This window comes from Cribrihabitans neustonicus (assembly GCF_048820895.1).
GTDB classification, from domain to species: Bacteria; Pseudomonadota; Alphaproteobacteria; order Rhodobacterales; family Rhodobacteraceae; genus Cribrihabitans_A; species Cribrihabitans_A neustonicus.
The window spans coordinates 56,013-166,235 of record NZ_JBMERQ010000003.1; the positions used below are offsets into that span (position 1 = coordinate 56,013).

The 110,223-nt window shown below is 66.0% G+C and carries 109 protein-coding genes (2 of these 109 running past the window's edge); 63 read left to right on the forward strand and 46 right to left on the reverse strand.

The annotated features are described in order from the left end of the window. On the reverse strand, positions 1–328 hold the start of the coding sequence (gene katG / locus ACOHWE_RS09715) for a catalase/peroxidase HPI (RefSeq protein ID WP_420666004.1). It extends 1,886 nt beyond the left edge of the window; only the first 328 of its 2,214 coding nucleotides appear in the window; it begins with the start codon at positions 326–328; the stop codon falls past the left edge of the window. A gap of 183 nt (positions 329–511) precedes the next feature. Here katG and ACOHWE_RS09720 point away from each other — a divergent pair, with 183 nt between their 5' ends. The 3 genes from ACOHWE_RS09720 to ACOHWE_RS09730 all read left to right on the forward strand — a co-directional run bounded on the left by ACOHWE_RS09720 (position 512) and on the right by ACOHWE_RS09730 (position 3,115). After that, positions 512–1,429: a LysR substrate-binding domain-containing protein gene (locus ACOHWE_RS09720; RefSeq protein WP_420666006.1), complete on the forward strand. Its 918-nt coding sequence runs from the start codon at positions 512–514 to the stop codon at positions 1,427–1,429. 295 nt (positions 1,430–1,724) lie between these two features. Continuing rightward, positions 1,725–2,345 carry a 30S ribosomal protein S4 gene (gene rpsD, locus ACOHWE_RS09725; protein WP_420666007.1) on the forward strand — a complete coding sequence of 207 codons (621 nt, stop codon included), beginning with the start codon at positions 1,725–1,727 and terminating at the stop codon, positions 2,343–2,345. Between the two features lie 188 nt (positions 2,346–2,533). Next, on the forward strand, positions 2,534–3,115 hold the full coding sequence (locus ACOHWE_RS09730; protein WP_420666008.1) for a PA14 domain-containing protein: 582 nt from the start codon (positions 2,534–2,536) through the stop codon (positions 3,113–3,115). A gap of 96 nt (positions 3,116–3,211) precedes the next feature. Here ACOHWE_RS09730 and ACOHWE_RS09735 read toward each other — a convergent pair whose 3' ends face one another. Beyond that, positions 3,212–3,673 carry an Lrp/AsnC family transcriptional regulator gene (locus ACOHWE_RS09735; protein ID WP_420666009.1) on the reverse strand — a complete coding sequence of 154 codons (462 nt, stop codon included), beginning with the start codon at positions 3,671–3,673 and terminating at the stop codon, positions 3,212–3,214. Between the two features lie 116 nt (positions 3,674–3,789). On the opposite strand from ACOHWE_RS09735, the gene ACOHWE_RS09740 reads away from it, so the two are divergent. From ACOHWE_RS09740 to ACOHWE_RS09755, 4 genes are all read left to right on the forward strand, one after another. Further along, a complete protein-coding gene (locus ACOHWE_RS09740; RefSeq protein WP_420666011.1) occupies positions 3,790–5,214 on the forward strand; it encodes an aminotransferase class V-fold PLP-dependent enzyme in 1,425 nt (474 codons plus the stop codon). A 96-nt stretch (positions 5,215–5,310) separates the two neighbouring features. Further along, positions 5,311–6,393, forward strand: coding sequence for a histidinol-phosphate transaminase (gene hisC, locus ACOHWE_RS09745; RefSeq protein ID WP_420666012.1), 1,083 nt, complete (start codon positions 5,311–5,313; stop codon positions 6,391–6,393). Next, a complete protein-coding gene (locus ACOHWE_RS09750; RefSeq protein WP_420666014.1) occupies positions 6,390–7,322 on the forward strand; it encodes a prephenate/arogenate dehydrogenase family protein in 933 nt (310 codons plus the stop codon). Before hisC ends, ACOHWE_RS09750 begins: the two co-directional genes overlap by 4 nt. Beyond that, on the forward strand, positions 7,319–8,017 hold the full coding sequence (locus ACOHWE_RS09755) for an extensin-like domain-containing protein (protein ID WP_420666016.1): 699 nt from the start codon (positions 7,319–7,321) through the stop codon (positions 8,015–8,017). The genes ACOHWE_RS09750 and ACOHWE_RS09755 overlap by 4 nt, the downstream gene beginning before the upstream one ends. Positions 8,018–8,103: 86 nt before the next feature. Here the strand turns inward: ACOHWE_RS09755 and ACOHWE_RS09760 are convergent, their stop codons facing one another. Further along, positions 8,104–9,102, reverse strand: a complete 999-nt coding sequence (locus ACOHWE_RS09760) for a DUF2125 domain-containing protein (protein ID WP_420666018.1) — start codon at positions 9,100–9,102, stop codon at positions 8,104–8,106. A gap of 70 nt (positions 9,103–9,172) precedes the next feature. On the opposite strand from ACOHWE_RS09760, the gene ACOHWE_RS09765 reads away from it, so the two are divergent. From ACOHWE_RS09765 to ACOHWE_RS09775, 3 genes are all read left to right on the forward strand, one after another. Further along, complete coding sequence (locus ACOHWE_RS09765) at positions 9,173–9,703, forward strand: gamma-glutamylcyclotransferase (RefSeq protein ID WP_420666019.1); 531 nt, start codon at positions 9,173–9,175, stop codon at positions 9,701–9,703. 75 nt (positions 9,704–9,778) lie between these two features. Beyond that, on the forward strand, positions 9,779–10,987 hold the full coding sequence (locus ACOHWE_RS09770) for a biopolymer transporter ExbB (protein WP_420666021.1): 1,209 nt from the start codon (positions 9,779–9,781) through the stop codon (positions 10,985–10,987). A 3-nt stretch (positions 10,988–10,990) separates the two neighbouring features. Continuing rightward, positions 10,991–12,844 (forward strand): peptidoglycan -binding protein, encoded by a 1,854-nt coding sequence (locus tag ACOHWE_RS09775; RefSeq protein ID WP_420666023.1) that lies wholly within the window; start codon positions 10,991–10,993, stop codon positions 12,842–12,844. 183 nt (positions 12,845–13,027) lie between these two features. Here ACOHWE_RS09775 and ACOHWE_RS09780 read toward each other — a convergent pair whose 3' ends face one another. The 3 genes from ACOHWE_RS09780 to gloB form a co-directional block, all read right to left on the reverse strand. Next, positions 13,028–14,005: a M23 family metallopeptidase gene (locus ACOHWE_RS09780; protein ID WP_420666024.1), complete on the reverse strand. Its 978-nt coding sequence runs from the start codon at positions 14,003–14,005 to the stop codon at positions 13,028–13,030. Next, entirely contained in the window at positions 14,005–16,332 is a 2,328-nt protein-coding gene (gene clpA / locus ACOHWE_RS09785; protein ID WP_420666025.1) for an ATP-dependent Clp protease ATP-binding subunit ClpA, read from the reverse strand. The genes ACOHWE_RS09780 and clpA overlap by 1 nt, the downstream gene beginning before the upstream one ends. A 189-nt stretch (positions 16,333–16,521) precedes the next feature. Continuing rightward, a complete protein-coding gene (gene gloB / locus ACOHWE_RS09790) occupies positions 16,522–17,295 on the reverse strand; it encodes a hydroxyacylglutathione hydrolase (protein WP_420666027.1) in 774 nt (257 codons plus the stop codon). 55 nt (positions 17,296–17,350) lie between these two features. Between gloB and ACOHWE_RS09795 the strand changes: the two genes are divergently transcribed. The 7 genes from ACOHWE_RS09795 (at position 17,351) to ACOHWE_RS09825 (ending at position 23,908) form a co-directional block, all read left to right on the forward strand. After that, positions 17,351–18,097, forward strand: a complete 747-nt coding sequence (locus tag ACOHWE_RS09795) for a class I SAM-dependent methyltransferase (protein ID WP_420666028.1) — start codon at positions 17,351–17,353, stop codon at positions 18,095–18,097. A gap of 383 nt (positions 18,098–18,480) precedes the next feature. Next, positions 18,481–19,041: a F0F1 ATP synthase subunit delta gene (locus ACOHWE_RS09800; RefSeq protein ID WP_420666030.1), complete on the forward strand. Its 561-nt coding sequence runs from the start codon at positions 18,481–18,483 to the stop codon at positions 19,039–19,041. Then, positions 19,042–20,580, forward strand: coding sequence for a F0F1 ATP synthase subunit alpha (gene atpA / locus ACOHWE_RS09805; RefSeq protein WP_420666031.1), 1,539 nt, complete (start codon positions 19,042–19,044; stop codon positions 20,578–20,580). 15 nt (positions 20,581–20,595) lie between these two features. Then, positions 20,596–21,471: a F0F1 ATP synthase subunit gamma gene (locus tag ACOHWE_RS09810; RefSeq protein ID WP_420666033.1), complete on the forward strand. Its 876-nt coding sequence runs from the start codon at positions 20,596–20,598 to the stop codon at positions 21,469–21,471. A 22-nt stretch (positions 21,472–21,493) separates the two neighbouring features. After that, on the forward strand, positions 21,494–22,918 hold the full coding sequence (atpD, locus tag ACOHWE_RS09815) for a F0F1 ATP synthase subunit beta (RefSeq protein ID WP_420666035.1): 1,425 nt from the start codon (positions 21,494–21,496) through the stop codon (positions 22,916–22,918). 57 nt (positions 22,919–22,975) lie between these two features. Then, a complete protein-coding gene (locus ACOHWE_RS09820) occupies positions 22,976–23,389 on the forward strand; it encodes a F0F1 ATP synthase subunit epsilon (protein WP_420666037.1) in 414 nt (137 codons plus the stop codon). Between the two features lie 168 nt (positions 23,390–23,557). Then, on the forward strand, positions 23,558–23,908 hold the full coding sequence (locus tag ACOHWE_RS09825) for an H-type lectin domain-containing protein (protein ID WP_420666038.1): 351 nt from the start codon (positions 23,558–23,560) through the stop codon (positions 23,906–23,908). Positions 23,909–23,916: 8 nt separating this feature from the next. Here ACOHWE_RS09825 and ACOHWE_RS09830 read toward each other — a convergent pair whose 3' ends face one another. Together ACOHWE_RS09830 and ACOHWE_RS09835 are read right to left on the reverse strand one after the other, a co-directional pair. After that, complete coding sequence (locus ACOHWE_RS09830; RefSeq protein ID WP_420666039.1) at positions 23,917–25,011, reverse strand: sensor histidine kinase; 1,095 nt, start codon at positions 25,009–25,011, stop codon at positions 23,917–23,919. A 260-nt stretch (positions 25,012–25,271) separates the two neighbouring features. After that, on the reverse strand, positions 25,272–26,294 hold the full coding sequence (locus tag ACOHWE_RS09835; protein WP_420666040.1) for a ribose-phosphate pyrophosphokinase: 1,023 nt from the start codon (positions 26,292–26,294) through the stop codon (positions 25,272–25,274). 107 nt (positions 26,295–26,401) lie between these two features. Between ACOHWE_RS09835 and ACOHWE_RS09840 the strand changes: the two genes are divergently transcribed. The 3 genes from ACOHWE_RS09840 to ACOHWE_RS09850 all read left to right on the forward strand — a co-directional run bounded on the left by ACOHWE_RS09840 (position 26,402) and on the right by ACOHWE_RS09850 (position 28,514). Further along, a complete protein-coding gene (locus ACOHWE_RS09840) occupies positions 26,402–27,004 on the forward strand; it encodes a 2-hydroxychromene-2-carboxylate isomerase (RefSeq protein WP_420666041.1) in 603 nt (200 codons plus the stop codon). Further along, a complete protein-coding gene (locus ACOHWE_RS09845) occupies positions 27,001–27,795 on the forward strand; it encodes an alpha/beta fold hydrolase (RefSeq protein ID WP_420666043.1) in 795 nt (264 codons plus the stop codon). The genes ACOHWE_RS09840 and ACOHWE_RS09845 overlap by 4 nt, the downstream gene beginning before the upstream one ends. Positions 27,796–27,890: 95 nt before the next feature. Next, positions 27,891–28,514, forward strand: coding sequence for a 2-hydroxychromene-2-carboxylate isomerase (locus ACOHWE_RS09850; protein ID WP_420666045.1), 624 nt, complete (start codon positions 27,891–27,893; stop codon positions 28,512–28,514). On the opposite strand, the gene ACOHWE_RS09855 is transcribed toward ACOHWE_RS09850, so the two are convergent. The 5 genes from ACOHWE_RS09855 to ACOHWE_RS09875 form a co-directional block, all read right to left on the reverse strand. Beyond that, complete coding sequence (locus ACOHWE_RS09855; RefSeq protein ID WP_420666046.1) at positions 28,503–29,537, reverse strand: threonine aldolase family protein; 1,035 nt, start codon at positions 29,535–29,537, stop codon at positions 28,503–28,505. The genes ACOHWE_RS09850 and ACOHWE_RS09855 overlap by 12 nt on opposite strands. Beyond that, a complete protein-coding gene (locus ACOHWE_RS09860) occupies positions 29,537–30,016 on the reverse strand; it encodes a YcgN family cysteine cluster protein (protein ID WP_420666047.1) in 480 nt (159 codons plus the stop codon). Before ACOHWE_RS09860 ends, ACOHWE_RS09855 begins: the two co-directional genes overlap by 1 nt. A gap of 14 nt (positions 30,017–30,030) precedes the next feature. Next, positions 30,031–30,963, reverse strand: a complete 933-nt coding sequence (locus tag ACOHWE_RS09865; RefSeq protein WP_420666048.1) for a bifunctional riboflavin kinase/FAD synthetase — start codon at positions 30,961–30,963, stop codon at positions 30,031–30,033. A gap of 136 nt (positions 30,964–31,099) precedes the next feature. After that, positions 31,100–31,543 carry a MaoC family dehydratase gene (locus tag ACOHWE_RS09870; protein WP_420666050.1) on the reverse strand — a complete coding sequence of 148 codons (444 nt, stop codon included), beginning with the start codon at positions 31,541–31,543 and terminating at the stop codon, positions 31,100–31,102. A 175-nt stretch (positions 31,544–31,718) separates the two neighbouring features. Beyond that, complete coding sequence (locus tag ACOHWE_RS09875; RefSeq protein WP_420666052.1) at positions 31,719–32,594, reverse strand: TIGR01459 family HAD-type hydrolase; 876 nt, start codon at positions 32,592–32,594, stop codon at positions 31,719–31,721. Positions 32,595–32,818: 224 nt separating this feature from the next. On the opposite strand from ACOHWE_RS09875, the gene ACOHWE_RS09880 reads away from it, so the two are divergent. Then, the gene (locus ACOHWE_RS09880; protein ID WP_420666054.1) at positions 32,819–34,648 is read left to right on the forward strand and encodes a methyl-accepting chemotaxis protein; all 1,830 of its coding nucleotides are present in this window, start codon (positions 32,819–32,821) and stop codon (positions 34,646–34,648) included. Between the two features lie 253 nt (positions 34,649–34,901). Here ACOHWE_RS09880 and ACOHWE_RS09885 read toward each other — a convergent pair whose 3' ends face one another. From ACOHWE_RS09885 to ACOHWE_RS09895, 3 genes are all read right to left on the reverse strand, one after another. After that, the gene (locus tag ACOHWE_RS09885; protein WP_420666056.1) at positions 34,902–35,822 is read right to left on the reverse strand and encodes a manganese-dependent inorganic pyrophosphatase; all 921 of its coding nucleotides are present in this window, start codon (positions 35,820–35,822) and stop codon (positions 34,902–34,904) included. A 116-nt stretch (positions 35,823–35,938) separates the two neighbouring features. Next, entirely contained in the window at positions 35,939–36,922 is a 984-nt protein-coding gene (locus ACOHWE_RS09890; protein ID WP_420666058.1) for a TraB/GumN family protein, read from the reverse strand. 24 nt (positions 36,923–36,946) lie between these two features. After that, positions 36,947–37,942: a TraB/GumN family protein gene (locus tag ACOHWE_RS09895; RefSeq protein ID WP_420666060.1), complete on the reverse strand. Its 996-nt coding sequence runs from the start codon at positions 37,940–37,942 to the stop codon at positions 36,947–36,949. Between the two features lie 126 nt (positions 37,943–38,068). Between ACOHWE_RS09895 and ACOHWE_RS09900 the strand changes: the two genes are divergently transcribed. The 6 genes from ACOHWE_RS09900 (at position 38,069) to ACOHWE_RS09925 (ending at position 44,011) form a co-directional block, all read left to right on the forward strand. Further along, positions 38,069–38,740 (forward strand): DUF2161 domain-containing phosphodiesterase, encoded by a 672-nt coding sequence (locus ACOHWE_RS09900; RefSeq protein ID WP_420666061.1) that lies wholly within the window; start codon positions 38,069–38,071, stop codon positions 38,738–38,740. 211 nt (positions 38,741–38,951) lie between these two features. Beyond that, the gene (locus ACOHWE_RS09905) at positions 38,952–39,239 is read left to right on the forward strand and encodes a co-chaperone GroES (RefSeq protein WP_420666063.1); all 288 of its coding nucleotides are present in this window, start codon (positions 38,952–38,954) and stop codon (positions 39,237–39,239) included. A gap of 60 nt (positions 39,240–39,299) precedes the next feature. Next, positions 39,300–40,949, forward strand: coding sequence for a chaperonin GroEL (gene groL / locus ACOHWE_RS09910; RefSeq protein ID WP_420666064.1), 1,650 nt, complete (start codon positions 39,300–39,302; stop codon positions 40,947–40,949). A gap of 217 nt (positions 40,950–41,166) precedes the next feature. Then, on the forward strand, positions 41,167–42,036 hold the full coding sequence (locus tag ACOHWE_RS09915) for a DMT family transporter (RefSeq protein WP_420666065.1): 870 nt from the start codon (positions 41,167–41,169) through the stop codon (positions 42,034–42,036). Positions 42,037–42,077: 41 nt separating this feature from the next. Next, a complete protein-coding gene (locus ACOHWE_RS09920; protein WP_420666066.1) occupies positions 42,078–42,866 on the forward strand; it encodes an esterase/lipase family protein in 789 nt (262 codons plus the stop codon). Further along, entirely contained in the window at positions 42,863–44,011 is a 1,149-nt protein-coding gene (locus ACOHWE_RS09925; RefSeq protein WP_420666068.1) for an alpha-D-ribose 1-methylphosphonate 5-triphosphate diphosphatase, read from the forward strand. Before ACOHWE_RS09920 ends, ACOHWE_RS09925 begins: the two co-directional genes overlap by 4 nt. A gap of 176 nt (positions 44,012–44,187) precedes the next feature. On the opposite strand, the gene ACOHWE_RS09930 is transcribed toward ACOHWE_RS09925, so the two are convergent. Together ACOHWE_RS09930 and purE are read right to left on the reverse strand one after the other, a co-directional pair. Further along, positions 44,188–45,264: a 5-(carboxyamino)imidazole ribonucleotide synthase gene (locus tag ACOHWE_RS09930; RefSeq protein WP_420666069.1), complete on the reverse strand. Its 1,077-nt coding sequence runs from the start codon at positions 45,262–45,264 to the stop codon at positions 44,188–44,190. Beyond that, entirely contained in the window at positions 45,257–45,745 is a 489-nt protein-coding gene (gene purE, locus ACOHWE_RS09935) for a 5-(carboxyamino)imidazole ribonucleotide mutase (RefSeq protein WP_420666070.1), read from the reverse strand. The genes ACOHWE_RS09930 and purE overlap by 8 nt, the downstream gene beginning before the upstream one ends. Before the next feature lie 280 nt (positions 45,746–46,025). Here purE and ACOHWE_RS09940 point away from each other — a divergent pair, with 280 nt between their 5' ends. Continuing rightward, a complete protein-coding gene (locus ACOHWE_RS09940) occupies positions 46,026–46,340 on the forward strand; it encodes a DUF1272 domain-containing protein (protein ID WP_420666071.1) in 315 nt (104 codons plus the stop codon). A gap of 150 nt (positions 46,341–46,490) precedes the next feature. Here ACOHWE_RS09940 and ACOHWE_RS09945 read toward each other — a convergent pair whose 3' ends face one another. Together ACOHWE_RS09945 and ACOHWE_RS09950 are read right to left on the reverse strand one after the other, a co-directional pair. Continuing rightward, complete coding sequence (locus ACOHWE_RS09945; protein ID WP_420666073.1) at positions 46,491–46,637, reverse strand: hypothetical protein; 147 nt, start codon at positions 46,635–46,637, stop codon at positions 46,491–46,493. Between the two features lie 181 nt (positions 46,638–46,818). After that, complete coding sequence (locus tag ACOHWE_RS09950; RefSeq protein WP_420666074.1) at positions 46,819–47,043, reverse strand: YdcH family protein; 225 nt, start codon at positions 47,041–47,043, stop codon at positions 46,819–46,821. Between the two features lie 325 nt (positions 47,044–47,368). On the opposite strand from ACOHWE_RS09950, the gene ACOHWE_RS09955 reads away from it, so the two are divergent. From ACOHWE_RS09955 to ACOHWE_RS09970, 4 genes are all read left to right on the forward strand, one after another. Next, a complete protein-coding gene (locus tag ACOHWE_RS09955; RefSeq protein ID WP_420666075.1) occupies positions 47,369–47,782 on the forward strand; it encodes an Hsp20 family protein in 414 nt (137 codons plus the stop codon). Positions 47,783–47,787: 5 nt separating this feature from the next. Further along, entirely contained in the window at positions 47,788–48,012 is a 225-nt protein-coding gene (locus tag ACOHWE_RS09960; protein ID WP_420666076.1) for a DUF1150 family protein, read from the forward strand. Positions 48,013–48,121: 109 nt separating this feature from the next. Then, the gene (locus ACOHWE_RS09965) at positions 48,122–49,006 is read left to right on the forward strand and encodes a PhzF family phenazine biosynthesis protein (protein ID WP_420666077.1); all 885 of its coding nucleotides are present in this window, start codon (positions 48,122–48,124) and stop codon (positions 49,004–49,006) included. 217 nt (positions 49,007–49,223) lie between these two features. Continuing rightward, on the forward strand, positions 49,224–50,456 hold the full coding sequence (locus ACOHWE_RS09970; RefSeq protein WP_420666078.1) for a class I SAM-dependent methyltransferase: 1,233 nt from the start codon (positions 49,224–49,226) through the stop codon (positions 50,454–50,456). A 107-nt stretch (positions 50,457–50,563) separates the two neighbouring features. Here ACOHWE_RS09970 and ACOHWE_RS09975 read toward each other — a convergent pair whose 3' ends face one another. The 3 genes from ACOHWE_RS09975 to trxB all read right to left on the reverse strand — a co-directional run bounded on the left by ACOHWE_RS09975 (position 50,564) and on the right by trxB (position 55,520). Beyond that, complete coding sequence (locus ACOHWE_RS09975; protein WP_420666079.1) at positions 50,564–52,279, reverse strand: bifunctional sulfate adenylyltransferase/adenylylsulfate kinase; 1,716 nt, start codon at positions 52,277–52,279, stop codon at positions 50,564–50,566. A 148-nt stretch (positions 52,280–52,427) separates the two neighbouring features. Further along, complete coding sequence (locus tag ACOHWE_RS09980) at positions 52,428–54,164, reverse strand: adenylate/guanylate cyclase domain-containing protein (RefSeq protein WP_420666080.1); 1,737 nt, start codon at positions 54,162–54,164, stop codon at positions 52,428–52,430. 414 nt (positions 54,165–54,578) lie between these two features. Further along, a complete protein-coding gene (trxB, locus tag ACOHWE_RS09985) occupies positions 54,579–55,520 on the reverse strand; it encodes a thioredoxin-disulfide reductase (RefSeq protein WP_420666081.1) in 942 nt (313 codons plus the stop codon). Between the two features lie 224 nt (positions 55,521–55,744). Between trxB and ACOHWE_RS09990 the strand changes: the two genes are divergently transcribed. After that, positions 55,745–56,245: an Lrp/AsnC family transcriptional regulator gene (locus ACOHWE_RS09990; protein WP_420666082.1), complete on the forward strand. Its 501-nt coding sequence runs from the start codon at positions 55,745–55,747 to the stop codon at positions 56,243–56,245. Positions 56,246–56,270: 25 nt separating this feature from the next. On the opposite strand, the gene ACOHWE_RS09995 is transcribed toward ACOHWE_RS09990, so the two are convergent. The 4 genes from ACOHWE_RS09995 to lgt all read right to left on the reverse strand — a co-directional run bounded on the left by ACOHWE_RS09995 (position 56,271) and on the right by lgt (position 60,444). Beyond that, positions 56,271–57,068, reverse strand: coding sequence for a Hint domain-containing protein (locus ACOHWE_RS09995; protein ID WP_420666083.1), 798 nt, complete (start codon positions 57,066–57,068; stop codon positions 56,271–56,273). A 660-nt stretch (positions 57,069–57,728) separates the two neighbouring features. Continuing rightward, complete coding sequence (gene pgeF, locus ACOHWE_RS10000; RefSeq protein WP_420666084.1) at positions 57,729–58,484, reverse strand: peptidoglycan editing factor PgeF; 756 nt, start codon at positions 58,482–58,484, stop codon at positions 57,729–57,731. Beyond that, entirely contained in the window at positions 58,481–59,548 is a 1,068-nt protein-coding gene (locus ACOHWE_RS10005) for a class I SAM-dependent methyltransferase (protein ID WP_420666085.1), read from the reverse strand. Before ACOHWE_RS10005 ends, pgeF begins: the two co-directional genes overlap by 4 nt. Continuing rightward, positions 59,545–60,444: a prolipoprotein diacylglyceryl transferase gene (gene lgt, locus ACOHWE_RS10010; RefSeq protein WP_420666087.1), complete on the reverse strand. Its 900-nt coding sequence runs from the start codon at positions 60,442–60,444 to the stop codon at positions 59,545–59,547. Before lgt ends, ACOHWE_RS10005 begins: the two co-directional genes overlap by 4 nt. Positions 60,445–60,540: 96 nt before the next feature. Here lgt and ACOHWE_RS10015 point away from each other — a divergent pair, with 96 nt between their 5' ends. The 6 genes from ACOHWE_RS10015 (at position 60,541) to ACOHWE_RS10040 (ending at position 64,549) form a co-directional block, all read left to right on the forward strand. Further along, entirely contained in the window at positions 60,541–60,822 is a 282-nt protein-coding gene (locus tag ACOHWE_RS10015; RefSeq protein WP_420666088.1) for an accessory factor UbiK family protein, read from the forward strand. 193 nt (positions 60,823–61,015) lie between these two features. After that, positions 61,016–61,567 (forward strand): 2OG-Fe(II) oxygenase, encoded by a 552-nt coding sequence (locus ACOHWE_RS10020; protein WP_420666089.1) that lies wholly within the window; start codon positions 61,016–61,018, stop codon positions 61,565–61,567. Positions 61,568–61,906: 339 nt separating this feature from the next. Beyond that, a complete protein-coding gene (locus ACOHWE_RS10025) occupies positions 61,907–62,407 on the forward strand; it encodes a type III secretion system chaperone family protein (RefSeq protein WP_420666090.1) in 501 nt (166 codons plus the stop codon). A gap of 40 nt (positions 62,408–62,447) precedes the next feature. After that, a complete protein-coding gene (proC, locus tag ACOHWE_RS10030; protein ID WP_420666091.1) occupies positions 62,448–63,263 on the forward strand; it encodes a pyrroline-5-carboxylate reductase in 816 nt (271 codons plus the stop codon). Beyond that, positions 63,256–63,594 carry a tRNA-binding protein gene (locus tag ACOHWE_RS10035; protein WP_420666092.1) on the forward strand — a complete coding sequence of 113 codons (339 nt, stop codon included), beginning with the start codon at positions 63,256–63,258 and terminating at the stop codon, positions 63,592–63,594. The genes proC and ACOHWE_RS10035 overlap by 8 nt, the downstream gene beginning before the upstream one ends. Before the next feature lies 1 nt (position 63,595). Beyond that, positions 63,596–64,549, forward strand: a complete 954-nt coding sequence (locus tag ACOHWE_RS10040; RefSeq protein ID WP_420666093.1) for a 2-hydroxyacid dehydrogenase — start codon at positions 63,596–63,598, stop codon at positions 64,547–64,549. A gap of 47 nt (positions 64,550–64,596) precedes the next feature. Here ACOHWE_RS10040 and ACOHWE_RS10045 read toward each other — a convergent pair whose 3' ends face one another. Beyond that, positions 64,597–65,187, reverse strand: a complete 591-nt coding sequence (locus ACOHWE_RS10045) for a thymidine kinase (RefSeq protein ID WP_420666094.1) — start codon at positions 65,185–65,187, stop codon at positions 64,597–64,599. 367 nt (positions 65,188–65,554) lie between these two features. On the opposite strand from ACOHWE_RS10045, the gene ACOHWE_RS10050 reads away from it, so the two are divergent. From ACOHWE_RS10050 to ACOHWE_RS10060, 3 genes are all read left to right on the forward strand, one after another. Further along, on the forward strand, positions 65,555–66,019 hold the full coding sequence (locus ACOHWE_RS10050; RefSeq protein WP_420666095.1) for a hypothetical protein: 465 nt from the start codon (positions 65,555–65,557) through the stop codon (positions 66,017–66,019). Positions 66,020–66,370: 351 nt separating this feature from the next. Next, entirely contained in the window at positions 66,371–67,426 is a 1,056-nt protein-coding gene (locus ACOHWE_RS10055; protein ID WP_420666097.1) for an efflux RND transporter periplasmic adaptor subunit, read from the forward strand. Between the two features lie 10 nt (positions 67,427–67,436). Continuing rightward, on the forward strand, positions 67,437–70,493 hold the full coding sequence (locus ACOHWE_RS10060; RefSeq protein ID WP_420666099.1) for an efflux RND transporter permease subunit: 3,057 nt from the start codon (positions 67,437–67,439) through the stop codon (positions 70,491–70,493). Positions 70,494–70,714: 221 nt separating this feature from the next. Here ACOHWE_RS10060 and ACOHWE_RS10065 read toward each other — a convergent pair whose 3' ends face one another. Both ACOHWE_RS10065 and carB read right to left on the reverse strand, forming a co-directional pair. After that, on the reverse strand, positions 70,715–71,485 hold the full coding sequence (locus tag ACOHWE_RS10065; protein ID WP_420666100.1) for a hypothetical protein: 771 nt from the start codon (positions 71,483–71,485) through the stop codon (positions 70,715–70,717). Positions 71,486–71,633: 148 nt separating this feature from the next. Continuing rightward, positions 71,634–75,011 carry a carbamoyl-phosphate synthase large subunit gene (carB, locus tag ACOHWE_RS10070; protein WP_420666101.1) on the reverse strand — a complete coding sequence of 1,126 codons (3,378 nt, stop codon included), beginning with the start codon at positions 75,009–75,011 and terminating at the stop codon, positions 71,634–71,636. A gap of 208 nt (positions 75,012–75,219) precedes the next feature. Between carB and ACOHWE_RS10075 the strand changes: the two genes are divergently transcribed. The 5 genes from ACOHWE_RS10075 to ACOHWE_RS10095 all read left to right on the forward strand — a co-directional run bounded on the left by ACOHWE_RS10075 (position 75,220) and on the right by ACOHWE_RS10095 (position 82,372). Next, positions 75,220–76,401, forward strand: coding sequence for an aminodeoxychorismate synthase component I (locus ACOHWE_RS10075; protein WP_420666102.1), 1,182 nt, complete (start codon positions 75,220–75,222; stop codon positions 76,399–76,401). Beyond that, entirely contained in the window at positions 76,314–77,036 is a 723-nt protein-coding gene (locus ACOHWE_RS10080) for an aminotransferase class IV family protein (protein ID WP_420666104.1), read from the forward strand. Before ACOHWE_RS10075 ends, ACOHWE_RS10080 begins: the two co-directional genes overlap by 88 nt. A gap of 402 nt (positions 77,037–77,438) precedes the next feature. Next, positions 77,439–79,217 carry an aspartate--tRNA ligase gene (gene aspS, locus ACOHWE_RS10085; protein ID WP_420666105.1) on the forward strand — a complete coding sequence of 593 codons (1,779 nt, stop codon included), beginning with the start codon at positions 77,439–77,441 and terminating at the stop codon, positions 79,215–79,217. A gap of 528 nt (positions 79,218–79,745) precedes the next feature. Next, a complete protein-coding gene (locus ACOHWE_RS10090; RefSeq protein ID WP_420666106.1) occupies positions 79,746–81,140 on the forward strand; it encodes a DUF1800 domain-containing protein in 1,395 nt (464 codons plus the stop codon). A gap of 14 nt (positions 81,141–81,154) precedes the next feature. Next, complete coding sequence (locus tag ACOHWE_RS10095) at positions 81,155–82,372, forward strand: DUF1501 domain-containing protein (RefSeq protein ID WP_420666107.1); 1,218 nt, start codon at positions 81,155–81,157, stop codon at positions 82,370–82,372. 22 nt (positions 82,373–82,394) lie between these two features. On the opposite strand, the gene ACOHWE_RS10100 is transcribed toward ACOHWE_RS10095, so the two are convergent. Both ACOHWE_RS10100 and ACOHWE_RS10105 read right to left on the reverse strand, forming a co-directional pair. After that, the gene (locus ACOHWE_RS10100; protein ID WP_420666108.1) at positions 82,395–82,535 is read right to left on the reverse strand and encodes a hypothetical protein; all 141 of its coding nucleotides are present in this window, start codon (positions 82,533–82,535) and stop codon (positions 82,395–82,397) included. A 1-nt stretch (position 82,536) separates the two neighbouring features. Further along, entirely contained in the window at positions 82,537–83,256 is a 720-nt protein-coding gene (locus ACOHWE_RS10105) for a response regulator (protein WP_420666109.1), read from the reverse strand. Positions 83,257–83,421: 165 nt separating this feature from the next. Between ACOHWE_RS10105 and mce the strand changes: the two genes are divergently transcribed. Together mce and ACOHWE_RS10115 are read left to right on the forward strand one after the other, a co-directional pair. Then, positions 83,422–83,826 carry a methylmalonyl-CoA epimerase gene (mce, locus tag ACOHWE_RS10110; protein ID WP_420666111.1) on the forward strand — a complete coding sequence of 135 codons (405 nt, stop codon included), beginning with the start codon at positions 83,422–83,424 and terminating at the stop codon, positions 83,824–83,826. A 57-nt stretch (positions 83,827–83,883) separates the two neighbouring features. Next, positions 83,884–84,159, forward strand: a complete 276-nt coding sequence (locus ACOHWE_RS10115) for a DUF1467 family protein (protein WP_420666112.1) — start codon at positions 83,884–83,886, stop codon at positions 84,157–84,159. 138 nt (positions 84,160–84,297) lie between these two features. Here ACOHWE_RS10115 and ACOHWE_RS10120 read toward each other — a convergent pair whose 3' ends face one another. The 3 genes from ACOHWE_RS10120 to ACOHWE_RS10130 all read right to left on the reverse strand — a co-directional run bounded on the left by ACOHWE_RS10120 (position 84,298) and on the right by ACOHWE_RS10130 (position 86,333). Continuing rightward, positions 84,298–84,990 carry an EI24 domain-containing protein gene (locus ACOHWE_RS10120; protein WP_420666114.1) on the reverse strand — a complete coding sequence of 231 codons (693 nt, stop codon included), beginning with the start codon at positions 84,988–84,990 and terminating at the stop codon, positions 84,298–84,300. Then, complete coding sequence (locus tag ACOHWE_RS10125; protein ID WP_420666115.1) at positions 84,987–85,565, reverse strand: nitroreductase family protein; 579 nt, start codon at positions 85,563–85,565, stop codon at positions 84,987–84,989. The genes ACOHWE_RS10120 and ACOHWE_RS10125 overlap by 4 nt, the downstream gene beginning before the upstream one ends. Positions 85,566–86,069: 504 nt before the next feature. Beyond that, positions 86,070–86,333 (reverse strand): hypothetical protein, encoded by a 264-nt coding sequence (locus ACOHWE_RS10130; protein ID WP_420666117.1) that lies wholly within the window; start codon positions 86,331–86,333, stop codon positions 86,070–86,072. Positions 86,334–86,483: 150 nt separating this feature from the next. Between ACOHWE_RS10130 and ACOHWE_RS10135 the strand changes: the two genes are divergently transcribed. The 5 genes from ACOHWE_RS10135 (at position 86,484) to ACOHWE_RS10155 (ending at position 88,439) form a co-directional block, all read left to right on the forward strand. Beyond that, positions 86,484–87,206: a M48 family metalloprotease gene (locus ACOHWE_RS10135; protein WP_420666118.1), complete on the forward strand. Its 723-nt coding sequence runs from the start codon at positions 86,484–86,486 to the stop codon at positions 87,204–87,206. A 74-nt stretch (positions 87,207–87,280) separates the two neighbouring features. Beyond that, positions 87,281–87,625: a YigZ family protein gene (locus ACOHWE_RS10140; RefSeq protein ID WP_420666446.1), complete on the forward strand. Its 345-nt coding sequence runs from the start codon at positions 87,281–87,283 to the stop codon at positions 87,623–87,625. Between the two features lie 86 nt (positions 87,626–87,711). Continuing rightward, positions 87,712–87,987, forward strand: coding sequence for a DUF6455 family protein (locus tag ACOHWE_RS10145; RefSeq protein ID WP_420666119.1), 276 nt, complete (start codon positions 87,712–87,714; stop codon positions 87,985–87,987). A 30-nt stretch (positions 87,988–88,017) separates the two neighbouring features. Further along, positions 88,018–88,152, forward strand: a complete 135-nt coding sequence (locus ACOHWE_RS10150) for a hypothetical protein (protein WP_420666120.1) — start codon at positions 88,018–88,020, stop codon at positions 88,150–88,152. Beyond that, a complete protein-coding gene (locus ACOHWE_RS10155) occupies positions 88,149–88,439 on the forward strand; it encodes a DUF6455 family protein (RefSeq protein WP_420666122.1) in 291 nt (96 codons plus the stop codon). Before ACOHWE_RS10150 ends, ACOHWE_RS10155 begins: the two co-directional genes overlap by 4 nt. Before the next feature lie 31 nt (positions 88,440–88,470). Here the strand turns inward: ACOHWE_RS10155 and ACOHWE_RS10160 are convergent, their stop codons facing one another. Next, positions 88,471–88,713: a CDGSH iron-sulfur domain-containing protein gene (locus ACOHWE_RS10160; protein WP_420666123.1), complete on the reverse strand. Its 243-nt coding sequence runs from the start codon at positions 88,711–88,713 to the stop codon at positions 88,471–88,473. 143 nt (positions 88,714–88,856) lie between these two features. Beyond that, positions 88,857–90,263 (reverse strand): 30S ribosomal protein S12 methylthiotransferase RimO, encoded by a 1,407-nt coding sequence (rimO, locus tag ACOHWE_RS10165; protein WP_420666125.1) that lies wholly within the window; start codon positions 90,261–90,263, stop codon positions 88,857–88,859. A gap of 197 nt (positions 90,264–90,460) precedes the next feature. Here rimO and ACOHWE_RS10170 point away from each other — a divergent pair, with 197 nt between their 5' ends. Beyond that, a complete protein-coding gene (locus ACOHWE_RS10170; RefSeq protein ID WP_420666126.1) occupies positions 90,461–92,494 on the forward strand; it encodes an AsmA family protein in 2,034 nt (677 codons plus the stop codon). Positions 92,495–92,715: 221 nt separating this feature from the next. Here ACOHWE_RS10170 and ACOHWE_RS10175 read toward each other — a convergent pair whose 3' ends face one another. Genes ACOHWE_RS10175 through ACOHWE_RS10190 form a run of 4 tightly spaced genes read right to left on the reverse strand, consistent with a single transcriptional unit; the run spans position 92,716 to position 97,527 of the window. After that, entirely contained in the window at positions 92,716–94,212 is a 1,497-nt protein-coding gene (locus tag ACOHWE_RS10175) for a phosphomannomutase/phosphoglucomutase (RefSeq protein WP_420666127.1), read from the reverse strand. A 21-nt stretch (positions 94,213–94,233) separates the two neighbouring features. Beyond that, positions 94,234–95,067, reverse strand: coding sequence for a 3-deoxy-8-phosphooctulonate synthase (gene kdsA / locus ACOHWE_RS10180; protein WP_420666128.1), 834 nt, complete (start codon positions 95,065–95,067; stop codon positions 94,234–94,236). A gap of 26 nt (positions 95,068–95,093) precedes the next feature. Continuing rightward, positions 95,094–96,890: a KpsE/RkpR family capsule polysaccharide export protein gene (locus ACOHWE_RS10185; protein ID WP_420666129.1), complete on the reverse strand. Its 1,797-nt coding sequence runs from the start codon at positions 96,888–96,890 to the stop codon at positions 95,094–95,096. After that, positions 96,868–97,527, reverse strand: a complete 660-nt coding sequence (locus tag ACOHWE_RS10190; RefSeq protein ID WP_420666130.1) for an ABC transporter ATP-binding protein — start codon at positions 97,525–97,527, stop codon at positions 96,868–96,870. Before ACOHWE_RS10190 ends, ACOHWE_RS10185 begins: the two co-directional genes overlap by 23 nt. Positions 97,528–97,780: 253 nt before the next feature. On the opposite strand from ACOHWE_RS10190, the gene ACOHWE_RS10195 reads away from it, so the two are divergent. Together ACOHWE_RS10195 and ACOHWE_RS10200 are read left to right on the forward strand one after the other, a co-directional pair. Continuing rightward, on the forward strand, positions 97,781–98,389 hold the full coding sequence (locus ACOHWE_RS10195; RefSeq protein WP_420666131.1) for a uracil-DNA glycosylase family protein: 609 nt from the start codon (positions 97,781–97,783) through the stop codon (positions 98,387–98,389). Then, a complete protein-coding gene (locus ACOHWE_RS10200; RefSeq protein WP_420666132.1) occupies positions 98,386–99,174 on the forward strand; it encodes an SseB family protein in 789 nt (262 codons plus the stop codon). The genes ACOHWE_RS10195 and ACOHWE_RS10200 overlap by 4 nt, the downstream gene beginning before the upstream one ends. Positions 99,175–99,464: 290 nt before the next feature. Here ACOHWE_RS10200 and yghU read toward each other — a convergent pair whose 3' ends face one another. Next, the gene (gene yghU / locus ACOHWE_RS10205) at positions 99,465–100,340 is read right to left on the reverse strand and encodes a glutathione-dependent disulfide-bond oxidoreductase (protein ID WP_420666133.1); all 876 of its coding nucleotides are present in this window, start codon (positions 100,338–100,340) and stop codon (positions 99,465–99,467) included. A gap of 269 nt (positions 100,341–100,609) precedes the next feature. On the opposite strand from yghU, the gene ACOHWE_RS10210 reads away from it, so the two are divergent. Next, entirely contained in the window at positions 100,610–101,128 is a 519-nt protein-coding gene (locus tag ACOHWE_RS10210; protein WP_420666134.1) for a YHS domain-containing (seleno)protein, read from the forward strand. Between the two features lie 33 nt (positions 101,129–101,161). Here the strand turns inward: ACOHWE_RS10210 and ACOHWE_RS10215 are convergent, their stop codons facing one another. Beyond that, a complete protein-coding gene (locus tag ACOHWE_RS10215; protein ID WP_420666135.1) occupies positions 101,162–101,560 on the reverse strand; it encodes a cupin domain-containing protein in 399 nt (132 codons plus the stop codon). Between the two features lie 276 nt (positions 101,561–101,836). After that, positions 101,837–102,451, reverse strand: coding sequence for a GcrA family cell cycle regulator (locus tag ACOHWE_RS10220; protein ID WP_420666137.1), 615 nt, complete (start codon positions 102,449–102,451; stop codon positions 101,837–101,839). A gap of 170 nt (positions 102,452–102,621) precedes the next feature. Between ACOHWE_RS10220 and ACOHWE_RS10225 the strand changes: the two genes are divergently transcribed. Then, positions 102,622–103,434: an ABC transporter permease gene (locus ACOHWE_RS10225; protein ID WP_420666139.1), complete on the forward strand. Its 813-nt coding sequence runs from the start codon at positions 102,622–102,624 to the stop codon at positions 103,432–103,434. Positions 103,435–103,458: 24 nt separating this feature from the next. Here ACOHWE_RS10225 and ACOHWE_RS10230 read toward each other — a convergent pair whose 3' ends face one another. After that, positions 103,459–104,706 (reverse strand): MFS transporter, encoded by a 1,248-nt coding sequence (locus tag ACOHWE_RS10230; RefSeq protein ID WP_420666140.1) that lies wholly within the window; start codon positions 104,704–104,706, stop codon positions 103,459–103,461. Positions 104,707–105,103: 397 nt separating this feature from the next. Here ACOHWE_RS10230 and ACOHWE_RS10235 point away from each other — a divergent pair, with 397 nt between their 5' ends. The 4 genes from ACOHWE_RS10235 to ACOHWE_RS10250 all read left to right on the forward strand — a co-directional run bounded on the left by ACOHWE_RS10235 (position 105,104) and on the right by ACOHWE_RS10250 (position 108,771). Beyond that, positions 105,104–106,288 (forward strand): aspartate aminotransferase family protein, encoded by a 1,185-nt coding sequence (locus ACOHWE_RS10235; protein ID WP_420666141.1) that lies wholly within the window; start codon positions 105,104–105,106, stop codon positions 106,286–106,288. A gap of 113 nt (positions 106,289–106,401) precedes the next feature. After that, a complete protein-coding gene (gene argF, locus ACOHWE_RS10240) occupies positions 106,402–107,328 on the forward strand; it encodes an ornithine carbamoyltransferase (RefSeq protein WP_420666142.1) in 927 nt (308 codons plus the stop codon). 75 nt (positions 107,329–107,403) lie between these two features. Continuing rightward, positions 107,404–107,979, forward strand: a complete 576-nt coding sequence (locus ACOHWE_RS10245) for an isochorismatase family protein (RefSeq protein WP_420666144.1) — start codon at positions 107,404–107,406, stop codon at positions 107,977–107,979. Positions 107,980–108,051: 72 nt separating this feature from the next. Continuing rightward, on the forward strand, positions 108,052–108,771 hold the full coding sequence (locus ACOHWE_RS10250; protein ID WP_420666145.1) for an SDR family NAD(P)-dependent oxidoreductase: 720 nt from the start codon (positions 108,052–108,054) through the stop codon (positions 108,769–108,771). A 57-nt stretch (positions 108,772–108,828) separates the two neighbouring features. Here ACOHWE_RS10250 and ACOHWE_RS10255 read toward each other — a convergent pair whose 3' ends face one another. Further along, positions 108,829–110,223, reverse strand: partial view of an inorganic phosphate transporter gene (locus ACOHWE_RS10255; protein WP_420666146.1) — the 3' portion only. The gene runs 87 nt beyond the window's last position; only the last 1,395 of its 1,482 coding nucleotides appear in the window; its start codon lies off the right edge, out of view — the gene reads right to left on this strand; the stop codon is at positions 108,829–108,831.

Sequence of the window (110,223 nt, forward strand, 5' to 3'; positions counted from 1 at the left end):
GACCGTCGGCCACCCGGTAGGTGCCCGCGCTGTGCCAGGCCATCCGGATGAACAGCGGCCCGTAGTGGCCGTAATCCGCTGGCCACCAGTCCTGGCTGTCGGTCATCAGCGCATAGAGATCCTGCTTCACCGCCTCCAGATCCAGCGACTTGAAGGCCTCGGCATAGTCGAAATCCTGGCCCAGCGGGTTCGACGCGGGCGCATGCTGGTGCAGGACCTTGAGGTTGAGGAGGTTCGGCCACCAGTCCTTGTTGGTGGTGCCTCCAATCGCCGATGCGCCGTGGATCACCGGGCATTTGCCTGCGTTTGCGGCGTCGTTTCCGTCCATGTCTGTCTCCGATCTTGGCTGTCGTGCTGAGGTGCGGTGCGGCCGCTCCTCTCCGGCCGCTGAGTCTGCCCGGCGCTGCCCCCTTGGAGAGGCGCCGGGTCCGTTCTGATGTCGAATCGAGCCTAGCAAAGGAATGTCATTGGCATAAGTTGCATTTACTGATCGGAGTGATAGGGAAGTCCTATGATGAATCTCACCCTCCGCCAGCTTCGCTACTTTGAGTCGCTTGCCCGGCACCGCCACTTCGGCCGCGCCGCCGAGGCCTCCGCTGTGTCGCAGCCCGCACTGTCGGTGCAGATCAAGGAGCTGGAGGAAACCCTGGGCGTGCAGCTCGTCGAACGCGGCGCCCGGCAGGTGCGGCTGACCCGGCTTGGGGAGGAGCTGGCCGAACGCGCCCGCACTATCCTGCGCTCGGTCGAAGAGCTTGGGGAACTGGCGCGGGCCTCGCGCGAAGGGCTGGCCGGGCGGCTGCGGCTGGGAGTGATCCCGACCGTTGCGCCCTACCTGCTGCCCGCCATCGCCGGGCGGCTGACCGGTCTGCACGCAGGGCTGGATTTGCAGGTGCGCGAGAGCGTGACTCCGAGGCTGCTGCAGGAGCTGGCCGAAGGGCGGCTGGACACGGCGGTGGTGGCACTGCCGGTCTCGGAGCCCGCCTTCGAGGAGGTGGCCCTGTTCTCCGAGAGCTTTGTCTTCGTGCGCCCCGAAGCGGACGCGGGCCAGCCGGTGCCGGATGGCGACGGCTTGCGCCGGATGCGTCTGCTGCTGCTGGAAGAGGGCCACTGCTTCCGCGATCAGGCGCTGTCCTTCTGCAACCTGCAATCCGCCGCCCCGCGTGAGCTGATGGACGGCAGTTCGCTGTCGACGCTGGTGCAGATGGTGGGCGCGGGTATCGGGGTGACGCTGATCCCGGAGATGGCGGTGCCGGTGGAAACCCGCTCGGCCCGCGTCTCGGTCGCCCGCTTCGCCGAACCGCAGCCCGCCCGAACCATCGGCATGATCTGGCGCCGCTCCAACCCGCTGGGGCGGCAGCTGATGCAAGTGGCCGAAGTGGTGCGCGACTCGGCCGATGCCCTGCGGCAGGCCCGCGCGGTGCTGCCCTGACCGGCCGGTGCAGCTTTGAGCAGCGGCATTAATTCAGCCCGTCCGCTCGGCCCCTGTTGACTCCGCCCCGAACCCCGATATAAGCGCGGCTTCATTGGTGTTGGTGGCCCCCGCAAGGGGATGCCTGTCATGCCCGGATCCTGGATGCGGAGCAAGAGGACAACGCCCTTCGATTGTTGCAGGTCTCCTGGAACAGGTGAACGCCGACGGCGCAGTGGCAGACGCGATTGCAGCCCGAAAAGCGGGAACCGGTTTTCGGACAAAGCTGCAATGCCACTAAAGAAGGAGATCAGCCGTGACCAAACGCACGTCTGCCAAGTACAAGATCGACCGCCGCATGGGCGAAAACATCTGGGGCCGCCCGAAGTCCCCGGTCAACCGCCGCGACTACGGCCCGGGCCAGCACGGCCAGCGCCGCAAGGGCAAGCTGTCCGACTTCGGCATCCAGCTGCGCGCCAAGCAGAAGCTCAAGGGCTACTACGGCGACCTGACCGAAAAGCAGTTCCGCCGCATCTACGGCGAAGCCGAGCGTGTGAAGGGCGACACCGGTGAAAACCTGATCGGCCTGCTGGAGCGCCGCCTGGACGCCGTCGTTTACCGCGCCAAGTTCGTGCCGACCGTCTTCGCCGCCCGCCAGTTCGTCAACCACGGCCACGTGCTGGTGAATGGCAAGCGCGTGAACATCCCCTCCTACCGCGTGAAGGAAGGCGACGTGATCGAGGTCCGCGACAAGTCCAAGCAGATGGTTGCCATTCTGGAAGCAACCCAGCTGGCCGAGCGCGACGTGCCGGATTACATCGAAGCCGACCACTCCAAGCTGAAGGCCACCTTCGTGCGCACCCCCGGCCTGAGCGATGTGCCGTACCCGGTGATCATGGAGCCGAACCTGGTCGTCGAATTTTACGCCAAGAACTAAGCCGCGCGCCTCAGGGCGTCTGGCGGAAAGGGCTGCCTCCGGGCAGCCCTTTTTCTTGTGCGGGCCTCACGTGCAAAACCTCGCGGCAGCCGCCGCGCACCGCCCCTTGCCAAGCGGGGCAGGGGCCTCCTATCCTGACTGCGGCCCGCGGCAGTTTCGCCCCGGCAGGCAATCACGGAGAGACGGCGATGAGAGGTTGGATCTTTGGAATGGCAGCCGCCCTGGCACTGGGCGCATCGATGCTGACGGCACCGGCGGCAACGGCGCAGGCAACCCTTCAACCCGCCAATCCGCAGCCGGGCAGCGTAAAGCCGGGCCTCGCCGTGCGCTACGCCTACCCGGCGGACGTCAAGAACCTGGCCCAGGCCCGCACCGCGCTCAAGTACCGCAGCGAACGCGGCCGCCCGATCGCCGGTCTCGACAACCGCGACACCAATGAGGGCGATATCACCCTGACCTCGAAACGGGCACAGCGGGTGGTGGCGCATATCACCGGCTACGTAAAGATCGACAAGCCCGGCATCTACAACGTCGACTTCCTCACCAACGACGGCCTTCTTGCCCGCGTCGGCGGCCAAGTGGTTGGCCATTTCGACGGCCGCCAGGCCTGCGACAGCACGCCCCTGACCCAAGTGCGGGTGCCGCAGGCGGGCTGGTACCCGGTCGATATCCTCTATTTTCAGCGCCTCGGCACATCCTGCCTGCACATGCGCATGGGGCCCGAGGGCAAGCGCCCGCCGTTTATGAAAAACGCTGCCTTCGGCCACTAGACCCGTCCGGCCCCGGGCTCACTATCTGACACAGAATACCCCGGGATAGGCCCGCGGGGCCGGGGGCAGCCCCCCCCCCGGCAGCACCCACGCGCCCTACAGTGGCAGCGGCCGCTCCTCGGCAATGGCCTCCATCGCAAAATAGGAGGTCACGCTGTCCAGCTCCACGCCCGAGATCAGCCGCTGGTAAACCCGGTCGTAACTCGCCATGTCCTGCGTTACCACCTTGAGCTGGTAATCGTAGTCGCCGCCGATCCGGTGGAAATCCACCACCTCGGGGATGGTCAGCACGTGGCGGCGGAATTTCTGCAGCCAGTCGGCCGAGTGGTGCCTTGTGCGCAGCAGTACAAAGACCACGAGATCCAGCCCCAGCTGCTTGCGGTCGATCCGCGCTTTCGAGCCGCGCAGCAACCCGCTTGCGTTCAGCGCCTTCAGCCGTCTCCAGCACGCGTTCTGCGACAGGCCCACTGTCTCGGCCAGCTCGCGCTGAGAGAGCGAAGCGTCCTGCTGCAGGGCGCGCAGGATGGCGCGGTCTATATGATCTGCCTTGTGTGCCATCCAGCGATCATATGACACAAGACAGCCCAAATCCATTCAAAGATTGAGTGCGTTTCCGCGCCAGTTTCCGTTCACAATGGCGTCCAGCAACACCAAGGCGCAAACCGGAGGCACAAATGGCTCTGACCGCATTCAAACACAGCATCGCAGAAGCCGCGGCAGATGGCAGTCTGGCCCGCGGCGTGATCGGGGACGGCGTGATGATCCCCGGCCTCTTCGGCGACGTGCCGCTGGTCTATGCCGATTACGTCGCCTCGGGCCGGGCGCTGCGCCAGGTGGAGGACTTCATCGACGCCGAAGTGCTGCCGTTCTACGCCAACTCCCATACCGAGGCGTCCTACTGCGGCGCCCACATGACCCGCCTGCGCCGCGCCGCGCGGGCTGAGATCGCCCGGCTCACCGGGGCAGCGGCGCAGGATGCGGTGATCTTTGCGGGCGCTGGCGCCACCGCCGGGCTGAACCGGCTGGTGAGCCTCTTCGGCGTGAATGAAGCCGGGACTCCTGTCGTCTTTACCGGCCCTTACGAGCATCACTCCAACATCCTGCCCTGGCGCGAGAGCCGTGCGAAGGTGGTAGAGATCCCCGAAGCCGCGGGCGGCGGTATCGACCTCGCGGCGTTGGAGCAAGCCTTGCAGGAGCACGCGGACAGCGATCTGAAGATCGGCAGCTTCTCCGCCGCCTCCAACGTGACCGGCATCCTCACCGATCCCGATCCGGTCAGCCGCCTGCTGCACGCCCATGGCGCGCTGGCGGTCTGGGATTATGCCGGCGGCGGCCCCTACCTGCCGATCGACATGGGCGCGAACGGTGCTGCGCGCAAGGACGCGGTGGTGGTCTCGCCGCACAAGTTCCCCGGCGGACCCGGCGCCTCGGGCGTGCTCATCGTGAACCAGGACGCGGTGCGCAGGCAGTGCCCCTCTTGGCCGGGCGGCGGCACCGTGAGCTTCGTCTCGCCCTGGCGGCATGAGTACAGCGCCGACCTCGCCACGCGCGAGGAAGCAGGCACCCCCAATGTGATCGGCGACATCCGCGCAGCCCTCGCTTTCCTGGTGAAAGAGGCCGTGGGCCAGGAACAGATCGAAGCGCGGGAGGCGCGCTTCGCGCAGATGGCGTGGGAAGGCTGGAGGAACGACCCGCATCTGACCCTGCTGGGGGATCGGAACGCGCCGCGTCTGCCGATCTTCTCCTTCCTGGTGCGTGACAGCGCGGGCAATCCGGTTCATCAGCAGCTCTTCACCCGCATGCTGAGCGACGTCCATGGCATCCAGGCCCGCGGCGGCTGCGCCTGCGCAGGCCCTTACGCACACCGGCTTTTGGGCATCGGCGAGGCGGAGTCCGAGGCGCTTTTTACCGATCTGAAGGCAGGGCAGGAGATGCGCAAACCCGGCTGGGTACGGCTCAACTTCTCCTACCTGATGCGCGAGGAGACGGTGGCCCATGTGATCGAAAGCGTGAGCGATCTGGCCCGCCGCGCAGGCGAGCTCACCGCGTATTACGAGGCCGACCCGGCCACTGCCCGCTTCCGCTCCCGCGCGGCCTGAGGCGCCGGGGAAACACCCTGGGGGAGCGCCATCTTGCCGCTTCCCCACGGGCGCCTTGGCCGTTATGACGGGCAGGACGCGAAGGAGCCCGTAAACATGACCAAACTTACGCCGCAGCCCGGTATCATGGACATCGCCCTCTACCAGGGCGGCCAGAGCAAGCTGGCGGGTCATGCCGAGCCGCTGAAGCTCAGTTCCAACGAAAACCCGTTCGGCCCCAGCCCTAAGGCGGTGGCGGCGGCCGCGGCCGAATTGGCCGCGATGCACCGCTATCCCAGCACCGATCACGCCAGCCTGCGCGCGGCCATTGCCGCAGCCAGCGGGCTGGACGGCGAGCGGGTGATCTGCGGGGTCGGATCGGATGAGATCATCCATTTCCTGTGCCAGGCCTATGCCGGCCCCGGCAGCGAGGTGATATACACCGAGCACGGCTTTGCCATGTACCGCATTTCCGCGCTTGCGGCCGGCGCCCTGCCGGTCGAGGTGGCCGAACGCGACCGCTTGGTAGATGTGGACGCGATCCTCGCCGCGGTCACTCCGGCGACACGGCTGGTGTTTATCGCCAACCCGGCGAACCCCTCGGGCACCCTCTTGCCCCTTGCCGAGGTCGTGCGGCTGGCCGATTGCCTGCCCGCTGATTGCCTGCTGGTGCTGGACGGCGCCTATGTCGAATTTGCCGAAGGCTATGACGGAGGCCAAGCGCTGGCGGAGACACGCGCCAACGTCTTCATCACCCGCACGTTTTCGAAACTCTACGGGCTGGGCGGGCTGCGTGTCGGCTGGGGTTATGGCGCCAGCGAAGTGATCGAAGTGCTGAACCGCATCCGCGGCCCGTTCAACCTGTCCGGTGCGGCCCTGGCCGGCGCCGAGGCAGCACTCGCGGACACGGACTGGGTAGCAGACTGCCTGCGCATCAACGCAGAGGAGCGCAGCCGCCTCACCGGTGCGCTGCGCCAGCTTGGCATTGCCTGCGACGACAGTGCCGCCAATTTCGTCCTCGCCCGTTTTGCCGATGAGGCGGAGGCAGCCGCGGCGGATGCCTTTCTGAAAGAGCAGGGCATCATCGTGCGCCACCCTAAGAGCTACAAGCTGCCGCAGTGCCTGCGCATTACCGTCGGGCGGCCCGAGGACAATAGCCGGGTCCTCGAGGCCCTCACCAGCTTCAAGGAGCAAGCATGAGCAGCCTGGAAAACCGGCAGGTCTACAACCGCGTCGCCCTGATCGGCCTGGGCCTGATCGCGTCTTCGATGTTCTGGGCGATGAAGCGCGCGGGGCTGGCGGGCGAGGTCACGGGCTATGCCCGCAGCGAAGCGACCCGCGATACCGCCCGCCGCATCGGCCTGTGCGACCGGGTCTGCGACAGCGCGGCCGAGGCCGCCGAGGGCGCCGACCTGGTGGTGCTTTGCGTGCCGGTGGGCGCGATGGGCGCGGTGATGGAGGAGATCGCGCCGGTGCTGAAGCCGGGCGCGACGGTTTCGGACGTGGGCTCGGTCAAGCGGCATGTGATCGATGCGGTCGCGCCGCATATCCCCGAAGGCGTGCATTTCGTTCCCGCCCATCCGCTTGCGGGCACCGAGCATTCCGGCCCGGAATCCGGCTTTGCCGAGCTGTTCGACAACCGCTGGAGCCTCCTGGTGCCGGTCGAGGGCAGCGATCCGGAGGCCGTGGCGAAGCTGCGCGCGCTCTGGGAGGGGATGGGCGCGCATGTCGACGAGATGGACGCTGACCACCACGACCTGGTGCTGGCGGTGACCAGCCATGCGCCGCACCTCATCGCCTACACGATGGTGGGCGTGGCCGACGACATGCGGCGGGTGACTGACCAGGAAGTGATCAAGTATTCCGCCGCGGGCTTCCGCGATTTCACCCGGATCGCCGCCTCGGACCCGACCATGTGGCGCGACGTGTTCCTTACTAACAAGGACGCGACGCTGGAAATCCTCGGCCGCTTTACCGAGGAGCTCTTTGCCCTGCAGCGCGCGATCCGCACCGGCGACGGCGAGCATCTGCACGCTTACTTCACCCGCACCCGTGCCATCCGCCGCGGCATCATCGAGGCGGGCCAGGACACGTCTGCACCGGACTTCGGCCGGGGCAGCAAAAAGTGAGGCTGCGGGGCGCCTGGGGGCTGCTGCTGGCGTTGGCCGCCAGCCCGGCTATATCCGGCGCGCCCCAATCGCCGCAGGTGGTCCGCGCCGCGGCATCCATCCCCGAGCCTCCGGCGGCCGCATCCTTGCTGCCGGAGCCGCAGGAGGTTCTGTTCAAGCGGCTGCTGGCGGGCAAGGGATCGGTTTGCGGTGACCGCACGATCCGCGGCCGTCCGGCGGGCGATATCGCGGGCAGCCTGCCGGGCTGCGGCATCCGCGATGCGGTGCGGGTGCATGAGGTTGCAGGCGTACGGCTCAGCCGCGAGGCGCTGATGACCTGCCGCACCGCCAAGGCGCTGAACACCTGGGTGAAACGCCGGGTGGTCAAGGGCTTCGGGCGGCGCAACAAGGTGGTTTCGATGCAGGTGGCGGCGCACTACGCCTGCCGCACCCGCAACAACCGGCCCGGCGCGAAGCTGTCGGAACACGGGCGCGGCCAAGCCATCGACATCTCCGCCTTCACGCTGGAGGACGGGCAGACCATCACCGTGCTTGACGGCTGGCAAAAATGGCGCACCCGCAGGCGGCTGAAGAAGATCTGGAAGGCCGCTTGCGGCCCCTTCGGCACCGTGCTGGGGCCGGAGGCCGACCGCTACCACCGCGACCATTTCCACTTGGATGCCGCGCGCCACCGCCGCGGGCCTTACTGCCGCTGAGCGGGCTTGCTGCCTCAGAAGCGGCCCCAGGGCACCCATTCCAGCGATGCGCCGGGCCGCGTTCTGCGGGAAGCGCCGCTTCGGCCTCAGCGCAGGATGATCCGTGGCGCGGGGCCCAGCGGCAGTGGCCCCAGCCGGGTCATGCCGTCCGCGAAATTGAGGGTGATGTCCAGCGTCTCCGGATTGCCGCCGGTGCCTGCAAAGAGGCTCAGCACCCGCTCCAGCGGCGTGCGCATAGCGGGCGGCAGGCTGCCTGCGCGTTCCGCCATGGCAAGCAGCCCGCGCCACTCCTCCGCTTGCAGTGCCAGGCTGCCTTCGGGCAGGCCGGTCCCGTCCACCGTTAGTGTGCCCGTGGCCTTGATCCGCAGTTCGCCCCAGCGCGCATCCGCCAGCTTCAGCGCGATTTCGCGCGGCTGCGGCCGGCGCTGCTCCAGCGCGGCCCGGTCCCAAGGGGTATCGAAAGTAACGTCCATATCGAGCGCCAGCGTATCAAACGCCGGCGGCAGATCCGAGGCCGCGGCCAGCCGCCGTCGCCACGCGGCCCGGGGCGCAAAATCCGCCGCTTCAACGGTAATCCGGTAGGTATCTTGCGTCTCTGTCTGCGCCATCCCTGCCTGCAGCGCGCTGCCGCCCAGGACCACGGTGCCGTGCTGGCGGATTTCCCATTCCGCAGCCTCCAGCGCCATTTCCTCGAGCGTGAGCGCGGCGCCCGGGGCCAGCCGCAATGAGGCGGTAAGCCCGTCTGCGGCGATCTCCACGGTCTGGTCGAAATAGGATAGGCGCTGCGGAGTGGCCGGAAAGCGCAGGCGCTGGTATCCGGGCCAGATCGCGGGGCTATCCAGTTGCAGCCACTCCGCCTGCCAGGCAGCGCCAGTACCGGGATCGGCGAGCGCGGGGTTCAGCAGCCGGAGTTCGTGGCGCAGCGGGTATCCCGCGGTCTCCATCCCCGCAAATTCGGCCTGCCAGCCTTGGCTCGCCCGATCGGCAAACCAGCCGGTGATCCCCTGACGCACCCCCCAGGCGGCCGCCGTCCAGTAGAGACTCCACAGAAGAAGGGCAGCAAGCACCCACTTTACCAGGCGCATGTCGACACAGCCTCTTTTGTCCGGCACCGAATTGCTGTTTACAGAGCCGCAAACAAAAGGGCCAGACAGCATGACCATGTGGGTATTCGGATACGGATCCTTGTTGTGGAACCCGGGCTTTCCCGTGGCGCGGCGCGAAACAGCGGTGCTGCACGGCTATGCGCGTTCCTTTTGCATGAGCTCGATCCACCACCGCGGCACCGAGGAACAGCCGGGGCTGGTGCTGGCGTTAAACGAAACCAAGGGCGCGCATTGCAAGGGGCTGGCGCTGGCGGTGGAGCGGGGCCACGAAGAGCAGACGCTGGCGGAACTGCGCGAGCGTGAGCTGGTCTCCTCCGCCTATCTGGAGCGCGACCTGGAAGTGGAGCTGGCGGATGGCAGCTTCGTCACCGCGGTCACCTACGTGATCGACCCGCACCACGTGCAGTATTGCGGCGGCATGAGCCTGGAGGAACAGGCCCGGATCATCGCCCATGCGGTGGGCGGGCGCGGGCCCAACACCGAATACCTCTACAACACCGCCGAGCATCTGGCCGAGATCGGCCTGCATGACCGCGATCTCGACTGGCTGGCTGGCCGGGTGCGTGAGATCACCGGATAATGCCTTGGCGCATTTGACACTTTGCCTATAGGCTGCACCCTTAAAAGAGCAGTCATCCGTCAGGAGCCCGAGAATATGGCGCAGCCAGTCCGCAAGGTGCGGCCGCAGTTTTCCCAGCCGGTGCGGCAGATCATCATGATGCTGATTGCATTGGGCCTATCGGGCTTCGGCGCTTTTGTCGCGCTGCCGCGGGTACTGCCGGTGTTCGAGGCCAACCCCTGGCTCAACGGCTTCATCGTCTTTGTCTTCGTGATCGGGGTGCTTGCCTGTTTCTGGCAGGTTGTGCAGCTGATCGGCTCGGTACGCTGGATCGAGCGCTTTGCCGCAGGCGAGGGGATGGAGGACCGCCGCCCGCCCTCGATGCTGGCGCCGCTGGCGTCGCTCCTGGGAACGCGCGGGGCGCGGATGCAGCTGGGATCGGCCTCCACCCGCTCAATTTTGGATTCGGTGGCAAGCCGCATTGACGAAGACCGGGAGATCACCCGCTATATCGTCAACCTGCTGATCTTCCTCGGCCTTCTGGGCACGTTCTATGGCCTGGCCACCACGGTTCCGGCGGTGGTCGACACTATCCGCAGCCTGGCGCCGCAGGAGGGCGAAGAGGGGCTTTCGGTCTTTAACCGGCTGATGACCGGGCTCGAAGCGCAGCTGGGCGGCATGGGCGTAGCCTTCGCTTCCTCGCTCCTTGGCCTCGCGGGCTCGCTGATCGTCGGCCTTCTGGAGCTGTTCGCAGGCCACGGGCAGAACCGTTTCTACCGCGAGCTGGAGGAGTGGCTTTCCTCTATCACGCGGGTGAGCTTCTCCTCGGGCGAGGATGGCGCGGGCGACAGCACCGTGGTATCGCAGGTGCTCGACACGATGGCGGAGCAGATGGACGCGCTGCAGGCGATGTTTGCGGAAACCTCCGAGGGCCGTGCCGCGGTGGACCGCCGCCTGACCGAGCTGGTAGAGACCATCGGCGAGATGAACCGGCGACAGGAGCAGACCGGCACCATCGCCGCCGCGCTGGACCGCGTCGCGGTCGGGCAGGAGGCGCTGACCGAGCTGATGCGGGCGCATGGCGAGCAGGGCGGCATCGACGCCGAGAGCCGCATGCGGCTGCGCTCGATCGACGTGCAGATGCTGCGCATCCTCGAGGAAATCTCGGCCGGGCGCCAGGAAAGCCTGGCCGAGCTGCGCAAGGATATCGACCTCCTCGTCAAGGCTTTTGCCCACCCGCGCGGGCTGGGGCGTGCGGGCGCGCGCGATACGGGCTCCCGCCGCGGCATGGACATAGGGGAATAAGCCATGGCCCTGTCGCGTCGCACCGGACAGCGGTTCCAAGCCTCGATCTGGCCGGGCTTTGTCGATGCGATGACCGGGCTCTTGCTGGTGCTGATGTTCGTGCTGACCATCTTCATGGTGGTGCAATTTGTGCTGCGCGAAACCATAACGGGGCAAGAAAGCGAACTCGACAGCCTCTCAGCCGAGGTCAGCGCCCTGGCTCAGGCGCTGGGACTGGAGGAACGGGCAAACCGCCAATTGCAGGCCCGGCTGGGGGCGCTGACTGCCACGCTGAACACCACGCAGACAGACTTGGAGCAGGCCCGCAACCGGATCGCCGGGCTGACCGCGGAGCGCGATGCGCAGGCGGCCGAACTGGAAGCCGCGGAGAGCCGCATCACCCGCTTCGAGGCCGAGGTTGCGGCGCTCATCTCCAGCCGCGATGCGGCGCGGGCAAAAATCTCGGACCTGAGCGCGGAGCGGGAGGCGCTGGAGACGGCGCAGGCGGAGCTGATGAGCGAGCAGGAGGCATTGAACCTCGCGCTGGCCCAGGCCCGCAGCGAGGTTGACGCCCAGGCCGAGGCCGCCCGCCTGGCCGCCGCCCGGCGCGAGGCGTTGGAAGCGCTGGTAGCGCAGCTGGAATCCGAGGGCGATGCCCGCGCTGGCGAGATCGCAAGCCTCGAGGAGCAGCTAAGCGCGGAAGAGACCGCCCGCCTGGCCGAGGCTGCCGCGGCGGAAGCCCTGCGGGAGAAGCTGGAAAACGCCGACGCGGAGCTGACCGCGATGACCCTGGCGCTGGAGGTGCAGCGGCAGGAGGCGGAGGATACGCTCACCCTGCTCGCGGCTGCGGAGGCCGCAAAGAAACAGCTCGACGCGCAGTTGAGCGAACTGGAAGCTGCCCGTGCCGGATCTGATGCCAAAGCGGATGAGCTGGCCGCAGAACTGGCCCGGACCCAGGCGGCGCTTGCCGCCGCAGAGGCGGCTGCCGAGGCGGACGCGGGCGAGCTCGACGTGCTGCGCCGGCGCCTGACAGCCGCACTTGGGGCTCAGGAAGAAGCCGAGACCGCCGCCGCCCGGCAGCAAAGCCGGGCCGATGAGCGCGCGGCACTTCTTGCCAAGGCGCGCGAGACGCTGGCGCAGGAAAAAACGCTGTCGGAGGAGGCCCGGCGGGAAACCGCGCTGCTCAACCAGCAGGTGGCGGCGCTGCGGGATCAGCTGGGCGGACTGCAAGCCATTCTTAACGACTATGCGGATCGCGATGCGGCGCAGCAGGTGCAGTTGCAGAACCTGGGCCAGGACTTGAACGCGGCGCTGGCCCGCGCTGCCTCGGAAGAGCGCAAGCGCCGCCTTCTCGAGGAGCAGGAGCGCAAGCGCCTGGAAGCCGAAGCTGAACGGCTGGCAGGCCGGGCGCAGGATCTGGAACGCTACCGCTCGGAATTCTTCGGCCGCCTGCGGGATCTCTTGGGCAACCAGGAGGGCGTGCGCATTCAGGGCGACCGTTTTGTCTTTGCTTCGGAAGTGCTGTTTTCCCCAGGCAGCGCCACCTTGTCGGCGGCGGGCCGCCGGGAGATTGCCAAGGTGGCGCGTATCCTGCAGAGCGTGGCCGCGGCAATCCCGCCGGAGATCGACTGGGTGATCCGGGTCGACGGCCATACCGACGACCAGCCGCTGGTGGCACATCCGAAGTTTGCCGACAATTGGGAGCTGAGCCAGGGCCGGGCGCTGTCGGTGGTGCGCTACATGGTAGAACAGCTTGGCGTGCCGCCGGGCCGGCTTTCGGCTAACGGGTTTGGCGAATTCCAGCCGGTGAACCCGGCCGGCACGCCCGAAGCGCGGTCGCAGAACCGGCGGATCGAGCTGAAGTTCACCGAGAAATAGGCGGCAACGGCAGTGCCAGCCAGGCTATGATCTGCTTTGACGCGGCCGGTGCCCTCCCGCCCGGTGCCCGGAGGCCCCTATCCGGCCTTCGCGCCCGTTGGGCCGCGCAGCCGCCGGGGCGATGCCACGCCGGCTGCGGCACCGTGATACGGGTTGGGACCGCTCTGCCGCTTCGGTTTGGGGTTATTTCGACGCGTCCGGCAGCGTCATGACGCGTGAAAACCGGTCGACCTCCCGGCCTGCACGCAGCAGGACCGCGGTGCCGGTATAGGCTCCGGGCGCGAGTTCTTTGCCGTGTAATCGCCGGCCTGCTGCGCGGAAGAACTGCGCCTGCGCCTTGCCCAGGGTCTCGCTGTGCTCGACCAGAGCGCCACCCGGACCGGAGACGGTGATCTCCAGAACATCTCCAGCCTGGCCGCCGAAGGCGTAGGCCCAGAACACCAGTGCGGATGCCTCCGCGGGGAGGGGAGATTCATCCGCCTGGCCTGCCTTAATGGCATCGTAATCGGGAAGGCCGCTGGCAAAGCCCGCGCCAAGAAGCCCGCCGGGCCGGTAGACGGGGGGCTCGGCCCAGAGGGGTTCGCCCGCGGGGCTGCCGCAGCCGTCGAGGCTCTGGGGCGCGAAAGGGTCAACCACCGCGCCATCCTTGCGCACGGAAAGGTGCAGGTGCGGGAACTGCGTCTTGCCGGAGAGCCCCACCTCGCCGAGTACGGTGCCCGCCGTTACCCGCGTGCCTTTTGCCACACGGATCGAGCCGCGTTTAAGGTGGCAGTACTGGGTCTCCCAGCCGCCGTCGTGGCGCAGCACCACGCCGTTGCCACACTCGCGGCCCTTAAAGCTCTCGGCGTTCGCTTCGGTCGCATAGCGGTCCGGCATAGCGTCGCGGGTGCCCGCGACCACGCCATCTGCGGCAGCACGCACGGCGGCGCCCGATTGCATGTCCGAAAGGTAGGGCAGGGCGATGTCGGTGCCCTTGTGCCCATCATAGCTGAGGCTGCCGCAACGGAAGTCCTGCGCGCCCGGGCCCGGGTCGTGATCAACGAACTGCTGGATGTGGCAATCCTCGCCCAAGGTGCAGTCTAGCGGGAACTCGAGACGAAAACCGCCCGCCGCGGCGGGCGCGGCGAGCGTTAGAAGCATCAGGAGCGCAGGAGCGCGCATCAATCGGCGGTGAGCAGCGGCGGCTTGTTGCCCGAGATCTGCGGGCTGCCCGGCCCTTCGAGCCGCAGGTCCAGTTTACCGTCCTTGATGCCGACCTTGACGATGCCGCCCTTGGTGAGCTTGCCGAACAGCAGCTCTTCCGCCAGCGGTTTCTTGATGTGCTCCTGGATGACCCGGCCCAGCGGGCGCGCGCCCATCTTGTCGTCGTAGCCCTTGTCGGCCAGCCACTCGGCCGCCTTGCGGGTGAGCTCGATCGAAACGTTGCGGTCCATCAGCTGCGCTTCGAGCTGCAGGACGAATTTCTCGACCACCTGCAGGATCACCTCTTTCGGCAGCGGCGCGAAGGAGATCACCGCATCGAGGCGGTTTCGGAACTCCGGCGTGAAGGTGCGTTCGATCGCGGCGGTGTCCTCGCCCTCGCGGCGGTCGCGGCCGAAGCCGATGGCGGCCTTCGCCATGTCGGAGGCGCCCGCGTTGGAGGTCATGATCAGGATCACGTTGCGGAAGTTCACCGTGCGGCCGTTGTGATCGGTCAGCTGGCCGTTGTCCATCACCTGCAGCAGGATGTTGTAGACATCGGGGTGCGCCTTCTCGATCTCATCGAGCAGCAGCACGCAGTGCGGGTGCTGGTCGACGCCATCGGTCAGGAGGCCGCCCTGGTCGAAGCCGACGTAGCCCGGAGGCGCGCCGATCAGGCGGGAGACCGCGTGTTTCTCCATGTACTCCGACATGTCGAAGCGCAGCAGTTCCACGCCCAGCTGGTCGGCCAGCTGTTTGGCGACCTCTGTCTTGCCGACGCCGGTGGGGCCTGCAAAGAGGTAATTGCCGATCGGTTTCTCCGGCTCCCGCAGGCCTGCGCGGGCCAGTTTGATTGCGCTCGACAGGGCGGTGATCGCCGCGTCCTGGCCGAAGACCACGCGTTTCAGCGAGTTTTCCAAGTCCTTCAGCACTTCGGCATCGTCCTTGGAGACGCTTTTGGGCGGGATCCGGGCGATCTTGGCGACCACGGCCTCGATCTCCTTGACACCGATGGTCTTGCGGCGCTTGCTCTCGATGATCAGGTGCTGCGCGGCACCGGCCTCGTCGATCACGTCGATGGCCTTGTCCGGCAGCTTGCGGTCGTTGATGTAGCGCGCCGACAGCTCCACCGCGGTTTTGATCGCGTCGCCGGTGAACTTGATGCCGTGGTGCTCCTCGAAATAGGGCTTGAGGCCCTTCAGGATCTCGATGGAATCCTCCACCGACGGCTCGTTCACGTCGATCTTCTGGAACCGGCGGGACAGGGCACGGTCCTTTTCGAAGTGCTGGCGGAACTCCTTGTAGGTTGTGGAGCCCATAGTGCGCAGCTTGCCCCCCTGCAGCGCGGGCTTCAGCAGGTTGGAGGCATCCATCGCGCCGCCCGAGGTGGCGCCTGCGCCGATGACGGTGTGGATCTCGTCGATGAAGAGCACCGCGTCGGGGTGATCCTCCAGCTCGGAGACCACGGCCTTCAGGCGTTCCTCGAAGTCGCCGCGGTAGCGGGTGCCGGCAAGCAGCGCGCCCATATCGAGCGAGAAGATCGTGGTCTGCGACAGCACCGCCGGCACCTCGCCCTGGACAATCTTGCGGGCCAGGCCCTCGGCGATGGCGGTCTTGCCGACGCCGGGGTCGCCCACCAAAAGCGGGTTGTTCTTGCGGCGGCGGCACAGCACCTGGATGCAGCGCTCCACCTCCGGCTCGCGGCCGATCAGCGGGTCGATGTCGCCGTCGCGGGACTTGGCGTTGAGGTCGACGCAGTATTTCGCCAGCGCGCTTTCCTTCTTTTCGCCGTCCGCGGAGGGGGAAGAAACGGTCTCCTCCTCGGTGTCCTGGGCGCCGGAGACGGGACGCGCCTCGCCAAAGGCCGGGTCCTTGGCGACGCCATGGGCGATGAAGTTCACCGCGTCATAGCGGGTCATCTCCTGGTCCTGCAGGAAGTAGGCGGCATCGCTTTCGCGTTCGGCAAAGATCGCAACCAGCACGTTGGCGCCCGTTACCTCAGTACGGCCGGAGCTCTGCACGTGAATCGCGGCGCGCTGGATTACCCGCTGGAAGGCGGCGGTCGGCACGGCTTCCGAGCCGTCGATGTCGGTGACGAGGTTGGAGAGGTCCTCATCCACAAATTCCACCAGGGATGAGCGCAATTCGGACAGATCGACGCTGCAGGCACGCATCACGCGGGCGGCGTCGGGCTCCTCGATCAGGGCCAGGAGCAGGTGCTCCAGGGTTGCAAATTCGTGACGGCGTTCATTCGCCAGCGCCAGCGCTGCGTGAATGGCCTGTTCCAGGGTGCTCGAGAATGAAGGCACGGGCGTGCTCCTCTGATCTTGGGTTGGCCGGGCGCGGAGGGGTTAACCAAACCCCGCTCTTCAACCATCTGTCTATATTGTTAGAGTTTGGTTGATAGCGCGCCGGCTTCAAGGGCTTTTCTTCATTTTCGGGTCACAATTATTTATCGCGTAGCAGGCGCGGCGGTCGCTCCCGCGCCCGCGCCCGGGTCAGAAGTTGTCTTTACGCTTGCGGATTTCGGCGAAGACCGCCACGTCCTCAGCGCCTTCCATCCCCAATTCTGCTTTCAGTGCGGCGTTACCGGCACGCAGGAAGGGATTGGTGTCAAGCTCCAATTGCAGCTTGGAAGGCACGGTCGGGCGGCCTTCTGCGCGGGCTGCGCCGATGTCCTTGGCGCGTGCTTTCAGCGCCGCATTTCCGGGGTCGACCGCGAGGGCAAAGCGGGCGTTCGACTGGGTATACTCATGGCCCGAGTACACAGTGGTTTCCGGCGGCAGCGCTGCGAGCCGTGTCAGGCTCTGCCACATCTGCTCCGGCGTGCCTTCGAACAGCCGGCCGCAGCCAAGTGCCATCAGGCTGTCGGCGGTGAACACTGCTTCGGCGCTGGGGATGTGGAAGGCGATATGGCCCACTGTGTGGCCGGAGACATCCATCACCCGAACTTCCTCGCCGAAAAGATCGAAGCTCTCGCCATCGCTCAGCTGTTTGTCGAGCGGCGGAAGCCGTGCCGCGTCAGCCGCCGCGCCAGCCACCTTGGCGCCATAGGTCGCGACCAGCCCGGCGGTGCCGTCCACGTGGTCCCAGTGGTGGTGGGTCAGCAGGATCCAGTCGAGCCCCCAGCCGCGGCGTTCAAGCTCGGCCCTGATGGCCGCGGTCTCAGGCGCGTCGACCAGCGCGGTGCGGCCGCTAGCGTTCTCGTGAATCAGGTAGGCGTAGTTGTCCGAAAGGCAGGGCAGGGTGACGATCTCAAGGGGCATGGTCATTCGCCTTATCATTGCTAAACTGCCGCCAGATTGGCCGAAGCAGCAGGCGCCCGCAATGCATCTGGACGTGCAGGATTTGAGGAACTTCTATTACCGCAGCACGCTGGGCCGGGCGGCGCAGGCCTCGATCCGCGGCCGCCTGCAGGAGCTCTGGCCCAAGGCCGAGGGTCAGACGGTGGCGGGGTTCGGCTTTGCTGCGCCTCTGCTCAGACCCTATCTGGCCGATGCGCGCCGGGTGATAGCGCTGATGCCGGCGCCGCAGGGAGTGATGCAGTGGCCTGCGGGAATGCCCAATGTCTCCGTGCTCTGCGAGGAAACCGACTGGCCGCTGGATACCGGCCGCGTCGACCGGCTGGTGCTCCTGCACGGGCTGGAGACCTCCGAGCGGCCCTCGCGTCTTCTGGAGGAATGCTGGCGGGTGCTGGGGCCGGGCGGCCGCGCCATTTTCATCGTGCCGAACCGGGCGGGGTTCTGGGCCCGCTCGGATCTCACACCTTTTGGCTACGGGCGGCCCTACACGCTGCGCCAGCTGGAGGGCCAGCTGCGCCAGCACCAGTTCGCGATCGAGCAGCATACCGCGGCGCTCTACCGGCTGCCGAGCCACCGCCGCTTCTGGCTGAAGTCCGGCCCGCTGCTCGAGCGCATGGGCCGCAAGCTGCCCGCGATGCTGGCGGGCGGCGTATTCATGGTGGAAGTGAGCAAGCAGACCTACCCGACAAGCGGCCACATGACGCGCCGCAAGACGCCGAGCCGGATCCGGGTGCTGGAGGGGCTCTCCAACCCCTTGCCGGAACCGGTTTGATCGGGACCGTGCCGGTGCCAGCCGCGTGCGGGCTTCAGCCTATATATAAGGAGTGGCCCGCCGCCCGCCGCAGGCCGCGGATGGCGCAAATGTGACAGTCTGGGGCGCCAAAGCGGCATTCCGGAATCGCCAAAACGACAGGTTGCCGCTGCGATTTTATTTTTCCGACTATGGCCAATCGGCCTCACTTTCCTTAACGCATTGAAATCGTTCGGAACAAGCTTGCGCCCGGAACCGTTATAGACAGTTGATAGGTCGGATTTGCTCTGCTAGACCCACGCTGATTTCAATGCCCCGCCTTTTCGGGGGCTGTCACACGCCCCCGGACGCCGCCTTTCTCGAGGTGCGCGCACCGGGGCCATAATAATATCGGAAGGGTGGACGTGTCCGAACCAGCTTCGATTTCTGCAGGCATTGCTGCGCGCTATGCCACCGCGGTGTTCGACATCGCGGAAGAGAACAAGGCGCTCGACAGCCTTGAAACCAGCATCAATGACCTGGCAGCCGCGCTGGCTGACAGTGAAGACCTCCGCAGCCTGATCGCCTCGCCCCTGGTGTCGCGCGAAGAGCAGCGGGCCGCGATCACCGCCGTGGCGGACAAGATGGGCCTGGATTCCGTTCTGCGCAACACCCTGGCGCTGATGGCGGACAAACGCCGCCTGTTCGTTCTGCCCGCGCTGATCGAGGCGCTGCGCGCCCGCCTGGCTGCGGCCCGCGGCGAAATCACCGCCGAGGTGACCTCCGCCAAGGCGCTGACCAAGACCCAGAGCGAAAAGCTGGCTACGACCCTCGCCGAGCGTGTGGGCAAGAAAGTCACCATCAATGCAACCGTCGATGAAAGCATCATTGGCGGTCTCGTCGTAAAAGTGGGCTCGAAGATGATCGACAGCTCGATCCGCTCCAAGCTCAACTCCCTACAGAACGCAATGAAAGAGGTCGGATAAATGGGTATCCAAGCAGCAGAGATTTCTGCGATCCTGAAAGACCAGATCAAGAATTTTGGTCAAGAAGCCGAGGTGGCAGAAATCGGCCGCGTGCTGTCCGTTGGTGACGGTATTGCCCGCGTCTATGGCCTCGACAACGTTCAGGCCGGTGAAATGGTCGAATTCCCAGGCGGCATCATGGGCATGGCGCTGAACCTGGAAAGCGACAACGTCGGCGTGGTTATCTTCGGCTCCGACCGCGACATCAAAGAAGGCGACACCGTCAAGCGCACCAACTCGATCGTGGACGTCCCCGCAGGCCCCGAGCTGCTCGGCCGCGTGGTTGACGGCCTCGGCAACCCGCTGGACGGCAAAGGCCCGATCAACGCCTCCCAGCGCCTGGTCGCCGACGTCAAGGCGCCCGGCATCATCCCGCGTAAGTCGGTGCACGAGCCGATGGCGACCGGTCTGAAGTCGGTCGACGCGATGATCCCGATCGGCCGCGGCCAGCGCGAGCTGATCATTGGCGACCGCCAGACCGGCAAGACCGCCGTGGCGCTCGACACCATCCTGAACCAGAAGTCCTACAACGACGCCGCGGGCGACGACGAGTCCAAGAAGCTGTACTGCGTCTACGTCGCGGTCGGCCAGAAGCGCTCCACCGTTGCGCAGCTGGTGAAGAAGCTGGAAGAGACCGGCGCGATGGAATACTCCATCGTCGTGGCCGCAACCGCGTCCGACCCGGCGCCGCTGCAGTTCCTGGCGCCCTATGCCGCAACCGCGATGGCCGAATACTTCCGCGACAACGGCAAGCACGCGCTGATCATCTATGATGACCTCTCCAAGCAGGCCGTGGCCTACCGCCAGATGTCCCTGCTGCTGCGCCGCCCGCCGGGGCGTGAAGCCTACCCGGGCGACGTGTTCTACCTGCACTCCCGCCTGCTGGAGCGTTCGGCGAAGCTGAACGAGGAATTCGGCGCCGGCTCGCTGACCGCGCTGCCCGTGATCGAAACCCAGGGCGGCGACGTGTCCGCGTTTATTCCGACCAACGTGATCTCGATCACCGACGGCCAGATCTTCCTGGAAACCGAGCTGTTCTACCAGGGCATCCGCCCCGCCGTGAACACCGGTCTGTCGGTGTCGCGCGTGGGCTCCTCGGCCCAGACCAACGCGATGAAGTCGGTTGCAGGCCCGGTGAAACTGTCGCTGGCGCAGTACCGCGAAATGGCGGCCTTTGCCCAGTTCGGCTCCGACCTCGACGCCGCCACCCAGCAGCTGCTGAACCGCGGTGCGCGCCTGACCGAGCTGATGAAGCAGCCGCAGTACTCGCCGCTGACCAACGCCGAAATCGTCTGCGTCATCTATGCGGGCACCAAAGGCTACCTCGACAAAGTTGACCTGAAGGACGTTGGCCGCTGGGAAGCGGGCCTGCTGTCGCATCTGCGCGGCAAGCGTCAGGACGTTCTCGACTGGATCACTCGCGAGGACCCGAAAATCAAAGGCGACGCCGAAGCTAAACTCAAGGCAGCTATCGACGAATACGCCGCAACCTTCGCATAAGGAGAGAGACGGGACATGCCATCTCTCAAGGACCTTAAGAACAGGATCGAGTCGGTCAAATCGACCCGCAAGATCACCAAAGCCATGCAAATGGTGGCCGCGGCGAAACTTCGCCGCGCCCAGGAAGCTGCCGAGGATTCCCGGCCCTACGCCAAGCGGTTCAATGCCGTGATGGCGGGGCTGGCGGCCTCGGTCGGCGGCAGCGACACTGCACCGAAGCTGCTTCGCGGCACCGGCAGCGACCAGGTTCACCTCCTGGTCGTGATGACTGCCGAGCGCGGCCTCTGCGGCGGCTTCAACTCGAACATCGCCAAGCTGGCCCGCCAGAAGGCGAACGAGCTGAAGGGCGCGGGCAAGACGGTGAAGATCCTCACCGTCGGCAAGAAGGGCCGCGACGCCCTGAAGCGCGACCTGAGCGGTGATTTCGTCGGTCATGTGGACCTGAGCGAAGTGAAGCGCATCGGCTACGTCGACGCGCAGAAAATCGCCAGGGACATCCTGACCCGGTTCGACGCGGGCGAGTTCGACGTGGCGACGATCTTCTACTCGGAGTTTGTCAACGTCGTGACGCAGATCCCGACGGCGCAGCAGATCATTCCGGCCTCCTACGACGAGAGCGAGGTGGAAGCCACCTCCGCGGTCTACGAGTACGAGCCGAGCGAAGAGCGGATCCTTGCGGACCTCTTGCCGCGCGGCGTGTCGACCCAGATCTTCGCTGCCCTGCTGGAAAACGGCGCCTCCGAACAGGGCGCCCGGATGAGCGCGATGGACAACGCCACCCGCAACGCGGGCGAGATGATCGACAAGCTGACCATCCAGTACAACCGCTCCCGCCAGGCCGTGATCACCAACGAGCTGATTGAAATCATTTCGGGCGCCGAGGCGCTCTAAGAGACAACCCGGAGACCAACAAATGGCACAAGCTAAAGGCAAGGTGACCCAGATCATCGGCGCCGTTGTGGACGTCCAGTTCGACGACCACCTGCCCGCAATTCTGAACGCGCTGAACACCGACAACCACGGCAAGACGCTGGTTCTGGAAGTGTCCCAGCACCTCGGCGAAAACACCGTCCGCTGCATCGCAATGGACGCAACCGAAGGTCTGGTGCGCGGCCAGGAAGTGACCGACACCGGCGCGCCGATCTCGATCCCGGTCGGCAATGCCACCCTGGGCCGCATCCTGAACGTCGTGGGTGAGCCCGTCGACGAGCAGGGCCCGGTCAACGCGTCCGAGACCCGTCCGATTCACGCTGAAGCGCCTGAGTTCAACGAGCAGTCCACCGAGTCGGAAATCCTGGTGACCGGCATCAAGGTGATCGACCTTCTGGCGCCTTACTCCAAAGGCGGCAAGATCGGCCTGTTCGGCGGCGCCGGCGTGGGCAAGACCGTTCTCATCATGGAACTGATCAACAACATCGCAAAGGTGCACTCGGGTTACTCCGTGTTCGCCGGTGTGGGGGAGCGGACCCGCGAAGGGAACGACCTCTACCACGAGATGATCGAATCCAACGTGATCAAGCCGGACAACCTCGAAGAGTCGCAGGTGGCTCTGGTTTACGGCCAGATGAACGAGCCTCCGGGGGCCCGTGCCCGCGTGGCGCTGACCGGCCTGACCCTGGCGGAACAGTTCCGCGACCAGTCCGGCACCGACGTTCTGTTCTTCGTCGACAACATCTTCCGCTTCACCCAAGCGGGTTCGGAAGTGTCGGCTCTGCTCGGCCGTATTCCTTCGGCGGTGGGCTACCAGCCGACCCTGGCGACCGACATGGGCGCGATGCAGGAACGCATTACCTCCACCAAGAACGGCTCGATCACCTCGATCCAGGCCGTCTACGTTCCCGCGGACGACCTTACCGACCCGGCACCGGCAACCACCTTTGCCCACCTGGACGCAACCACCGTTCTCAACCGTGCGATCTCCGAACTGGGCATCTACCCGGCCGTGGACCCGCTGGACTCCACTTCGCGTCTGATGGATCCGGCAATCGTGGGCGAAGAGCACTATAAGGTTGCTTCCGACGTTCAGCAGATCCTCCAGCGCTACAAGTCGCTGCAGGACATCATCGCCATCCTCGGCATGGACGAACTGTCGGAAGAGGACAAGCTGACCGTTGCGCGCGCGCGTAAGATCCAGCGTTTCCTGTCCCAGCCGTTCGACGTGGCGAAGGTGTTCACCGGTTCGGACGGTGTGCAGGTGCCGCTGGAAGATACAATCTCCTCCTTCAAGGCGGTTGTGGCCGGCGAATACGACCATCTGCCGGAAGGTGCCTTCTACATGGTGGGCGGCATCGACGAGGTGAAAGCCAAAGCCGAGAAGATGGCAGCGGAAGCCGCCTAAGCACGGATTTTTCCCCGCGCCGCCCGCGGTGCGGGGGAACCCCGAAAGGAGGCCCCAATGGCACAAACGATGCAATTCGATCTCGTGAGCCCTGAGCGGAGCCTTGCTTCGCAGCAGGCGAGCGCGGTTCTGATCCCTGGCTCCGAGGGTGACATGACGGCGATGCCCATGCATGCGCCGACCATCACCACCCTGCGCCCCGGCGTCCTGAAGGTCGAAAGCCCCGAAGGCAACGCGGAATATCTGGTCACCGGCGGCTTTGCAGAGATCGCAGGCGACAGCCTCTCGGTTCTGGCCGAGCGCGCGATCCCGATGAGCGAGCTGACCCGCGAGCAGCTCGACGAGCTGATCGAGGAAGCCCGCGAGATGTACAAGACCGCGAAAGAGGAAGACCAGCCGCACGGCCTGGTGGAGGATGCAGCCAAACTGCTCGCAGATATGGAAGCCCTGGGCACCCATATGGCGATCTGATCCGGTTCCCGGACCAGCGGAATGGAAACCGGCGCCCTTCGGGGCGCCGTTTTTTTGTGGCCCGGCGGCATCGGCCTGCGGTTGCCTGTGCGGCGTGGCGTTCTGGCTGTGGTGTTCGGCCGGACTTTGGCTAGCCTGTGAAAAAGACGGCAGGCCAAGGGACAGATGATGAAGCGGCTGCGTAACCCCCGCACCGGTATTGATCAGGGCGATACGGAAGTATTTTCCGATTTCGAACAGGGCGGCAGCATGTGGACGGGTGAAGGCCTGCGCGAGCGCCGAAAAGAAGTGTGCTTTTCCGAGGCTTTCGCCACCCCGCCGGCAGTGCACCTCTCGCCTTCGATGTGGGACATGCAGTCCTCCGCGCCGGTCCGCGGCGAGCTGGTGGCGGCCAATATCACCTGTGAAAGCTTCGAGATCGTCTTCCGCACCTGGTCCGACAGCCGTGCCGCGCGCCTGCGCGCAAGCTGGCTGGCGATCGGTGATCTGCCGTTCGACGACGACTGGCAGATCGATTGAGGCGGCGGTCAGCCGGCCGGAAAGCGCAGTTGCAGGATGCACCCTTCGGGCGTCAGCCGGGTGCTGATTTCACCGCGCAGCTGCGCCGCGGCCGCGTCCATCAGGCTGCTGCCCAGGCTGGTGGCCGCACCGGACACATCCGAACAGGCTGCGCCGCCGCCGATGCCATTGTCGCGGCATTCCAGCACCACCGAATTGCCGTTCCGCCCGACCGATACGGAAACCTCGCCTGTGCGGCCGTCCGGGAAGGCATGCTTGACGGAATTGGCGGCAAATTCGCTCACGATCATCGCCAGCGCCGTCGCGCTGTGGGACGAAACCAGCATCTCATCCGCGTCGCAAACCAAGTGGACATGCGGCGGAAGGGTGTCGCGCAGCACTTCGGTGATCCGCTCCAGGTAGGAACAGATGCAGATCTTGCCGCCCAGCGGCGCGTCCTGCAATTCCCGGTGCAGTGCACTGATCGAGCCGAGCCGGCGGCTGACCGCGTCCAGCGCTTCACGTGCGGTCTCCTCTTTTAGGGTCCGGCTGTGCAACCGGACCATTGAGGCCAGCGTCTGCAGCGAGTTTTTGACCCGGTGATCGGCTTCGGCGCGCAGCACCTCGACGTTTTTCAGCGCCATCCGCAGCTCCAGCTGATGCATGACTTGGCGTGCCAGAACCTGGATCGTGTTGCGCTGCAATGCGGTCAGCTTGCGCGGCTTGTAGTCGAGCACGCAGAGCGTTCCTAGCGGCAGACCGTCCGCCGCAAGAAGCCGCGCCCCGGCATAGAACCGCAGTCCGGGGTCGCCGAGGCACAGCGGGTTGTCGGACATTCTTGGGTCCTGCAGCGTGTCCTCGATCTCGGTAAAGTCCTCGCCGAGGATCACATGCGCGCATATCGAGGTATCGATCGGCGTGCTGCGGGCGTTCAGCCCGACCTCGGCCTTGAACCACTGCCGGTCCTGGTCGATCAGGTTGATCACGGATATCGGCGCATCGCAGATCTGCGCGGTCAGTTCGACGATTTCGTCGAAGCTTCGTTCACGCGGGGTGTCGAGGATGTCATAGGTGTATAGCGTTTGCAGTCTGTCCGCCTGATCGGGGTGGTGTTCAGCGCGCATGGGTCTTGTCCTCGAACTTTCCCCCCGCGCGCCGTTCCGAAGGACCTGCGAGGTTTTGAGCGACTATGCCCCTGGCAGCCGGCCGGGTCCACCCGAAACCAGCCAGCCGCCGCCGCGGAAGGCGGCTTTTCGCGGGCGGTCACCGTGCCGGGCCGGCGCCTGGGACTGGCCCCGCTGCTTCCAAGTGACGGAGAGGGCATGAAAAAGCCCCGTGCAGGCAACGCCTGGCGCGGGGCTTAACTCCGGGGGAGGACGGCCGCTTAGCCGCCGTTGGAATAGAGGCTTTCGTAGATCGGGATCAGCGTCTTGTCCTCGAACAACGAAGACACCGAGGTGCCGTGCCAGATGTTCAGGATCGCCTGGGTGAACAACGGCGCGGTGGGCAGGATGCGGATGTTGGGCGCGCCCTTGACTGCTTCGGTCGGCTGGATGGAATCGGTCAGCACCAGCGATTTCATCACCGAGTTGGTGACGCGCTCCACTGCCGGGCCGCTCATCACGCCGTGGGTGATATAGGCGTGTACCTCGCGGGCACCATTGTCGAGCAGCACCTGAGCCGCCTTGCACAGCGTGCCCGCGGTGTCGCACATGTCGTCGATGATCAGGCAGATCTTGTCCTTCACGTCGCCGATCACGGTCATCTCGGCCACCTCGCCGGCTTTCTCGCGGCGCTTGTCGACGATCGAGAGCGGCGCGTTGATGCGCTTGGCCAGCTCGCGGGCGCGGGCCACACCGCCGACGTCCGGCGACACCACCATCAGATCGCCCATGCTGTCCTTGAACTGGTTGCGCACATCCAGCGCGAAGATCGGCGAGGCATAGAGGTTGTCGACGGGAATATCAAAGAAACCCTGAATCTGGGCGGCGTGCAGGTCCATCGTCAGAACCCGCTCGATGCCCGCTCCGGTCAGCATGTTGGCAACCAGCTTGGCCGAGATCGGGGTGCGGGCCTTGGTGCGGCGGTCCTGGCGGGCATAGCCGAAATAGGGGATCACCGCGGTGATCCGCTGTGCGGAAGAGCGGCGCAGCGCATCGGAGATGATCAAGAGCTCCATCAGGTTGTCGTTGGCCGGGTTCGAGGTCGGCTGGATCACGAACATGTCCTCGCCGCGGACGTTTTCGTAGACCTCCACGAAGATCTCGCCGTCATTGAAGCGCTCGACGCGGGCGTCCACCAGCCCCTGGTCGACGCCGCGGTGCATGCTCATGCGGCGTGCGATGGATTGGGCAAGCGGAAGGTTTGCGTTCCCAGCAATAAGCTTGGGTTCGTTCAAGGTCGGCATTGGCTGATATCCCCAGGCAGCAATGGCTATGTGACAGATTCGTGATATTGAACCCCGCTTAACACGCACATAACTTCGCGCAAAGTTCAAAGCGGGAGAAACAACTTATGGCAGCCGTTGACTATTATTTCTCAACCCTTTCGCCGTTTGCCTATCTGGCAGGAACCCGGCTGGAGGAGATCGCCGCGGGACGCGGCGCGACGGTCACCTACAAGCCGCTCGACATCATGGCGCTGTTTGCCCGCACCGGCGGCACCCCTCCCGGCGAGCGGCATCCGGCACGCCAGGAGTACAGGCTGATCGAGATGGAGCGCCAGGCGGCCAAGCTGGGCCTGCCTATGAATCTGAGACCCGCGCACTGGCCCACCAACCCGGCACCCGCATCTTATGCGGTGATCGCGGCGCAGAACGCGGGGGGCGGTGACATGGGGGCGCTGGTGCATGGTCTGCTGCGGGCCTGCTGGGCGGAGGAGAAGAACATCGCCGAAGACAGCGTGATCCGGGAGTGCCTGCAGGGCGCCGGTTTCGACCCTGTGCTGGCCGACAGCGGTCTTCTGACCGGCGCGGAGACCTATGCGCAGAACCTCGAGGACGCAGTTGCGGCCGGGGTGTTTGGCGCCCCCTTCTACATCACCTCGGATGGGGCGAAGTTCTGGGGGCAGGACCGGCTCAGCGATCTCGACGCGCATCTGGCGGGGCAGGCGGCGTGAGCGGCGCACAGGTCTGCCACCGCAGCTTTGGCACGGGGCCGCGGCAGGTGCTGGCGGTGCATTGTTCGCTCGCCCATTCCGGCGCCTGGCGCTCACTCGCGGCTGAGATGGAAGGGGAGATCACGCTCACCGGTTTCGACCTATTGAGTCACGGCCGCAGCCCGGACTGGGACGGGGCCGGCAATTACCAGACTCTGAACGTCGAGGCTGGGCTTGGGATGGTCGATGAGCCGGTGGATCTGGTCGGCCATTCCTTCGGCGCCACCGTGGCGCTGCGAATGGCGCAGGCACGGCCGGAACTGGTGAAGTCCCTCACCCTGATCGAGCCGGTTCTATTCGCGGTGGCCCGCGCCGATCAGCCGGAGATGCTGGCGGCAATGGAGGAGGAAAGCCTGCCGATCGATGCGGCCTGGGAGGAGGGCAACATCGAGCTGGCGACGCGGCTGTTCAACCGCATGTGGGGCCCCGGCGAGCCGCGCTGGCCCGATCTGCCGGAGCAGCTGCGTGCCGCGATGATGCGGGCGATGCCGGTGATCCCGGCAAGCTACCGCACGCTCTATCACGACGAGACCGGCACACTCGCGCCGGAGGCGCTGTCACGGGTCACCATGCCTGCGCTGGTGTTGGCGGGAGACGCCTCCCCGAAGGTCATGCCGGAAATTGCCCGCGGGATCGCGCGGCGATTGCCCAATGCGCGCGCCGAAATCGTGGCGGGTGCCGGCCACATGCTGCCGGTAACCCACCCCCAGGAGACCGCCGCGCTGCTGCGCAGCTTCTGGCCGGAAGGCTGAACAGCCGCTCCCGCCGGCCCCCTCTAATCTTTTCTTTGGCAGCAGGGTTCCTGATCCTAGACTGAACTTCAGGTTATGACTGGAAGGAGGATCCCATGCCCGGACTGGATTTCTGGTATTCCATCGGCAGCACCTACAGCTATCTGACCGTGATGCGGATCGCGGATGCGGCGGCGCAGGCGGGCGTCGCGGTCCGCTGGCGCCCCTTCAACGTGCGCCATGTGATGACGGTGCAAAACAACATCCCGTTCAAGGATAAGCCGGAAAAGACCGCCTACATGTGGCGCGACATCGAACGCAGGGCGCAGCGCTACGGCCTGCAGCCGCGGCTGCCCGCGCCGTATCCGCTGCCGGAACTGGTGCTGGCCAACCAGATTGCCGCGCTGGGTGCGGCGGAGGGCTGGGGCGAGGCCTACACTCAGGCCGCTTACCGCTGCTGGTTCGAGGCCGGCCAGCCCGCGGGCGAGGACCCGAACCTGACCGTCAGCCTAGAGGCCGCTGGACAGGATCCAGCCCGGGTGCTGGCAGAGGCGCAGGCGGACCAAACCGTTCAGGCGCTGGCAGAGGCAACGGAGGAGGCGATGGGCCTTGGTATTTTCGGAGCCCCCAGCTTTTCCGTGGCAGGCGAAGTTTTCTGGGGCGATGACCGGCTGGAAGATGCGCTTGATTGGGCGCAGGGACGCCGGCAGCCGCTGCCAGGGCAGATCTTAAATAAGTGACAGGAACGCCCGGATTTCTTCTTCCGGCACCGACCAGTCGCAGACGAAGCGGGCAGTCACCATCTCCTCGTCCGGGCCGTCCATGCCGCCGTCCCAGAGGTGGTAGACGGCGCCGGCCTCGAACAGCCGTTTGTGGGTGCTGCGGGGCAGGGCGGCGAAGATCATGTTGGCCTCGGGCGCATGGCTGAACTCCGCTCCGGCCTTCCGCAGCCCCTCGGCCAGTGCGGCCGTGTTTGCATTGGCGGCGCGGGCGTTTTGCAGCCAGAGATCATCGCTCAGGTAAGCCAGCATCTGCGCCGACAGGTAGCGGTGCTTGGAAAACAGATGCGCGCCGCGCTTGCGGCGGTACTCGAACTCCTGCGCGCGGGCGGGGTCGAAGAAGATCACCGCCTCCACTCCCAAACAGCCGTTCTTGGTGCCGCCGAAGGAGACCGCGCTGACGCCGGCCTTCCAGGTCATCTCCGCGGGTGTGCAGCCAAGCGCCACCAGCGCATTGGCAAAGCGCGCGCCGTCCAGATGCACCGGCAGGCCGTATTCGGCCGCCACCGCGCAGAGGCTTTGCAGCTCGTTCAGCGTATAGACGGTGCCGAACTCGGTCACCTGGGTGAGCGAAACCGGGCCGCGCTGGGGGCCGTGCACGCCGCGGGTTTCCTCGCCCTCAATGGCGCGGCGCAGATCAGCGGGCGTCATCTTGTCGGCACTGGTGGCGAGGGTCAGCTTGGCGCCGCCGGTGTAGAACTCGGGCGCGTTGCATTCGTCCATGTTGATATGTGCAGGCCCGGTGCAGAAGATGGTCTGCCAAGGCTGCGCCAGCGTCGAGAGCGCCAGCACGTTGGCGGCGGTGCCGGTGGCGACAAGATAGACCGCGGCCTCCGGAGCCTCGAAGATCTCGCGGATCCGGGCCGTCACTTCCGCCATCTCCCGATCTGCGCCATAGCCCATGGCATAGCCCTGATTAGCGCGCGCCAGCGCGTCCAGGATCTGCTGCGGCACCGGGCCGGAATTGTCAGAGGCGAAATGCATCAGGTTGGCTCCTCGATAATGTAATCTTCCCATTCCTCTTCGGAAATCTCGAACTCGGACACGGTCCAGCCGCGCACCGAAACACCCGCCTCGTGGACGCTCTCAGGCGTGCCGGTGAGCAGCGGGTGCCACTCCGGTAGCGGCTTGCCCTCCCACAGCAGCCGGTAGGCGCATGTCGCGGGCATCCAGTAGGCGTGGGTGTCGAGATTGTCCGGCTTCAGCACGATGCATTCCGGCACGAACTGGTGGCGGATCGGGTATTGCGAACAGCGGCAGGAGGCATCGTCGAGCAGGCGGCAGGCGACCCGGGTGAGGGCGACCTCGCCGGTATCCTCGTCCTCCAGCTTATTGAGGCAGCACTTGCCGCAGCCGTCGCACAGGGCTTCCCATTCGCGCTGGTTCAGCTTGGCGAGCGGTTTCTTCTCCCAGAACCGCAGCGCGAGGCCGGTACGGTCGATCACGTCTTCGCCTTGCGGCATTCTCTTGCGGCAGGTCATAGCGCGGCCAGAATTTCGCGGGCCCTGGCGCAGTCGGCATCCATCTGGGCGATAAGCGCCTCGATCCCGTCGAAGGTCAGCTCGGGGCGCAGGAACTCGACCAGCCCGACCGAAAGCGTCGCGCCGTAGAGGTCGCCGGAAAAGTCGAACAGGTAGGTTTCGATATTTGGAACCTCGCCACCGAACATCGGCCGCACCCCGATCGAGGCCGCGCCGTGGTAGCTGCCTGCATGCGGACCGGCGAGCACGTCGACCAGCACCGCATAGACGCCGAATCGCGGCTGGTGCAGGCCTTCGATCGACATGTTGGCAGTGGGGAAGCCCAGCTCGCGCCCGCGCTGCTCGCCGCCGATGACGACGCCTTCGATCCGGTGCCAGTGGCCCAGCATCTCCTTGGCGTCGCGGGGGCGGCCCTCGCTCAGCGCGGTGCGGATCGCGGTGGAGGAGACCGCGTGCTCAGAGTATTCCATCAGCGGTGCAATGGTGACGCCGAAGCCGTACTTCAGGCCAAAGCGTTTCAGGTCTTCGGCGTTGCCCGCGCGGTTCTTGCCGAAGCAGAAATCGGCGCCGACCACCACATGCGCGAAGCCCAGGCCTTCGGCGATCACATCGCGGGCGAACTCCTCGGGCGTGAGGTTCGACAGGGCGGTATTGAAGTTCAGTTCGTAGAGCCGCTCCACCCCAAGCTTCTCCAGCCGGTGCGCCCGCGCTTCTGCGCGCATCAGGCGGAAGGGCGGCGTGTCCGGGGCGAAGAACTCGCGCGGGTGCGGCTCGAAGGTCATCACACCCAATGGCGCACCGGGCACTGCCTGGCGGGCGAGCTCGATCACCGACTGGTGGCCGCGGTGCACGCCGTCGAAATTGCCGATGGCAACGGTGGCGCCGCGGTCCTGTGGCTCGACGTACTGGTGGTCTCTGACGATACGCATGGCGCATCCGTAGCGCCAAGGCGGCAGCGGTTCAAGCGGGCAGGCGTTTTCCGTTGCGGGCGCCCGCGGCCTTGTCGGCGACGGCCCGGCAGCGGGCGGCCGCAGGCCGGGCAGGGCCGCGGTACTGGCCTCTGCCTCAGTCGAACTTGCGCGAAGGCGCCATCACCATGGCCTCACCCACCAGAACCTTCTTGCCCTCCACCATGCAGCGGCAGTCCAGCTTGACCCGGCGCTTGCCGACCTCGATACCGGTCACTTCGACTTCCGCCAGCACCATGTCGCCGGGCCGAACGGGGGCGAGGAATTTCAGCGACTGGCTCATGTAGATGGTGCCGTGGCCGGGCAGCTGCTCGCCGATCACCGCGGAGATCAGCCCTGCCGTCAGCATGCCATGGGCGATGCGGCCTTCGAATATGGTGTCGCGCGCGTAGTCGTCGTCCAGATGCACCGGATTGTGGTCGGTGGAAACAGTGGCGAACATCTGAATGTCTTCATCGCTGATGGTTTTTCGCAGGTAGCGCACCATGCCCATTTCGATGTCTTCGATGCAGATGGTTCCGCGCGGCATGTTGTCCAACATTTGCCCCTCCCGACGGGTGTGAAATTTTCCGGCGCTTGGAGTGGCCGACACGCAATTTTATTACTTCGCAGTTGCAGAAAATCAAGTCCTTTCTGCACAAAAAGCCCCGCCGGAAAGGCGGGGCTGGTTCAGGGCCGGCGGGGGCGGACGGCGGCTGCCGCCGGACAGGCAGGTCTTACCGCAGGAAACCGATGGCATAGGTGGGCGCAGACAGTTCCTTTTTCAGATATGCCTCCAGCGCTTCCGGGTCCGGCTGCCTGGCCGTCTTGGTTTCCGCAGCGGCCAGACCGCCGGTGATGAACAGGGAGTCGATGCCCTCCCCCATGGCGCCCGCGATGTCGGTATGCGGCCCGTCGCCGATGGCCAGGATGTCAGCATCGGACGTCTCGGCTCCGATCTCGGCAAGGCGGCGGCGGGCGAGGTCATAAACCGGCGGGTGCGGCTTGCCGAAATAGAGGCTCTCGCCGCCCATCTCGGTATAGAGCCGCGCCAGCGCGCCCGCGCACCACTCCCGCGTTTCGCCGCGGTCCACCACTATGTCGGGGTTCGCGCACAGCAGTTTCAGCCCCATTTGCTTGGCGTAGAGGAAATCCGGCCGGTTCACCTCCGGGGCGGCGTGCGGGTCGAAGGGGCCGCAGCACACGATGCCCTCGGCCTCCTTCAGCGGTACACGGGTGATCTCCACCGGGTTCTCGATAATATGCAGCGGCTCGAAAAAGCCGGCATCGCGCTCCCATTCCCCCATGAAGTAGACCTTGCTGCCGACCGCCCCGGTTAACATCGCGGCGCGCGCGGAGTCGCCCGAGGTGGCGATGGTATCGTAGGCATCCCGCGGCACGCCGAACTGGCCGAGCTGATCTGCCACGCCCGCGCGCGGCTTGGGCGAGTTGGTCAGCAAGACCACGATGCCGCCCTCCGACCGGTAACGCTGCAGGGCTGCAACCGCCTCCGGGTAGGCAGTGATGCCGTTGTGCACGCAGCCCCAGAGATCTACGAACAGCGCCTTGTAGCGGCCGGAGACGTCGGACAGGGAATCGATGATCTGTGCCATGGCGGGGTCTTTCACGATAGCTTCGATTGCCCCACCTATGGCAGAGCGCGCCGGTATTGACCAGACGGGGGCTGCCCGCGCAATGGCAGCAGATTGGCTGAATGCACAACTTTAGTGCGATTAATCGGTCTGGAAACACACGGCGTACACCGGTTTTTCAGACTTTTTGCACTTCAATGGGTTTTGAATATCTGTCCCTTTAACAACTAAGTGGCGTTTTTGCGATGTTTCGTACAGTACCTATGAAGACCCGGCTGGTCGTCTCTGGCGTGGTTTCCATCATGGCGACCGTGATCCTGGCGGCCCTGTCGGTGTACAGCCTCTGGCAGAGCGAGCTGGAGCTTGAACGGCAAATCAACGTGACGGAGGCTGTCCGGCACGAGCTGACTGCGGACATGATGCATGACGCGATTGAGGCGGAGGTGGTTTATGGCATCCTGATCGGTCCTGACGGTTCTGCCGCCAAGCAGAAAAAGATCAAGGCCAAGATGGAAGAAGACAAGGCCAGCTTCCGACGTTCGATGGAAGAACTGCAGAAGATGGACCTGGCACCGGAGATCCGCCGGATGGTGGTGGATATGGTCCCGATCATGGAGGCCTTCATCACCGAGGGGGAGAAGGTTGCCAAGCTGGCCTTCACCGATACAGAGGCAGCACTGGCCGCGCTGCCTGCCTTCCAGAAGCAGTACGACGCGCTGGAAGTCGCGCTGGAGCCGCTCGGCAAGCAGATCAAGACCTCAGCGAAGGAAACCGCGGAATCCGCCCGCAAGCATGATATGCAGCTGCTGTACACGCTGCTTGGCTTCTCGGGCGCTGCGGTGGCGCTGATGATGTACAACGCCCACAAGGTGACCCAGACCATCACCAAGCCGATCGGCCGCCTGCGCGAGGCGCTGCACGATGTGGCTAAGGGTGACTTCAAGATCCGGATCGCCGACCGCATGCGCGCCGATGACTTCGGCGAGATCGCCAAAGACATCGATGCCGTCTCCGGCCGGGTGATCAAGGCGCTGGACGAGCAGAACGCCCTGCGGGCCGAAGGCGAGCAGGTGATCGAGCGGCTTCGCCGCGGCTTGCAGCAGCTGTCCGCAGGCAATTTCAGCGCCCGGATCGAAACTGCGTTCAATGGCGATTACGATGCGCTGCGCGAGAACTACAACGAAACCGTCGACAAGCTGAATGATCTGCTGTCGCAGGTGGTGCAGGCGAGCCAGGGCATCCAGGTGCAGTCCGGCGAAATCCAGTCCGCCTCCGAGGACCTTTCGGCGCGCACCGAGAGCCAGGCCGCCACGCTGGAGGAGACCGCAGCGGCGCTGGAGCAGATGACGGTCAGCGTGAACAATTCGGCCTCCAACGCCAAGCAGGTGGAGGAAGCCGTGGAAACCGCCCGCAGCGACGTGGAACACAGCGGCCGGGTGGTTGAAGGCGCGATCGCAGCGATGAACGAAATCGAGAAATCCTCCGACCAGATCTCCCAGATCATCGGCGTGATCGACGACATCGCCTTCCAGACCAACCTCCTGGCGCTGAATGCCGGGGTCGAGGCCGCCCGGGCAGGCGAGGTCGGCCGCGGCTTTGCGGTGGTTGCCTCCGAGGTGCGGGCGCTGGCGCAGCGCTCCTCCGATGCGGCGGGCGAAATCAAGACCCTGATCAGCGCCAGCTCCAAAAACGTCGAAGAAGGCGTGGACAAGGTGGACGGGGCAGGAAAGGCACTGTCTGCGGTCGTAACCCAGGTCGCAAGCATCGCGGATCTGGTCTCCGGCATCTCTGCGGAGTCGGCGGAACAGGCGCAGGGGCTGAACGAGATCAACATCGGCGTCTCGCAGCTCGACTCGGTGACCCAGCAGAATGCCGCGATGGTCGAGCAGGCGGGCGCGGCAATCCGGCTGATGAACTCCGAGACCACAACGCTCAGCACTCTGGTCGGCCAGTTCACTCTGAAGGGTTCAGCCCCGCAGAGCCAGCATCAGGGCCAGCATCAAAGCCCGCCGCCGGCGCTTGCGCACCCCGAGGACGATGCCTTCGAGAACCTGCCGCTCGCGCGATCCGCCTGATGCCTGGCCGGCGGGAGGGGGCGGCGCAATCGCCTCTCCCTCCTGCCGGCTGCGCGGCGCGGGGAAGGCCCGCCATCCGGAAGCCCGCCGGCTCAGCCAGGAAATTCCCGCACAGGGATGTCCTTGCGGCCACAGCAAGATCTAAGGGACAGAGAGATCGGCCATGCCGGCAGGCAAGAGAAAAGGCGCCCTGACGAAGGGCGCCTGTCTGCTGTTCAAGGCAGGGCAGGGCAGGGCCGCCCGGCCCGCGTCCTCAGACCTTGAGGTTGGGGATGATCTGCTTCTTGCGCGACATGATGCCGGGCAGCACGACAGTGTCGCCCGCGGCTTCTGCGCCAAAGGATTTCTGCGCCACGGTTTTCACCAGATCGTTCGGCACCAGCAAGGTCGCTTCTTCCTTCAGGATGTCGACCACGAAAAGCAGGACCTGGTCGACGCCGTCTTCCTGCGCCACGGTGCCCATTGTCTCCATCAGCGAAGCCTTGCGGTCCAGCACCACGCCCGGTGCGGTGGTTTCCAGCACGGACACGCGGAACTTGGTGCCTTCAACGGCATATTCCTTGGAATCCATGCGGATCAGTTCGGCATCGGAGAAGGAGGAGACATCCGACTTGGCGGCAAACATCTCGGCGGCGTAGTCGGCGATGGTGATGCCCAGATCGGCAGCCAGCTGCTCGGCCACGGCCTTGTCATGCGGCGTGGTGGTCGGCGAGCGGAATTCCAGCGTGTCCGAGAGGATGCAGGTCAGCGCCGCGCCCTTGATGGCCTGGGGCATCCGGGCGGCATCCTCGCCCATCAGGTCGTGCATGATGGTGGCGGTGCAGGCCAGGGGGCGGATGGTGATGTCGATCGGGCCTTTGGTCTCCAGGCCGCCAACCAGCTTGTGATGGTCGATGATCGCCTGAACGTCGGCACCGTTGATGTTCGCGGGCAGCTCGGCCGGGTTGTTGGTGTCGACGATCACCACCGGCGCGCCATCAGCCACGTCTTCGATCATGGCCGGCTTCTCAAAGCCCCAGCGCTCCAGCATGAAGGCGGCTTCGGTGTTGGGTTCGCCCAGCAGCACGGCTTCGGCCTTCTGACCCTGCACCTCGTTCAGGTACCAGGCCCAGATGATCGGGGAGCCGGTGGAGTCGGTGTCGGGGGATTTGTGGCCGAAAACTTGAATGGTCATGGCGGGTCCTGTCCGTGAAATGAGTCGCGATAGGGGAGATTTCCGGGCCTTATAGGCGCGGGCGGCTGGCTTGTCACCCCGCCCGGGCACGCGGAGAGTTCTGGGGCGCGGCGGGGTCAGAAAGGCGCGCGGGCGAGTCTGTATCCCGCCCGTGCCAGCAGGTTCAGCAGGCCGTTATCGCCGGGCAAATGCAGCGCGCCGGCTGCGACCACGATGTGGGTGCCTTCGGTGGCCTCGATCACGGGCAGCCAGGCGCGGTTGCGCACGTCGGTCATGGCGGTCAGCGTGTCCTGCCACATTCTCTCCAGATCCTGGCGGGGCAGGGTGCCGTGGGCAAGGAAATCGCGCCGGCTGAGCTCGAGGAAAAAGGCAGCCTGCTCATCGAAGTAGCTTTCCGTCATCGTGTGGAATGCATCGCCATCGGTGCCCAGCAGTGCGAGCATGGCGTGCAGCTCCCGCACCTGGTCCTCCAGCGGATCCGACGCCATGATCCCCAGCAGCGTGAGCGGATCCTCCAGCGCCGCGACCGGCACCCCGGCGGCGTCTGCCTGCGCCTCCAGCCGCTTGTCGAGGCCGGGCTCCGGCGCCGCCCCAGGCGCGCGCAGGCAGGGCGGTACCGCCATGCTGAGGGACAGGAACCAGGGCTGCATCTTGGCGGCCATCCAGGGCGGGATGCCATGGCGGCGCGCCTTCTCGGCCAGCACCTGCCAGTCCGCCTCCGGCAGCCGGTCAATCAGCGTGGGGCCTTCGGTGATCAGTGTCAGCGAGGGATCGCGCGCCAGGGTGTCGAGGAACCTGGCCTCTGCCTCGGCATCGGCCTCGACCAGCAGTGCATCGGCACCTCCGATCACCGGGGCAAGCCGGGTGGTGATTGCTTCCATGCGCGGGTCGTTCAGATGCAGGGTGCCGATCACATGCACGCGCCGCTCCCCGCGGGCCGCGATCCAATGGTTGCCTTCGCTGTAGGGCAGAGCGGCGACACGGGTGCTGATTTCTGCGCGTTCCGCGGGGCTGAGGACCTCGCGCAAGTCGGTGCCGGAGCAGGCCGCCCAGAGGGGCGCGGGCAGAAGGAACAGCAGCAGTCTCACGACAATTCGCATCGGGGCTTTCCTTGATCGGGCATGTCAGCGGCTGGGCTGCCAGGGTGCGCGGCTGAGCTGGAAACCGCGCTGCTGCAGCAGGTTCAGAAGGCCGCCCCGCCCGGGCAGATGTGCTGCCCCGACGGCCACCACGATGGTCTCGTGCCGGGCGGCCAGTATCGGTGCCAGCCAACGCTTGTTGCGCATCTCCAGCAGGTAGAGGTTGTTCACCTGCCAAAGGCGCGCGACCTCTTCTGCTGGCATGTCGGTGAACTGTGCATTGACCCAGGGGGCCAGGATAAAGGCGCTCCAGACGCTTTCGTCGAAATAGGCCTCCACCGGAGTGGCGTCTTCGGGCTTGTCCGAGTGCAGAACCAGCAACTCGAGGTCCAGCATCTTCGCCTGGTCACGCAGGGGCAGCGCGGAGAGCGCATTCAGACCGTCGCCAACAGTTTCCAGCGCGCCGAGCGGGATGCGCTTTCGGCGGGCGTGATCGGCGATACGGTCGTCCAGCCCGCGCCGCGTGCCAAAGCCGTAAGGGCGGCAGCCGCTTTGGATCAGAAACATCGAGACCGCCCAGGGCTGCATCCGGTTCAGCAAATCCAGGTCGGTGCCGCTGAGGCGGGCAAAGACCACGAAGCGTTCCCAGCTGAGGGGCGAGACCAGCCGCCGCAGTTCCTCCCCGCGGGGCAGCAGGAAACGGGCGGCAAAGCGGGTGGGATCGGCGTTGTAGCGCTCAAGCTCGGCGCGCGAGGTTTCCAGGTAGATCGCACCGGCTGCATTCAGCACCGGGCGCAGGGTGCGCATCACCCGGCCCATGCGGGCGTCGCCGCCGTGCATGGTGCCGATCACGTGGATGGTGCGGGTGCCCTTGCGGGCGACCCAGTGGTTGCCAACGGCAAAGGGGGTGGCGGCCATCTCCTCGGCCAGCCGCTGCTCGGCGGCAGGGGTGAGCTGGTTGCGGAAATCGGCGCCGCGGCAGGCGGCATATCCGGCGCTGGCCTGCAAAAGGAACGCAAGCAGCAGCAGAATCCGTGTCATGTCGGCCCTTTCACGTGGTCCGGGAGTACCAGCTTTAGGCCCTGTGCCGCCGCCGGGCAACGGGAAACGCCGCCGCAGCCTCCCCGCCGATTGCCTTTGCCGCGGCATCCTGCCAGTGATGGCGGCATGGAGCGGGAAGATCAGCTTTATGCGCCGGTGAAGGCGTTGTTTGAGGCGCAGGGCTATGCGGTGAAGGGGGAGGTCGGCGCGGCCGACGTGGTCGCTCGCCGCGGCGACGAGCCGCCGGTGATCGTCGAGCTGAAACTGAAGTTCTCGTTGTCGCTGTTCCACCAGGCGATTGCCCGTCTTGCGGTCACCGATCATGTCTACATCGCGGTGCCGCGGCCCGGCGGGCGGCAGGCGCGGCGGATGCTGAAGGATAACCTGGCGCTCTGCCGGCGGCTGGGCCTGGGGCTGATCACCGTGCTGGCGGACGGCAGGGCGGATGTGCATTGCGATCCCGGGCCGTATTCACCGCGCAAGTCGAAGAAGAAGCAGGCCCGCTTGCAGCGCGAGTTTGCCAGCCTGCGCGGCGATCCAAATGCAGGGGGTGCCACCAGGCGCGGGCTGGTCACCGCCTACCGGCAGGACGCTCTGGTCTGTGCGGCGCATCTGGCGGTTGCCGGGGCGTCGAAGGGCGCCGAAGTCGCCCGCGCCACCGGCGTTTCCCGCGCGACCCAGCTGATGGGCAAGAACCACTACGGCTGGTTCGAGCGGGTGGAAAAGGGCATCTATCAGCTGACGGAAGAAGGCCGGGCCGGGCTGGCTCATTGGGCCGGAAGCTGGGAGGATGCCTAAGGTGGCGCAGGCATCTTCAGGCGGCGGTAAGCGCAGCGCAGGAAACTGTCCGCGGCGGTCTAATTTTTCGCTGATTCCGTGTTGACAAGCCCCGGCCCCATTCCTAGCTTCCCGGTCGTTAGCACTCACCCCTCGTGAGTGATAACGCGGCCCGGCCAACGCGCCGGGCCCGCAGGGACAACAACCTTTGAGCCTTTAAGGAGCTGCAAAGATGGCACTGAAACCGCTTCATGACCGCGTGCTGGTTCGCCGTGTGGAAAGCGAAGAAAAGACCGCAGGCGGTCTGATCATCCCCGACAGCGCAAAAGAAAAGCCGAGCGAAGGCGTTGTCGTCGCCACCGGTGAAGGCGCGCGCAAGGACAGCGGCGAGCTGATCGCGATGGCCGTGAAAGAAGGCGACCGCATCCTGTTCGGCAAGTGGTCCGGCACTGAGGTCACCATCGACGGCGAAGAGCTGCTGATGATGAAGGAAAGCGACATCATGGGTGTGATCGTCTGAGCCAATTGCTCCGGCACATCCTCACTCGCACATACACAGTATTCTCAAGGAGACTGATCAATGGCTGCTAAGGACGTCAAATTCGACACCGATGCCCGCAACCGCATGCTCAAGGGCGTGAACATCCTCGCCGACGCGGTGAAGGTGACCCTGGGCCCGAAAGGCCGCAACGTGGTTCTGGACAAGTCCTTCGGCGCACCGCGCATCACCAAGGACGGTGTCTCGGTTGCCAAGGAAATCGAACTCGAGGACAAGTTCGAGAACATGGGCGCGCAAATGGTCAAGGAAGTGGCCCAGCGCACCAACGACGAAGCCGGTGACGGCACCACCACCGCAACCGTTCTGGCCCAGGCGATCGTCAAGGAAGGCCTGAAGCAGGTTGCAGCGGGCCTGAACCCGATGGACCTGAAGCGCGGCATCGACCTCGCCACCACCAAGGTCGTCGAAGGCATCAAGGAAATGGCGCGCCCGGTGAACGACTCCGCTGAAGTTGCGCAGGTCGGCACCATCTCCGCCAACGGTGAAGCTGAAATCGGCCGCCAGATCGCCGACGCGATGCAGAAAGTCGGCAACGAAGGCGTCATCACCGTCGAAGAGAACAAGGGCATGGAAACCGAGACCGACGTGGTCGAGGGCATGCAGTTCGACCGCGGCTACCTGTCGCCCTACTTCGTGACCAACGCCGACAAGATGACTGCAGAACTCGAAGACTGCATGATCCTGCTGCACGAGAAGAAACTCTCCTCCCTGCAGCCGATGGTTCCGCTGCTGGAGCAGGTGATTCAGTCGCAGAAGCCGCTGCTGATCATTGCCGAAGACGTCGAAGGCGAAGCGCTGGCGACCCTCGTGGTCAACAAGCTGCGCGGCGGCCTGAAAATTGCAGCCGTGAAGGCACCGGGCTTCGGCGACCGCCGCAAGGCCATGCTGCAGGACATCGCGATCCTGACCGGCGGCCAGGTGATCTCCGAGGATCTGGGCATGAAGCTCGAGTCCGTCACCATGGACATGCTGGGCACCGCCAAGAAGGTCCAGATCACCAAGGACGAGACCACCATCGTCGACGGTGCCGGCGAGAAGGCCGAGATCGAGGCGCGCGTCTCCCAGATCCGCACCCAGATCGAGGAAACCACCTCCGACTACGACCGTGAGAAGCTGCAGGAACGCGTTGCCAAGCTGGCAGGCGGCGTTGCCGTGATCCGCGTCGGCGGCATGACCGAAGTCGAAGTGAAAGAGCGCAAGGACCGTGTCGACGACGCTCTGAACGCAACCCGCGCGGCTGTGCAGGAAGGCGTGATTGTCGGCGGCGGTGTGGCTCTGGTTCAGGCCGGCAAGTCGCTGGAAGGCCTGGAAGGTGCAAACTCCGACCAGAACGCCGGTATCGCCATTGTGCGCAAGGCCATCGAGGCGCCGCTGCGCCAGATCGCCGAGAACGCAGGTGTCGACGGGGCTGTGGTTGCCGGCAAGGTGCGCGAATCCTCCGATAAAAACTTCGGCTACAACGCGCAGACCGACGAATATGGCGACATGTTCTCCTTCGGCGTGATCGACCCGGCGAAAGTGACCCGGACCGCACTGGAAGACGCGGCCTCGGTTGCCGGCCTGCTGATCACCACCGAAGCGATGATCGCAGACCGTCCCGCCAAGGAAGGCGCAGCCGGCGGCGGCATGCCTGACATGGGCGGCATGGGCGGCATGGGCGGCATGATGTAATCATCGCCATCCTTCCGGATGATATCGGGGCCGCCTTTGGGCGGCCCCTTTTTCGTACTGGCGCGCCGGAAGGCCTGCCGCCGCGGGCCTGCTTCCGGCAGGGGTATTTCGGGCCCGAAAGTGGCAGCGCGCCACCGGAGCCGCAGTGGCTGGCACGTGACGCCAAGCCTTGCAGAAACAGCTGGCGCTGGCCCCGGCACCGCGGTAGCCCGGTGGCATGCGGCTTTTTCTTCTCGTCTCCCTCACCATGTGCGCCTTTGCGGCCAATTCGATCCTCGCGCGGGTGGCAATCGGCGGCGGGTACATGGATGCCACCGGCTTTGGCCTGCTGCGGCTGCTCTCGGGCGCGGGGATGCTGCTGCTGTTGTGCTGGGCCCGCGCCGTGCCGCTGCGGCTGCCCCTGCGAGGCAGCGTCTGGGGCGGGGCGGCGCTGACGCTCTATATCGCCGGGTTTTCCATCGCTTACGAGGCGCTCGACGCGGGGCTTGGCGCGCTGATCCTGTTCGGCGTAGTGCAGATTTCCATGTTCCTCTGGGGCATGCTGCGCGGCGCGCCGGCAGGTCTGGCCCAGATCCTGGGGGCGCTTCTGGCGCTTCTGGGGCTTGCCTATGTGCTCTGGCCTGCGGGAAGCAGTGCGGTTGCGCCGGGGGCGGCGCTGATGATGGCGGCGGCGGGTTTGGGCTGGGGGATCTACAGCCTCCTGGGCCGCGGGGCGCACGAGCCGCTGGCGGCCACGTCCGTCAACTTCGTTGTTGCCTCGCTCATGATGCTGCCCGTGGTATGGCTCGCGGGCGGCGGCACGGTGTGGAGCCTCTGGGGGGGCGGGCTGGCCGTGATCTCCGGCGCGGTGACCTCCGGGCTCGGCTATGCACTTTGGTACCAGGTGCTGCCGCGGCTGCAGCCTGCGGTGGCCGCGACCGTGCAGCTGAGCGTCCCGGTGATCGCGATTCTCGCAGGCGCGGCGCTCCTGGGCGAGGCGATCGGGCTGCGGCTGATCTTTGGCACTGCGGCGGTGCTTGGCGGTATCTCGCTGGTGGTCCTGCGGGCGCCGCAGCCTGGTCCGCGCCCTAGCCGACGCGCGGGCTGAGAGGCCTTCCACCGGCGCCGGATTGCGCTTATCTGGGGCACATGTTCGCGCGTCTTTCTCCCCTGTTTCTGCTTGCCGCCCTTCTGCTGCCGCGCCCGGCCGCGGCCGACTGCGTGATCCTGCTGCATGGGCTCGCGCGCAGCGAGGCATCTTTCGCTGTGATGGACGAGGTGCTCGAGGCGCGCGGCTACCGTGTGGTGCGGCCCGGCTATGCCTCGACCGAGGCGCCGGTGGAAGTGCTGGCAGAGGCGGTGCTGCCGCGCGCCTTTGCCGCCTGCGGCCGCGCGCGCACCCATGTTGTCACGCACTCGATGGGCGGCATCCTGCTGCGCCATTGGCTGCGTGGGGAGGTGCCGCGCAACCTCGGCCGGGTGGTGATGCTTGCGCCGCCCAACCAGGGCAGCGAGCTGGTAGACGAGATGGGCGATTGGGCGTTGTTCGGCCTGCTGCACGGGCCTGCCGGCGGGCAGCTTGGCACTGGCGCGGACAGCCTGCCGCGCCGCCTGCCGCCGGTGCGGTTCGAGCTCGGGGTGATCGCCGGGAACGAGACCCTGAATCCGGTGTTCTCGCATCTGATCCCGGGGCCGGACGACGGCAAGGTTTCGGTGGCCAGCACAAAGGTTGCAGGCATGCGCGCGCATTTGACCCTGCCGGTCACCCATACCTACATGATGAACAACCCGCGTGTGATTGCCCAGACCCTGCATTTCCTTGAGGAGGGCCATTTCGCGCCCTCGCAGGGCTGGCTTGCGGCTGTGGATGAGATCGTCCGCGAGGCCTGCCTGCTGCGGGGCGGCTGCGGGGGAAACGGCAAAGGAGAGCCGGAATGACATTGGAGCTGACCTTCCAGGGCGGCGATGTGCTGCGGCCCGAGGGGGTGGAGCGCGCCGGCGAAATTGCTATTGGCGGCGGGCTGGTCTCGGGCGCTCCTGCAGGGCGGCGGGTCGATCTCACAGGTTACCTGGTGCTGCCGGGCATCGTCGATCTGCATGGTGACGGTTTCGAGCGCCACCTGGCGCCGCGCCGCGGCGCGATGAAGCAGATGGCGGAGGGCGTCGCGGCGGCGGAGGCCGAGCTTGCGGCCAATGGGATCACCACCGCTGTGCTGGCGCAGTTCTATTCCTGGGAAGGCGGCCTGCGCGGGCCGGAGTTTGCCGCCCAGGTCTTTGCCGCGATCAGGGATGTGCGCGGGAGCCTGGTGACGGACCTGCTGCCGCAGCTGCGCCTGGAGATCCACATGCTGGAGCACTACGCCGCGCTGCCTGGCAAGCTGGCGGAATGGCAGGTGCATTACGTCGTGTTCAACGACCACCTGCCGCACGACCGGCTGGCCGAGGGTAAAAAACCGCCGCGGCTGACGGGCCAGGCGCTGAAAGCCGGGCGCAACCCCGAGGTGCATTGGCAGATGATGAAGGACATGCACGCCCGCCGCGGTGAGCTGCCCGCTGCGCTCTCGGCGCTGTGCGAGGCGCTCGCGGAATTGGGTGTCCGGTTGGGCAGCCATGACGACCGCACCGCGCAGGACCGGGTGCTGTGGCGCAACAGGGGGGCGCGGATCGCGGAGTTTCCGGAAACCGCCGAGGCGGCGGAAGCCGCTCGCGCTGCGGGGGATGCGGTGATCCTCGGCTCGCCCAACGTGGTGCGCGGCGGCTCGCACAAGGGCAATGCCTCGGCACTGGACCTGATCGCCATGGGACTCTGCGATGCGCTGGCCTCGGACTACCACTACCCCAGCCCGCGCCGTGCGGCGCTGATGCTGGGACGTTCGGGACTGCTGGACCTGGCAGGTGCCTGGCGGCTGGTTTCGGAAGGGCCGGCGCGGGTTCTGGGCCTCGTGGACCGCGGCCGGCTGGCGCCGGGGCTCAGGGCCGACATCGTTGTACTTGAGAAGGAAAGCCTGCGCGTCGCTGCTACCCTATCTGGCGGGCGGGTGAGCTACATGGCGGGCGATGTGGCGGCGCGGTTCTTCGCCTAGCAGGGCAGGGAGCGCCGCTCATCAGGCCGGATGGCCCTCTTTGCGGCGCGTGAAACCGGCGCGGCCGCTTTCACCTGTACGCCCGCACCCGGCGGCGCTGCTTTCTGACCCGAAATACCCCGGGGGAGCCGCGGCGCAGCCGCGGCGGGGAAAGCGCCCCCATACCGGACCCGGCTTCAGTCCTGCGGCCGGATGATCCGGTTCACATGGCCCATCTTGCGGCCCGGCTTGGCCTCGGCCTTGCCGTAGAGATGGAGGGCGCAGTCGCGTTCCCGGGCCAGTTCCGGCACCCGTTCCATGTCGCTGCCGATCAGGTTCTCCATCACAACATCGCAGTGCCGCTGCCCGTCGCCAAGCGGCCAGCCTGCCACCGCGCGGATGTGCTGTTCGAACTGGTCTACGCTGCAGCCGTTCTGGGTCCAGTGGCCGGAGTTGTGCACCCGCGGAGCAATTTCGTTGACGATCAGCCCGGCCGGAGTGACGAAGAGCTCGACCCCGAGGACACCAGCATAATCCAGCGCGTTCAGGATCTTTCCCGCCATCAGCACCGCGTCCATGCGCTGCGTCTTGCTGAGCCGCGCGGGTACCGTCGTGGTATGCAGGATGCCGTCGCGGTGGACGTTTTCGCCCGGGTCGTAACAGGCGATCTCGCCGCTGGGGCTGCGCGCGGCGATGACCGAGACCTCGTGGCTGAACTCGACGAACCCTTCCAGCACCGCGGGCGCCCCGGCCATCGCGGCGAGCGCCTCGGGCGCGTCTTCCGGCGACATGATCCGCGCCTGCCCTTTGCCGTCATAGCCGAAGCGGCGGGTTTTCAGGATTGCGGGCGTGCCGATTTCCGCCAGCGCGGTTTCGAGGCTCGCGTGATCAGCGATGTCTGCGAAAGGCGCGGTCCGGAGGCCGAGGTCCCGCAGGAAGGTCTTTTCGGTCAGCCGGTCCTGGCTGATGCGCAGCGCTTCGCGGCCCGGGCGGATAGGCTTCCGCGCTTCCAGCAGATCAAGCGCGGAGGTCGGGATGTTCTCGAACTCGTAGGTGATCACATCGACCGATGCGGCAAAGGCGGAAAGCGCCGCGGCGTCCTCATAGCCCGCGGTTGTGACCTGGGCTGCCACGTCGCCTGCGGGCGGGTTCTTGCCCGGCTCGAAGATATGGGTCTTGAAACCGAGGCGGGAGGCCGCGGCCGAGAGCATCCGGCCAAGCTGGCCGCCGCCGAGGATGCCGATGGTGGCGCCGGGAGCGAGCATCTCAGTCATCGACCGGCTCCTCCGGGATCGAGGCGGAGAGCGCCGTGCGCCAGGCATCCAGCCGTTTGGCGAGATCCGCGTCCTGCAGTGCCAGGATGCCGGCCGCCATCAGCCCGGCGTTGGCCGCGCCTGCCGCGCCGATCGCCATGGTCGCAACCGGGAAGCCCTTGGGCATCTGCACGATGGAATAGAGCGAATCGACGCCGGAGAGCGCCCGGGTCTGGACCGGCACGCCCACCACCGGCACCCGGGTCTTGGAGGCCACCATGCCGGGCAGGTGCGCGGCCCCGCCGGCGCCTGCGATGATCACCTGCAGGCCGCGCTCTGCCGCGGATTTCCCGTAGCTCCACAGCCGGTCCGGGGTGCGGTGGGCGGAGACGATTTTTGCCTCATATTCGATGCCCAGTTCTTCCAGAATATTGGCGGCTTCCTTCATGGTGGGCCAGTCGGATTGGCTGCCCATGATGATGCCTACCTTGATGTCGGCCATGGCTGGTGGCTCCTGTCGCGGCTTGTGGAGCGCGCACTATAGGGAAACTGGGGTTTTGCGCAATGCGGCTTGCGGCGGAAAACGGGCGGATTTGCCCTGTTTTACGGGCCCTGGCGCGATGCCGCAGAGGGGCGGGCTCCCGCCCGCGCGGCATGCAGCCGAGCTGCACCACCTTGCGGTTGGGCGTGGCGCCGCACGGGCATGCGGCGCGGAGATGCGCGGAATGGCTTGCGCGATGCGGGAGTCTGGGGCAGGGTGGCTGCCGGATAGGAAGAGTGTGATGCTGGAACTGCGCCCCAATTGCGAGCTGTGCGATAAGGATCTGCCGCCGGATTCGGTGGAGGCGCGGATCTGTTCCTATGAGTGTACCTATTGCGCGGACTGCGTGGAGCAGGTGCTGCACGATGTCTGCCCCATTTGCGGCGGCGGCTTTGCGCCGCGGCCGATCAGGCCGCAAAATGCGTGGCGGGCGGAACTGAAGCTGGGGCTGGGGCATCATCCGGCCTCGGGCAAGCGGGTGCATTCCAAGTTCAGCCGGGAGGATATTGCAGAGCATGTGGCACGGATCCGGCATTTGAAGCCGGAGAAAAGGTAACCGAAGCTGCCGGAAGAGCGGCTCTGGAGCTTTGCGGGATCAGTCCCGCTGCTGCGGCAGGATCCGCCGCTCGGCATGTTGTTCTGTATGCCGGGGTTTTCCATGCAGCCGCGCCTGCTCACGCTGGAGATTGCCATGATGCCGGCGATGCTAGATCGCTGGCGCGATCGCGGCCGGCAGGATGGAGAGCATCGCGGCGAGGCTGAACTCCGGAACCACGAATTCCGGCCCGGCGAACCGCTCGGCTGCCGTCGCGGGAGCGGGCTTCTCGCAGGCCGTTTTGACAGGCTTGACCATCCGGTAAGGCCGGCGGCTGCCTACCTGATGCTCAATCCGAGCGGGTCGCCTTTGGTGAGGTAGAATGCGTGCGAGACAAAGGCACCAGTGCTTTCGCAGGAAGCTGGTTTAGCACGGGAGAGTGGCGTATCTATGCAGATCAAGGCTCGTCCGTTGGCCGCCGCCGTGCCAGCATAGGCCGTCAGGCTATGATATCCGGGGTCAGCCGGTCTTCGATCAGCGCGATCTTGTCTTTCAGGACGAGCTTTTGCTTCTTCAGGCGGCGGATGGTGAGCTGATCACCGGTGCCGCGGTCTTCAAGCGCCGAAATTGCGGCGTCCAGGTCGCGGTGCTGACGGCGGAAAACTTCCAGCTCAACCTTCAATACCTCATCGGTCTTCATCGAAATATCGGTGGGGGCATTCATGGGCGACTCTGCAAGCTGATGAATGGGGTAGGCGGCAAGATACTTCCTTAACGGTTGTTCGGCTAGTCTCGGCAGACGTTATTTGGGGCTAAGCGGCATGCAGGGCGCAATTTTCCGGGCTGGCGTCTCCTGGCGGTGCGGCAGCGGAAACCTGCGCGCAGCGGGCGTCAAGTCCTGCGCCGGGGCCGGAATAATTTCGCGCCGTTCCCTGCGCAAATGCGCGCATGGCCTTGTGATCGGGGAGAATCTTCCCATATTCTTGCAGGAGCGGCCGCCGGAACAGGGGCCGCACAGACCCGTCGCTTTCGAACAAAGGACGAAAAAAGTGTCGAAACTTACTTTGGGCTCTTACCCGCACATGCTGGGGTTCGAGCAGCTGGAACGCCTCCTGGAACGCTCGGCGAAGTCGGGCAACGAGGGTTACCCCCCGTACAATATCGAACAAACCTCCGATCATTCCTACCGGATCACCCTGGCCGTCGCCGGCTTTGCCGAAGACGACCTCACCATCACGGTCGAGGACCGGCAGCTGGTGATCCGCGGCCGCCAGCGCGACGACAGCGACGGGCGGGTGTTCCTCCACCGCGGCATCGCCGCCCGCCAGTTCCAGCGCATGTTCGTGCTGGCCGATGGCGTGGAAGTGGGCGAAGCGGTGATGGAAAATGGCTTGCTGCACGTGGATTTGACCCGCGCGCGGCCGGAAACGGTGGTTCAGACGATCAACATCAGAAAGGGGTAAGAGCGATGCACACACCGTATGACTTCAACGATGCCGGACAGCGGACCGTCTACGTGAAGGCGGTCAATGTGGCGGATTTGCCCAAGGAAGTGCAGGCGGGGGCGGGCGGCCGGAAGCATCTCTATTCGGTCCACGACACCTCTGGCGGGCAGCTGGCGCTGGTCGCGGACCGCCGCCTGGCCTTCGTGCTGGCGCGGCAGAACGATTTCACTCCGGTACCGGTTCACTGACGCGCCGGCGGCGGCCCATTGACGGCCGCTCTGGGTTTCCACAAGATGCGCGAGGCGGGCCTTGGCCCGCCTTTTTACTGCCGGGAGAAATACATGCTGGGAGGGCGTGATGGCACGGTTTGACTTCGATTGGGTGGACGCATTCTCGTCGCGGGCCTTTGGCGGCAACGGCTGCGCGGTGGTGCATGGCGGCGCAGCCCTGCCGGAAGAGGTTTGCACCGCTTACGTGCGGGAGACTTCGCTGGTCGAATGCACCTTCACCGGCCCGTCCGAGGTGGCCGACATCAAGGTGCGCTATTTCCTCGCCAGCCGCGAAATCCCTTTTGCGGGCCACCCGACGCTCGCCACCGTGGCGGCGATGCGCGACCGCGGGCTGATCGAAGGGGACAGCATCACTCTGGAGACCGGTGCCGGGCTGGTTCCGGTGCGGCTCGACGGCGGCATGATCGAGATGACACAGGTGGCCCCTCAGTTCGGCCCGTTTGCCGACCCCGCGCTGGTGGCTGCGGCGGTGTCGCTGCCCGAGGACGCGATTGTGGGCCAGCCGCGCAAGGTTTCAACCGGGCTGCCATTCTGCATCACCGTGCTGAAAAACCGCAAGGCGCTGGAGGCAGCGCGGCTGAACCTGAACGCGCTGCGGCGCCTTGGCGCTTCGCTCGGCGCGGATGGCATCGACATGATGGAGCCCTTTCTGGTGACGCTGGAAGGGGCGACCGGGGCGGGCGATACATTCTCGCGGCTGCTGATGGCCCCGCCAAGCCCGCCGGAAGACCCATTCACCGGCTCCGCCACAGGTGCGATGGCCTCCTACCTCTGGCATCACGGCATGCTGGACAGCCCCGAATTCATTGCCGAACAGGGCCATGGCCTCGGCCGCCCCGGCCAGGCCCGCGTCAGCCGGATCGGCTCGGCGCAGGAGATTGAGGGCGTGCGGGTTGCGGGCGAAGGCTTTGTGCTGATGCGCGGTACGGTGGATCTGCCGGAGCAGCTCTAAGGATCAAGCTGCCGGCCGGACGCGCGCGGCAGGGCGGAACAGCGCTGCAAAGCCCCGGTATCCTCGATAACCGGGGCTTTTGGCCGATTTGCCTGGCACGAACGCCAGTTCCGAGCCCATGAGCGGGCTGCGGCCGGGCCGCCTTTACCAATTGTTAGACGCGAGTAGGGAATAGTCCAAACTGTTGTATTTGCTTTAAAACAAGGAAAAACAGAAGTTGCTCCAACGACAGACGCCCCGGCCTTCGCCCGACCGCCCTCACCAAGCTTCTCAGGAGGCGGAAAGGCTGGTCCAGCTCGCAAAATCGGAAACTCTGGCGGACGGCGGTTTGCGGACATCGCAGATCCTCGCGGCGGCGCTGGCCAAGGACCCGCAGCACCATGAGGCGCAGGTGCTGCAGGAGCGGCTGCATCAGATGTTCGTCCCCCGCTGGCACTTCCCCATGCTCGCGGATACGGCGCGCAACCAGGCCTATGCCAGCGCGATTGCGGCAAAGGTGAAGCCGGGGGACGTGGTGCTGGATATCGGCTGTGGCGCCGGTCTGACGGCGATGCTGGCGGCGCGGGCGGGGGCAAAGCACGTTTACACCTGCGAGCAGCAGCCGCTGATCGCCGAGGCCGCCGCCCGTGTGATCGCGGACAATGGCCTGAGTGACAGGATCACGGTCATCCCGAAATGGTCTCACGACATCGTCGTCGGGGAGGATATTCCGGAACGGGCAGACGTCGTGATCTCGGAAATCGTCGATACAGTTCTGCTTGGCGAAGGGGCGCTCGCGACCCTCACCCACGCCATGGGTGCGCTTGCCAAACCCGATGCGCGCGCGATTCCCGAACGAGGGACACTGGTGGCGCAGCTGGTGGAGAGCCGCAAACTGCTGGACCTCTGGCGGCCTCAGGAGGCAGAGGGCTTTGATCTGAGCGCGTTTCATCGCCTGGCGCGGGTTGCGCAGATCACGCCGAATGATCTAGACGCCTGCGAACTGCGCTCCCTGGGTCCGGTAACCGGACTATTCAGCTTTGACTTTACGCGTCCGAGCATGACTCCGGCACGCGCGACGGAAGATCTCGCCTGTACCCGAACCGGCACCGCTCATGCCGTCTTCGTCAGCTTCGAAATGGAACTGGCCCCCGGTATCGAGGTGTCTAATGGTTTGAACTCCGGCGGCCATTGGGGCCGCACGGCCTTCCTGCTGGACCGTCCGGAACAGGCTGGGCCGGGTGACAGTTTGAAGATTACCGCGCAGCACGATGCGTCGCAGTTGAGTGTGTCCGTGCACGGTTGGGCGCCGCGCATGGAAGCGGCGGAACACCCTGCCGTATGGGTGAGCCAGGCCTGGAAAGAACGGCGCCGTCCGCGGGCCGGGGACAGCTTCACCTTGCCGGCGGGCGCGTCGTGGAACCCGGCTGAGGCCAAGGGCCCGCAGGCCAACGGGCCCGTCTGCCACTAGACAGGGCGGCGGGCTGCGGGGCCGGAACGATGCGGAAATTCCGGCCCTGAGAACGGAAAACGGCCCGCCGGCTGGCGGGCCGTTTCTGTGTTGCGGGTTCGCCCGGATCAGCCGGCGATGAGCCCCATGCTTTCCAGCTTCAGCAGCACCTGGTGGGCGCAGTTGTCGACATCGGTGCCTTCGGTCTCAACCCGCAGTTCCGGGTTCTGCGGCACGTCATAGGGGTCGGAGATGCCGGTGAACTCCTTGATCTTGCCTTCCCGCGCCAGCTTGTAGAGGCCCTTTCGGTCGCGGCGTTCGCATTCCTCGATCGAGGTGGCAACATGCACTTCGATGAATGCGCCGAACTGCTCGATCTCTTCGCGCACGGCGCGGCGGGTGGCCGCATAGGGTGCGATCGGCGCACAGATGGCAATGCCGCCGTTCTTGGTGATCTCGGACGCGACGTAGCCGATGCGGCGGATGTTGAGGTCGCGGTGCGCTTTCGAGAACCCCAGCTCGGAGCTGAGGTTCTTGCGCACGATGTCGCCATCGAGCAGGGTCACCGGGCGGCCGCCCATCTCCATCAGCTTGACCATCAGCGCGTTGGCGATGGTGGATTTGCCGGAGCCGGAGAAGCCGGTGAAGAACACGGTGAAGCCCTGCTTGGAGCGCGGCGGCTTGGTCTTGCGCAGCTCGGAAACCACCTCGGGGAAGGAGAACCATTCCGGGATCTCCAGCCCTTCCGCCAGGCGGCGGCGCAGTTCGGTGCCGGAGATGTTGAGGATGGTCACGTCATCCTTGTCGGCGATCTCGTCGGCGGGCTCGTACTGGGCGCGTTCCTGCACATAGACCATGTGCTTGAAATCAACCATTTCGAGGCCGATTTCCTTTTCGTACTCGCGGAACAGGTCCTGCGCGTCATAAGGCCCATAGAAATCCTCGCCCTGGCTGTTCTTGCCCGGGCCTGCGTGGTCGCGGCCGACGATGAAGTGGGTGCAGCCGTGATTGGCGCGGATCAGCCCGTGCCAGACCGCCTCGCGCGGGCCGGCCATGCGCATCGCCAGGTTCAGCAGCGACATCGAAGTGGTGGCGGCCGGGTACTTGTCGAGCACCGCTTCGTAGCAGCGCACGCGGGTGAAGTGGTCGACGTCGCCCGGTTTGGTCATGCCGACAACCGGGTGGATCAGCAGGTTGGCCTGAGCTTCCTTGGCAGCACGGAAGGTCAGCTCCTGGTGCGCGCGGTGCAGCGGGTTGCGGGTCTGGAAGGCGACGATCTTGCGCCAGCCCAGCTTGCGGAAGTAGGCGCGCAGCTCGTTCGGAGTGTCGCGGCGGCCGCGGAAGTCATAGTGCACGGGCTGCTGAATGCCGGTCACGGGGCCGCCCAGGTAGATCTTGCCTGCAGTGTTATGCAGGTAATTAACGGCCGGGTGCGCGTCATCGTCGGCGCCGAAGACTTTTTCGGCCTCACGCGACTTGTTCGGCTCCCAGCGGTCGGTCACGGTCATGGTGGCCAGGATCACGCCTTCCTGGTCGCGCAGCGCGATGTCTTCGCCCACTTCCAGCGAGGCGGCGAAATCTTCGGAGACGTCCAGGGTGATCGGCATCGGCCACAGGGTGCCGTCCGCAAGGCGCATGTTGTCGACGACGCCGTTGTAATCCTCTTCCGACAGGAACCCTTTCAGCGGGTTGAAGCCGCCGTTCATCAGAAGCTCCAGATCGCAGATCTGGCGCGGGCTCAGGTCGTGGCTCTTCAAGCTTGCCGCCTCGACCTTCAGCTTCTGCGCGGAGTCGTAGGATACATAAAGTTCGGGGATTGGGGCCAAATTGCTCAACATCGTCATGGGAAGTCTCTCATCACTGTCCACAAGGGGCGCGGCGGCGCGCGGTTCTGCGGGCGCAATAACCTGCGGTGGTAAAGAATGTCTAGCGCCCCACGGCGACGCAGGGGGAAAAAGGACAATGTGTGCCTGGAGCGCCCGAAACGGGCAGTTATCCGCTCTTGCCCCTTTCGTTTGGGAGATGGTTTGGCCGCGGTGCGGCGCCGGATGGCGGCTGTTCGCGGGCGAGCAGCTGTGGCAGCGCCGCCGCGCGGCGGACGGGCAGGGCGGGCAATGGCTTGGAAAGGCCGCGCAGCTGAATGTCCTGAAGGGCCAGATCGCCGGGGGGGTGGCCCGCCGCTTCCAGCACCGGGGCCGAGACCAGAAGCTCCAGCCCCAGTTCTTTGGTCTTGGCCTCCAGCCGGCTGGCGGTGTTGACGGTGCCGCCGATAATGGTGCGCGTGGCGTGGCCCAGGCTGCCGATTTCGCCCAGCACCAGCTCGCCCAAGTGCAGGCCGATGCCGATCTTCACCGCGGGCTCGCCCTGTTCCGCGAGCGCCTGGTTGAAGCGTTCGAGTGCTGCGCCGATCGCCGCCGCGGCCTCCAGGCCGGCGCGGGCGGAGCGGGCGGGCGAGGGCGCTTCGAACAGCGCAAGCAGCCCGTCGCCCAGATATTTGTCGACGCTGCCGCCTGCCTCGGTGATCGCGGGCACCACCGCGTCAAAGAACCGGTTCAGCAGGAACACCACATCATAGGGCAGATGGCCGGCGGTGCGGGCGGTGAAACCGCGCATGTCGAGAAACAGGATCGCCAGCTGGCGCTCGCTTCCCTGGCTCGCGTGGGCGCGGCCCTTGCGGCCGTCGGGGCGGAACATGCGCGCCACGGTGAGCGGCGCTGTCGGCCGGATCTGGCAGGCAAGCCGCACGTTGGCCGGTGCCTTCACCGCGGCCAGGCTTCGCGCCTCGGGCGGGGCGGGGGGAGGCAGGCTGCCGCCGCCTTCCTCCACCACCACGCGGCAGGTGGTGCAGCGCCCCTTGCCGCCGCAGAGCGAAGCATGCGGCACGCTGTTGGCCCGCGACATCTCCAAAAGCGTCATGCCGCGCTCGCCCGTGATTTCAGGCCCATAGACATAGCGGATCCGCACCCGGCGGCGGCGGCCGGGCAGCTTGCGCAGCAGGTAGGCCGCCGCAGTGAGCGCGAGCAGCAGAATGAAGGCCTCGATCCAGCCGCGTTCGATCGCGCGCAGCGTGTCGAAAACAGGCCGCGCGGGCCAGTTGAAGCCCTCCATCAGGGCAGCGCGCTGGCTGCCTTCTACGAACAGGGCATGAATCCGGCGGCCTTCGGTCAGAAGCCCCGCCAGGGCAAAGCCGGGCACGAAGACGGCAAGCCCGGCCATCCACGGGATCAGCCGCCGCCACCACCGGGTCAGCCGCAGCCAGTAGTGCAGCCCGATGCAGCCGTGAAACCAGACCGCGAGGAGCAGCGCCGATTGCTTCCAGACCGCGGGCGAGTCCCACATCAGCACGATGATATAGGGCATTTCGTCGTTCACCCCGAAAAACTCGTGCGAATAGCGGGTGTAGGCGAGATGGCTCAGAAGCTGCAGCGGGATCAGCAGGCCGAGCACAGTTTGCAGGCCCTCGCCAAAGGGCATCCTCAAAGAGCGCCGCCGCGCCAGCCGCCACAGGGCAAGGCCGGGGTGCAAAATCAGAGAGGCATAAAGAATAAGGCTGCCCGCCAGGCTGCGGCTGAACCATTGGCGGACGTCCTGGAAAGCTTCCATCCAGGCGGGTGCCAACAGTCCGAGGCCGATGTTCAGGAAATGGAAGAAGGCGTAGGTAAGAAGCACCAGTCCGGTGACGATGCGCGTGCGGGTAATCCAGTCGCCTCTCCACAGCGGGTTTGCCACCGGTGCCTCCGTTCCCCGCGTCCCGTTTACAGAGTGCGGGGCGGCGCGTCGCGGGTCAAGACAAGGCGGCGCTGCTCCGGCAGGGCGGGCGGCGGCCAGATAATGGAGATGCCCGCGATCCGAGCTGGCCCGTTATGAGGATCGGTCCGCCAAAGCCCCAGGGCAAGACGCCGCGCATCGCCTCCGTGCGGGCGCGCGCCGGGGATGCGCAGCGGCCTTCGGCCGCGCTACGAGATATTCGGGTGGGCATGGAAGGCGTATGATGCGGTCGCATAAAACACGCGCTGATGAGGCATATTTCCGGCAGCAGCGGCTTACCAACCCGAAAAAAGGATCTTTTAAGAATGAAAACGCGGCGGGAGTGCCGCCGCGTTCCGAAATGCTCAAACCGGGTGATTCAAGTGCGCAGGCGGGTCAGTTCTGCCCGGCCAGGAAACGCTCGGCGTCCAGCGCCGCCATGCAGCCCATCCCTGCCGAGGTCACAGCTTGGCGGTAAACATGGTCGGTGAGATCGCCGGCTGCAAAGATGCCGGGGATCGAGGTCTCCGTGGTGCCGGGCTTTACCTTCACGTAGCCGCCGTTGTGCAGCTCCAGCACGTCCTTCACCAGCTCGTTGGCGGGCGCGTGGCCAATCGCGACGAAGACGCCCTTGCAGGGGATCTCCTTCAGCGCGCCGGTCTCGACGTTCTTCACCACCACGCCCTCGACACCCAGCGGGTTGTCGGTGCCCACGACCTCTTCCAGGGTGTGGAACCAGAGCGTTTCGATTTTCTCGTTCTTCATCAGCCGGTCTTGCAGGATTTTCTCCGCCCGCAGCTCGTCGCGGCGGTGGATCAGCGTGACCTTGGAGGCAAAGTTGGTCAGGAACAGTGCTTCCTCGACCGCGGTGTTGCCGCCGCCGATTACCACGATCTCCTGGCCGCGGTAGAAGAAGCCGTCGCAGGTGGCGCAGGCGGAAACGCCGAAGCCCTTGAACTTCTCCTCGCTCTCCAGGCCCAGCCACTTGGCACGGGCGCCGGTCGCGAGGATCACCGCGTCGGCGGTATAGGTGGTGCCGCTGTCGCCTTTGGCCACGAAGGGGCGCTGGCTGGTGTCAAGCGAGGTTATGATGTCGCCGACGACGTCGCAGCCCATCGCCTTGGCGTGGTCCTGCATGCGCACCATCAGGTCAGGGCCCTGCACCTCGGTGTCGCCGGGCCAGTTTTCCACCTCGGTGGTGGTGGTCAGCTGGCCGCCGGGCTCGATGCCCTGAACCAGAACCGGTTCCAGCATGGCGCGGGCGGCGTAGACCCCCGCGGTATAGCCGGCGGGCCCGGACCCGATGATCAGAACCTTGGTGTGGCGCGTGTCGCTCATCTCTATTCCCCACGTGATGCAGCCTGGCGGGCTTGCCGCCGTCAGGCATTGCATATAGCGGCCCCGTCCGCAGGCTTAAACCCCCGGCTGCGGCAGCCGCCATGCGCGCAGCGGGTAAATGGGGTTGAATTTCCGGAGGGCAAAGAATATTGCGCGGCCCTGAAATATTGTTGCGCGCCTGCGCGGCGGTGGTATAACAACCGAAAATCCATAGGAGTTCCGGCATGGTCACGACGCGTCTTGATCCGATTGATCGCATGATTCTTTCGGAGCTACAGGCCGATGGGCGGATGACGAATGTCGAGCTGGCCAAACGGGTCGGCATCTCAGCGCCGCCGTGCCTGCGCCGGGTCAGGGCCCTCGAGGAGGCCGGGCTGATCCGCGGCTATCATGCGGAAGTGAACGCGCGCGAGCTTGGCTTCGAGGTGCAGGTTTTCGCCATGGTCGGGCTTGAAAGTCAGGCCGAGGCCGAGCTCAGCGCGTTCGAGGCGAAGTGCCGCGGCTGGCCTTTGGTCCGCGAGTGCCACATGCTGAACGGCGAGGTGGACTTCATCCTGAAATGCGTCTCCCCCGATCTCAGCACCTTCCAGAGCTTTCTGACTGGCGATCTGCTGACCACGCCGAACGTCGCCAGCGTCAAGACCTCGCTGGTGATCCGCGGCGCCAAGGATGACCCCGGCGTGCCGTTCGAGGTGCTTGAGGAGCGGCTGGCACGCGAGGCCTGACCGCTCCGCTTTTGGGGGTTCCGGTTCAGACCGCCAGAGCCTCCGGCACGTAGGGTGCGGCATCGGCGCGGGCGCAGGCCAGCGGGCCGAAATCCGCGATGCTGCTGGCATGACTGAACATGTTCAGAAACAGCGTTTTGATCGGATAGCTCACAAGCTTCAGCGCATCCGGACCCGGGTGGTAGCTTTCGAACTCCAGCCCGCCCACGCTGATCACCGCGTGGCGCGGCAGGCAGAGGTGATAGAGCTCTACCGGAGCCGGCGGCGCGGTCTCGAAGATATTCATGCCATCACGGAAGTCAGCCGCCGGTGAAAGGAGCGGCGCGGTTCCGGCCTGGGCGCGCAGGTGCGGCGGTGTGCGCAGCAGCCGTGCGGCAGGCCCGGCCACCATGGAGGCGGAGGGCCGGTTAAGGCCAAGGCTGTCGGCCATGAAGCTGGTGAGGCCGGCGCCGATGCGGCTCTCCGCGCGGCCCGGCATCAGTCCCGGCACCAGCGTCGTGCGGCCGATCCAGATCAGCGTCTGGCTGCCGCCGCCAGCGGTGGCGATCTCATCCCCCGGCAGCAGGTCCTCCACAGCGACGGGGCCATGCGGGGTCTCGATCAGGGAGCCACGGCTGAAGGCGCAGAATGCGTTCTCGAAAAGGGGCAGGGCAGGCCCGGTGTGGCGGGTCTCAGCGATGCTGCCGTTGTCCAGCAGGGTGGCCACGTTGTAGCGGCGCAGCTGCGGCCTTGCGGCCGGGCGCTGCCGGGCCGGGTCTTGATAGACAGCTGCGGCCTCAACGGCACCGGCTGCCGCCTGCGGCAGGATGTGGGGGATCGTCATGAGTAAAAATACCTTTCTTGTCAAACTGCCCGTTTGCATCGGCCCCCACCGGCAATACAGACGCGCTTGAGCACTGGGATGCGTCCAATTTGGCGGGTTTTAGTTCAAATTGTCAAAAAATCAAAAGCGAACTGGTAAATGCGCGGCCAGCGAAACAAGCCGCCGTCAAGCCCGGTTCGGGCTGCGGCGGAAGCGGCGCTGGCACAGACGGCTAGCGGGAATTTCCTAAAGAAAGGTCAACGCGCGGCTGCCCCGGTTTTCCGCTTCCCGTAACGCCTCAGCCCTTATTCGAGGCGGCCTTCCTGCGGGCGGCACGGCGGCTGGCCCAGGGCAGGTCGGGCTGCGGCATCTGCGCGGCGCGCAAGATGGAAGTGAGGAAACGGGGGCGGGTCTTCATGGTCATTCTCCTGTCCGCGCATCGTGGGCGCGGCGCGCGCTGTTCTTGTTTTGAGAAAGGTATCGGTAAGCTTTGCGGTGCCAATATGGCCCCCGCAGGGCAATCCGCAGAGCTTCCGCTGCACCGGTCCGGCCGCCGGTCGGCGCCCGGCGGGCCTTGCGCAAAAAGGCGATGCGGGACCGCCCCTCCAAGCAAATGCGGCGGGCGCGGCGCAAAGCGGTCACATTCAGGACGGCGGCAGCGGCGGGGCCGTTAACCCTGTCTTATAGCCGGATGCAAGAAATCAGGCGCCCGTAGTCGGCTTCCTTTGCGTGGGTCGCGCGGCGGTAGGAGAAGAACTTTGCCGGGTCGGAATAGGTGCAGTGCCGGGTCCATTCGGCGTTTTTTACGCCTGCTTCGCGCAGTTTGAACAGCCCCAGCCCGGGCAGGTCGAAGAGATAGCGGTCGCCTTCGCCGTTGGCGAAAAAGCGCGCATAGAAGGGGTTCTCGACAATAAAATCATCGAAAAATTCAGGTCCGACCTCGTAGGCGCGCTGCGAAATGGTCGGACCAATCACTGCCACCGTGCGGCCGCGGATGGCGCCCAAGCTTTCCATTGCCTCGAGAGTCGCCTCCAGAACACCGTCCAGCGTGCCGCGCCAGCCCGCGTGGGCGGCGCCGATCACGCCCGCCTCGGGATCGGAGAACAGAACCGGCTGGCAGTCCGCGGTGAGGATCGTCAGCACCACACCCGGCACGTTTGTAACCATCGCGTCGGCCTCCGCCCGCGCGGCATCGGCGCGCGTCACCACCTCTACCCTGGCGCTATGGACCTGATGCACACTGGCCAGATCCTCTGGCGCGGCATTCATCGCTGCCGCCACCCGGGCGCGGTTCAGTTGCACCGCCTCGCGCTGGTCGGACGAGCCGAGCCCGCAGTTCAGCCCCGTGAAGACCCCTGATGACGCGCCGCCCTTGCGGGTGAAAAACCCGTGCCGGACCGGGGCGAGAAGGTCAGAGGTGAGTATCTCCAGCGTCATGCGAGCAATCCTGGTGGCAGTGTTGCGGTGGCGGGAAACAGGCCGAGAGTTTTGAACAGGTTTCCCATTTCCTCCGGGTGCGTCAACCGCCGATGTGCCGCGACCAGTTCCTCCAGCGCTTCGCTTTTTAAGGATGCAGCCAAGGCGCGGGCGCGCTCGGTGATGCCAAGCCGTTCCAGAAAGATCCCCTGCGGCGTGAGCCGCGAAACCGCGCAACCTGCGGTTTTTGCTGCCAGCGTGAGCACTTCGAAATCCACATGCACGGTCAGGTCGGCAGTGCCGGGTGCTTCGAGCGGGTGGCAGCGCTGATGCCGGCGGAGCGCCTGCAAGGTATCGCCGAGGGAGCGCCAGTCGCCATAGTCCAGGATCAGTGCGGCGCCGCCGTGCTCCGCGATTCGCCCAGCGATAGCCGCGGTGATGGGCGCCGCCGCTTCGCAGAGTTCCACCAGGTCGCCGTCGCGCGTGTCCGCGAGCCGGTGCGCCAGCGCAGGCTGCGGCACCTCCGCGCCAAGGCCAAAGGTCAGCGCATCCTTGCGCACTCCAATGCGCCGCTCGCACCAGCCCGCGCCGCCGCGGATGAACTGGCGCACCGGCAGCGCGTCGAAAAACTCGTTGGCGATCAGGAACAGCGGCTGCTGCGGAAGCTCCTCCACCGTATCGCGCCACTGCGGCGAATAGCCCGCGAGTGCCTCCGCCTGCCGCTTGCGCAGGGCGGGGGAGGCCTCCACCAGGTGGATCTGCATTGCGGTGTGGAAGCCCGGCACACCACGAGTTGCGCGGAGGAGGTCCGCCATCAGTGTGCCGCGGCCGGGGCCAAGCTCGGCCAGGGTAAAGGCGGCCGGCGCGCCCTGGTCCAGCCAAGCCTGAGCCAGCGCCAGCCCCAGGAGTTCCCCGAACATCTGACTGATCTCCGGCGCGGTGGTGAAATCGCCGCCCGCGCCGAAGGGGTCGCGGGTGCTGTAGTAGCCTTCCTGCGGGTCGAGCAGGCAAGCGGCCATGTAGTCCGCGACCGAAATCGGGCCTTCGGCCCGGATTCGGGCCTTGAGGCGGGCTTCGAGGCTCATGCCGCGCTCCGCCGGGGCCTCAGCGCCCGCAGCAGGAAGACCAGCCCGAGCGCGATCATCGGCAGCGACAGGATCTGCCCCATGGTGAGCCCGTAACCGCCGATATGCCACGCCAGCCCAAGAGGGTTGCCGGGCGAAACGAACTGCGCGTCGGGCTGGCGCACGAATTCCACCAGGAAACGCGCAAGCCCATAGCCCGCGAGGAACGTGCCAAGGATCAGCCCCGGCTGGTGGAACGCCCCGCGCCGCCAGGCCAGCCACAGGAGCAGCACGCCGAGGATCAGCCCCTCCATCGCCGCCTCATAGAGCTGCGACGGATGGCGCGCGCAAAGCTCCCCGAGCGCCTGGCCGCAATCCTGCGCAGCACGGCCCGGGAAAGCGACTCCCCAAGCCAGATCGGTGGGCCGCCCCCAGAGCTCGGCATTGACGAAATTCGCCAGCCGCCCCAGCAGCAGCCCCGGCGGCACGGTGTGGGCGATCAGGTCGGCGATCTGCAGCTTCGGGATGTTGTGGCGCTGCGCATAGATCAGCACCGCCAGCACCACCCCCAGAAGCCCGCCGTGGAAGGCCATGCCGCCCTGCCAGATCTTCAGGATCTCGCCCGGGTTCGCGGCGTAATAGGCGGGCTGGTAGAACAGCACGAAGCCGAGCCGCCCGCCAAGGATCACGCCGAGGATGATCCAGGTCAGCAGATCCTCCATTTTCTGCGGCTCCATCGGCGGCGCCTGCGCGGGCCAGAGCGCGGGACGGCGCAGCGCCGCCACGGCGAGCCGCCAGGCGATCACAATGCCCGCGATATAGGCCAGCGCATACCAGCGCAGCGCAAACTCCATGCCGCCGATGGTGACGGAAAAGATTTCGGGTGAAAGGTCGGGGAAGGGGATCATAGCCTGCATGGAGTCTGAATGCCTTTGCATCTTGGGGGAAGTCAACGGCTTGCCGCGACGGCTTTGCTTGCCCATATAGGGATCAAGCCTGAGACGGAGTAGACAATGCAAAGCCGCAACAAGATCCTGGACGACATCTCCCAGCTTATGACCAACGCGATGGGCGTGGCCCAGGGGGCGCGGGAGGAAGCGGAAACCGCGATGAAGAGCATGATCGACCGCTGGCTGGCGGACCGCGACTTCGTCACCCGCGAGGAATTCGACGCCGTGCGCGCCATGGCGCAGAAGGCGCGCGAGGAAAATGCGGCTCTGAAGGCGCGGCTGGAAGCGCTGGAGGCCCAAGGCGGCGCGGCAGGCGGCGGCAGTTCCCAGCAGGCTGACGGCTGAGCACACAGGCCAGTCAGGATTTGACAGCGCGCCGTCCCCCCCCCACCGGGTGCGTTTCTTGGTTGGGACCTTCCCAATGCCTGCGGGTTTCGCGCGGCTTTTGGTCGCTTTCTGTCCGGTAAGTCGGAAACTGCCCAGCATGAGGCGCCGATTCCGTTAGAAGCCTCCTCTGCTGCAGGAGAAGGTCATAGCCATGGTCGCGGTTTTTTCGGTGCCGAATGCGTTCACAGTGCGGGAATGCGCGGAAATCATCACCCTAGCAAAAGCTTCTCCCACGAGTGAAGCGCTGCTGGTTGGCCGCAACCGCGACCACAATCTGCGCCGCGGCGGGCTGGTTTGGCTGGACGACGTGGCAGGTGCGGGCTGGGTGATGGAACGGCTGATCTCGCTGGTGCGCCGCGTGAACACCGAGGCCTTCGATTTCGACCTGCGCGAATTTGCCGAGAGCCCTCAGGTAGCTAGCTACCAAGCAAGCGACGGCGGCCATTTTGCATGGCATTCCGACATTGGCGACGGGCCGGTGGCGGGCAAGCGCAAACTGTCGCTTGTGGTGCAGCTCAGCAAGCCGGGCGCCTATGACGGCGGCGACCTGGAGGTTATGCCGGGCGCGCATGTGGTCTCGGCCAGCCGCAGCCAGGGCAGCGCCACGGTGTTTCCGAGCTTCCTGCTGCACCAGGTGACGCCGATCACCCGCGGCGAGCGCCAGTCGCTCACTGTCTGGGCGCACGGCCCCGCCTTCCGCTGACCTCCGCCCTTTGCCGGAGAACTTCGCCCGGAGTCCTTCCAGACGCGGGCGGGCGGACGGGTGCCGCGAAGTTTTCAGAATCGGACATTGTTGCAGCGCAGCAGTTTCCCGCGGCAACAGGCCTAGCCCGTCAGGCCGCAACGGCCGGCATTTTGGGGTCTGTGGATAGTTCATCCACAACTTATTGCAGATATCCCCAAATAAAGGGTTGCTCCGTTGTTAATTCGCCGCCACCATATCTGGTAGGGAGCGGGGCTGTCTCCCCGTCCCTTGGTATAAAAAGCCAGCCGGTGGCGGGCATAGCGCCTGGCGGACTGGGCAATACAAAGAGGTGGCATCATGGCACTTTCCGAGCATCACCTGGACGACGAAATTCACCCGATTGACATTGCCGAGCATCTCGCCGCGCATCACGACTGGGAGTTCGACAGGGTCGGCGACGATCAGATCGCGATGTCGGTCGAGGGGCAGTGGCGCACCTACTCGGTAAGCCTGGCCTGGTCCGGATACGAGGAATGCCTGCGGCTCATCTGCAGCTTCGAGATGGAGCCGCCTGAGGCCAAGCTGCCGCAGCTCTACGAGCTTCTGAACGCGATGAACGATCAGTGCTGGGACGGCGCCTTCACCTATTGGCCGGAGCACAAGCTGATGCTGTTCCGCTACGGGCTGATGCTGACCGGCGGGCAGGCGCCCTCCCCGCAGCAGATCGACGCGATGATCAACGCCGCGGTGGCGCAGTCGGAACGCTACTACCCGGCGATCCAGCTTGCAGTCTGGGGTGAGCGTCCGGCGGCGGAGGCGATGCAGGTCGCCATTGCGGAGGCCTACGGCCGCGCGTAAACCTTTGCCCTGAACCGGAGACCTGAAGGGGAGGGGCAAGATGGACATGCAGGAGATCGCTGCACGCGGCCTGGTGCTGCTGGGCTGCGGCAAGATGGGATCGGCGATGCTTGCGGGCTGGCTGGAGGGCGGCCTGCCCGCGGCTTCGGTCTGGGTGATCGACCCGCACCCGTCGGAGTGGCTGCAGGCCAGCGGCGTCAAAATAAACGCCGATCTTCCCGCCGATCCCGGTATCGTGCTGGTCGCGGTTAAGCCGCAGATGATGGGCGCGGCGCTGCCCAGCCTGAAAAGCTTTGGCAACGGCAGCACGCTGTTCATTTCGGTTGCCGCGGGCACTTCGATCGCCACTTACGAGGACATGCTGGGCGACCGGACGCCAATCGTGCGCGCCATGCCCAACACCCCCGCCGCCATCGGCCGCGGTATCACCGCGCTGATCGGCAACGCCAACACCGGCGAGGCGGACCTCTCCCGGGCCGAGGCGCTGCTCTCCGCAGTGGGCCAGACTGTGCGGCTCGAGGACGAAAGCCAGATGGACGCGGTGACCGGCGTCAGCGGTTCGGGGCCTGCCTATGTCTTCCATCTGATCGAGACGCTCGCTGCGGCGGGTGAGGCGCAGGGGCTGCCTGCGAACCTGGCGATGCAGCTGGCCAAGGCAACCGTCGCGGGCGCCGGCGCGCTGGCGGAGGCGGCAGAGGAAAGCCCCACCCAGCTCCGCGTCAACGTGACGAGCCCCAATGGCACCACGCAGGCGGCTCTGGAGGTTCTGATGAACGAACAAGACGGCTTCCCGGCGCTCCTGAACCGCGCGGTGGCGGCGGCAACCGAACGCTCCAAGGAACTGTCGCGTGGCTGAGATCTCTTTCGATGACTTCATGAAAGTTGACATCCGTGCCGGCGAAGTCGTGCGCGCCGAACCCTACCCGGAAGCCCGCAAACCCGCGATCAAGCTCTGGGTCGATTTTGGCCCGGATATCGGCGTGAAAAAAAGCTCGGCGCAGATTACGGCGCATTACACGCCGGAAATGCTGGTGGGCAAGCAAGTCCTCGCGGTCGTAAACTTCCCCCCGCGGCAGATCGGCAGGTTCATGTCCGAGGTTCTGGTGCTCGGTCTGCCGGACGAGACTGGAGAGATTGTGCTGGCGGGCCCCGACGGAAAGGTGCCGCTGGGCGGGAGGATGCACTGAGATGAAAGTCCTGATCACGCGGCCGATGACGGCAGCAGTGGAAGAACGGGCGCGCGCCGCCTTTGCGGAGCTGGAGATCCGAGAGAACACTGCGGTGCTGAGCGAAGCCGAAATGCTGCGCGCTCTGGCGGAGTTCGACGTGGTGGTGCCGACGCTGGGCGATGCCTTCTCGGCAGAGGTCTTTGCCAAGGCAGGCGACCTGCGCTGCAAGCTCCTGGCCAACTTCGGCGTCGGCTACAACCACATCGACGTGGGCGCCGCCTCCGCCGCGGGGATTGCGGTGACCAACACGCCCGGTGCTGTGACCGATGCCACCGCAGATATCGCGCTGACCCTGATCCTGATGACGGCGCGCCGTGCGGGTGAAGGGGAGCGTCTGGTGCGCGCGGGGAAATGGCAGGGCTGGCATCCAACGCAGATGCTGGGGCAGCATGTGACCGGCAAGCGCGTTGGCATCGCGGGCATGGGCCGGATCGGCCAGGCCATTGCGCGGCGCTGCCACTTCGGCTTTGGCATGGAGGTGTCCTATGTAGCGCGCTCGGCCAAGGAACTGGACTTCCCGGCCGACCGCGCTGACAGCGTTTTAGCCCTGGCGGCGGAAGTGGATTTCCTCGTGGCCGCCGTCCCGGGCGGGGCCGAGACCCGGCACATGATCAACGCCGATGTGCTCGCTGCGATGCAGCCCCATGCGCATCTCATCAATATCGCCCGCGGCGAGGTGGTGGAGGAAGCGGCGCTCATCAGCGCCTTGCAGGACGGCCGGATCGGCGGCGCAGGTCTCGATGTGTACGAGTTCGAGCCGAAGGTGCCGCAGGCGCTGACCAAGCTGGAAAACGTGACCCTGCTGCCGCATCTGGGCACTGCCACTGAGGAGGTGCGCAGCAACATGGGCCATATGGCGCTGGACAACGTGGAAGCCTTCATCGCGGGCGCGGCGCTGCCGAACCCGGTTTGACGCCTCTCTGGGCATAGGAGGGAGGAGGCTTTCGTCCCTTCCTCGGATCAGCCGTCAGGAAGGTCGCCCACCGCCTGGCGCCAGTGGCGGCGGCAGAGGGAGACATAGGTCTCGTTGCCGCCGATCTGCACCTGATCGCCCTCAGTCAGCACCCGGCCCTGACCGTCCTGGCGCACCACCATCGTGGCCTTCTTGCCGCAATGGCAGATGGTGCGCACTTCGCGCATCTCGTCCGCCAGCGCCAGCAATGTCGCCGAGCCCGGAAACAGCTTGCCCTGGAAATCCACCCGGAGGCCGAAAGCCAGGACCGGCACCCGCAGGTCATCCACCACCCGGGCCAGCTGCCAGACCTGATCGGGGCTGAGGAATTGCGCCTCATCCACGAAGATCGCTGCAACCTTGCCGCGCGCCAGGCGCTGCTGGATGCGGGAAAACAGGTCGTCGCCCTCCGCGAAAGTGTCGGCGCGCTCGCCGATACCGATGCGCGAGGCGATGCGGCCCGGCCCGGCCCGGTCGTCGAGCCGGGCGGTCAGCAGGTAGGTCTCCATGTTGTTTTCGCGGTAATTGTGCGACGCCTGCAAAAGCACCGTCGACTTGCCCGCGTTCATGGTAGAGTAGTGGAAGTAGAGTTTCGCCATGGCCGCCGGTTTAGCCTCTGGTGCGGTCAAGGGAAACCGCAAACCGGACGGCGCCCGCCGGAGCAGCCCAGGCGCTGCAGATGGCCCGCCGGGGCAGCAGCGGCCGGGGCGCAACGCCCCGCGTGCGGCCGCTGCCCGGCCCCCGGCGAACCCAGTTTCGGGCAGAAGAATTGCCCTTTCCGCGCAACGTCACTCACTCGTTGCGGCAACCACCACGTAATAAGTGCGGAACGTACCTCATCACTTGCTACGTCCCCGAACCCAAAGGGATGGATAAGGTCTGGCAATTCCTTTACAACTTTGGCATGGGAAATTTTTTGCTCCGTTCCCCATTACGGGCAGAGCTCGCATACCAAGCAGGAATTCAATGGCAGACATTGGCACGTATTTGAAGCAACATACGGAAGCGCTGGTGAAGGACGTCGGCATCGAGGCGGCCTGCCGGCTTACCGGCAAATCCAAGGCGACGCTTGGGCGCTATTATTCCGACAACGACGAACATACCGACCGCTTCATCCCCGTTGATGCGGTGGCCCGGCTGGAGGGCGCGGCTTCTTACCCGCATGTGACCTCGGCGCTGGCCGAGCTGAAGAACATCACGCTGTCATACAATGGCAACGGAAGCGCGTCGGAAGCCGGGCGCGGCGGCGGCGTCAATGCCGACGTGATCGCGCTGAGCCAGCGTTTTGCGCAGCTGATGAGCGAATATCAGGCCGCGATCGCGGACGGGATCATCACCGTGAACGAAGCCAAGCGGCTGCTGCGGGAGACCGTGCTTCTGCAGCAGGTCCTTCTCGACATGAAGCTGCATCTGGAAGAGGAAAGCGCCTGAGGCGCTACGTCCAGGAGGCAGGGTCCGCGCAGCCGCAAGGCGGCATCGGACGTTGCGGCAGCGGCGAAGAGTGGCGGGGGCGGACCCCTGCCACCGGTTGAAGCCGTCGTTCCCCCTCAATCGGCGCGGTTGCCTCCTGGCACCGCGCCTTTCGTATTTCTACCGCGGGACATATGCTTACGTCAGGTCCCAGCGGCAAGCGGCGGGAACTGTAATCTTTGTCACAGGGACTTCAGGCGAACCGGTGTATAGGCGGCGCCCAGTGTCCCCCAGTGTCCAGCGTGCGCCGGAGGCATCGGGGCACCGGGGGCGGCCAATTTCCGGCTGGCACTGTCTGAGAAGGAGAGAGAAATGCGATTGACACCTCTGCTGGCCGCGTTTGCGGCGTTGTTGCATCTGGGGCAAGGCGCGGCGCGGGCGCAGGAGGCGCCGAAACCGGTGAAACTGATTGAGACCGCCTCCGGCGCGGTGCAGCTGGAGCGCCAGTTCTTCGGTCAGGTGGCCGCCAAGCAGACGGTGGACCTTGCATTTCAGGTGGGCGGGCAGATCCTCGAGTTCCCGGTGGCCGAGGGCAGCATCGTGCCCAGGGGCGCGCTGATCGCGGAGCTGGATCTCGAGCCGTTCGAGCTGAAGCTGGAGCAGGCGCAGCTGCAGAAGGCCCAGGCCGACCGCACCGTGGCGCGGCTGGAGAAGCTGACCGGCACGGTGAGTCAGGTTTCGATCGACGATGCCGAGACCGAGGCGGGGCTTGCCCGCGTCGCCCTGCGTGATGCCGAATACGCGCTGGAGCACGCCACGCTGAACGCGCCCTTCGACGCGCTGGTCTCCAGCCGCGAAGCCGAGCAGTTCGCTACGGTGAGCGCTGGCACGCCGATCGTGAGGCTGCACGACCTCTCCGAACTGCATATCGAGGTGGACGTGCCGGAGATCCTGTTCCAGCGCGCCGACGAAAGCGATGTGGCCCGGATCTTCGCTACTTTCCCCGGCCAGCCCGGGGAATTTCCGCTGGAAATTCTGGAGTTCGACGCCGAGGCGAGCAGCGTGGGGCAGACCTACCGTGTTACCTTCCGCCTCGACCCGCCTGAGGACCGGCAGATCCTGCCCGGCGCTTCTGCGACAGTGACCGTGACCGTGGATACCGGCAATCAGGCGATCCGGCTGCCCGCTACTGCTTTGGTAATCTCACCTGAAGGCAACACTGGTGTAATGGTCTTCAACCCCGCAGGCGAGGAAGCCGGTGCCGAAACCGGCACCGTCGCCTGGCTGCGTGTTGAAGTCGAGGCTACCCAGTACGGCGATTTCCGCGTGGCCGAAGGGCTCAGCGGCGGCGAGGAGGTCGTGCTGACGGGCGGCAGCGCGCTGACGGATGGCCAGGCGGTCACCCGCTTCCGCGGCTTCGGCAACTGAGGCGCGCACTATGGACATTGCACGCGCCTCCATCAACCGGCCGCTCTATACCTGGATCATCATCCTCGCTGCGCTGTTCGGCGGCATCTGGGGCTTTTTGAACCTCGGCCGCCTGGAAGACCCGGCTTTCACCATCAAGCAGGCGGTCATCGCCACGCAGTACCCTGGCGCCAGCGCCGAGCAGGTTGCGCTTGAGGTGTCTGAACCGCTGGAGTCGGCTATCCAGCAGATGGGCGAGGTGAAGCTCATCACTTCGATCAACCAGCCTGGCCGCTCGCTCATCGAAGTCGAGATGAAGGACATTTACGACGGCGGGGAGCTGCCTGAAATCTGGACCAAACTGCGCGCCAAAGTGCGCGATGCCGCCCGCAACCTGCCCGAAGGCGTCAGCGAGCCCTTCGTGAACGATGGTTTCGGCGATGTCTTCGGCCTGTTTTATGCGGTCACCGCGGAGGGCTTCAGCGACGCCGAGAAGCACGAGCTTGCCACCTTCCTGCGCCGCGAGCTTTTGGCCGTGGACGGAGTCGCAGACGTCGAGGTCGCGGGCCTGCCGCAGGAGGCGGTCTTTGTCGAGCCTGACCTGCCGATCCTTGTGAACCAGAACATCCCCGTGACCGCGGTGGGCAACGCGCTGGCCACGGCGAACTCGGTCCGGCCTGCGGGCTCCTTAGAAGCCGGCAGCTCGGAAACCCGCATCCACGCGCCGCAGGGCTCGGATTCGGTCTCCGAAATCGCGGGCCTCTCAATTGGCTCGCAGGGCGAGGTGGTCAACGTGATCGACATGGCCAGCGTCCACCGCGGCCGAATTGATAACCCTGATCTGATCATCCGCTATGATGGGACCGAAGCCTTCACGCTTGGCATCGCAGGGCTTTCGACCGAAAACATTGTCGAGGTGGGCAAGCGCGTCGATGCCCGGCTGGCGGAACTCGACAGCCAGATACCCTATGGCATCGAGCTGAAGCCGATCTACCAGCAGCATGTGGTGGTGGAGGAAGCCTCCAACGACTTTCTGGTAAACCTCGCCATGTCGGTCACCATCGTTGTGGTCGTGCTCGCGGTCTTCATGGGCTGGCGTGCGGCCATCGTCGTGGGCAGCACGCTTTTGCTGACCGTGGTGGGCACGCTGATGTTCATGAACTTATTCTCCATCGAGATGGAACGGATCTCGCTCGGTGCGCTGATCATCGCGATGGGGATGCTGGTCGACAACGCCATCGTAGTCGCAGAGGGCATGCAGATCGCCATGCTGCGCGGCAAGCCATCGCGTGAAGCGGCGCATGATGCGGCCTCCAAGACGCAAATCCCTCTCCTCGGCGCGACGGTGATCGGGATCATGGCCTTTGCGGGCATTGGACTCAGCCCGGATTCCGCGGGCGAGTTCCTGTTCTCGCTGTTTGCGGTGATCGCGATCTCGCTGCTCTTGAGCTGGCTGCTGGCGCTGACGGTGACGCCGCTTCTGGGGCATTACTTCTTCAAGCAGGGCAGGGAGGGCAGCCAGGACGCTTATGGGGGAATCCTGTTCCGCACCTATGGGAAGCTGCTGCGGCTATCCCTGAAGCTGCGCTGGCTGGTGGTGGCCGGGCTGGTCGGCGTCACTGCTGCCTGTTTCATCGGCTTCGGTATGGTTAAGCAGCAGTTCTTCCCGAACTCCAATACGCCCTTGTTCTTCGTGCACTACAAGCTGCCGCAGGGCACCCCGATCCAGACCACGTCGGAGCATTTGAAGGTGTTCGAGGAGTGGCTCGCTAAGCGCGAAGATGTGGTCTCGACTGCCAGTTTCGTGGGGCAGGGCGCAACGCGCTTCATGTTGACCTACTCGGCGGAGAAGGCAAACCCCAGCTACGGCCACATGATCATCCGCACGCCGGGGCTGGAGGCGATCCCGCAGCTGCAGGAGGATCTCGAAGCGTTCGGGCAGGCCCGCTTCCCCGAAGGGGAGTTCCGCACCAAGCGGCTGGTCTTCGGCCCCGGCGGCGGTGACCCGATCCAGGTGCGTTTCTCCGGCCCCGATCCGGCGGTGCTGCGGCAGCTGGGCGAGGAGGCGATGACGAGGCTGGAAACAGCCTCCGACGATATCCTGAGCGTGCGGCATGACTGGCGCGAACAGGAGCTGGTGCTGAAACCGGTCTACGCCACCGACCGCGCCCAGACCGCGGGAGTCACGCGGGAAAACATCGCCGACACTCTGCAATTCTCCACCGATGGCGTGCGCGCCGGGGTGTTCCGCGAGCGCGACCGGCTGATCCCGATCATCGTCCGCCGCCCGCGCGACGGGCGCTACAACATCATGGATCAGGTGGTCTATGCGAGCTCGGCCGGGCAGTTCGTGCCGCTGGAGCAGATGATCGACGGTATCGACGTGGAGGTTGAGAACACGCTTGTGCACCGCCGCGACCGGGTGCCGACGCTGACCGTGGGCGCTGACATCCCGCCCGATCTGACGGCGGCCACCGTCTTTGCGCAGGTGCGCGGCAGCATTGAGGAGATGCAGATTCCGCCGGGCTACCGGATGGAATGGGGCGGCGAGCATGAGGATTCGGCAGATGCCAACGCCAGCCTCGGCAAGCAGCTGCCGGTGACGCTGCTGATCATGGTGCTGATCTCGGTGCTGCTGTTCAACGCGATCCGTCAGCCGGTGATCATTTGGCTGCTGGTGCCGATGTCAGTGAATGGCGTGGTGATCGGGCTTCTGGGCACCGGGCTGCCGTTCACCTTCACCGCGCTCCTGGGTCTGCTGAGCCTTTCGGGCATGCTGATCAAGAATGGCATCGTGCTGGTCGAGGAAATCGACCTGGTGCGCGCCACCGGCACGCCCTTGCGGGAGGCCATCGTGGAAGCGTCGGTTTCGCGTCTGCGGCCGGTGATGCTGGCGGCAGTGACCACGATCCTTGGCATGGCGCCGCTGCTCACCGATGCCTTCTTTGTGTCGATGGCGGTGACGATCATGGGCGGTCTGGCCTTTGCCACGGTACTGACGCTGGTGGCAGCGCCGGTGTTCTACCTGATCTTCTTCAGCCGCGACGAGCAGCGCGAGAGGATCCGCGCGGAACCGGTCCCGGCCTGACGCCGGGGCTGGCCGCCGGACTGCCGGCCGAATGGGAGGACAATAAAACCCCGCCGGACCGGCGGGGCTTTTCCCATGTCAGATCAGCGGGATCAGCGGTATGCCGCAGGCGCTGAGGGTCAGAAGCCCGAGGAGGGGGAGGATGATGCGCATGATGCGCTCCTTTTTGGTGCTCGTTTCCGGCGACAGTGCCGTGGCGCGGCCGGGCTTGCAATCCGCGGTTATGAAAAGTTTTCGCGGCTTTGTCCCCGTCCCTCTCCCTGCCGCCCGGACCGGGGCGGCGCCGGCCGGTCGGCGCCGCCGCTGAAGCCGGACTGCGGGACCAGCGCAAAGCTGCCCGCCGCTGCCAGCATGACGGCGAGGAGGACAGCAATCAGGCTCAGATAGGCCAGCAGGATCGTCACCGCGGGCACGCTGTTATTGAGCTGCCAGAACACGCCGAGCGCGACGGGCATGTACCACGACACCACCGAAACCGCACCCGAGGCTAGAAAGCAGCAGCGCAGCCATGGCGTGGTGCCTTCGAACAGGGAACGTCCGGTCTGCCGCTGCAGGAATGGCAGGACCACCAGATGAATGACGCCGCCGTTGAGGGTCAGGACCGCAACGATCAGGAGCTTTGCATGCACTTTGGGGTTTGCGAGTTTTGCGGGCTCATTCAGGGCATAAAGGATCAGGAAGCCCGCGCCGGTAAGCCAGAGGAGCTTCAGTCCCGCGCCGATGACCTTGGAGGCAAAGACCGCGAAGGCGGCTGTGTCCGGCGTCACCTGGCGCAACACGGCGAAGCGCAGCAGCATCAGGTCCAGAAGCGTCGCGCCGCCGAGCCCGGCCGCAAGCCCGACGAAATGAAAGAACCGCAATGCACTCATTGCGCTGGAGGCGGGGTTGCTCTGTAAGAGGTCGGAAAGAACAGTCGGAAACATCGGAGGCCCTTGGTATGTCTCTGCGGCATTGGGCGCAGGTTGGTTTGACATACTGATAATGAGAATCATTCGCAATAATCAAGTGAAATGATTCCTGCTGTGGCAGCCCGCGCCCGGCGGTGTGCGCCGGCCGGGCGCTGCCTGGCGCAGCACCGCATAATAAGCCCCGGGCACCAGCCCGGGGCTTTTCCTGGTTCTCCTACCTGCGGGGAGGGGCTCAACCCTGCAGAGATTTCACCTCGATCTCACCCTCGGCCTGCGCCTTGATTGCGCGCGCGGCGGCGTTGGCGCCGGCGGCGGTGGTGAAATAGGGGATCTTGTCATAAAGCGCGACCGAGCGCATTTCCTTGCTGTCCTCGACCGCCTGCGACCCCTCGGTGGTGTTCATCAGGAGCTGCACCGTGCCGTCCTTCAGCATGTCCACCACATGCGGCCGGCCCTCATAGACCTTGTTGACAAGCTCGCACGGCACGCCCTGGCCCTCGAGCCAGGCCTGGGTGCCGCGGGTGGCGACCAGGGTGAAGCCCTGTTCCACCAGGATCTGCGCCGCTTCCAGCATCAGCCGGCCCTTGTCGGCGTCCTTGATCGAAATGAAGGCGCGGCCTTCGGAAGGCAGCACCATGCCCGCACCCATCTGCGCCTTCAGGAAGGCGCGGGCAAAGGAGCGGTCCCAGCCCATCACTTCACCGGTGGAGCGCATTTCCGGGCCCAGGATGGTGTCGACACCCGGGAAGCGGGCGAAGGGCAGCACCGCCTCCTTGACCGAGAACCACGGCATATCGGGGTCCGCCAGCGTCATCGGATCTGCGATCGGGGTGTTCACGTCATAACCCGCATCCGGCCCGTAGGGCGGGCGTTTGGGGAAGTTCGACAGCGGCTCGCCCGCCATCACCCGCGCGGCAATGGAGGCAATGGCGCTGTCGGTGGCCTTGGCGACAAAGGGCACGGTGCGCGAGGCGCGCGGGTTGACCTCGATCAGGAAGACTTCTTCCTTGCCCTCGTCGTTTGCCTTGATCGCGAACTGCACATTCATCAGGCCGACGACGTTCAGCGCCTTGGCCAGCGCCCGGGTCTGTTCCTTGATCTCCGCGATGATGGCGGCGTCCAGCGAGTAGGGCGGCAGCGAGCAGGCGCTGTCGCCAGAGTGCACGCCGGCTTCTTCGATGTGCTGCATGATTCCCGCAACATGCACATCGGTGCCGTCGCAGATCGCATCCACATCCAGTTCCACCGCACCGGCCAGGTAGCTGTCGAGAAGCACCGGGCTGTCGCCGGAGACCACCACGGCCTCGCTGATGTAGCGCTTGAGGTGATCCATGTCGCGCACGATTTCCATCGCCCGGCCGCCCAGCACGTAGGAGGGGCGGATCACCAGCGGGAAGCCGATGTCTTCGGCAATCGCCAGCGCCTGTTCATCGGTGGAGGCAATGCCGTTCTTCGGCTGCTTCAGCCCCAGCTTGTTGACCAGGTCCTGGAACCGCTCGCGGTCCTCCGCCAGGTCGATGGCGTCGGGGGAGGTGCCGAGGATCGGGATGCCTTCGGCCTGCAGCGCATCGGCGAGCTTCAGCGGGGTCTGGCCGCCAAACTGCACGATGACGCCGTGCAGGGTGCCGTTCTGCTGCTCGGCGCGCAGGATCTCCATCACGTGCTCGAAGGTGAGCGGCTCGAAATACAGCCGGTCGGAGGTGTCATAGTCGGTCGACACCGTTTCCGGGTTGCAGTTGATCATGATGGTCTCGTAGCCCGCGTCGGTCAGCGCGAAACAGGCGTGGCAGCAGCAGTAGTCGAACTCGATACCCTGGCCGATCCGGTTCGGGCCGCCGCCGAGGATCACCACCTTCTTGCGGTCCGAGGGGCGCGATTCGCATTCCACCTCGCCAAAAGCCGGTGCCTCGTAGGTGGAGTACATGTAGGGGGTCTGCGCTTCGAACTCGGCGGCGCAGGTGTCGATCCGCTTGAACACCGCATTAACGCCGAGGTTCTGGCGGGCGCGGCGCACGTTGTCCTCGTCCCGGCCGGTGAGCTTGCCGAGGCGGGCATCGGTGAAGCCCAGCATCTTCAGGGCGCGCAGGCCATCCTCGCGCATCGGCAAGCCGTTCTTGCGGATCTCGGCTTCGGCCTCGACGATCTCGCGGATGCGGGCGAGGAACCATGGGTCGTACTTGGTGACGGCGTGGATTTCGTCATCGCTCAGGCCGTGGCGCATGGCTTGCGCGATGGTGCGCATCCGGTCCGGGGTCTGTCGGCTGATCGCCTTGATCACGGCGGCTTTGTCCTCCGCACCGACGGCCTCCCAATGGCCCACGCTCACGCCGGGGATGGTCACCTCATCAAAGCCGGTCAGGCCGGATTCCATCGACGCCAGCGCCTTTTGCAGGCTTTCGTGGATGGTGCGGCCAATCGCCATCGCTTCGCCCACCGACTTCATCGCGGTGGTGAGGTAGGGCTCGGCGCCGGGGAATTTCTCGAAAGCGAATTTCGGGATCTTGGTGACCACATAGTCGATCGACGGCTCGAAGGACGCGGGCGTCACCTTGGTAATGTCGTTGTCCAGCTCATCGAGCGTGTAGCCAACCGCCAGCTTGGCGGCGATTTTGGCGATCGGGAAGCCGGTTGCCTTGGACGCCAGCGCCGAGGAGCGGCTGACGCGCGGGTTCATCTCGATCACCACCATGCGGCCGTCGGCCGGGTTCACCGCCCATTGCACGTTGGAGCCGCCGGTCTCCACCCCGATCTCGCGCAGGACCGCGATCGAGGCGGTGCGCATCATCTGGTATTCCTTGTCGGTGAGCGTCAGCGCAGGCGCCACGGTGATCGAATCGCCGGTATGCACGCCCATCGGATCGATGTTCTCGATCGAGCAGACGATGATCGCGTTGTCCGCCTTGTCGCGGACCACTTCCATCTCGTATTCCTTCCAGCCCAGCAGGCTCTCGTCCACCAGGATCTGGTTCACCGGCGAGGCATCCATGCCCGAGCGGCAGAAGTGGATGTAGTCCTCGCGGTTGTAGGCCACACCGCCGCCGGTGCCGCCAAGGGTGAAGGCCGGGCGGATGATCGCGGGCAGGCCGATATTTTCCAGCTCTGCCAGGGCCATTTGAACACCCGCCTCCAGATCAGCGCTGCCGTTGGCCTTCTTCGGCGCGGTGACGATGGTAGCGCGCGGGTTCTCCAGCCCCAGCCGGTCCATCGCCTCGCGGAACAGCTTGCGGTCCTCGGCCATCTCGATGGCCTCGCGCTTGGCGCCGATCATCTCGACGCCGAATTTCTCCAGCACGCCCATCTCTTCCAGCGCCAGCGAGGTGTTGAGCCCGGTCTGCCCGCCCATCGTCGGCAAGAGCGCGTCCGGGCGCTCTTTCTCGATGATCTTGGCGACGGCTTCGGGGGTGATCGGCTCGATGTAGGTGGCGTCGGCCAGGCCCGGATCGGTCATGATGGTGGCCGGGTTGGAGTTCACCAGAATGACCCGGTAGCCTTCCTCGCGCAGCGCCTTGCAGGCCTGGGCGCCAGAGTAGTCGAATTCGCAGGCCTGGCCGATCACGATCGGCCCCGCTCCAATGATCATGATCGACTGGATGTCCGTTCTTTTAGGCATGGCCGTGTTCCTTCGATTGCGCGCGCTGCTGACGTGGACGGGTATCGTGACTTCGGGACGCGGGCGGGCGCCCAAATTGTCCTGCTTTATAGGGATGGGCGCGAAAGGTTCAAGGGGGATCGGAAACGGCTCCGGAAATGCCGCTTCGCCCCCTTTTGTTCGCAATGCGAACGGGTATACCTCCGTCCTGGAAGTTATGGAGGTGGCGGTGCGGATTCGTTTTGACCATGGGCCGGCAGGGCCGGGCACACGTTTCAGCCAGCCGCTGCGCCTGATCCGCGCGGCGGAGCCGCGGGAGGTGCCCGGCGCGCTGGCCGCTATGGATACGGCGCGTGCCGAGGGTTACTGGCTGGCGGGCTATGCCACCTACGAGCTGGGATACGTGCTGGAGCCGAAGCTGGCAGGGCTGATGCCCGATAAGCGCCGGTTGCCGTTGTTGTGCTTCGGAGTCTATGCGGAGCCGCAGCCTGCCAGTGAGAACTGCAGCCCCCGCCTGCAGAAGGGCGCCGCAGCGCTGGAGCAGCTCACCCCCCGCTGGAGCCAGGACCGCTATGCCGAAGCCTTTGCCGAGGTGAACCGTTATATCGGCAGGGGCGACATCTATCAGGCCAACCTGACCTTCCCGATTGATGCCAAGGCCCATGGCTCTGCCGAAGCGCTTTACGCAGCACTGCAGGCAAAGCAGGCCGTCGGCCATGGCGCGCTGATCGAGCAGGAGGACCTGCCCGACATCCTGTCGCGTTCGCCGGAACTGTTCTTCCGCACCGCTGCCGGGGGCCGGATCGAGACCCGCCCCATGAAGGGCACTCAGCCGCGCAGCTCTGATCCGGCAGAGGACGCCCGCCGCCGCGACTTCCTGCGCCAGGACGAAAAGAACCGTGCCGAGAACCTGATGATCGTGGACCTGCTGCGCAACGACATCAGCCGGGTGGCTGAGACCGGCTCGGTTCAGGTGCCGGAACTGTTTGCGGTGGAAAGCTACGCTACCGTGCATCAGATGGTCTCACGGGTGGCAGCGCGGCTGCGGCCGGGGATTGGCCTCGCGGAGATTTTTGCCGCCCTGTTCCCCTGCGGGTCGATTACGGGCGCGCCCAAGATCCGGGCGATGCAGATCCTCGCGGAGCTCGAGCCCTGGCCCCGGGAAGTCTACTGCGGCAGCATCGGCTGGGCCGCGCCGGACGGCGCGTCGGAATTCAACGTGGCAATCCGCACTCTGATGCTGGACAAGGGCCGCGCCACGCTGAACGTTGGCGGCGGGGTGGTCTGGGACAGCACCGCCGCATCGGAATATGAGGAGGCGCTATGGAAAGCCCGCTTTGCCGAAGCGACAGCCGGAGCCGGGACACCGGCCTCAGCGATGCCGCCGCCGCCGATCCAGCTTTCCGCCTGATCGAGACCTTCGGCTATAGCCCCGGCGCAGGCATCGCCCGTACGGAGCTGCACCTTGCCCGGATGGCAACCTCGGCGTCCTCCTTTGGAATGCCCTTCGATCAGGCCGCGGCTCAGGCGCAGATGGCATCGGTGCAAGGCGAGGCTCCGCTGCGCTGCCGGATGACCCTGGCCAGAGACGGAACACTGGCGCTGGAAACCGCACCGATGCCCGCGCCTGCTAATCTTTGGCACTTTGCCATCGCACCCGAACGTCTCGATCCTGCCGACCCGTTCCTGCGCCACAAGACCACCCGCCGCGCGCTCTACGACCGGGCGCGGGCACATCTCGCCGCGGGTGTCGACGAGTTGGTCTTCCTCAACACCCGCGGAGAGGTCTGCGAGGGCACGATCACCAACATAATCATCGCCGCGCCGGACGGCCCGCGGCTGACCCCGCCGATGTCCTCGGGCTGCCTGCCCGGCGTCTTCCGGCAAAGCTGCCTCGATGCCGGGGCCCTGCGGGAAGCGGTGCTGACCCCCGCGGATCTGGCGGAGGCCTCCGGCATCTGGCTCACCAACGCCCTGCGCGGCGCGATCTCGGCCACGTGGCATGAAGACTGCGCAGTCCTGCAGAAGTTTCGCCACCGCCGGTAACACCAATCCGAGCCCTCCCGCGGACGCGCGCAGCCCGGCTGAGGCCGGGCAGCCCTTGCCCTTTGGGCCCGGCAGCGCGCCTGCGGCGCGCTGCGGCGGCGCTTCCGCTGGCTGGTTCATGCGCGCTGCCCGGTGCCAAGCGCCGCCCGCGCCCCGCGCCAGCGGCAGGACGCGGCCGGCTGCGGGAGCGCTCCGCTCGATACCTGCCGGAGTACCTGGACACCGCCCCAGCCAGCCTGAAACAGCCGCTGAGCGCGGCGGAACCGCCCAGTTTGCTTGACAAGCGGGCCGCAACCTTGTGTATCGGCCCGGACGTATTTCACGCCGCGCCCGCGCGCCCCCGGATGACTGCCGGATCGCGGCCTGCCCGAACACTCGACCCGTATAGCGAAAGGTCACCCCATGCACGCTTACCGCAGCCACACCTGCGCTGAACTGACCAAATCCAACGTCGGCGAGACCGTACGCCTGTCGGGCTGGGTCCACCGCGTCCGCGACCACGGCGGCCTGCTGTTTATCGACCTGCGCGACCACTACGGCATGACCCAGGTGATGGCGGACCCGGACAGCCCGGTGTTTGCCGAGATCGAGAAAGTCCGCAGCGAATGGTGCATCCGCATCGATGGCGAGGTGAAGGCGCGGGACGAAAGCCTGGTCAACCCGAAAATCCCGACCGGCGAGATCGAGGTATTCATCCGCGACATCGAGGTGCTGGGCAAATCCGAGGAACTGCCGCTGATGGTCTTCGGCGATCAGGAGTACCCGGAGGAAACCCGCCTGCGCTACCGCTACCTCGACCTGCGCCGCGAAAAGATGCAGAAGAACATGCTGCTGCGTTCGAACATGGTGGCCTCGATCCGCCGCCGCATGTGGGACATCGGCTTTAACGAATTCCAGACTCCGATCATCACCGCCTCCTCCCCCGAAGGCGCGCGCGACTTCCTGGTGCCGTCCCGCCTGCACCCGGGGAAGTTCTACGCGCTGCCGCAGGCGCCGCAGCAGTTCAAGCAGCTGATGATGGTCTCTGGCTTTGACAAGTATTTCCAGATCGCGCCCTGCTTCCGCGACGAGGACCCGCGCGCCGACCGCTCGCCGACCGACTTTTATCAGCTCGACATGGAGATGTCCTTCGTCACCCAGCAGGACGTCTTCGACACCATCGAGCCGGTAATGAAAGGTGTGTTCGAAGAGTTCGGCGGCGGCCGCAAGGTCGATCAGGTCTGGCCGCAGATCTCCTACCGCGATGCAGCACTATGGTATGGCACCGACAAGCCGGACCTGCGCAACCCGATCAAGATGCAGGTCGTCTCCGAGCATTTCCGCGGCTCGGGCTTTGCGATCTTTGCCAAGCTGCTGGAGCAGGACGGCACCGAAATCCGCGCCATCCCGGCGCCCAAGGGCGGCTCCCGCAAGTTCTGCGACCGGATGAACGCTTTTGCCCAGAAGGAAGGCCTGCCGGGCATGGGCTACATCTTCTGGCGCGAAGGCACAGAGGGCATGGAGGCGGCCGGCCCGCTCGCCAAGAACATCGGCCCTGAGCGCACCGAGGCGATCCGCCAGCAGCTCGGCCTCGGCATTGGCGATGCGGCTTTCTTCCTCGGCGGCAAGCCGAAGAGTTTTGAGACCGTAGCAGGCAAGGCGCGCAACGTGATTGGCGAGGAGCTGGGCCTCACCGAGCAGGACCGCTTTGCCTTTGCCTGGATCGTGGACTTCCCGATCTACCAGCAGGACGAGGAGAGCGGGAAGCTCGACTTCGACCACAACCCCTTCTCGATGCCGAAGGGCGGGATGGAAGCGCTGGAGGGCGACCCGCTCGCCGTCACCGGCTACCAGTACGACCTCGCCTGCAACGGCTACGAGCTGGTCTCGGGCGCGATCCGGAACCACAAGCCGGAGATCATGTTCAAGGCCTTCGAAATCGCGGGCTACGGCGAAGAGGAAGTGCGCAAGCGCTTTGGCGGCATGGTCAATGCCTTCCAGTACGGCGCCCCGCCGCACGGCGGCTGCGCGGCCGGCATCGACCGGATGGTGATGCTGCTGGCGGACGAGGCCAACATCCGCGAGGTCATCATGTTCCCGATGAACCAGCGCGCCGAGGACCTGATGATGAACGCGCCCTCCGAGCCCGCGCCGGAACAGCTGATGGAGCTGAACTTGCGGGTGATCCCCCAGGACCAGTAAACGCCGGATCTTACAGCGATGACCGAAGGCCCGGGCCCGCAAGGCCTGGGCCTTTTCTGAGCGGGGCTGCCGCAGGCGCCGATAGCTCGAGTGTGTCCCTATGCCGTGCGGGGAAGCCTCCGCAGCGGAGACAGCTGGTACATGTTTCTGGTTCACTCTCCAGCGTGGAACAAGGCCGCCAGGCCGCTGCGCAATGCTAGCGCATTTCCATGCGGCGGCGATTTGGCCGGGCTGGGTGTTCCCTCGCTCTGGGGCACGAAAGTGGCCGGAAAGAATTTCCAATTGGGCCGCTTCGGATCGCCCCCGGCGCCCGCCGGCAATGCGGGGCTCGCCGCGACGTCCCGGACTGGGAAAAATCCGGACCGGTAAACTCGGGTTTCCGATCCCGTTCTGGGCACCTGAAAATGGCTCCGCCAAACTGCGACGGAAGCGGCGGCATTCTGCGTATCACCAGAGATTGTGCTGTGGAGCCCGGCGGCATTGCGGTAGGCTGACCACGCGACGGCGACAGCAAGGGAGAGCGGGAAAATGGCTTTTGACGCGGAACTGGCGGCCCTTCGCTTCGGCACCGGCCTGTCTCCCGATCTCGCCCCGCCGGCCTCCGCGGGCGCGATGCTGTCGGCGCTTGAAGGACCGGACCGCATGGCAGAACGCTTCCCGGTGCCAGGTCTGGATGACGCACTGGAGACCAGCCGGGAGTACGTCCGGCTGCGGCGAAAGATGGTGAAATTGCGCGATCAGCCGGGCTATGAGAGCGCCAGGAAAACTTTTCGCAGCTTCCGCCGCGAGCAGGCACACATGCGTCTGGACTGGCACCGCCAGCGCCTGTTGCGCTGGAGCCGGGCCGAGGAAGGCTTCCGGGAGCGGCTGACGCTGTTCTGGGCCGACCACTTCACCGCGCAGGGCAAGGCCGGCGCTTTTCGCCACCTCGCGGCGCCCTACGCCGAAAGCGTGATCCGTCCGCATTTGGCGGCACGCTTCGAAGACATGCTGAGCGCGGCCGTGACGAGTCCCCTGATGCTGCACTACCTGGATCAGAACCGTTCGGCCGGGCCGGGCAGCCGCCGGGCTGAGCGCGCGAGCAGTTCGGGCCGCACCGCCGGGCTGAACGAGAACCTGGCGCGCGAGGTTCTGGAGCTGCATACGCTGGGCGTGGGCGGGCCTTATACCCAGGACGACGTGCGCCAGCTGGCGGAGCTGTTCACCGGGCTCACCTATACCGCGAAGGAGGGCTTTACCTATCAGCGCGGCATGGCTGAGCCGGGGGCGGAAATCATTCTGGGCCGGAGCTATGGCGGCGGGCGGCCGCAGCTGGAGCAGGTGCTGGAGGCGCTGCGCGATCTGGCCCGCCACCCTGCTACCGCCCGCCACCTGGCGCGGAAACTGGCCGTGCATTTCCTCTCGGACCAGCCGCCGGACGCGCTTGTTCAGCATTTGGAGGGGCGCTACCTCGACACCGGCGGCGACCTGCCGCAGGTCTACGCCGCGCTGCTGGAACATCCCTCCGCCTGGCAGCCGGAGCTCATGAACGTGAAGCCCCCCTTCGATTTCATTGCCTCGGCCTGCCGCGCCCTCGGTGTGTCCGAGGCCGGGCTGGCAGCTCTGAAGCGGGGGCAGGTGCGCAGGCTGCTGCTGGCGCCGCTCACGGTGATGGGCCAGCGCTGGGAGTTCTCTTCCGGACCGGACGGCTGGCCCGAAGCGGACAGTGCATGGATCACCCCGCAGGCCCTGGCGGCGCGGCTGCGCTGGAGCATGAGTGCACCGCGCCGCCTGTTAGAGCCGCTGCCCGACCCGCGCGTCTTTGCCGAAGCCGCTTTGGGACAATATGCCGGGCCGCGGGTGGAGTTTGCCGCCCGCGCCGCCGAAACCGAAAGCGAGGGCGTCGGCCTGGTCCTCGCGTCGCCTGCTTTCCAGCGCCGGTAACAGGAGTTCCGATAATGCAGCTGACCCGCCGCGCCTTGCTTGCCCGCTCCGCCGCCCTTGGCTGTTCCTTGGCGGCGAGCCCCTTGGTCACCCCGGTGAGCTTTGCCGCCGCGCCCTGGGACACCCGGCTTGTGGTGATCATCCTGCGCGGCGGCATGGACGCGCTCGACGTGGTGCAACCCTATGGCGACCCGCATTTCGCAGGTTTACGCCCGACGCTGCAGAGCGGCCCGGGCGCAGGCGCCGCGGATCTCGATGGCTTTTTCGCCCTGCACCCCGGCCTTGCACCGCTGATGCCGCTCTGGCGCAAGGGAGAGCTTGGCTTCGTGCAGGCGGTTTCCACCCCCTACCGAGACCGGCGCAGCCATTTCGACGGGCAGGACCTGCTCGAGGCCGGTACCGCCGGGCTGGGGCAGGCCGATGGCGGCTGGCTGAACCGCTTCCTGCAGCAGATACCCGGGGTCGAGCCGCGCACTGCCTTTGCCATTGGCCAGGAGCGGATGCTGCTCTTGGAGGGCGCGGCGCCGGTGGCGGAATGGGCACCGGGCGCGAGCCTTGCGATGAGCCCGCAGGCGGAACGGCTGGCGGCGCTGCTGATGGAAGACGACCCGCTCTTTCACGCCGCGCTCAACGAGGCGCTGGACCTGACCCGCGCTGATCCCGGCTTCGGTCTGGACGGCACGGAAGACGAGGACGCGATGGCGGAGATGAGCATGATGCAGATGCCGGCTGGCAAGGCGCATCAGCAGGTGGCGGACTACGCCGCCGCGCAGCTGCGCGGCGACACGCGGATCGCTGCCTTCTCGATCAACGGCTGGGACACGCACAGCCGCCAGGCGAACGCGCTGAAGGGGGCGCTGGGGCGGCTTTCGGAGACCATCCTCAGTCTGCAAAGCGGCGTCGGGGCGAAGATCTGGGGCAAGACTGCGGTGGTGGCGGTGACCGAGTTCGGCCGCACCGTGCGCGAGAACGGTACCGGCGGCACCGATCACGGCACCGGCGGCGCGATGCTGCTTGCGGGCGGCGCTATCCGCGGCGGCCGGGTGCTCGGGCGCTGGCCCGGGCTGGCGGAGGCCGATCTCTACGACCGCCGCGACCTGATGCCGACGGATGACCTGCGCCGCCAGCTCGCCTGGCTGCTGCACGGGCTGGCTGGCGCCACGCAGGGCGATCTGGAACGCAAGGTGTTTCCCGGCCTGTCGATGGGAGGAAATCCGGGACTTCTGCTGTAGTGCTGGAGTTTCGGGCTGCCGCCTAGCGTTCCGGCGGGTGCAGGATAAGCGGACGGCTGGCCGCGCGGCGGCGGTTGCGCCGGATGCCGCGCGCCTCGTGCCAGGCCTGGGCATAGAGTACGATGGCAAGCGCCGCGAGGGTGGTCAGGACCGTCTCGATCATCTCAGATCGCCGCCGGGCGCTGCAATCGTTCCTGGACCAGCCCGGTGATGGCGGCGGTATCGCGGGCCAGCGGCCCGCCGTCCTGCCGTGCCTGCGCCAAGCGGTCGGCGGCATCGGCCAGCGGCCGGTCCCCGGCGCTGCGGGCAACCCCGCCCAGAAATTGAGCGATGTAGTCAAGTGCCGCGCCGCCCTGCGATTCGCTCAGCACGTCGGCGGCGTGGGCCATGTCGTCACGGAAAGCGAGCAGGTCCGGCTCCACCGTCTCGTCCTCCAGTGCGCGCGGGCCGGCCAGCTCGCGGCCGGGCGGCATGCAGGTCAGGATTGCCTGCTGGAAGGCGGCGAGTGAGGTGATCGGCTTGGTCAGGAACCCGGCGGCACCGGCCTCCAGCGCGGCCTCCTCCAGCGCGGGATCGCCGGAGAGTGCCAGAATCACGCCGGGGCGGGGGCTTGCGTCCATCAGTTCCCGGATCAGATCCAGACCGGAGCCGTCCGGCAGGCCGAGATCGGCGATCAGCACCGAGGGGCGGTAGGTCTGCAGGTGGCGGCGCGCCGATTTCAGGCAGTCCGCGCGGCGGATGCGGGCGCCGCTGCGCAGGCACAGCAGGCGCAGCGCCTCGCAGGCGAAGCGGCTGTCCTCGACCACGAGGATGGTCAGCCCGAGCAGCGGGCGGCGGGTGGTCGGCAAACGCTGTGCCGCGGCAAACAAGTCCAAATCGTCCATAACAAACAAGCTCCTTGCGGGGTCTCCGTGCAGGTCAGATCCGACGCTAGGGATTCGAGGCTAATTCCGGGTTAACGGCAGGTCCCGTGCGAATTGGCGCACTTGCCCGCGTCGCGGCTGCCGCGCATAAGCGTGGGAGGAATGACAGTGAAAGGAGCCCCCGTCATGATTGGACGCCTGAACCACGTTGCCATTGCCGTGCCCGACCTGGAGGCGGCCTCGGCCCAGTACCGCGACGCACTTGGCGCCAATGTGGGCGCCCCGCAGGACGAGCCGGATCATGGCGTGACGGTGGTCTTCATCGAGCTGCCCAATACCAAGATCGAGCTGCTCTATCCGCTGGGGGAGAACTCGCCGATCGCGGGCTTCCTGGAGAAGAACCCCGCGGGCGGCATTCACCACGTCTGCTACGAAGTGGAGGACATCCTGGCCGCGCGCGACCATCTGCAGGCGCAAGGCGCGCGGGTGCTGGGCTCGGGCGAGCCCAAGATCGGCGCTCACGGCAAACCGGTGCTGTTCCTGCATCCGAAGGATTTCAACGGCTGCCTGGTGGAACTCGAACAGGTTTGAGGCTAGAAGCGTCCTGCCCCGCCGGCCGGGGCGGGGCAACAGCAAGGGGTCTGCGCCATGGGCATCACTTCCGGTCTGGTTCTATACGCGGTGATCTGGTTCCTCACCTTCCTGGTGGTGATCCCGATCCGGCTGGAGACGCAGGGCGACCGGGGCGAGATCGTGCCTGGCACCCACGCGGGCGCACCGGAGACACACCACTTGAAGCGCAAGGCCTGGATCACCACAGGCGTTGCGGCGCTGCTCTGGGCGGTCATTGCCGGGATCATCCTCTCCGGCGTGATTTCGGTCAATGATTTCGACTGGATGGACATGATGCCCGATCCCGAGTGATCCGGGTATTCGATCAAACTAGCAGAAAACTAGTTCTCCCGCCCGGCGCCGGAGGCATCAAAGATGCCGCCGCACCCGTTGGGCCTGGCGCCGCGCGGACGCGCGGCGCGGGGTGGCCTTGCGAGCGCTCCGCTGAACTCAGCCGCGGCGGTTGAGGCTGTGAAAGATGTGGGTGAAGGTGGCCGCACCGAGGATCGGCACCAGCAGATTCAGCACCGGGATCGACAGCGGCATCGCCATCAGCGTGCCGGCTGCCCAAATAGTGCCCGCGTGGCGGCGGCGCATCCGCTTGGCTTCCACCGTGCCGATGCGGCGGGCGGCGGCGACGGTGAAATATTCCCGCCCCAGCAAAAAGCCGTTCAGACCCCAGAAGATAAAGGGGGCCGCGGGCGGGAACATCAGATAGAAGACCAGCGCCAGAATGTTGGCGCCGATCAGCACACCGAGGAAGTTCACCGTGTCCTTCACCGCGTCCCAGACCGGCACGCTGTTCGCGGGCGGCAGGGCGGGATAGTGCTTGTCCTCCACCGCCTGGGCGACCTGGTCGAGGAACATCGAGGTGATCGCGGAGGCGACCGGCACCATCAGGAATACCGACAGGAGCAGCATCACCAGGAGCGAGCCCGCCGACACCAGATCATCCAGCCAGGTGACCTCGCCAATAAGCGGCAGGGTGGCTTCCGGGCCGACCAGCCACTGGATCAGCGCGAGGAAGGCGGCATAGGCCGCCACCAGGAGCGCCACTGTGAGCGCGAGGCCCAGGAACAGCACGCGGCGGAAGCGGGGATCGCCGGTCTGGCCCAGGGTCTTGAAGAAGGCGTCGAAAATCATTCGCTGACCCATGTGGTGATGGCGGAGATGTCGGGGCGGGGGCGCTCCGGCGGGGCGGTGCCTTCGGTGGCGATGTGGATGATGCCGGCGATGCGCTCGTGCGGGCGGAGCCCGAAGGCGTCGCGGCAGAAGCCCGGATCGTGGCTGGCCCAGCCGGTGAGCCAGTTGGCGCCCCAGCCTGCAGCGTGTGCTGCGTTCAGCAGCCCCAGGCAGACGGCACCGGCCGAGTAGCTCTGTTCCACCGGCGGCACCTTGGGACTTTCCTTCTGCACCTCCACGACCACTACTGCAAGCTGCCCGAGGTCGAACTGGCTGCGGCCCTTAGCGATGTCCTCGGGGGATTTGCCGAGCCGCGCGCCGGCCTCGGCAGTGAGATGCGATAGCCGCGCCATCGCGGGCTTCTCCACCACGATGAAGCGCCAGGGCTCCAGCTTGCCGTGATCGGGCGTGCGTGCGGCGGCGGTCAGGATCGGCAGCAGCTCCTCGCGGCTGGGGGCGGGCGCGACCAGAGTCTTGGCCGGGCGCGACCGGCGCGTCAGCAGAAAGTCGAGGGCTGCATCGTTGCGTGCGGGCATATGTAAAGCCTTTTAACATCGGGCGCTGCCAATGTCGGCGCCCTGGAGGAAATTTTCAAGGGCCACCCGGCTGCTGAGGCCTTTGCGTGGCCTTAGCGCAGCGGCGGCTGGTATGGGGCCTTGCTGGCGGCACGGCGGTAGGGCGGTAGGGCGCGGCCGCGGGCTCGGTCCTTTGCGGCCTGCAAGATAGCCGCAAAGGACACACTGTCCATGGCCTTTTCGGCTTGGCTGCGGCATCCAGGCGGCATGGGAAGAAGAGCGAGTACGAGAGACGTGCCGGACCCTCTCGCGGCTCTGCGTGCCGGGGGTGGAGATTGCGGTGCGCGCCACGCAGGGCTGCCCGCGATGTAATTACCGGGATGCCGGAAGGGCGGACGACTGCCGTAGCCGCGGCGCCGGAAAACGCCAAGTCCAATGCCACGGTCCCGCGCCTGCCGGCAGCAGCTATGCGCACTGCGCCTTCCAACCAGGAGCCGCGGCGCGGCGCATCGGCGCGCTGTTTGTCTATTCCGGCCCGTCCCCGGCGGCCTCCTTGTCGTCCGCCACCAGCCGGTAGACCCCTTCCGGCAGATCCAGCGCGGCGGCGAGATCACGCACCTGCAGGTGCGAGAGGGTGATCTTCTGCACAGTACCGGTGCGCGGATCGAACTGTTCCACGGTCACGCATTCGGCAAAGGCGTTAATGGTCACGTCTTCCTCGAGTGGCGGGCCGTTTTCGTCCACCAGAGTGATGACCGTCGAGTCGAATTCATGTTCGATGGTAAACATGTCCCCAGCCTGCCACCGCAGCCAGGGAACTGGCAAGCGTTCTAACCGTTTCCATCTATAACTGGTGCTGCGGCGGACTTCCGCCGGAGGGTGATTGAACCTCCCGCCGCAAGCGCAGTATTGTGCCGCGAAACGTCAAGAGGATCCGCCATGCGCCGTCTCAGCCGTCTTATGTGTTTGCTTGCTTTTACCGTCAGCGCCTGCAACGTCGCGGTGGTGCCGGGACCGCAAACCGTGCCCGCAGGGGCCCAGCCGCGGGTGCAGGGGATGCCACCGGGCGAGGCCCGCGCCGCCTTTGCCGCGGTGGCGCAGCGGGTGGAGCCGGTGAGCGAGCGGGAATGCCGGGCCCGGACTCAGGGGCTCAACTGCGATTTTCTGATCCGCATCGACCCGAACCCGAATGCCGCGCCGAACGCCTACCAGAGCCTGGACCGCAACGGGCGGCCGGTGATCACCTTTACCCAGCGCATGCTGGCCCAGATCGCCAACCGCGATGAGCTGGCCTTCGTGATGTCGCATGAAGCCGCCCACCACATTCGCGGCCATTTGGCAAGGCAGCAGCAGAACGCCGTGCTCGGTTCGGTGGTCGGCGCAGGGCTGGCCACGATCGCAGGCGCCAGCGGGCCGCAGGTTACCACAGCCCGCGACCTCGGCGCTTCGGTCGGTGCACGCCGCTACTCAAAGGGGTACGAGCTGGAGGCGGATGAGCTGGGCACCATCATCACTCACAAGGCGGGTTTCCGTCCCAGCGTGGGCGTGCTGTTCTTCAACCGGCTGCCGGACCCTGGCGATCGTTTCCTCGGTACTCACCCGGCCAACCCGGACCGGGTACGGGTGGTGCATCAGACGATCCAAGCCTACGGTCTGAACTGAGCGTGGCGGCAGTGCCCGGTGTCAGCCCGAACCCGAATCCCGGCGGGACACCGGCGCTGATCCGGTTGGGTGTGGTGCTAAGCGACAGGGGTTCGCGCTATGCCGTGACCGGCGCGCGGGTCACCTCGCGCGGGGATGTGGACGCGGTTCTGGCAGAGCTCAAGACCGAACGGGCCTACGCCAAGGCGACCCATAACACCTGGGCTGCGATGCTGCCAACGGGCGCGCTCAAGGCCGATGACGGAGAGAGCGGCGCAGGCATGGTCATCTTGCGCATGATGGAGCGCGAGGGGCTGAAAGACCACGTCATTGTCGTAACACGCTGGTATGGCGGCAAGAAACTGGGCGGCGACCGTTTCCGCCGCGTGCAGGACGCGGTCCGCGCCTATTTCGATCACCTCGCCCGGCAGAGTGATTAATCGGCTTACTTTGACCTGGGTCAAATCCCCTCCCGCAGCGCTCGTCTAAGGTGCAGCGGAAATGAAAGAAATGGGGGATAGCGCTGATGGAATCGTCCAAGCTCAAAAAGCATGCAGGTCTGTTCGACCGGATGGCCTGCGCCCAGGGGCTCGACCTGCAGGAGGAGGCCATTGCAGGCCGCCTGCCGTTTGACGAGATCGCTGAGGCCGTGCTGCGGTGCAGCCGCTGCGGCGCCGAAGGCGCATGCCGCAAATGGCTGTCGGGCGCTGCGGATCAGAGGACGCGCCGGAACGGGGCCAAGGCGCCCGATTTCTGCCGCAACCGAGATCTGCTGGCTTACCTGAACGAAATGCGGGGCTGACCCGCCGTCCCAATAGAGAGGAGAGTGCCGATGCAGTCCGTGGACGCACCGCGTCGCCGTGTGAAACAGCTTGCCCCGATAGAACTGGCTTTCGGCGGTGCCATTGCGATCCTTGGCCACCGCAGCGTCACCGTGCCTGTGGCGCTCGCCTGGGGGCGGTTTTGAAGGACCTCGCGCAGACAGGCGCGGCCCAAACCGGTGCGCCGCTTGGCAGCATCTTCCGCCACCTCTGGCTGCTGAAGGCGGTGGCCGACTCGGCAGGCGTCGACCTCGGCGCTGCGCTGAAGGACGGGCGGCTGAACGGCCTGGACTATGCCCGGATGGTCACCTCCTGCCGTGGTGCAGGCTGCAGCAACAGTTGCGCGCTGTGGCTGTCGTCCGGGCAGGGCGGAAACGGAGCGGTTCCGGCGTTCTGCCCCAGCGCGGAGCTGTTGGAAAGATTGAAGCCCTGAGCCGTGCGGCCTCTCACGTCTGGCTGGCCGGTCAAAGCCGGGCGTGGGTACCGTCGCAAAACGGCCGGTTACCGGTCTGCTTGCAGCCGCAGAAGAACACCTTGCCGTCCTTTTCCGCCTTGTATTTCACCGGCTCCAGCCCGCTATCCTTGTGCGAGCCATCACAGAACGGCTGCCGGTTCGACCTCCCGCAGGCGCACCAGAAGTAGGTCTTCCCGGCGGTGACCTCGACCGGGTAGGGGGCTTTCTGGGCAATTTTTGCGTCTGCGCTCATGTTTCCGGCTGCTTCCTGTTTGGAGGGGTTAGACAGAAGGTAGCAGGATCGGGGCACGGGGGTAGGAGCGGAAGGCAAAATGCCCGCGCAAATGCGCGGGCCCATTTAAACCGCTAAACTGCTCCGCCGGAAGGGCGCACCGGTCAGCCCGGCAGGCGCCCCCACAGATCGTATTCCCCGGCCTCATCCACCTCGACCGTCACCAGCTGGCCAACTTCGAGCCTTTCGGTGTTCTCGTCGATGAACAGGTTGCCGTCGATCTCCGGCGCGTCGGCCTTGGTGCGGCAGGTGGCGATGCCGTCCTCGTCGATGTCGTCCACGATGACCTGCATGGTCTGGCCGACTTTTTCTTGCAGCTTGGCTTCGGAGACCGCCTGCGCCTTCTCCATAAACCGCTCCCAGCGCTCCTGCTTCACCTCTTCCGGCACATGGTCCGGCAGATCGTTGGAGCGCGCGCCATCGACGTTCTCGTATTTGAAGCAGCCGACCCGGTCGAGCTGCGCCTCGTCCATCCAATCGAGCAGGTGCTGGAACTCGGCCTCGGTCTCGCCCGGGTAGCCGACGATGAAGGTGGAGCGCAGGGTGATTTCCGGGCAGGTCTCGCGCCACGCGCGGATCTCGTCCAGCGTCTTGGCCGCCGCCGCCGGGCGCGCCATGCGCTTCAGCACATCCGGGTGGGCGTGCTGGAATGGGATGTCCAGATAAGGCAGCAGCGCATTGTCGGGGTCCGCCATCAGCGGGATCAGCTCGCGCACATGCGGATAGGGGTAGACATAGTGCAGCCGCACCCACAGCTGATCCGCAGGTGCCAGCCTGCCCAGCTCGCGGGAGAGGTCCTGGATATGGCTGCGCACCTCGGCGTCCTTCCAGGGATGCGTCGAGTACTTCCGGTCCAACCCATATGCGGAGGTGTCCTGCGAAATCACCAGCAGTTCGCGCACGCCCGCATCCACGAGCTTTTCTGCCTCGCGCAGCACCGCGTGGGCGGGGCGGGAGGCCAGCTTGCCGCGCATGTCCGGGATGATGCAGAACTTGCACTTGTGGTTGCAGCCTTCGGAGATCTTCAGATAGCTGAAGTGCCGCGGCGTGAGCTTTACTCCAGCCTCCGGCAGCAGGTCCACAAAGGGGTTCGGCGCGGGCGGCACCGCGGCATGCACCGCGTCCAGAACCTGCTCGTACTGATGCGGGCCAGTCACGGCGAGGATGCGCGGGTGATGCTCGCGGATGTAATCCGGCTCGGCGCCGAGACAGCCGGTCACGATCACCTTGCCGTTCTCCTTCAGCGCTTCGCCGATCGCCTCCAGGCTTTCAGCCTTGGCTGAATCCAGAAATCCACAGGTGTTCACGATCACCGCATCGGCACCCGCATAGTCCGGGGAGACGCCATAGCCCTCGGCCCGGAGCCGCGTGAGAATGCGCTCGCTGTCGACCAGCGCCTTGGGACAGCCGAGTGAGACCATGCCAAGCGTGGGCTGGCCTGCACGGGGCGCGTCGCCGAGCTGCGGTTTCGGGGCAAGGTCGGGGCGGAGATCTGGCGGATTGCTGGTCATGCGCGCGCATATAGCGTGGCGCCGGGCGTTTGGGAATGGAGGATTCACGCCGCGCAACGCCGCTTTGCGCTCTGCAGGAGGCTGCTGGCGGCATTCCGCGGAGTCGTAAGCCTATCGCGCATTGCACCCGCTTTCCCAGCCGGTAAGCTGGCGGGAAGTTCCCCGGGGAACAGGGGGAGGAAAAGAGGAGCGGGCTGATGAAGCTGACAATCCGGGTCATCGTTGCGGTGCTGCTGACCGCGGCCCTTCTGGCCGGGCTGGTGCTCTTGCTGCCGGGCGAGCGAATCGCGCAACTGGCAGCCGCACGGCTCGAGGCGCAGACCGGTCGCAAGCTGACTTTCGGCGGAGATGTTGAACTGTCCTTCTGGCCCGCCCTTGGCATTAAGGCCGATGCGGTGAGCCTCTCGAATGCCGAGTGGGCGGGGCCCGAGCCCTTCCTGCGGGCCGAGCGGCTGACCATCGCGATGGAGCCCGCGGCGCTCCTGCGCGGCGACGTGCGGATCACCGGCCTTTCGGCGGTGCTGCCGCATCTGAACCTGGAGACCCGCGAGGACGGCACTGGCAACTGGCAATTCGGCTCTTCCCCCGGGCGGGCCGCCGAGCCGGACGCGGATGCAGGCAGCGCCGCCCGGCCGGTGCTGATCAAGAACATGGAGCTGACCGGCGCCTCCCTGCGCTATGCCGCGCACGGCGAACAACCGGTCACGGTGGAGAACATCGACCTGTCGCTCAGCTGGCCCAGCCGGGCGGAGGCGGCGGACCTGCGCGTCACCCTGCGCCCGGCCGGAACGCCGGTTGGCGTGCGGGCAGAAGTACAGGAATTTACCCGTTTCCTCGGCGGGGCAACCGCGCCGCTCGACGCAACGCTGACCGCGCCCGGCGGAACCCTGCGCTTCTTCGGCACCGCCGCCACCGGCGGCGCCGCGCAGGGTCGGCTGGTGGCCGGCACGCGGGACTCGGTTGCCTTTTTGCGCGCCCTTGGCGTGCCGGCGGCCAAGCTGCCCGAGGGGGTCTCCCTGCCGGTTTCGCTCTCGGCAGAGGCTTCGCTGGAAAGCGGCGGGCGGCTGGCTCTGCGGGACCTGCAATCCGAGGTCGCGGGCAACCGGCTGGCCGGCGCCGCCGACGTCCAGCCCGGCGCGGTGCCGCGCATCACCGCGCAGCTGACCGGCGGCAAGCTGGATGTCTCCGACCTGCTCGTCCATCTGACCGGGCAGGGCGGGGAACCGGGTGCGGCACCGTCCGCCCCAGCCGCCGGGATGGCGCAGGGCTGGCCCGAGACCCCGATCGATGCGGGGTTCCTGGCGCTGGCAGACGGCACCCTCGATCTCAGCTTCGAAAGCCTCGACACCGGCGATCTGACGCTTGGCGCGAGCCGCCTCACCCTCACCAACGAGCGCTCCCGCGCGGTGCTGCAATTGCAACCGGCCGCGGCCTTCGGCGGCAGCCTGCAGGGCCAGCTCGTGCTCAACAACCGCAGCGGCCTGTCGGTGGGCGGCGACCTCGCCTTTGACAGCATCCGTCTGGAACGCGCGCTGGGCGAGTTGATCGGGTTTGCAAAACTCAACAGCCTGGCGGACGGCGAGCTGGAGTTCCTGGGCAGCGGCGCGTCGGTGGCGGAGATCATGCACTCGCTCAGCGGCAAGGGGCGGGTATCGGCTGGCAGGGGTTTCTTCACCGGCTTCGATCTGGAGGAGCTGATGCGCAGCGGCCGCGGCAATGGCGGCAGCACGGTCTTCGACAGCCTGGGCGCCAGCTTCACGGTCAGGGAGGGCGTGCTGCGCAATTCGGACCTCCTGATGCGGCTTAAGCAGCTCTCCATCGCCGGGGAGGGGCAGGTGGGTCTCGGCGCGCGAACCCTCGACTATACCTTCACCCCGGCGCTGGAGCGGGACGGCGCACGGCTGTTCTCCATACCGGTCCGCGTCACTGGCTCCTGGGAGGACCCGGAGATCCGCCCGGACCTCTCCCGCGCGGCGGAGCCGGAGATCGATGCTCTGAAGGACGTTCTCAAGGACAAGGCCAAGGACAAACTGCGCGAAAAGCTGAAGGAGGAACTGGGCCTCGAGCTCCCGCCACGCACGGTTCCCGCTCCTTCCGAAGCACCGCTGGCGGCCCCCGATCAGCCCCCGGCCGCCGCCGCACCCCCTGCGCAGGATCTGAATGAGATACTGAAGGAACGGATCGAGCAGGAGGCGCGGGAACAGCTGAAGCGTCTGCTGGGCGGAAACTGACTCCCGCCATGACACTTCCAAGCCCGTAGCCATAGCAGGGAGGCAAAGGACCCCGGGTTCTGCCGAGCGTATCCTTGGCGCGGCCGCTGCCGCCCCACGCTGGATGGCGCGCATGTAAGGGCGGCACTGGCGCCGTATCGCTTCCCGGAAAAATGAAGCGCCCGCCAAAGGCGGGCGCGGATCGCTTGCGTGAGCAGGCGAAAAACCTCATGAGGAGCGGATCAGATGGTCTGGTCGTAGTCGCCCACCTGCGGCTCTGTCCGGATCACCGCGTCGATACCGGCAAAGATTGCCCGCATCTCTTCTTCGCTCTGCGAGCTCTCGCAGACCACCACCAGGTTCGGTGTGTTGGAAGACGCACGCACCAGACCCCAGGAGCCGTTGTCCAGGATCACCCGCGCGCCGTTTACGGTGACGACCTCCTTGATGGCACGGCCGGCGAGGGTTTCGCCTGCTTCGTGTTTGGCCACCAGCTTCTGCACCAGGCGCTCCAGCACGGCGTATTTCTCGGTGTCGGCGCAATAGGGCGACATGGTCGGGGTCGACCAGGTCTTCGGCAGGGCCTTGCGCATGTCCGACATCTTCATGTCCGGGTTGCGGTCCAGCATCTTGCAGATCTCCACCGCCACCCGCATGCCGCAGTCATAGCCGCGGCCCACCGGCTCGGCGAGGAAGTAGTGCCCGGATTTCTCAAACCCTGCGAGGGCGCCGATTTCCTTCACCCGGCGCTTCATGTGGCTGTGGCCGGTCTTCCAGTAATCCGCCTTCACGCCGTTCTTCTTGAGCTCCGGGTCGGAAGCGAAGAGGCCGGTGGACTTCACATCCGCCACGAAGGTGGAGCCGGGGTGCAGCTTGGAGAGATCGCGGGCCATGATCACGCCCACCTTGTCGGCAAAGATCTCCTCGCCCTCGTCGTCCACCACGCCGCAGCGGTCGCCGTCGCCGTCAAAGCCAAGCGCCAGGTCGGCGCCGGAGGCTTTCACGCTCGCCGACATGTCGTGCAGCATTTCCATCGCTTCGGGATTGGGGTTGTAGTGCGGGAAGGTGTAGTCGAGCCGGTTGTGGCTCTCGACCACCTCGACGCCCATGCGCTTGAACAGCTCCGGCGCAAAAGCCGAGGCGGTGCCGTTGCCGGTGGCGCAGACCACTTTCAGAGGGCGGGACATCTTGAAATCGCCCACGAGGTCGTCGAGATAGGCTTCCTTGACGCCATCCACGAATTCGTAAGAGCCGCCGGGCCGCGCTTCGCCTTCGCCGTTCAGCACGATATCGCGCAGCTCGCCCATTTCATCCGGCCCGTGAGTCAGCGGGCGGTCAAAGCCCATCTTCACCCCAGTCCAGCCGTTCGGGTTATGCGAGGCGGTGACCATGGCGACCGCGGGCACATCCAGGTGGAACTGGGCGAAATAGGCCATCGGCGACAGTGCCGGGCCGATGTCCTTTACCTGGATGCCCGCCTGCATCAGGCCCAGGATCAGCGCGTTCTTGATCGCCAGCGAATAGTCGCGGTAGTCGTTGCCGACCGCGATCACCGGCTCGATCCCGCGTTTGCGCATCTGGGTGCCGAGCCCGAGCCCCAGCGCGGTCATTCCGGGGAGGTTGATCTCCTCCGGGTATTTCCAACGGGCATCATATTCGCGAAAGCCGGTCGGCTTGATCATCGCATCGCGCAGGAAGCTCCAGGTGTTCGGGGTCACCTCAGGCTGCGGTTTGGTCATGTCTGAAATCTCTTTGCTGGGTCAAATACGGATGGGGTCGGCCTTGGCCAGCGCATCAAAGCGCATCAGGCTTTCGATCAGCTGCGGCATCTGGTCGAGGTAGATCATGTTGGGCCCGTCGGAGGGCGCATTGTCCGGATCCTGGTGGGTCTCGATGAAGACCGCGGCAATCCCGAGCGACACCGCCGCGCGCGCCATCAGCGGCGCGAACTCGCGCTGCCCGCCGGTGGAGCCGCCCTTGCCGCCGGGCTGCTGCACCGAATGGGTGGCATCCATCACCACCGGGTAGCCGCTCTGCGCCATCTGAGGCAGCGCCCGCATGTCGGCCACCAGGGTGTTGTAGCCAAAGGAGGTGCCGCGTTCGGTCAGCAGGATATTGGTGTTGCCGGTGCTTTCGACCTTGGCGACCACATTGGCCATATCCCAGGGCGCCAGGAACTGGCCCTTCTTGATGTTCACCGCCTTGCCGGTACGCCCTGCGGCCAGCAGCATGTCGGTCTGGCGGCACAAGAAAGCTGGAATCTGCAGGATGTCCACGGCCTCCGCCGCCACCGCGCATTGCTCTTCGGTGTGCACATCGGTCAGCACCGGCACATCGAATTCGCGCCGGATCGTGTCCAGCACCTTCAGCCCTTCGTCGATGCCGAGCCCGCGCTTGCCCGCAAGCGAGGTGCGGTTGGCCTTGTCGTAGGAGGCCTTGAACACGAACTGCGCACCGGCCCTCTCGCAGGCTTCCTTCACTGACCCGGCGATCATCCGGGCATGTTCGGCGGTTTCCAGCTGGCAGGGGCCGGCAATGACGGTCAGCGGACGGTCATTGCCGATGGTGAGGCCGGCGATATCGATGTTTTTCATGAGCTTCCGAGGGGCTTCCGATAGCGTTACGAGGAGACCTGCTCGCGCAGGATGGACGCGGTCAGGGAACACATCAGATAGATACCGGAAAAGATCAGGAAAGCCAAAACGGTATTCTCGAACTTGCGCGGATAGGAGGGTTCCTGGCTGGCCACCGGCTCCACCGCCGTGGTGAGGTAGCGGACCTGGCGGTTGGCCTCCAGGCGGGTGGTTTCCACTTGCTGCAAGGCCGATTGCAGCATCAGGTCGCGAGTGGCGAGGTCGGCCTGCGCCATCTGGATCTGAATGCGCAGGTTTGCGAGCGAGTTTTCGCCTGCCGAAGCGTCGATCATCCGGTTGTTAAGGTTCTCGATCACTTGTTCCAGCCGCGCGATGTCGGCTTCCGCGCCCGAGACCTTGGCCCGGTTGGGCCGCGCATTGTCCAAAAGGGCGGCGAGTTCCAGCCGCTTTTCCTCCAGCTGGATCTCGAAAGTGCTGATTTGCGAGCGCAGGGAGGCCACCACGCCCTCGGGGTCGAGGACCGAACCGTGCTGCTGCAGCACGACCAGCTGCTCTTGCGCGGCCCGGCGCTGGGCTTCGGCCTCGGCCAGCGCGGCCTCGGCTTCCGACATTTGATCGGCACGTTTCTGGTGGGACAGGTTGTTCACTTTCTCCTGCGCGTAGGAGATCAGCTTGCGCGAGAACTCGGCCGCTATCTGCGGATCGGCGGCAGAGACCTCCATCCGCACCACGCCTTCAGTCGGATCATAGCCGATTTTCACGTTGCGCGAATAGGTGCCATAGGCTTCTTCGTTCGAGGGTTGGGGCTCCAGCCGTTGAATGGGATCGATCCAGTCCTGCGTGAAATGAGACTTGAAGCCCGCTTCGCGGTCGAGCCGCAGCATCGCCTCCTTCGATTGCAGGTAGCTCTGCACAGCGATCGAATCCTGGCTGGTGGCGAACTGCGTGCCGCTGAAAAGCCCGCCGACGCCACCGCCGGCACTGTCGGCCTTGAGCACGAGAAACTCCGATTTCGAGGAGTACATCGGCGTTGCGACTTCGTAGAAGTAATAGCCTGCGGCCAGCGTCGGCACTATCACGAAGAATGACAGCCGTGCCGCCAGCATGGTGAGCTTGCGGCGGCGGCGGCGGGCGATGCCAATCTGGATCTTCTGGATTTCCTTCGCCCGCCGCTCCGCCGGGCTGAGTTCGGCCGAGGGCAGCGTGGTCTTGGAGGCGGGCACCGTCTGCGGCAGCTGCACGCGGCCCGGGGCGGGCGGGCTGCCGGGCGGCTGCGCGCTGTTCTGCGGCACCACCAGCTCCAGCATGTTGGCGCGCTTGAACGGGTCGATGCCGCGCGCCCGCAGCATGTGCACCGCCTCGAAATCCGAGGCCGCGGGCAGGTTGTGCTTCTGCGCCATCCGCCGCGCCAGCCGCAGCTGGCGCCCGGTCAGCCCTTCCTTGCGGATACCGGCGAGGTCCTTCTCCAGCTTGGTTTCGCTGGCCGAGCTGACCAGGCCGGTGAGCGCCGTGGCCGCCTGCGGTTTCGGTCCGGAGGCGCCTGCGGGCGTGCGCGCGGGCCCAGCGGCGGGAGAATGGCTGTGCGCAGGCGCGGCATCGTGCGCCGGAGCCTGTGGCGGTGCAGGGCGTTCTGCGGGCTGCGGCGCAGGTTTCTGAACGGGGTGTGCCGGGGCTTCGGGCGGCGCCTGTGCAGCCTCCAGAGGCGCCGGGCGGGCAGGGGCCGCGGACGCCTGTTCCGCCGCCGCGGCACCGGATGGCCCCGGCGCGGCAGCCGGGGAGCTGCGGCGGATGCGGAATTTCCTAGCTCTCGGTTTCGTAGTCATAGAGCTGTTTCGCTTCTTCAAGAGTGTCGAACATATGCAGCTGGCCCTGCAGCAGCACTGCTGCCGACCGCGCGAATTTCTCCAGCGTCTTCGCCTGGTGGGAGACGATGATGATAGTGGTGGTCTGCAGCCGCTCCTTCAGGATCTCGCCCGCCTTGCGGTTAAAATCTACGTCCGTGGTGCTCGGCATGCCTTCGTCGATCAGGTAGATGTCGAAGTCCAGCGCCAGCATCAGGGAAAAGCTGAACCGCGCCCGCATCCCCGAGGAGTAGGTGCCGATCGGCTGGTCGAAATACTCACCCAGTCCGCACAGCCAGCGGCAGTAGGCCTCCACGTAGTCTGGATCGAGCCCGTAGAGCTTGGCGATGTAGCGGCTGTTCTCCATCGCCGAGAGGCGGCTGACGACGCCGCCCATGAAGCCGAGCGGGAAGGAGACCTTGCAGTTGCGGCGGATTTCGCCCTCGTCAGGTTTCTCCAGCCCCGCCATCATATTGATCAGCGTGGTCTTGCCGGTGCCGTTCGGCGCGAGAATGCCCAGCGAGCGCCCGGCCTCCACCCGGAAGGAGACCTGGTCGAGGATCACCTTGCGCTGGGTGCCGGTCCAGAAGGACTTGCTGACATTTTCAAATTCGAGCATCGCTGGTTCCGGTGCTGCCCTTCGGCCCGCTGGCGGGGCGCTTGCTGCCTCATGCTGCGCAGGCCTCACACGGGACCCGCAGGGTTTTCCTATCAAAAGAGAGTTAAGGGGCTACGCCGCGATTTGGGCTTTATTATGTCGAATTGTGACGTAATTGATCAATGGAGTTTTAACCATGATGCTCTGGCGGCGGCGGGCGGGAAACACGCAGTGACATGCCAGAAACAGGTAGGCAGACGGGCAGGAGGCTGCGATGGACGCAGATGGCGCTGACACCGCAAAGGCGCTGAAACACAGCATCCGCGGCTGCCGGATTTGCGCGGAGCGCTTTGCCGCCACCGCCACCGCGCATGCGCCGCGCCCGGTGGTCTGGTTCCGCCCCTCGGCGCGGATCCTGGTCGCGGGCCAGGCGCCAGGGGCGCGGGTGCACGAGAGCGGGCGCCCCTTCACCGATGCCTCGGGCGACCGGCTGCGGGGGTGGATGGGGCTGACCGAGGCGGAATTCTACGACAAGGACCGCGTCGCGATCGTGCCGATGGCCTTCTGCTTTCCCGGCTACAGCCGCCAGAAGGCCGATCTGCCGCCGCCCCCGGTCTGTGCGCGGACCTGGCACCACCAGGTGTTGGCCTGCCTGCCCGAAGTGCAGCTGAGTGTGCTTGTCGGCGGCGCAGCACACCGTTATCACCTCGGCATCAAGGCGCCGGTGGGCGAGGTGGTGCGCAACTGGCGTGAACATGCGCCGCAGGTCTTCCCGCTGCCGCATCCCTCCTGGCGCAACACCGGATGGCTGAAGAAGAACCCCTGGTTTGAAAGTGAAGTGCTGCCCGCACTGCGCGCCCGGGTGAAGGAGCTGATGCGATGAGCGAAGAGACCCCTCTGGATCAGGCCCACGCGGCGATGGAGGCTGTTGGAAGCGATGCCGCGCGGCTGCGGTTCTACGAACGGCTGGGCGACAGCCAGCTGTTCCTGCTGCTCGCCGCCGAGGCAGAGGGCGAGACGATCACGCCCGAGCTGTTCGAGACGCCGGAAGGCCGTTTCGTGCTGGCTTTCGACAGCGAGGACAGGCTGTCGCAGTTCGCGGGCCGCGCAGTGCCTTATGCGGGCCTAACCGGCCGTATGGTCGCGCAGATGCTGGCGGGGCAGGGGATCGGCCTGGGGCTGAACCTTGAGGTCGCGCCCTCGTCGATGCTGCTGCCTGCCGAGGCTGTGGATTGGCTCAACCTGACACTCAGGCACGCGCCGGATGAGGTCGAAGCCCGCATCGAGTCGTTTGTGCGCCCCGCGGGCTTGCCCGAAGCGCTGCTCTCCGCACTGGAGGCCAAGCTGGGCTCGGCGGGCGGGCTGGCGCAGGCAGCTTACCTCGCCGGGGTGCGCTACGCCGGCGGCGGGCAGGGGCACCTGCTGGGCTTCGTCGGCGCCGCAGATGCCGCGCGCGCGCCGCTGGCCAAGGCGGCGGGTGAGGCGCTCACCTTTTCGGGGGTCGAAGCCGGGGCGATGGACGTGGGCTTCTTCGAGGCGGACGAGCCCGCCGCGGCCAGCTTGGCGCGGGCCGGGCTGCGGTTCGAGCTGCCCGCGCCGCCCGGGCCGAAGGTGCGGACCGTCGAGATGCCCGGCAGCAACCCGGACAAACCGCCGCGCCTGCGCTGAGGCGGCGAGGCTCGCCGTGGGCTGTGGTCTCACCGGTTTAATCAGTGCCGAAAGGCAGCAAAAAGGGGTTCCCGCGCGTTCCGGTGCCATTGGGAAGGGGCACCGCTCCACCCGGGCCGCGTTAGGCGCGGGCCCTTGCCTGATCCGCTGACGCTCGGGTCGCCTGCGGGGCTTCCGCAGTGCCTTCAAACCCCGCTGCCGGACAGCGCGACGAAATAAGCGCCGCACGGAGCGCGGTGCCCGGCTCAGGGCCGCCGCGGCTGCGGGCGCGGGAGCGCGTCCCTGGCGCCCTATTCGGCGGCCTGCTCCAGCTTGTCCTGGGTGCGGGTCTCGAAATCGCTGGCATCGTGGCGCTCATGCAGCTGCATGTGCAGCTCGCCGAAGGCGCGGTTCACCTTGCGGCCGCGCTGCACCGCGGGGCGCTCGTCGATCGCCTTGGCCCAGCGCATCACATTGGTGTAGCTCTCCACGTCCAGGAACTCCGCCGCATCGTAGAGACGGCCCAGCACCAGCTGGCCGTACCAGGGCCAGATCGCCATGTCGGCAATGCTGTAGTCCTCACCGGCGATGAAACTGCGCCCGGCGAGCTCGCGGTCCAGCACGTCGAGCTGGCGCTTGGTTTCCATAGCGAAACGGTCGATCGGATACTCGAACTTCTCCGGCGCATAGGCGTAGAAATGCCCGAAGCCGCCGCCCAGGTAGGGTGCGCTGCCCATCTGCCAGAACAGCCAGTTCAGCGTCTCGGTGCGCGCCGGACCCTCCTTGGGCAGGAAAGCGCCGAACTTCTCGGCTAGGTAGACCAGGATCGAGCCGCTCTCGAACACCCGAAGAGGCTTGTCGCCGCTGTGATCGGCCAGCGCCGGGATCTTGGAGTTGGGGTTCAGTTCCACGAAACCCGAGCCGAATTGGTCGCCCTCGCCGATGTCTATCAGCCAGGCGTCGTATTCCGCGCCCTCGTGACCGGCGGCCAGCAGCTCTTCCAGCATGATGTTCACCTTCACGCCGTTCGGAGTGGCCAGCGAATAGAGCTGCAGCGGGTGTTTGCCCACCGGCAGTTCCTTGTCGTGGGTGGGGCCGGCAATGGGCCGGTTGGTGGAGGCAAACTTGCCGCCGTTCTCCTTGTCCCAAGTCCAGACCTTGGGCGGGGTGTAGGAAGCGTCACTCATCTGTCGGGCCTTCTTTTCCGGTTGATCCGTTGATCCTTGTGCAGGCACTGGCGCAGAGGGCGCCGCCCGGCTCCGGCAGAGATAAGCGGTTTTCCGCAAATTCCAATGGCCTTGCGTACCCGGCGTGGGGAAAAGGCCCGGACCCTCACGCCCGGATCATTGCGCGACACAAGCACGTGAAGCCTGCTTCGCGTCTGCGCCGCAGCCGCTATGGTCGCCTTCAGGCCCGCTGGATACCGGGCACAGAACGGAACAAAAGGAACAATGCCATGAAGCGATTTGCCTTTGCCGCCGCCGCTGTCCTGTCGACGGCCCTGCCGGGTTTTGCAGGGGAACAGTATATCGATGGCACCGGCTATGCGGTGTCGGGCTACGACGTGGTGGCCTACCGCGGTCTTCCGCAGACGGAACCGGGCACGCCGCAGCGCGAGGGCGTGAAGGGCAGCACGGAATTCACTGCCGAATACAACGGCGCAACCTGGGCCTTCGCCAGCGCCGGTAATCGCGACGCCTTCCTGGAGCGCCCTGAGTTCTACGCGCCGCAGTACGACGGGCATTGCGCCTATGGCGTCTCCAAGGGCGGCAAGGTGCCGGGCAATCCGAACCTGTGGCGGATCGTCGATGACAAGCTGTATCTGAACATTACCAAGACCGTAGTGGGCTTCTGGGAAGCAGACATTCCCTCCAACATAACCCTGGCCGAGGGCAACTGGCCGGCGATCGAACCGGCGGCGTCCTCCCGCAATGTGATCCCGAACTTTACGTCGGATGCGCCGGTGGGGAACTGACGCGCGCCGGCCGGCGTCAGGGCCGGCAAAGTGTTATTCCGTTGGGGCCATCAGCGGCTTGCCGGCTTCGCCGAACTGGAACACGACGAACTTCGCGCGGTTGTCCGCGCTTGCGTTGGAGCCGACCATTCCAATGCCGGGCATTTCGTAAAAAGCCTCCCCGGCGGAATATTCAACTGGCTCCTGACCGTCGATTTCGAGCCGCAGTGCGCCTTCGAGCACATACACAAACAGGTGCCCCGGATGCATGTGGTGTTCGGTTTTCCAGCCGGGGTCCACATCGAAGGTGACGATATTTGCCTCGGTGCCGGGCATGCCGTCCACCATTGTCTTAAGTATGGGCTCCGATTTGGTCTCCGCCGAGGCGGGGCCAAGCAGAAGCGCGGCCGCCGCACCAAAGGCGGCGCAGGCCGATACGAAATGGCGTCTCATGAGAACCTCCTTGGAATGCGCGCTCCGGGCCGGAGACGGGCGGTTAAGGACGGCTCAATCATACGCCAATCGGGCGCATTTGGGGAGGTGGGTGTAAGCGAACTTTAATGTGGTGCCGATACGCGCGGCGCCCCTTGGGCGCCGGCGTGCGCCATCAGGCCGCCCCAACCGGACCTGGCACCGGCGTAGAGCGGCCGGGAGCCTGTCAGGTATAAAAAAGGCGCCCGCAGCGGGCGCCTCTAGGAATAAGGTGGCAGCGGTCTTGCCGCTGGCCGCTCAGCGGCGGCGGTCGCGGCGCGAGGACATCGGCTGGAACGCCACGCCCACATGCGCCTCGCAATACGGCTTGCCCTGCTGGGTGGGCAGGCCGCAGAACCAGAAATCTTCGGTCGCGGGATCGCCCACGGGCCATTTGCAGGTGCGCTCGGTCAGCTCCATCAGGCCGAGCTTCTTGGCCTTCTTCTCGACCTCGTTCACCTTGGCAAGTGCTTCCGGGCTGATCTCGTTGGCCGAGGGCTGCGGCGGCAGGGGCTGGCCTGCGGGAATGATCTGCCGGCGCGCCGGGGCCGCGGGCTTGGCCTCCGCTGCAGGCGCGGCCGATGCGGGCTGCGCGGCCGCAGGGCGGGCAGGCTCGGTCTTCGGCTGCGGCTTGGGTTTGCTGGCGGCGGGCTTCGGCGCCGCCGTGGGGGCGGCGGCCGGTGCCGGCTTTTCTTTCGGCTCGGCCGGCTTCGCGCTGCTGCCCGCGGTGCGGTTGGACAGGCCGAGGCGATGCACCTTGCCGATTACCGCATTGCGGGTCACCCCGCCCAGCTCCTTGGCGATCTGGCTCGCCGACTGGCCCTCGCCCCACATTTTCTTGAGCAATTCGACGCGCTCGTCTGTCCAGGACATCTGTTGCCTTTCCAAGCTAATAGCGGCCCCAGGGATCTGCGGCCGCCATCGTATTCCGTGATTGCCCCTTATTCTAATCACTGCGGGCGGAGTTACAAGGCGTCTTGCGCCTGTTGCTGAGCCCGTTATGCAAGCGGGGCAACGGCAGGAAACGCATCACAGGGGGCATCATGGCGGACCAGGGTTATCAGGCCGGGCTGGGCGAGCGCAGGTTCGGGCGGGTCAACTGGCTCGGTCTGCGCACGCTGGCCTGGCGGGAAATCAAGCGCTTCCTCGTGGTCTGGACCCAGACGCTGCTGGCGCCTCTGGTCACTGCGGCGCTGTTCCTGATGATCTTCAACATCGCGATCGGGCCGCGCCGCGGCGAAGTTATGGGGGTGCCTTTCCTCACCTTCCTGGCGCCGGGTATCCTGATGATGACGGTGATACAGAACGCTTTTGCCAATACTTCCTCGTCGATCGTGATTGCCAAAGTGCAGGGTAATATCGTCGATACGCTGATGCCGCCGCTCTCGGCGCTGGAGATTCTGCTTGGCTATCTGGCCGGGGCGGTGGCGCGCGGGCTGTTCGTGGCGCTGGGCATCGGGCTCGGGCTGATGATCGCACTGCAGATCGTGCCGGCGCACCCGCTGGCGGCGCTGGCATTTATCGTGCTGGGCGCCGCGTTCCTCGGCGGGCTGGGTATTGTCGCCGGCGTATTTGCCGAGAAATTCGACCAGATGGCGGCGATCACCAATTTCATCGTGACCCCGCTCGCCTTCCTGTCCGGCACATTCTACTCGGTTCAGGCGCTGCCGCCGGTGCTGCGCTCGATCTCCTATGCAAACCCGGTGTTCTACCTGATTGACGGGGTGCGATTCGGCGTGATCGGCACCTCTGACAGCCCGCCCTTGCTCGGGCTCCTGATCTGCGGCGGGGCGACATTTGCGGTCTGCCTGCTGGCCTGGGCGATGCTGCGCAGCGGCTACCGGCTGAAGGCCTGAGCCGGACCGCCCGGTCCTCCGGCGTCACTGCGCGGGCAAAGGCGGCGTACCTGCGGCTGCCGGGCCTGCTCGCCCGCGTCCGAGCCGCGGGTGAAGCCGTCCGGCCAGCAGTGCCGCCACTGCTGCGGCTGCCGCTCCGGCGGCAAAGACCCCGGACACCGGCGCCGCAAGCAGCACCAGCCAGGCCATCCCCGGCGTCAGGATGCCGGAAACGTCCCGGTAGCTGGAGTAAACCGCTGACATCTCGGTGCGTTCAGAGGGTTTCACCGCCATCAGGAAGGGCAGCCCCGCGCAGATGTCCAGCTCGATCAGCGCCAGCGAGCCGAGCACCAGCAGTGCGACCGCGGCCGCTGGCATTGCCTGCGCGAGTGCGGCGAGGAAGAAGCAGCAGGCGACTGTGGCAAAGCCGCTGCGGATTGCAAAGCGGATCGAGGTAGCCTGCACGAAGCGTTGCAGCAGCGGCGTACAGAAAAGTGCTGCATTGGTTAGCGACAGCAGGATTCCGCCCAGCTCCTGCCCCAGCCCGGCGCCGATTGCGTAGATTGGCAGGTAGACCACGTAAATCCACCAGCCGCAGGAGCGGATTACAGCAAACAGCCAGCCCGCCACCAGCCGCGGCTGCGCCAGGAAGCGCGGCAGGAAGGCAAGCGGGCTGGCAGCACGCACGCCGGGGCGGGCACGCGCGATTTGGCGGCCGTTGCCCATGCGCATCCGCCAGAAGGCCGCCAGCATAATCAGCGCCGCCGCGCCTGAGACCAGGAAGGGCGCTGGCGGCCACCACTCCAAGAGAAGCACCCCGCACATCGGGCCGGCGGTCCAGCCCAGAGCGGAATAGAACATCCGCGAGGTCTCGCAGCGGCCCAGCTCCACCCGGTGAATGTAATCCAATACGTAGGCGTTGAAGCAGATGAAACAGGTGACCGCCGCGACCGTGTTGAGCGCCAGCGCCGCGATCGCAGCCGGGGCCCCGTCCATGAGCGCGCATCCCGCCGAGGCCACGAACATCAGCGCCCCCAGCGTGTAGGTCCAGCGCCGCGGCAGCAGCCGGGCCAGCGCAGGCAGCAGCAGCCCCGCGGCAAGCGACAGCAGGCCCACCGCGAAATAGGACGCCGACACCAGCCCCGCATCCCCCAGCGCTCGGTACATGATCAGCGGAAACACCGAGATCAGAATGCCGCGCACCACTGCTTCAAGTCCGGCCAGCACCGCGAATTGGCGGATCGAGGGCACGGGCGCGTGGCGAAGCCATTCGGGAATCCGTTTTTCGTGCATCCCTGCGCTCCTGTGCCTGTTCCGGCATCATGGCGGCTCCAGCCGGGCGGGCTTGCCGGAATCCGGCGCAGGCGTCGCTGGCAGGCCAGGCGGGAGGGAAAATCTTCCCTGCCGGTATTGGCGCCGCTTGCTTGCGCAGCGCCGCACCGCGGCGGAACGGCAATTGCATCTGTACAAAAGCGCTTTCTTTCTGTTCAAACCTCCGTTATGGAAGCTCTCCATGATCAAACGCGCACATACCGCCTCGTCGCGACGCCGACGCCGCACGGCCCCGGCCGCCGTTTGATCCTGCGCGCCGCTGCCCGCGGCGCAGCCTCCCCGTTATCACATCCCCCAATTGACCAACCGGCCCGGCTTATGCACAGCTTTGGCCTCCACCTCTAAAAGGATGATCCCGATGATCCCGTCCGTTCTGCCAACCTACAACCGCGCGCCGCTCGAATTCGTGAAGGGTGAGGGCGCCTGGCTGATCGAGGCGGACGGGCGCCGATTCCTGGACCTGGGCTCGGGCATCGCGGTGAACGCGCTGGGGCATGCTCATCCGGCGCTGGTGTCGGCTTTGACAGAGCAGGCGCAGAACCTTTGGCATGTCTCCAACCTCTACCAGATCCCGCAGCAGCAGGCGCTGGCCGACAAACTGGTGGAGCACAGCTTTGCGGATACTGTTTTTTTCACCAACTCCGGCACCGAGGCCTGCGAGCTGGCAGTGAAGATGGCGCGCAAGTTTTTCTACGATAAAGGACAGCCCGAGCGGGTGGACATCATAACCTTTGACGGCGCCTTTCACGGCCGCTCCTCGGCGGGTATCGCCGCAGCGGGGTCGGAGAAGATGACCAAAGGCTTTGGCCCGCTGCTGCCCGGCTTCGTTCATCTGACCTTCGGTGACCTGGATGGCGTGACCAATGCCATCAGCGAAAAAACCGCCGCGGTTATGATCGAGCCAGTGCAGGGGGAGGGCGGCATCCGGACGGTTCCCGATGCCGAACTGAAGGCGCTGCGCCGGATCTGCGACGAGCATGGCCTGCTGCTGATCCTCGACGAGGTGCAATGCGGCGTTGGCCGCACCGGCAAGCTGTTTGCCCATGAATGGGCGGGCATCACTCCCGACATCATGATGGTGGCCAAGGGCATTGGCGGCGGCTTCCCGCTGGGCGCTGTGCTGGCCACCGGCGAGGCCGCCAGCGGCATGACCGCGGGCACCCACGGCTCTACCTACGGCGGCAACCCGCTCGGCTGCGCTGTGGGCTGCGCGGTGCTGGATGTCATCACCGGCCCGGAGTTCCTGGCCGAGGTGAACCGCAAAGCAGGGCTGCTGCGGCAGAAGCTGGAAGGGCTGGTGGCCGATCACCCCGGCATCTTGGAAGACGTGCGCGGCAGCGGCCTGATGCTGGGCCTGAAGTGCAATCCCGAAGCCTGCACCAGCGCCGATTTCGTGAAGCAGGGCTACGAGGAACAGCTGATCACCGTGCCGGCCGCGGACAACGTGGTGCGCCTGCTGCCGCCGCTCACCCTCAGCGACGAGGAGATCGGCGAGGCCGTCAGCCGCCTGGCCCGGACCACCGCCCGCATCGGCAGCGCCTGACCGTCATCTTTCTTGAAATACTCCGGGGGGGGCGCCTTGGATGCGCCATTGGTTCAAGCTCCAGTGGCGGCGGGCGGCGCCCCCGGCCTTTCCCAGCCAGAAGCGATAGAGACATGAAGCATTTCCTCGACATCCACAAAACCGATCCTTCCGACCTGCGCGCCATCATCGACCAGGCCCGGGTCACGAAAGACGCGCGCCAGGGCCGGCCGCGGGCGGCGCTTGATGACGAGCTGCCGCTGAAAGACCGGATGGTGGCGCTGATCTTCGAGAAACCCTCGACCCGGACCCGCGTCTCCTTCGACGTCGGCGTGCGGCAGATGGGCGGGCAGACCATGGTGCTGTCGGGCAACGACATGCAGCTCGGCCATGGCGAGACCATCGCCGACACCGCCCGCGTGCTCAGCCGCTATGTCGACATGATCATGATCCGGACCTTCGACGAAAGCGTGCTGATCGAGATGGCCGAATATGCCGATGTGCCGGTGATCAACGGGCTCACCGACCGCACCCACCCCTGCCAGATAATGGCCGATGTGCTCACCTACGAAGAGCACCGCGGGCCGATCCAGGGCAAGAAGGTGGTCTGGTGCGGCGATGGCAACAACGTGTGCGCCTCCTTCATCCATGCCGCCGGCCAGTTCGGCTTCGACCTCACCTTCACCGGCCCGATGCAGCTGGACCCGGAGGACGAATTTGTCGGTCTTGCCCGCAAGGCCGGCGCCAAGGTGGTGATTGAGCGCGACCCGGTGAAGGCGGTCGGGGGCGCCGACCTGGTTGTCGCGGACACATGGGTTTCGATGCATGACAGCCAATCCTCCAAGGAGCGCCGCCACAACATGCTGCGCCCCTACCAGGTGAACGACGCGCTGATGGCGCATGCCAAGCCCGACGCGCTGTTCATGCACTGCCTGCCCGCCCACCGGGAGGAAGAGGTGACCTCGGCGGTGATGGACGGTCCGCAGTCGGTGATCTTTGATGAGGCAGAAAACCGGCTGCATGCGCAAAAGGCGATCATGCGCTGGTGTTTGGAGGCTTGAGGCGGCACAGCCGCTGGATTGCCGGCTCAATCTCTGCGACCCTCGCGGCAACCGATTTGCCGCGAGGGTTTTTTCATGCACCGCAACACCGCCCTGCTCATAGTTGATATGCAAATGGAGATGGCCAATGTGACCGCGTCCGGACGGCAGCGGGCCAACCCGGAGGCGGAGGATAAGACTGCCGCGCTGGCCGCCGCCTTCCGCGCCGCCGGGCTGCCGGTGGTGCATGTGCTGCATGACGACCCGCGCCCCGCCAGCAAATTCCGCCGCGACCTTCCCAGCGGCCGGCCGATGCCCTGCGCCATCCCGCAGGAAGGGGAGGCGGTGCTCTGGAAGACCGGCTCCTCAGGGTTCGTTGATACCGGCCTCGCAGAGCATCTGCGTGAGGCGGGGGTGTCCCGGCTGGTGATCCTGGGCGGTGTCGCGGCCTTCTGCGTGAATTCGACGGCGCGCTCCGCGGCGAACCTCGGCTTCGAGGTGAATGTGGTGGAGGATGCGCTGATTGCCTTCGACCTGCCCGCGCGCAAGGGCGGGATGCTGGACGCGGAGGTGGTTCTGGAAGTGACGTTATCGGCACTCCACGCTGGCTTTGGCCGGGTGCTGCCCGCTGCGGAGGTACTGGAGGAACTGGCGGACCTGCCGCCTGCATGAATGGCGCCAAGCGCTTGCCGGCTGGCGCCATCGCCCCAAGTATCCGCAGAGATATCGGGAAGGGGGCATGCCATGCAAGACCACGCCAGCAAACCTGCCGCGCTGATTGTCGGAGTGGGCCCGGGCCTGTCGGCCTCCTTTGCGCGGGCACTGGCCCGGGCGGGATACGCGCTGCATCTGACGGCGCGCAACATCGGCAAACTGGAGGGGCTGGCGGCTGAGACCGGGGCGGAGCTGCATGAGCTGGACGGTACCGATGCAGAAGGCGTCAGGCAGCTGGTGGAAGGCATACAAGGCGGTCTGCGGGTGGTCTGCTACAACCCGTCCGCCCTGCAACGCGGCCCGATTGCCGAACTCGACCCGGAAACCGTCCGCAAGGCGGTTGAGGTCACCGCCTTCGGGGCGTTCCTTCTGGGGCAGGCGGCGGCGCGGCGCATGCTGGCGCAGCCGACGGAGGATGGCCGTTTGGGCACGATACTGTTCACCGGCGCCTCCGCGGGGGTGAAGGGTTTTGCCAATTCCGCGCCCTTTGCCATGGGCAAGTTCGCGCAGCGCGGCCTCGCACAATCCATGGCGCGGGAACTGCACCCCAAGGGCATTCATGTCGTCTGGGTTAATATAGACGGGGCGATCAGCACGCCGGAGCGGGCCCGCCAGGCGCAATCCGGAGGCAAGGAGGACAGCCTGCTCGATCCGGATGCAATTGCCCGCGAATACATGCATCTCATCGGTCAGGACCGCTCGGCGTGGAGCCATGAGCTGGTGCTGCGGCCTTGGGTCGAGACGTTCTAGGCCAGAGAAATCCCCGCAGCCGGACGGCGCGGGGGGTTCTGCGTTTGCCGGGCGCGGTCAGCCCACCATCGTATTCAACAGCAGATAGATTACTGCCGAAAGCAACGCCGCGGCGGGCACGGTGATCACCCAGGCGGCGACGATGGTCATGAAGTGGCTGCGGCGCACAAGCTTGCGGCGGCGGCGTTCCTCGGGCGCGATGCGGTTCTCCGGCGGGCGGCCCTCGGCGGATTTCTTCAGGCGGCGCTCCATGTGCCATTCGCGGAAGAAGCCGACGCCGAACACCGCGCCCACCGCGATGTGTGTGGAGGAAACCGGCAGGCCGAGCCAGCTGGCCACAATCACAGTGATCGCTGCCGAGAGCGACACGCAGTAGGCGCGCATCGGGTTCAGCTTGGTGATCTGGCTGCCGACCATGCGGATCAGCTTGGGACCGAAGAGGAACAGGCCGAAGGAAATACCGAAGGCGCCGATTACCATTACCCAGGTGGGGATGGCCACCTTGGCCGCCGCGGCACCAAATTCGGTCGCGTGCACGATGGCCGCCAGCGGGCCGACGGCGTTGGCGACGTCGTTGGCGCCATGGGCAAAGGACAGAAGGCCCGCGGAAATCACCAGCGGCAGGCCGAACAGCACCTTCAGAGACTTGTTGCGGTTTTCCATGCCTTTGGACTGGCGCTTGATGAGCGGCGCGGTGACGACATAGGACAGCGCGCCGATTGCGGCGCCGATCAGCAGCGCGGTCTGCAGGTCGATCTTGACGATCTTCTTGAGCCCCTTCAGCGCCAGATAGGCGGCAAAGGCGCCTGCCATGATCCCCACCAGCACCGGCACCCAGCGGCGCGCGGCGGCGATCTTGTCGTCCTGGTAGATGATCTTGGCCTTGATAAAGGCAAGGAACAGCGCGGCAATAATACCGCCCAGCACCGGCGAGATCACCCAGCTGGCGGCGATCTTGCCCATGGTGGGCCAGTTCACTGCGGCAGTGCCCGCGGCGGCGACTCCGGCGCCCAGTACGCCGCCGACCACCGAATGGGTGGTGGAGACAGGCGCGCCGACCCAGGTGGCCAGGTTCACCCAGAGCGCCGAGGAGATCAGCGCTGCCATCATCGCCCAGATGAAGACGTTGCCGGCCCCGACCGCGGCCGGGTCGATGATGCCCTTGGAGATCGTCGAGACCACGTCGCCGCCCGCCAGAAGCGCGCCCGCGCTTTCCGCGACGGCGGCGATCACGATGGCGCCGCCCATGGTCAGCGCGTTGGCGCCAACGGCGGGGCCCATGTTGTTGGCAACGTCATTGGCGCCGATGTTGATCGCCATATAGGCGCCGAAGGCAGCGGCGGCGACCACTACCAGGCTGGTGGAGGAGCCGCCGAACAGCACGCCCGCGGCGAGCCCGGCGAGGACGATGAAGGCCAGCGCGATCCCCGGCGCCACCAGCGGGCGGGAGAC

Coding starts and splice junctions, on each gene's coding strand:
- ACOHWE_RS09870 (WP_420666050.1), bottom strand. CDS start 31,543: ATGTTGGACAACATGCCGCGCGGAACCATCTGCATCGAAGACATCGAA.
- ACOHWE_RS10090 (WP_420666106.1), top strand. CDS start 79,746: ATGGCTTTTGACGCGGAACTGGCGGCCCTTCGCTTCGGCACCGGCCTG.
- groL (WP_420666064.1), top strand. CDS start 39,300: ATGGCTGCTAAGGACGTCAAATTCGACACCGATGCCCGCAACCGCATG.
- ACOHWE_RS10055 (WP_420666097.1), top strand. CDS start 66,371: ATGCGATTGACACCTCTGCTGGCCGCGTTTGCGGCGTTGTTGCATCTG.
- ACOHWE_RS09875 (WP_420666052.1), bottom strand. CDS start 32,594: ATGGCACAGATCATCGATTCCCTGTCCGACGTCTCCGGCCGCTACAAG.
- aspS (WP_420666105.1), top strand. CDS start 77,439: ATGCACGCTTACCGCAGCCACACCTGCGCTGAACTGACCAAATCCAAC.
- ACOHWE_RS09915 (WP_420666065.1), top strand. CDS start 41,167: ATGCGGCTTTTTCTTCTCGTCTCCCTCACCATGTGCGCCTTTGCGGCC.
- ACOHWE_RS10105 (WP_420666109.1), bottom strand. CDS start 83,256: ATGGACGATTTGGACTTGTTTGCCGCGGCACAGCGTTTGCCGACCACC.
- ACOHWE_RS09930 (WP_420666069.1), bottom strand. CDS start 45,264: ATGACTGAGATGCTCGCTCCCGGCGCCACCATCGGCATCCTCGGCGGC.
- ACOHWE_RS10200 (WP_420666132.1), top strand. CDS start 98,386: ATGAGCGAAGAGACCCCTCTGGATCAGGCCCACGCGGCGATGGAGGCT.
- ACOHWE_RS10160 (WP_420666123.1), bottom strand. CDS start 88,713: ATGAGCGCAGACGCAAAAATTGCCCAGAAAGCCCCCTACCCGGTCGAG.
- ACOHWE_RS09855 (WP_420666046.1), bottom strand. CDS start 29,537: ATGCATTTCGCCTCTGACAATTCCGGCCCGGTGCCGCAGCAGATCCTG.
- ACOHWE_RS09905 (WP_420666063.1), top strand. CDS start 38,952: ATGGCACTGAAACCGCTTCATGACCGCGTGCTGGTTCGCCGTGTGGAA.
- yghU (WP_420666133.1), bottom strand. CDS start 100,340: ATGAGTGACGCTTCCTACACCCCGCCCAAGGTCTGGACTTGGGACAAG.
- ACOHWE_RS09880 (WP_420666054.1), top strand. CDS start 32,819: ATGTTTCGTACAGTACCTATGAAGACCCGGCTGGTCGTCTCTGGCGTG.
- ACOHWE_RS10060 (WP_420666099.1), top strand. CDS start 67,437: ATGGACATTGCACGCGCCTCCATCAACCGGCCGCTCTATACCTGGATC.
- ACOHWE_RS09900 (WP_420666061.1), top strand. CDS start 38,069: ATGGAGCGGGAAGATCAGCTTTATGCGCCGGTGAAGGCGTTGTTTGAG.
- ACOHWE_RS09770 (WP_420666021.1), top strand. CDS start 9,779: ATGGCGCAGCCAGTCCGCAAGGTGCGGCCGCAGTTTTCCCAGCCGGTG.
- ACOHWE_RS10135 (WP_420666118.1), top strand. CDS start 86,484: ATGCGCCGTCTCAGCCGTCTTATGTGTTTGCTTGCTTTTACCGTCAGC.
- ACOHWE_RS09965 (WP_420666077.1), top strand. CDS start 48,122: ATGGCACGGTTTGACTTCGATTGGGTGGACGCATTCTCGTCGCGGGCC.
- ACOHWE_RS09995 (WP_420666083.1), bottom strand. CDS start 57,068: ATGACGATCCCCCACATCCTGCCGCAGGCGGCAGCCGGTGCCGTTGAG.
- ACOHWE_RS09865 (WP_420666048.1), bottom strand. CDS start 30,963: ATGCGTATCGTCAGAGACCACCAGTACGTCGAGCCACAGGACCGCGGC.
- ACOHWE_RS10150 (WP_420666120.1), top strand. CDS start 88,018: ATGCAGTCCGTGGACGCACCGCGTCGCCGTGTGAAACAGCTTGCCCCG.
- ACOHWE_RS09735 (WP_420666009.1), bottom strand. CDS start 3,673: ATGGCACACAAGGCAGATCATATAGACCGCGCCATCCTGCGCGCCCTG.
- ACOHWE_RS10220 (WP_420666137.1), bottom strand. CDS start 102,451: ATGTCCTGGACAGACGAGCGCGTCGAATTGCTCAAGAAAATGTGGGGC.
- ACOHWE_RS09775 (WP_420666023.1), top strand. CDS start 10,991: ATGGCCCTGTCGCGTCGCACCGGACAGCGGTTCCAAGCCTCGATCTGG.
- argF (WP_420666142.1), top strand. CDS start 106,402: ATGAAGCATTTCCTCGACATCCACAAAACCGATCCTTCCGACCTGCGC.
- ACOHWE_RS10195 (WP_420666131.1), top strand. CDS start 97,781: ATGGACGCAGATGGCGCTGACACCGCAAAGGCGCTGAAACACAGCATC.
- ACOHWE_RS10005 (WP_420666085.1), bottom strand. CDS start 59,548: ATGAGCCTCGAAGCCCGCCTCAAGGCCCGAATCCGGGCCGAAGGCCCG.
- ACOHWE_RS09885 (WP_420666056.1), bottom strand. CDS start 35,822: ATGACCATTCAAGTTTTCGGCCACAAATCCCCCGACACCGACTCCACC.
- ACOHWE_RS10145 (WP_420666119.1), top strand. CDS start 87,712: ATGGAATCGTCCAAGCTCAAAAAGCATGCAGGTCTGTTCGACCGGATG.
- ACOHWE_RS10040 (WP_420666093.1), top strand. CDS start 63,596: ATGAAAGTCCTGATCACGCGGCCGATGACGGCAGCAGTGGAAGAACGG.
- trxB (WP_420666081.1), bottom strand. CDS start 55,520: ATGAGCGACACGCGCCACACCAAGGTTCTGATCATCGGGTCCGGGCCC.
- ACOHWE_RS10065 (WP_420666100.1), bottom strand. CDS start 71,485: ATGATTCTCATTATCAGTATGTCAAACCAACCTGCGCCCAATGCCGCA.
- ACOHWE_RS09850 (WP_420666045.1), top strand. CDS start 27,891: ATGCCCGGACTGGATTTCTGGTATTCCATCGGCAGCACCTACAGCTAT.
- pgeF (WP_420666084.1), bottom strand. CDS start 58,484: ATGACGCTGGAGATACTCACCTCTGACCTTCTCGCCCCGGTCCGGCAC.
- ACOHWE_RS09830 (WP_420666039.1), bottom strand. CDS start 25,011: ATGCGCGCTGAACACCACCCCGATCAGGCGGACAGACTGCAAACGCTA.
- ACOHWE_RS09960 (WP_420666076.1), top strand. CDS start 47,788: ATGCACACACCGTATGACTTCAACGATGCCGGACAGCGGACCGTCTAC.
- ACOHWE_RS09740 (WP_420666011.1), top strand. CDS start 3,790: ATGGCTCTGACCGCATTCAAACACAGCATCGCAGAAGCCGCGGCAGAT.
- ACOHWE_RS09890 (WP_420666058.1), bottom strand. CDS start 36,922: ATGCGAATTGTCGTGAGACTGCTGCTGTTCCTTCTGCCCGCGCCCCTC.
- ACOHWE_RS10175 (WP_420666127.1), bottom strand. CDS start 94,212: ATGACCAAACCGCAGCCTGAGGTGACCCCGAACACCTGGAGCTTCCTG.
- ACOHWE_RS09730 (WP_420666008.1), top strand. CDS start 2,534: ATGAGAGGTTGGATCTTTGGAATGGCAGCCGCCCTGGCACTGGGCGCA.
- ACOHWE_RS10130 (WP_420666117.1), bottom strand. CDS start 86,333: ATGTTTACCATCGAACATGAATTCGACTCGACGGTCATCACTCTGGTG.
- ACOHWE_RS10215 (WP_420666135.1), bottom strand. CDS start 101,560: ATGAGACGCCATTTCGTATCGGCCTGCGCCGCCTTTGGTGCGGCGGCC.
- ACOHWE_RS10235 (WP_420666141.1), top strand. CDS start 105,104: ATGATCCCGTCCGTTCTGCCAACCTACAACCGCGCGCCGCTCGAATTC.
- ACOHWE_RS09835 (WP_420666040.1), bottom strand. CDS start 26,294: ATGCCGACCTTGAACGAACCCAAGCTTATTGCTGGGAACGCAAACCTT.
- ACOHWE_RS09895 (WP_420666060.1), bottom strand. CDS start 37,942: ATGACACGGATTCTGCTGCTGCTTGCGTTCCTTTTGCAGGCCAGCGCC.
- kdsA (WP_420666128.1), bottom strand. CDS start 95,067: ATGAAAAACATCGATATCGCCGGCCTCACCATCGGCAATGACCGTCCG.
- ACOHWE_RS10210 (WP_420666134.1), top strand. CDS start 100,610: ATGAAGCGATTTGCCTTTGCCGCCGCCGCTGTCCTGTCGACGGCCCTG.
- ACOHWE_RS09840 (WP_420666041.1), top strand. CDS start 26,402: ATGGCAGCCGTTGACTATTATTTCTCAACCCTTTCGCCGTTTGCCTAT.
- ACOHWE_RS09990 (WP_420666082.1), top strand. CDS start 55,745: ATGGTCACGACGCGTCTTGATCCGATTGATCGCATGATTCTTTCGGAG.
- ACOHWE_RS09760 (WP_420666018.1), bottom strand. CDS start 9,102: ATGCGCCTGGTAAAGTGGGTGCTTGCTGCCCTTCTTCTGTGGAGTCTC.
- ACOHWE_RS10185 (WP_420666129.1), bottom strand. CDS start 96,890: ATGACTACGAAACCGAGAGCTAGGAAATTCCGCATCCGCCGCAGCTCC.
- hisC (WP_420666012.1), top strand. CDS start 5,311: ATGACCAAACTTACGCCGCAGCCCGGTATCATGGACATCGCCCTCTAC.
- ACOHWE_RS10125 (WP_420666115.1), bottom strand. CDS start 85,565: ATGCCCGCACGCAACGATGCAGCCCTCGACTTTCTGCTGACGCGCCGG.
- ACOHWE_RS10190 (WP_420666130.1), bottom strand. CDS start 97,527: ATGCTCGAATTTGAAAATGTCAGCAAGTCCTTCTGGACCGGCACCCAG.
- ACOHWE_RS10080 (WP_420666104.1), top strand. CDS start 76,314: ATGGAAAGCCCGCTTTGCCGAAGCGACAGCCGGAGCCGGGACACCGGC.
- ACOHWE_RS10045 (WP_420666094.1), bottom strand. CDS start 65,187: ATGGCGAAACTCTACTTCCACTACTCTACCATGAACGCGGGCAAGTCG.
- ACOHWE_RS10120 (WP_420666114.1), bottom strand. CDS start 84,990: ATGATTTTCGACGCCTTCTTCAAGACCCTGGGCCAGACCGGCGATCCC.
- ACOHWE_RS10095 (WP_420666107.1), top strand. CDS start 81,155: ATGCAGCTGACCCGCCGCGCCTTGCTTGCCCGCTCCGCCGCCCTTGGC.
- ACOHWE_RS09945 (WP_420666073.1), bottom strand. CDS start 46,637: ATGGTCAAGCCTGTCAAAACGGCCTGCGAGAAGCCCGCTCCCGCGACG.
- ACOHWE_RS10025 (WP_420666090.1), top strand. CDS start 61,907: ATGGCACTTTCCGAGCATCACCTGGACGACGAAATTCACCCGATTGAC.
- ACOHWE_RS09795 (WP_420666028.1), top strand. CDS start 17,351: ATGCATCTGGACGTGCAGGATTTGAGGAACTTCTATTACCGCAGCACG.
- ACOHWE_RS10020 (WP_420666089.1), top strand. CDS start 61,016: ATGGTCGCGGTTTTTTCGGTGCCGAATGCGTTCACAGTGCGGGAATGC.
- ACOHWE_RS09940 (WP_420666071.1), top strand. CDS start 46,026: ATGCTGGAACTGCGCCCCAATTGCGAGCTGTGCGATAAGGATCTGCCG.
- lgt (WP_420666087.1), bottom strand. CDS start 60,444: ATGCAGGCTATGATCCCCTTCCCCGACCTTTCACCCGAAATCTTTTCC.
- ACOHWE_RS09825 (WP_420666038.1), top strand. CDS start 23,558: ATGAAGCGGCTGCGTAACCCCCGCACCGGTATTGATCAGGGCGATACG.
- ACOHWE_RS09820 (WP_420666037.1), top strand. CDS start 22,976: ATGGCACAAACGATGCAATTCGATCTCGTGAGCCCTGAGCGGAGCCTT.
- ACOHWE_RS10050 (WP_420666095.1), top strand. CDS start 65,555: ATGGCAGACATTGGCACGTATTTGAAGCAACATACGGAAGCGCTGGTG.
- ACOHWE_RS10245 (WP_420666144.1), top strand. CDS start 107,404: ATGCACCGCAACACCGCCCTGCTCATAGTTGATATGCAAATGGAGATG.
- proC (WP_420666091.1), top strand. CDS start 62,448: ATGGACATGCAGGAGATCGCTGCACGCGGCCTGGTGCTGCTGGGCTGC.
- gloB (WP_420666027.1), bottom strand. CDS start 17,295: ATGACCATGCCCCTTGAGATCGTCACCCTGCCCTGCCTTTCGGACAAC.
- ACOHWE_RS09750 (WP_420666014.1), top strand. CDS start 6,390: ATGAGCAGCCTGGAAAACCGGCAGGTCTACAACCGCGTCGCCCTGATC.
- ACOHWE_RS10250 (WP_420666145.1), top strand. CDS start 108,052: ATGCAAGACCACGCCAGCAAACCTGCCGCGCTGATTGTCGGAGTGGGC.
- atpD (WP_420666035.1), top strand. CDS start 21,494: ATGGCACAAGCTAAAGGCAAGGTGACCCAGATCATCGGCGCCGTTGTG.
- ACOHWE_RS09925 (WP_420666068.1), top strand. CDS start 42,863: ATGACATTGGAGCTGACCTTCCAGGGCGGCGATGTGCTGCGGCCCGAG.
- ACOHWE_RS09950 (WP_420666074.1), bottom strand. CDS start 47,043: ATGAATGCCCCCACCGATATTTCGATGAAGACCGATGAGGTATTGAAG.
- ACOHWE_RS10100 (WP_420666108.1), bottom strand. CDS start 82,535: ATGATCGAGACGGTCCTGACCACCCTCGCGGCGCTTGCCATCGTACTC.
- mce (WP_420666111.1), top strand. CDS start 83,422: ATGATTGGACGCCTGAACCACGTTGCCATTGCCGTGCCCGACCTGGAG.
- carB (WP_420666101.1), bottom strand. CDS start 75,011: ATGCCTAAAAGAACGGACATCCAGTCGATCATGATCATTGGAGCGGGG.
- ACOHWE_RS10115 (WP_420666112.1), top strand. CDS start 83,884: ATGGGCATCACTTCCGGTCTGGTTCTATACGCGGTGATCTGGTTCCTC.
- atpA (WP_420666031.1), top strand. CDS start 19,042: ATGGGTATCCAAGCAGCAGAGATTTCTGCGATCCTGAAAGACCAGATC.
- ACOHWE_RS09765 (WP_420666019.1), top strand. CDS start 9,173: ATGACCATGTGGGTATTCGGATACGGATCCTTGTTGTGGAACCCGGGC.
- rimO (WP_420666125.1), bottom strand. CDS start 90,263: ATGACCAGCAATCCGCCAGATCTCCGCCCCGACCTTGCCCCGAAACCG.
- ACOHWE_RS09860 (WP_420666047.1), bottom strand. CDS start 30,016: ATGCCGCAAGGCGAAGACGTGATCGACCGTACCGGCCTCGCGCTGCGG.
- ACOHWE_RS09920 (WP_420666066.1), top strand. CDS start 42,078: ATGTTCGCGCGTCTTTCTCCCCTGTTTCTGCTTGCCGCCCTTCTGCTG.
- ACOHWE_RS09720 (WP_420666006.1), top strand. CDS start 512: ATGATGAATCTCACCCTCCGCCAGCTTCGCTACTTTGAGTCGCTTGCC.
- ACOHWE_RS10170 (WP_420666126.1), top strand. CDS start 90,461: ATGAAGCTGACAATCCGGGTCATCGTTGCGGTGCTGCTGACCGCGGCC.
- ACOHWE_RS09780 (WP_420666024.1), bottom strand. CDS start 14,005: ATGCGCGCTCCTGCGCTCCTGATGCTTCTAACGCTCGCCGCGCCCGCC.
- ACOHWE_RS10230 (WP_420666140.1), bottom strand. CDS start 104,706: ATGCACGAAAAACGGATTCCCGAATGGCTTCGCCACGCGCCCGTGCCC.
- ACOHWE_RS09975 (WP_420666079.1), bottom strand. CDS start 52,279: ATGACGATGTTGAGCAATTTGGCCCCAATCCCCGAACTTTATGTATCC.
- purE (WP_420666070.1), bottom strand. CDS start 45,745: ATGGCCGACATCAAGGTAGGCATCATCATGGGCAGCCAATCCGACTGG.
- ACOHWE_RS09810 (WP_420666033.1), top strand. CDS start 20,596: ATGCCATCTCTCAAGGACCTTAAGAACAGGATCGAGTCGGTCAAATCG.
- ACOHWE_RS10225 (WP_420666139.1), top strand. CDS start 102,622: ATGGCGGACCAGGGTTATCAGGCCGGGCTGGGCGAGCGCAGGTTCGGG.
- ACOHWE_RS10015 (WP_420666088.1), top strand. CDS start 60,541: ATGCAAAGCCGCAACAAGATCCTGGACGACATCTCCCAGCTTATGACC.